The sequence below is a fragment of the Serratia sp. EWG9 genome (assembly GCF_019913725.1).
Lineage (GTDB): Bacteria > Pseudomonadota > Gammaproteobacteria > Enterobacterales > Enterobacteriaceae > Serratia > Serratia ureilytica.
Window position 1 is genome coordinate 1 of the sequence record NZ_JADNRO010000013.1, and the last position, 114,691, is coordinate 114,691.

General features: G+C 58.8%; 105 protein-coding genes and 3 pseudogenes (1 of these 108 cut by a window edge). 66 read left to right on the plus strand and 42 right to left on the minus strand.

What is annotated here, in order from left to right:
- The first annotated feature begins 206 nt into the window (after positions 1–206).
- A complete protein-coding gene (locus tag ITX55_RS21875) occupies positions 207–896 on the plus strand; it encodes a FadR/GntR family transcriptional regulator (RefSeq protein ID WP_033652336.1) in 690 nt (229 codons plus the stop codon).
- Positions 897–963: 67 nt separating this feature from the next.
- Positions 964–2,379: a multidrug transporter subunit MdtD gene (gene mdtD / locus ITX55_RS21880; protein WP_033645165.1), complete on the plus strand. Its 1,416-nt coding sequence runs from the start codon at positions 964–966 to the stop codon at positions 2,377–2,379.
- Here the strand turns inward: mdtD and rbsR are convergent.
- The 7 genes from rbsR to kup form a co-directional block, all read right to left on the minus strand.
- Positions 2,376–3,377 (minus strand): ribose operon transcriptional repressor RbsR, encoded by a 1,002-nt coding sequence (gene rbsR, locus ITX55_RS21885; protein WP_042785608.1) that lies wholly within the window; start codon positions 3,375–3,377, stop codon positions 2,376–2,378. The genes mdtD and rbsR overlap by 4 nt on opposite strands.
- A 4-nt stretch (positions 3,378–3,381) precedes the next feature.
- The gene (gene rbsK, locus ITX55_RS21890) at positions 3,382–4,308 is read right to left on the minus strand and encodes a ribokinase (RefSeq protein WP_108682221.1); all 927 of its coding nucleotides are present in this window, start codon (positions 4,306–4,308) and stop codon (positions 3,382–3,384) included.
- A 61-nt stretch (positions 4,309–4,369) separates the two neighbouring features.
- Positions 4,370–5,257: a ribose ABC transporter substrate-binding protein RbsB gene (gene rbsB, locus ITX55_RS21895; protein WP_028128068.1), complete on the minus strand. Its 888-nt coding sequence runs from the start codon at positions 5,255–5,257 to the stop codon at positions 4,370–4,372.
- Between the two features lie 24 nt (positions 5,258–5,281).
- Entirely contained in the window at positions 5,282–6,250 is a 969-nt protein-coding gene (gene rbsC, locus ITX55_RS21900; RefSeq protein ID WP_033652333.1) for a ribose ABC transporter permease, read from the minus strand.
- A 6-nt stretch (positions 6,251–6,256) separates the two neighbouring features.
- On the minus strand, positions 6,257–7,762 hold the full coding sequence (gene rbsA / locus ITX55_RS21905) for a ribose ABC transporter ATP-binding protein RbsA (RefSeq protein WP_108682223.1): 1,506 nt from the start codon (positions 7,760–7,762) through the stop codon (positions 6,257–6,259).
- 7 nt (positions 7,763–7,769) lie between these two features.
- The gene (gene rbsD / locus ITX55_RS21910; RefSeq protein WP_197756149.1) at positions 7,770–8,189 is read right to left on the minus strand and encodes a D-ribose pyranase; all 420 of its coding nucleotides are present in this window, start codon (positions 8,187–8,189) and stop codon (positions 7,770–7,772) included.
- Between the two features lie 170 nt (positions 8,190–8,359).
- Positions 8,360–10,228 (minus strand): low affinity potassium transporter Kup, encoded by a 1,869-nt coding sequence (gene kup, locus ITX55_RS21915; protein ID WP_015379467.1) that lies wholly within the window; start codon positions 10,226–10,228, stop codon positions 8,360–8,362.
- 283 nt (positions 10,229–10,511) lie between these two features.
- On the opposite strand from kup, the gene ravA reads away from it, so the two are divergent.
- Together ravA and viaA are read left to right on the plus strand one after the other, a co-directional pair.
- A complete protein-coding gene (gene ravA / locus ITX55_RS21920; RefSeq protein WP_094141657.1) occupies positions 10,512–12,020 on the plus strand; it encodes an ATPase RavA in 1,509 nt (502 codons plus the stop codon).
- A 2-nt stretch (positions 12,021–12,022) separates the two neighbouring features.
- A pseudogene (gene viaA / locus ITX55_RS21925) lies at positions 12,023–13,485 on the plus strand (ATPase RavA stimulator ViaA).
- A 6-nt stretch (positions 13,486–13,491) separates the two neighbouring features.
- On the opposite strand, the gene asnA reads toward viaA, so the two are convergent.
- A complete protein-coding gene (asnA, locus tag ITX55_RS21930; protein ID WP_033645159.1) occupies positions 13,492–14,484 on the minus strand; it encodes an aspartate--ammonia ligase in 993 nt (330 codons plus the stop codon).
- Between the two features lie 155 nt (positions 14,485–14,639).
- Between asnA and asnC the strand changes: the two genes are divergently transcribed.
- The 23 genes from asnC to ITX55_RS22045 all read left to right on the plus strand — a co-directional run bounded on the left by asnC (position 14,640) and on the right by ITX55_RS22045 (position 37,269).
- Positions 14,640–15,101, plus strand: a complete 462-nt coding sequence (asnC, locus tag ITX55_RS21935) for a transcriptional regulator AsnC (protein WP_004933786.1) — start codon at positions 14,640–14,642, stop codon at positions 15,099–15,101.
- Positions 15,102–15,201: 100 nt separating this feature from the next.
- Positions 15,202–15,642, plus strand: a complete 441-nt coding sequence (gene mioC / locus ITX55_RS21940; protein ID WP_015379470.1) for an FMN-binding protein MioC — start codon at positions 15,202–15,204, stop codon at positions 15,640–15,642.
- A 380-nt stretch (positions 15,643–16,022) separates the two neighbouring features.
- On the plus strand, positions 16,023–17,912 hold the full coding sequence (gene mnmG, locus ITX55_RS21945; protein ID WP_033645158.1) for a tRNA uridine-5-carboxymethylaminomethyl(34) synthesis enzyme MnmG: 1,890 nt from the start codon (positions 16,023–16,025) through the stop codon (positions 17,910–17,912).
- Positions 17,913–18,050: 138 nt separating this feature from the next.
- Entirely contained in the window at positions 18,051–18,671 is a 621-nt protein-coding gene (gene rsmG, locus ITX55_RS21950) for a 16S rRNA (guanine(527)-N(7))-methyltransferase RsmG (protein WP_060660120.1), read from the plus strand.
- A 639-nt stretch (positions 18,672–19,310) separates the two neighbouring features.
- The gene (atpI, locus tag ITX55_RS21955) at positions 19,311–19,694 is read left to right on the plus strand and encodes a F0F1 ATP synthase subunit I (RefSeq protein WP_004933796.1); all 384 of its coding nucleotides are present in this window, start codon (positions 19,311–19,313) and stop codon (positions 19,692–19,694) included.
- A 22-nt stretch (positions 19,695–19,716) separates the two neighbouring features.
- A complete protein-coding gene (atpB, locus tag ITX55_RS21960; RefSeq protein WP_015376132.1) occupies positions 19,717–20,496 on the plus strand; it encodes a F0F1 ATP synthase subunit A in 780 nt (259 codons plus the stop codon).
- A 49-nt stretch (positions 20,497–20,545) separates the two neighbouring features.
- Positions 20,546–20,785 carry a F0F1 ATP synthase subunit C gene (atpE, locus tag ITX55_RS21965; RefSeq protein WP_004093904.1) on the plus strand — a complete coding sequence of 80 codons (240 nt, stop codon included), beginning with the start codon at positions 20,546–20,548 and terminating at the stop codon, positions 20,783–20,785.
- Positions 20,786–20,842: 57 nt separating this feature from the next.
- Positions 20,843–21,313, plus strand: a complete 471-nt coding sequence (atpF, locus tag ITX55_RS21970; protein WP_004933804.1) for a F0F1 ATP synthase subunit B — start codon at positions 20,843–20,845, stop codon at positions 21,311–21,313.
- 14 nt (positions 21,314–21,327) lie between these two features.
- Positions 21,328–21,861, plus strand: coding sequence for a F0F1 ATP synthase subunit delta (gene atpH / locus ITX55_RS21975; protein ID WP_025160298.1), 534 nt, complete (start codon positions 21,328–21,330; stop codon positions 21,859–21,861).
- Between the two features lie 12 nt (positions 21,862–21,873).
- Positions 21,874–23,415 (plus strand): F0F1 ATP synthase subunit alpha, encoded by a 1,542-nt coding sequence (gene atpA, locus ITX55_RS21980; protein WP_033652328.1) that lies wholly within the window; start codon positions 21,874–21,876, stop codon positions 23,413–23,415.
- A gap of 59 nt (positions 23,416–23,474) precedes the next feature.
- Positions 23,475–24,338: a F0F1 ATP synthase subunit gamma gene (atpG, locus tag ITX55_RS21985; RefSeq protein ID WP_004933811.1), complete on the plus strand. Its 864-nt coding sequence runs from the start codon at positions 23,475–23,477 to the stop codon at positions 24,336–24,338.
- A gap of 32 nt (positions 24,339–24,370) precedes the next feature.
- Positions 24,371–25,753 (plus strand): F0F1 ATP synthase subunit beta, encoded by a 1,383-nt coding sequence (gene atpD / locus ITX55_RS21990; RefSeq protein WP_004933813.1) that lies wholly within the window; start codon positions 24,371–24,373, stop codon positions 25,751–25,753.
- Between the two features lie 20 nt (positions 25,754–25,773).
- Positions 25,774–26,193, plus strand: a complete 420-nt coding sequence (locus ITX55_RS21995) for a F0F1 ATP synthase subunit epsilon (RefSeq protein ID WP_004933814.1) — start codon at positions 25,774–25,776, stop codon at positions 26,191–26,193.
- A 290-nt stretch (positions 26,194–26,483) separates the two neighbouring features.
- Positions 26,484–27,857, plus strand: coding sequence for a bifunctional UDP-N-acetylglucosamine diphosphorylase/glucosamine-1-phosphate N-acetyltransferase GlmU (glmU, locus tag ITX55_RS22000; protein ID WP_033652327.1), 1,374 nt, complete (start codon positions 26,484–26,486; stop codon positions 27,855–27,857).
- Between the two features lie 149 nt (positions 27,858–28,006).
- Positions 28,007–29,836, plus strand: coding sequence for a glutamine--fructose-6-phosphate transaminase (isomerizing) (glmS, locus tag ITX55_RS22005; protein ID WP_089192391.1), 1,830 nt, complete (start codon positions 28,007–28,009; stop codon positions 29,834–29,836).
- Positions 29,837–30,172: 336 nt separating this feature from the next.
- Positions 30,173–31,213 carry a phosphate ABC transporter substrate-binding protein PstS gene (gene pstS, locus ITX55_RS22010; protein ID WP_223085383.1) on the plus strand — a complete coding sequence of 347 codons (1,041 nt, stop codon included), beginning with the start codon at positions 30,173–30,175 and terminating at the stop codon, positions 31,211–31,213.
- Between the two features lie 91 nt (positions 31,214–31,304).
- Positions 31,305–32,261 (plus strand): phosphate ABC transporter permease PstC, encoded by a 957-nt coding sequence (gene pstC, locus ITX55_RS22015; protein WP_004933822.1) that lies wholly within the window; start codon positions 31,305–31,307, stop codon positions 32,259–32,261.
- A 1-nt stretch (position 32,262) separates the two neighbouring features.
- On the plus strand, positions 32,263–33,153 hold the full coding sequence (gene pstA / locus ITX55_RS22020) for a phosphate ABC transporter permease PstA (protein ID WP_019455481.1): 891 nt from the start codon (positions 32,263–32,265) through the stop codon (positions 33,151–33,153).
- A gap of 54 nt (positions 33,154–33,207) precedes the next feature.
- Positions 33,208–33,978, plus strand: coding sequence for a phosphate ABC transporter ATP-binding protein PstB (gene pstB, locus ITX55_RS22025; protein ID WP_016929614.1), 771 nt, complete (start codon positions 33,208–33,210; stop codon positions 33,976–33,978).
- Positions 33,979–33,989: 11 nt separating this feature from the next.
- Positions 33,990–34,724, plus strand: a complete 735-nt coding sequence (phoU, locus tag ITX55_RS22030; protein ID WP_004933833.1) for a phosphate signaling complex protein PhoU — start codon at positions 33,990–33,992, stop codon at positions 34,722–34,724.
- 168 nt (positions 34,725–34,892) lie between these two features.
- Complete coding sequence (locus tag ITX55_RS22035; protein ID WP_025304747.1) at positions 34,893–35,732, plus strand: ABC transporter substrate-binding protein; 840 nt, start codon at positions 34,893–34,895, stop codon at positions 35,730–35,732.
- 81 nt (positions 35,733–35,813) lie between these two features.
- Positions 35,814–36,527: an amino acid ABC transporter permease gene (locus ITX55_RS22040; RefSeq protein WP_033645154.1), complete on the plus strand. Its 714-nt coding sequence runs from the start codon at positions 35,814–35,816 to the stop codon at positions 36,525–36,527.
- A 1-nt stretch (position 36,528) separates the two neighbouring features.
- Positions 36,529–37,269 carry an amino acid ABC transporter permease gene (locus ITX55_RS22045; RefSeq protein WP_108680004.1) on the plus strand — a complete coding sequence of 247 codons (741 nt, stop codon included), beginning with the start codon at positions 36,529–36,531 and terminating at the stop codon, positions 37,267–37,269.
- Here the strand turns inward: ITX55_RS22045 and yieH are convergent.
- On the minus strand, positions 37,266–37,934 hold the full coding sequence (gene yieH / locus ITX55_RS22050) for a 6-phosphogluconate phosphatase (protein WP_004933845.1): 669 nt from the start codon (positions 37,932–37,934) through the stop codon (positions 37,266–37,268). The genes ITX55_RS22045 and yieH overlap by 4 nt on opposite strands.
- Before the next feature lie 46 nt (positions 37,935–37,980).
- Positions 37,981–38,385 carry an NUDIX domain-containing protein gene (locus ITX55_RS22055; RefSeq protein ID WP_089192389.1) on the minus strand — a complete coding sequence of 135 codons (405 nt, stop codon included), beginning with the start codon at positions 38,383–38,385 and terminating at the stop codon, positions 37,981–37,983.
- 235 nt (positions 38,386–38,620) lie between these two features.
- Between ITX55_RS22055 and ITX55_RS22060 the strand changes: the two genes are divergently transcribed.
- Entirely contained in the window at positions 38,621–39,958 is a 1,338-nt protein-coding gene (locus ITX55_RS22060) for an NCS2 family permease (protein WP_033652325.1), read from the plus strand.
- 35 nt (positions 39,959–39,993) lie between these two features.
- Here the strand turns inward: ITX55_RS22060 and ITX55_RS22065 are convergent, their stop codons facing one another.
- From ITX55_RS22065 to ITX55_RS22080, 4 genes and pseudogenes are all read right to left on the minus strand, one after another.
- Complete coding sequence (locus ITX55_RS22065; RefSeq protein ID WP_033645149.1) at positions 39,994–41,046, minus strand: hypothetical protein; 1,053 nt, start codon at positions 41,044–41,046, stop codon at positions 39,994–39,996.
- 76 nt (positions 41,047–41,122) lie between these two features.
- Positions 41,123–41,689, minus strand: a complete 567-nt coding sequence (locus ITX55_RS22070; protein ID WP_033645148.1) for an NADPH-dependent FMN reductase — start codon at positions 41,687–41,689, stop codon at positions 41,123–41,125.
- 161 nt (positions 41,690–41,850) lie between these two features.
- Entirely contained in the window at positions 41,851–42,576 is a 726-nt protein-coding gene (locus ITX55_RS22075) for a 4'-phosphopantetheinyl transferase superfamily protein (RefSeq protein WP_164107125.1), read from the minus strand.
- A 275-nt stretch (positions 42,577–42,851) separates the two neighbouring features.
- Positions 42,852–42,953, minus strand: a pseudogene (locus ITX55_RS22080).
- A 192-nt stretch (positions 42,954–43,145) separates the two neighbouring features.
- On the opposite strand from ITX55_RS22080, the gene ITX55_RS22085 reads away from it, so the two are divergent.
- Positions 43,146–44,039 (plus strand): hypothetical protein, encoded by an 894-nt coding sequence (locus ITX55_RS22085; protein ID WP_047026000.1) that lies wholly within the window; start codon positions 43,146–43,148, stop codon positions 44,037–44,039.
- Positions 44,040–44,064: 25 nt separating this feature from the next.
- On the opposite strand, the gene ITX55_RS24150 is transcribed toward ITX55_RS22085, so the two are convergent.
- Complete coding sequence (locus ITX55_RS24150; protein ID WP_226772979.1) at positions 44,065–44,211, minus strand: hypothetical protein; 147 nt, start codon at positions 44,209–44,211, stop codon at positions 44,065–44,067.
- Between ITX55_RS24150 and ITX55_RS22090 the strand changes: the two genes are divergently transcribed.
- Positions 44,210–45,217, plus strand: coding sequence for a threonine/serine transporter (locus ITX55_RS22090; RefSeq protein WP_255612423.1), 1,008 nt, complete (start codon positions 44,210–44,212; stop codon positions 45,215–45,217). The two genes, ITX55_RS24150 and ITX55_RS22090, sit on opposite strands and share 2 nt — an antisense overlap.
- 10 nt (positions 45,218–45,227) lie before the next feature.
- Here ITX55_RS22090 and ITX55_RS22095 read toward each other — a convergent pair whose 3' ends face one another.
- From ITX55_RS22095 to rpmH, 6 genes are all read right to left on the minus strand, one after another.
- Complete coding sequence (locus tag ITX55_RS22095; RefSeq protein ID WP_016929603.1) at positions 45,228–46,028, minus strand: MBL fold metallo-hydrolase; 801 nt, start codon at positions 46,026–46,028, stop codon at positions 45,228–45,230.
- Between the two features lie 147 nt (positions 46,029–46,175).
- Entirely contained in the window at positions 46,176–47,540 is a 1,365-nt protein-coding gene (gene mnmE / locus ITX55_RS22100; RefSeq protein ID WP_164057672.1) for a tRNA uridine-5-carboxymethylaminomethyl(34) synthesis GTPase MnmE, read from the minus strand.
- Between the two features lie 96 nt (positions 47,541–47,636).
- A complete protein-coding gene (gene yidC, locus ITX55_RS22105; protein ID WP_033645144.1) occupies positions 47,637–49,274 on the minus strand; it encodes a membrane protein insertase YidC in 1,638 nt (545 codons plus the stop codon).
- Positions 49,275–49,276: 2 nt separating this feature from the next.
- Positions 49,277–49,534, minus strand: a complete 258-nt coding sequence (yidD, locus tag ITX55_RS22110) for a membrane protein insertion efficiency factor YidD (protein WP_004933881.1) — start codon at positions 49,532–49,534, stop codon at positions 49,277–49,279.
- Entirely contained in the window at positions 49,498–49,857 is a 360-nt protein-coding gene (rnpA, locus tag ITX55_RS22115) for a ribonuclease P protein component (protein ID WP_004933883.1), read from the minus strand. Before rnpA ends, yidD begins: the two co-directional genes overlap by 37 nt.
- 17 nt (positions 49,858–49,874) lie before the next feature.
- On the minus strand, positions 49,875–50,015 hold the full coding sequence (rpmH, locus tag ITX55_RS22120; protein ID WP_000831330.1) for a 50S ribosomal protein L34: 141 nt from the start codon (positions 50,013–50,015) through the stop codon (positions 49,875–49,877).
- A gap of 682 nt (positions 50,016–50,697) precedes the next feature.
- Here rpmH and dnaA point away from each other — a divergent pair.
- The 5 genes from dnaA (at position 50,698) to yidA (ending at position 57,700) form a co-directional block, all read left to right on the plus strand.
- The gene (dnaA, locus tag ITX55_RS22125; RefSeq protein WP_004933889.1) at positions 50,698–52,092 is read left to right on the plus strand and encodes a chromosomal replication initiator protein DnaA; all 1,395 of its coding nucleotides are present in this window, start codon (positions 50,698–50,700) and stop codon (positions 52,090–52,092) included.
- Positions 52,093–52,096: 4 nt separating this feature from the next.
- Positions 52,097–53,197, plus strand: coding sequence for a DNA polymerase III subunit beta (dnaN, locus tag ITX55_RS22130; RefSeq protein WP_004933892.1), 1,101 nt, complete (start codon positions 52,097–52,099; stop codon positions 53,195–53,197).
- Between the two features lie 45 nt (positions 53,198–53,242).
- Positions 53,243–54,328, plus strand: coding sequence for a DNA replication/repair protein RecF (gene recF / locus ITX55_RS22135; protein WP_004933895.1), 1,086 nt, complete (start codon positions 53,243–53,245; stop codon positions 54,326–54,328).
- A gap of 18 nt (positions 54,329–54,346) precedes the next feature.
- Positions 54,347–56,761: a DNA topoisomerase (ATP-hydrolyzing) subunit B gene (gene gyrB, locus ITX55_RS22140; RefSeq protein ID WP_004933898.1), complete on the plus strand. Its 2,415-nt coding sequence runs from the start codon at positions 54,347–54,349 to the stop codon at positions 56,759–56,761.
- A 123-nt stretch (positions 56,762–56,884) separates the two neighbouring features.
- Positions 56,885–57,700, plus strand: coding sequence for a sugar-phosphatase (gene yidA / locus ITX55_RS22145; protein ID WP_187048488.1), 816 nt, complete (start codon positions 56,885–56,887; stop codon positions 57,698–57,700).
- 26 nt (positions 57,701–57,726) lie between these two features.
- On the opposite strand, the gene ITX55_RS22150 is transcribed toward yidA, so the two are convergent.
- Together ITX55_RS22150 and ITX55_RS22155 are read right to left on the minus strand one after the other, a co-directional pair.
- Positions 57,727–58,668 carry an ornithine cyclodeaminase family protein gene (locus ITX55_RS22150; protein ID WP_187048489.1) on the minus strand — a complete coding sequence of 314 codons (942 nt, stop codon included), beginning with the start codon at positions 58,666–58,668 and terminating at the stop codon, positions 57,727–57,729.
- A complete protein-coding gene (locus ITX55_RS22155; RefSeq protein WP_033645141.1) occupies positions 58,655–59,623 on the minus strand; it encodes a threonine/serine dehydratase in 969 nt (322 codons plus the stop codon). The genes ITX55_RS22150 and ITX55_RS22155 overlap by 14 nt, the downstream gene beginning before the upstream one ends.
- 462 nt (positions 59,624–60,085) lie before the next feature.
- Here ITX55_RS22155 and ITX55_RS22160 point away from each other — a divergent pair, with 462 nt between their 5' ends.
- On the plus strand, positions 60,086–61,366 hold the full coding sequence (locus ITX55_RS22160) for a DUF3748 domain-containing protein (RefSeq protein WP_033645140.1): 1,281 nt from the start codon (positions 60,086–60,088) through the stop codon (positions 61,364–61,366).
- A 30-nt stretch (positions 61,367–61,396) separates the two neighbouring features.
- Here the strand turns inward: ITX55_RS22160 and ITX55_RS22165 are convergent, their stop codons facing one another.
- Positions 61,397–61,744 carry a YceK/YidQ family lipoprotein gene (locus ITX55_RS22165; RefSeq protein ID WP_016929593.1) on the minus strand — a complete coding sequence of 116 codons (348 nt, stop codon included), beginning with the start codon at positions 61,742–61,744 and terminating at the stop codon, positions 61,397–61,399.
- Between the two features lie 309 nt (positions 61,745–62,053).
- Here ITX55_RS22165 and ibpA point away from each other — a divergent pair, with 309 nt between their 5' ends.
- The 3 genes from ibpA (at position 62,054) to ITX55_RS22180 (ending at position 64,828) form a co-directional block, all read left to right on the plus strand.
- Positions 62,054–62,467: a small heat shock chaperone IbpA gene (gene ibpA / locus ITX55_RS22170; RefSeq protein ID WP_004933919.1), complete on the plus strand. Its 414-nt coding sequence runs from the start codon at positions 62,054–62,056 to the stop codon at positions 62,465–62,467.
- Positions 62,468–62,573: 106 nt separating this feature from the next.
- A complete protein-coding gene (ibpB, locus tag ITX55_RS22175) occupies positions 62,574–63,002 on the plus strand; it encodes a small heat shock chaperone IbpB (RefSeq protein WP_004933922.1) in 429 nt (142 codons plus the stop codon).
- A 167-nt stretch (positions 63,003–63,169) separates the two neighbouring features.
- Positions 63,170–64,828, plus strand: a complete 1,659-nt coding sequence (locus tag ITX55_RS22180) for a putative transporter (protein WP_033652317.1) — start codon at positions 63,170–63,172, stop codon at positions 64,826–64,828.
- 10 nt (positions 64,829–64,838) lie between these two features.
- On the opposite strand, the gene ITX55_RS22185 is transcribed toward ITX55_RS22180, so the two are convergent.
- The 3 genes from ITX55_RS22185 to ITX55_RS22195 all read right to left on the minus strand — a co-directional run bounded on the left by ITX55_RS22185 (position 64,839) and on the right by ITX55_RS22195 (position 66,764).
- On the minus strand, positions 64,839–65,219 hold the full coding sequence (locus ITX55_RS22185) for a type II toxin-antitoxin system VapC family toxin (RefSeq protein ID WP_025304766.1): 381 nt from the start codon (positions 65,217–65,219) through the stop codon (positions 64,839–64,841).
- Entirely contained in the window at positions 65,219–65,440 is a 222-nt protein-coding gene (locus ITX55_RS22190) for a ribbon-helix-helix domain-containing protein (protein ID WP_025304767.1), read from the minus strand. Before ITX55_RS22190 ends, ITX55_RS22185 begins: the two co-directional genes overlap by 1 nt.
- A gap of 73 nt (positions 65,441–65,513) precedes the next feature.
- Positions 65,514–66,764: a valine--pyruvate transaminase gene (locus ITX55_RS22195; protein WP_047025992.1), complete on the minus strand. Its 1,251-nt coding sequence runs from the start codon at positions 66,762–66,764 to the stop codon at positions 65,514–65,516.
- A gap of 1,013 nt (positions 66,765–67,777) precedes the next feature.
- On the opposite strand from ITX55_RS22195, the gene ITX55_RS22200 reads away from it, so the two are divergent.
- The 5 genes from ITX55_RS22200 (at position 67,778) to ITX55_RS22220 (ending at position 73,026) form a co-directional block, all read left to right on the plus strand.
- The gene (locus tag ITX55_RS22200; protein ID WP_033645137.1) at positions 67,778–68,557 is read left to right on the plus strand and encodes a 2OG-Fe dioxygenase family protein; all 780 of its coding nucleotides are present in this window, start codon (positions 67,778–67,780) and stop codon (positions 68,555–68,557) included.
- 79 nt (positions 68,558–68,636) lie between these two features.
- Positions 68,637–69,776, plus strand: a complete 1,140-nt coding sequence (locus ITX55_RS22205) for a PLP-dependent aspartate aminotransferase family protein (RefSeq protein ID WP_033645136.1) — start codon at positions 68,637–68,639, stop codon at positions 69,774–69,776.
- Between the two features lie 5 nt (positions 69,777–69,781).
- Positions 69,782–70,720: a phosphotransferase gene (locus ITX55_RS22210; RefSeq protein ID WP_080273428.1), complete on the plus strand. Its 939-nt coding sequence runs from the start codon at positions 69,782–69,784 to the stop codon at positions 70,718–70,720.
- Between the two features lie 103 nt (positions 70,721–70,823).
- A complete protein-coding gene (locus ITX55_RS22215; RefSeq protein WP_060660114.1) occupies positions 70,824–72,086 on the plus strand; it encodes an ATP-grasp domain-containing protein in 1,263 nt (420 codons plus the stop codon).
- The gene (locus ITX55_RS22220; protein ID WP_096242698.1) at positions 72,076–73,026 is read left to right on the plus strand and encodes a hypothetical protein; all 951 of its coding nucleotides are present in this window, start codon (positions 72,076–72,078) and stop codon (positions 73,024–73,026) included. Before ITX55_RS22215 ends, ITX55_RS22220 begins: the two co-directional genes overlap by 11 nt.
- Before the next feature lie 67 nt (positions 73,027–73,093).
- Here the strand turns inward: ITX55_RS22220 and ghrB are convergent, their stop codons facing one another.
- From ghrB to ITX55_RS22260, 8 genes are all read right to left on the minus strand, one after another.
- Positions 73,094–74,071, minus strand: a complete 978-nt coding sequence (gene ghrB / locus ITX55_RS22225; RefSeq protein WP_033645132.1) for a glyoxylate/hydroxypyruvate reductase GhrB — start codon at positions 74,069–74,071, stop codon at positions 73,094–73,096.
- Positions 74,072–74,144: 73 nt separating this feature from the next.
- Positions 74,145–75,413, minus strand: coding sequence for an MFS transporter (locus tag ITX55_RS22230; RefSeq protein WP_033645131.1), 1,269 nt, complete (start codon positions 75,411–75,413; stop codon positions 74,145–74,147).
- A 139-nt stretch (positions 75,414–75,552) separates the two neighbouring features.
- Complete coding sequence (locus tag ITX55_RS22235; protein ID WP_033652338.1) at positions 75,553–76,518, minus strand: sugar kinase; 966 nt, start codon at positions 76,516–76,518, stop codon at positions 75,553–75,555.
- Between the two features lie 7 nt (positions 76,519–76,525).
- Entirely contained in the window at positions 76,526–77,278 is a 753-nt protein-coding gene (locus ITX55_RS22240) for a sugar phosphate isomerase/epimerase (protein WP_033652313.1), read from the minus strand.
- 165 nt (positions 77,279–77,443) lie between these two features.
- On the minus strand, positions 77,444–78,478 hold the full coding sequence (locus tag ITX55_RS22245) for a LacI family DNA-binding transcriptional regulator (protein WP_004933951.1): 1,035 nt from the start codon (positions 78,476–78,478) through the stop codon (positions 77,444–77,446).
- Positions 78,479–78,601: 123 nt separating this feature from the next.
- Positions 78,602–79,264: an OmpA family lipoprotein gene (locus tag ITX55_RS22250; protein ID WP_108680009.1), complete on the minus strand. Its 663-nt coding sequence runs from the start codon at positions 79,262–79,264 to the stop codon at positions 78,602–78,604.
- Positions 79,265–79,512: 248 nt separating this feature from the next.
- On the minus strand, positions 79,513–79,965 hold the full coding sequence (locus tag ITX55_RS22255; RefSeq protein ID WP_033645128.1) for an N-acetyltransferase: 453 nt from the start codon (positions 79,963–79,965) through the stop codon (positions 79,513–79,515).
- The gene (locus tag ITX55_RS22260) at positions 79,962–80,528 is read right to left on the minus strand and encodes a DNA-3-methyladenine glycosylase I (RefSeq protein ID WP_042783395.1); all 567 of its coding nucleotides are present in this window, start codon (positions 80,526–80,528) and stop codon (positions 79,962–79,964) included. The genes ITX55_RS22255 and ITX55_RS22260 overlap by 4 nt, the downstream gene beginning before the upstream one ends.
- A gap of 197 nt (positions 80,529–80,725) precedes the next feature.
- Between ITX55_RS22260 and ITX55_RS22265 the strand changes: the two genes are divergently transcribed.
- Both ITX55_RS22265 and ITX55_RS22270 read left to right on the plus strand, forming a co-directional pair.
- Positions 80,726–82,714 carry an autotransporter outer membrane beta-barrel domain-containing protein gene (locus ITX55_RS22265; RefSeq protein ID WP_089192383.1) on the plus strand — a complete coding sequence of 663 codons (1,989 nt, stop codon included), beginning with the start codon at positions 80,726–80,728 and terminating at the stop codon, positions 82,712–82,714.
- Between the two features lie 592 nt (positions 82,715–83,306).
- Entirely contained in the window at positions 83,307–84,053 is a 747-nt protein-coding gene (locus ITX55_RS22270; RefSeq protein ID WP_033645125.1) for a LuxR family transcriptional regulator, read from the plus strand.
- Here ITX55_RS22270 and ITX55_RS22275 read toward each other — a convergent pair.
- A complete protein-coding gene (locus ITX55_RS22275; protein WP_042783396.1) occupies positions 84,000–84,674 on the minus strand; it encodes an acyl-homoserine-lactone synthase in 675 nt (224 codons plus the stop codon). The genes ITX55_RS22270 and ITX55_RS22275 overlap by 54 nt on opposite strands.
- Before the next feature lie 475 nt (positions 84,675–85,149).
- On the opposite strand from ITX55_RS22275, the gene glyQ reads away from it, so the two are divergent.
- From glyQ to ITX55_RS22305, 6 genes are all read left to right on the plus strand, one after another.
- Entirely contained in the window at positions 85,150–86,064 is a 915-nt protein-coding gene (glyQ, locus tag ITX55_RS22280; protein ID WP_197756151.1) for a glycine--tRNA ligase subunit alpha, read from the plus strand.
- Positions 86,065–86,073: 9 nt separating this feature from the next.
- The gene (gene glyS / locus ITX55_RS22285) at positions 86,074–88,143 is read left to right on the plus strand and encodes a glycine--tRNA ligase subunit beta (RefSeq protein WP_197756152.1); all 2,070 of its coding nucleotides are present in this window, start codon (positions 86,074–86,076) and stop codon (positions 88,141–88,143) included.
- A gap of 307 nt (positions 88,144–88,450) precedes the next feature.
- Positions 88,451–89,170 carry a DUF3053 domain-containing protein gene (locus ITX55_RS22290; protein WP_025304780.1) on the plus strand — a complete coding sequence of 240 codons (720 nt, stop codon included), beginning with the start codon at positions 88,451–88,453 and terminating at the stop codon, positions 89,168–89,170.
- A 538-nt stretch (positions 89,171–89,708) separates the two neighbouring features.
- Positions 89,709–91,628: a PTS mannitol transporter subunit IICBA gene (locus ITX55_RS22295; RefSeq protein ID WP_197756153.1), complete on the plus strand. Its 1,920-nt coding sequence runs from the start codon at positions 89,709–89,711 to the stop codon at positions 91,626–91,628.
- A gap of 58 nt (positions 91,629–91,686) precedes the next feature.
- Positions 91,687–92,832: a mannitol-1-phosphate 5-dehydrogenase gene (locus tag ITX55_RS22300; RefSeq protein ID WP_033652306.1), complete on the plus strand. Its 1,146-nt coding sequence runs from the start codon at positions 91,687–91,689 to the stop codon at positions 92,830–92,832.
- A gap of 94 nt (positions 92,833–92,926) precedes the next feature.
- Complete coding sequence (locus ITX55_RS22305) at positions 92,927–93,478, plus strand: MltR family transcriptional regulator (protein ID WP_016929575.1); 552 nt, start codon at positions 92,927–92,929, stop codon at positions 93,476–93,478.
- On the opposite strand, the gene ITX55_RS22310 is transcribed toward ITX55_RS22305, so the two are convergent.
- Positions 93,475–94,083 carry a LysE family translocator gene (locus ITX55_RS22310; RefSeq protein ID WP_033652305.1) on the minus strand — a complete coding sequence of 203 codons (609 nt, stop codon included), beginning with the start codon at positions 94,081–94,083 and terminating at the stop codon, positions 93,475–93,477. The genes ITX55_RS22305 and ITX55_RS22310 overlap by 4 nt on opposite strands.
- A gap of 148 nt (positions 94,084–94,231) precedes the next feature.
- On the opposite strand from ITX55_RS22310, the gene ITX55_RS22315 reads away from it, so the two are divergent.
- Together ITX55_RS22315 and ITX55_RS22320 are read left to right on the plus strand one after the other, a co-directional pair.
- Positions 94,232–95,698, plus strand: coding sequence for a PLP-dependent aminotransferase family protein (locus tag ITX55_RS22315; protein ID WP_033652304.1), 1,467 nt, complete (start codon positions 94,232–94,234; stop codon positions 95,696–95,698).
- A gap of 73 nt (positions 95,699–95,771) precedes the next feature.
- Positions 95,772–96,134, plus strand: coding sequence for a YibL family ribosome-associated protein (locus tag ITX55_RS22320; protein WP_021504152.1), 363 nt, complete (start codon positions 95,772–95,774; stop codon positions 96,132–96,134).
- 10 nt (positions 96,135–96,144) lie between these two features.
- On the opposite strand, the gene ITX55_RS22325 is transcribed toward ITX55_RS22320, so the two are convergent.
- Both ITX55_RS22325 and yiiM read right to left on the minus strand, forming a co-directional pair.
- Positions 96,145–96,924, minus strand: coding sequence for a class I SAM-dependent methyltransferase (locus ITX55_RS22325; protein WP_033652303.1), 780 nt, complete (start codon positions 96,922–96,924; stop codon positions 96,145–96,147).
- A 101-nt stretch (positions 96,925–97,025) separates the two neighbouring features.
- Positions 97,026–97,697, minus strand: a complete 672-nt coding sequence (yiiM, locus tag ITX55_RS22330; protein ID WP_033645117.1) for a 6-hydroxyaminopurine reductase — start codon at positions 97,695–97,697, stop codon at positions 97,026–97,028.
- Between the two features lie 131 nt (positions 97,698–97,828).
- Here yiiM and ITX55_RS22335 point away from each other — a divergent pair, with 131 nt between their 5' ends.
- Entirely contained in the window at positions 97,829–98,443 is a 615-nt protein-coding gene (locus ITX55_RS22335) for a histidine phosphatase family protein (protein WP_031299772.1), read from the plus strand.
- A gap of 32 nt (positions 98,444–98,475) precedes the next feature.
- On the opposite strand, the gene ITX55_RS22340 is transcribed toward ITX55_RS22335, so the two are convergent.
- Entirely contained in the window at positions 98,476–100,404 is a 1,929-nt protein-coding gene (locus ITX55_RS22340) for a methyl-accepting chemotaxis protein (protein ID WP_197756154.1), read from the minus strand.
- A 125-nt stretch (positions 100,405–100,529) separates the two neighbouring features.
- Entirely contained in the window at positions 100,530–101,150 is a 621-nt protein-coding gene (gene sodA, locus ITX55_RS22345; RefSeq protein ID WP_004934003.1) for a superoxide dismutase [Mn], read from the minus strand.
- Between the two features lie 427 nt (positions 101,151–101,577).
- On the opposite strand from sodA, the gene fdnG reads away from it, so the two are divergent.
- From fdnG to ITX55_RS22395, 10 genes and pseudogenes are all read left to right on the plus strand, one after another.
- Positions 101,578–104,625 (plus strand): formate dehydrogenase-N subunit alpha, encoded by a 3,048-nt coding sequence (fdnG, locus tag ITX55_RS22350; RefSeq protein ID WP_223085384.1) that lies wholly within the window; start codon positions 101,578–101,580, stop codon positions 104,623–104,625.
- Between the two features lie 12 nt (positions 104,626–104,637).
- Positions 104,638–105,540: a formate dehydrogenase subunit beta gene (gene fdxH, locus ITX55_RS22355; RefSeq protein WP_004934014.1), complete on the plus strand. Its 903-nt coding sequence runs from the start codon at positions 104,638–104,640 to the stop codon at positions 105,538–105,540.
- Positions 105,537–106,172, plus strand: coding sequence for a formate dehydrogenase cytochrome b556 subunit (gene fdoI, locus ITX55_RS22360; RefSeq protein WP_004934017.1), 636 nt, complete (start codon positions 105,537–105,539; stop codon positions 106,170–106,172). The genes fdxH and fdoI overlap by 4 nt, the downstream gene beginning before the upstream one ends.
- The gene (fdhE, locus tag ITX55_RS22365) at positions 106,172–107,101 is read left to right on the plus strand and encodes a formate dehydrogenase accessory protein FdhE (protein WP_033645113.1); all 930 of its coding nucleotides are present in this window, start codon (positions 106,172–106,174) and stop codon (positions 107,099–107,101) included. Before fdoI ends, fdhE begins: the two co-directional genes overlap by 1 nt.
- A 114-nt stretch (positions 107,102–107,215) precedes the next feature.
- The gene (locus tag ITX55_RS22370; protein WP_033645112.1) at positions 107,216–107,866 is read left to right on the plus strand and encodes a DcrB-related protein; all 651 of its coding nucleotides are present in this window, start codon (positions 107,216–107,218) and stop codon (positions 107,864–107,866) included.
- Between the two features lie 40 nt (positions 107,867–107,906).
- Positions 107,907–108,512 (plus strand): glutathione S-transferase, encoded by a 606-nt coding sequence (locus ITX55_RS22375; protein ID WP_033645111.1) that lies wholly within the window; start codon positions 107,907–107,909, stop codon positions 108,510–108,512.
- Positions 108,513–108,581: 69 nt separating this feature from the next.
- Positions 108,582–109,975: pseudogene (selA, locus tag ITX55_RS22380) on the plus strand (L-seryl-tRNA(Sec) selenium transferase).
- Positions 109,972–111,813 carry a selenocysteine-specific translation elongation factor gene (gene selB, locus ITX55_RS22385; protein WP_187048493.1) on the plus strand — a complete coding sequence of 614 codons (1,842 nt, stop codon included), beginning with the start codon at positions 109,972–109,974 and terminating at the stop codon, positions 111,811–111,813. The pseudogene selA and the gene selB overlap by 4 nt, the downstream one beginning before the upstream one ends.
- Before the next feature lie 82 nt (positions 111,814–111,895).
- Complete coding sequence (locus tag ITX55_RS22390) at positions 111,896–112,156, plus strand: CopG family ribbon-helix-helix protein (RefSeq protein WP_047025978.1); 261 nt, start codon at positions 111,896–111,898, stop codon at positions 112,154–112,156.
- Positions 112,156–112,431, plus strand: coding sequence for a type II toxin-antitoxin system RelE/ParE family toxin (locus tag ITX55_RS22395; RefSeq protein ID WP_164057663.1), 276 nt, complete (start codon positions 112,156–112,158; stop codon positions 112,429–112,431). Before ITX55_RS22390 ends, ITX55_RS22395 begins: the two co-directional genes overlap by 1 nt.
- 180 nt (positions 112,432–112,611) lie before the next feature.
- Here ITX55_RS22395 and ITX55_RS22400 read toward each other — a convergent pair whose 3' ends face one another.
- Entirely contained in the window at positions 112,612–113,859 is a 1,248-nt protein-coding gene (locus ITX55_RS22400) for an MFS transporter (RefSeq protein WP_033633516.1), read from the minus strand.
- Positions 113,860–114,076: 217 nt separating this feature from the next.
- On the opposite strand from ITX55_RS22400, the gene ITX55_RS22405 reads away from it, so the two are divergent.
- On the plus strand, positions 114,077–114,691 hold the 5' portion of the coding sequence (locus tag ITX55_RS22405; RefSeq protein WP_187048494.1) for an acyltransferase. 378 nt of this gene lie beyond the right edge of the window; the window shows 615 of its 993 coding nt (coding positions 1–615); it begins with the start codon at positions 114,077–114,079; the stop codon falls past the right edge of the window.

Sequence of the window (114,691 nt, forward strand, 5' to 3'; positions counted from 1 at the left end):
CGTTGTTCCCGGTCAGTGGAGGCGCATTATAGGGAGTTCTCGGCAGGCCGCAACCCCTAAATGCAAAAAACTTTTCAAGCGCGGATTTTTTCGGCAAAAGAGCGAAAAAGCGGCGAATTTATGTCACTTTTTCAGGCAAACAGCCATAAAAGCTGGCGATCACTGGAGTAAAATAGAAGAAACGAAGTCAGTAAGGATCCGCAGCCATGCCATTAAATGCACAACAACAGGCCGCCCAACGCAATCTTTCTTATCTGCTTGCAGAGAAACTCGGCCAACAAATTCTGGCAGGCGATTATCAGGCCGGCAGCATCCTGCCCGGTGAAATGGAACTGGGCGAGCAATTCGGCGTCAGCCGCACCGCGGTGCGCGAAGCGGTAAAGATGTTAGCCGCCAAAGGCATGTTGTTGCCGCGCCCGCGCATTGGCACCCGCGTGATGCCGCAAAGCCAATGGAATTTCCTCGATCAGGATTTACTGACCTGGTGGATGACGCGGGAAAACTTCGATCAGGTGATGCAACACTTCCTTATATTGCGCACTTCGTTGGAACCGCAGGCCTGCGCGTTGGCGGCAGACCACGCCAGCCCACAGCAAACCAAACTGCTGGCGGAACTGATGGCGGAGATGCGCGCGCTGCATACCCAGTTTGATCGCGAGCGCTGGATCCAGGTCGATACTCAATTCCACCAGCTCATCTACGAGGCCAGCGGCAATCCGTTCCTGACCTCGTTCGCTAACCTGTTCAGTTCGGTGTATCAGAGTTACTTCCGCGCCATCACCGGCAATGAAGTGATCAAGCTGCGCCACCATCAGGCTATCGTCGATGCGATACTCGCCGGAGACAGCGCAGGCGCCCTCGTCGCCTGCCAAGTTTTGCTGAAAGAGAAAGACTAGACACGCTCCCCGCTTATAGATAGAAGAAAGAGATGAGGGAGAGACGACCATTTAACCAGGACCGACCATGACCCAATCCGCGCGCAGTATGGCAGGACTCCCGTGGATCGCCGCAATGGCGTTCTTTATGCAGGCGCTGGACGCCACCATCCTCAACACGGCGCTGCCGGCGATCGCCCACAGCCTCGGGCACTCGCCGCTGGCGATGCAATCTGCCGTCATCAGCTATACGCTGACGGTGGCGATGCTAATCCCGGTCAGCGGTTGGCTGGCGGACCGCTTCGGCACCCGCCGCGTGTTCATCTTCGCCGTCACGTTATTCACCCTCGGTTCGCTGTTGTGCGCCCTCTCCCCCACGTTGAGCGTACTGGTTGCCTCTCGCGTGCTGCAGGGCATCGGCGGCGCGATGATGATGCCGGTCGCGCGACTGGCGCTGCTGCGCGCCTACCCGCGCAGCGAACTGCTGCCGGTGCTGAACTTCGTCACCATGCCCGGCCTTGTCGGGCCGATTCTGGGGCCGCTGCTGGGCGGCTGGCTGGTGACCTACGCCACTTGGCATTGGATTTTCCTGATCAATATCCCTATCGGCCTGCTCGGCATCTTCTATGCGCGCAAATACATGCCGGACTTCACCACGCCCAAGCGCCGCTTCGATTTTCTGGGTTTTATGCTGTTCGGGCTGAGCCTGGTGCTGATCTCCACCGGGCTGGAACTGTTTGGCGAGCGGGTGCTGGCGAGCTACGTTTCGCTGGGCATTCTGCTCAGCGGCTTCGTGATGCTGTTCGGCTACATCGCGCACGCCCGCCGTCATCCTCAGCCGCTGATCGGCCTCGACCTGTTCAAAACCCGCACCTTCTCGGTCGGCATCGCCGGCAACGTCGCATCCAGGTTGGGCACCGGCTGCGTGCCGTTTTTGATGCCGCTCATGCTGCAGGTGGGATTCGGCTACACGGCGATCGTCGCCGGCTGCATGATGGCGCCGACCGCCATCGGCTCGCTGATGGCGAAATCCACCGTCACTCAGGTGTTGCGCTGGTTCGGCTACCGTAAAACGCTGGTCGGCATCACCGTTATCATCGGAGCGCTGATCGCGCAGTTTGCCCTGCAGAGCCCAGGCATGCCGCTGTGGCTGATGATCCTGCCGCTGTTCGTACTGGGCATGGCGATGTCCACCCAGTTCACCGCCATGAATACCATCAGCCTGGCGGATTTGAACGACGCCAACGCCAGCGCCGGCAACAGCGTCCTGGCGGTCACCCAACAGCTGTCCATCAGTTTCGGCGTCGCGATCAGCGCGGCGGTGCTGCGTTTTTACGAATCCCTGTCGTTAGGCACTATGATCGACCACTTCCATTACACCTTTATCACCATGGGGATCGTCACCGTGGCGTCGGCGCTGGTATTTATGTTGCTGAGAAGGAAAGATGGCCGCAACTTGATCAGCGGCCAGGAAAGCAAGAAAGAAGCGAAGGCGGCCAGTTAACGGCGGCCCACCGAGGCGCGTTCCACCAGCTCGGGCGTCAACACCAGCACCTGGGGCGCGCGCTCCGGGTTTTGCAGGCGGTTGATCAGCGCATCGATCGCCAGCTCGCCCAGCGAATCCTTCGGTTGATGAATGGTGCTCAGCGGCGGCGCCAGATAACGCGCCAGTTCAATGTCATCGTACCCCATCACCGCCATATCCTGCGGCACGGAAAGCCCGGCCTGATACAGCGCCTGATAAACGCCTACCGCCACCGCGTCGTTGCCGGCGAACACCGCATGCGGCGGCTCTTCCAGCGCCAGCAGTTGGCGCATGGCGGTCACGCCGCCTTCAAACTCAAAGTCGCAATGCACTTCATACCCTGGCGGGATCGGTAATCCGGCGCGCCGCATCGCGTTGCGATAGCCTTCCAGCCGGTGACGGGCGGTGGTTTTGTCCTGCGGGCCGGCGATGCAGGCGATCTTGCGGTAGCCGCGAGCGATCAGATGATCGGTCGCCATCTCGCCGCCCAGCAGCGAGTTATCCTGAATAATGTCGTTCGCGCCCTCGAACGGCGCCCAGTCCATCATCACGATCGGCAATGACGGGTAGCGACTCAGGGCATCCTGAGATGGCCGGTGATTTTCGGTGCACATCAACAGCAAACCGTCGACGCGCTTTTGCAGCAGCGTCTCCATACTGCGGTTCATGCGCGCGGCGTCTTCTTCGGTATTGCACAGGATCAGGCTGTAGCCGCGTTCATAGCAGCTGCGCTCCACGCCGCGCACCACTTCAGCATAAAACGGGTTGTTGCTGGCGGTCACCAGCATGCCGATGGTGCGGGTCTGATTGAGCTTCAGGCTGCGCGCCAGCGCAGAAGGCGCATAGTTCAACTGTTCCACGGCCGCCATGACCTTGTCGCGCACGCTGTCGCTGACAAAGCGATTGTTGTTGACCACATGCGAAACGGTAGAGGTTGAAACGCCCGCCAGGCGGGCGACATCTTTCATGGTGGCCAAAGGATCACCCCTGTTGCTGCAAGAAGGCGTCGATCTCTTCGCGCCACGGCACCGAAGGCTGCGCGCCGGGGCGGGTGACGGCGATCGCCGCCGCCGCATGGGCGAAACGCACCGCGTCGGCCATGATCTTGCCTTCCAACAGGGCAGTGACCAGCGCGCCGTTAAAGGTATCGCCGGCGGCGATGGTATCCACCGCTTGCACTTTGAAGCCGGGCACCCGTTTGCCGTTGCCGTTTTCGCTCAGCCACACGCCGCGGCTGCCGAGGGTGATGATCACCGTCGCGATGCCTTTGTCGTGCAGCGCCTGCGCCGCGCGCGCCGCATCGGCGTCGCTGTCCACGGCGATGCCTGTCAGGCGCTGCGCTTCGGTTTCATTCGGGGTGATCATATCAATCACCCCCAGCAGCTCGTCCGGCAGCTCGCGCGCCGGGGCCGGGTTGAGGATCACCTGCGTTTGATGTTGCTTGGCCAAGCGGGCGGCGGCGATCACCGTCTCCAGCGGCGACTCCAACTGCATCAGCAGGGCGTCGGCGTCGATGACTTTTTGCCGGTAGCGCGCCAGGTAATCCGGCGTCACCGCGGCGTTGGCGCCGGCATTGATGCCGATCACGTTCTCGCCTTCGGCATTGACGAAGATCAGCGCCACGCCGGTGGTGCTGTCGGCGATGGCTTCAATCGGTTGGGTATCAATGCGATCGCTCGCCAGCTGCCGGCGGACACGCTCGCCGATATCGTCGGCGCCCACGCAGGCGATAAAGGCGATCTCCGCCCCACTGCGCCCGGCCGCCACCGCCTGATTCGCGCCCTTGCCGCCAAACGCCACCTTATACTGCTTCCCGATCACCGTTTCGCCCGGGTGGGGGAATTGTTCAATATTGAGGATATGGTCGGCATTGATGCTGCCCAGAACCACCAGCTTACCTGTTTCCATCGCATTGATTCCTGAATTGCGCGCCATCGTAAACGCCCCGTCCCGATGGCGCTGGTATGACTTACTGAGTGACCAGTTTCAAATCGACCGGAATGGTCGCCGGCACTTTTTCGCCTTTCAGCACTTTATCGGCGGTTTCCACGCCTATCACGCCGATCTGATCGGGACGCTGCGCCACGGTCGCCGCCAGCTTGCCGCCTTCAACCGCTTTCACGCCGTCGGCGGTGCCGTCGAAGCCTACCACGATCACGTCGGTTTTACCGGCGGTTTGCAGCGCACGCAGCGCGCCCAGCGCCATTTCATCGTTCTGGGCAAATACCGCCTGCACATCCGGGTGAGCGGTCAGCAGGTTCTGCATCACGTTCAGGCCCTTGGTGCGGTCGAAATCGGCCGGCTGGCTGGCCAGCAGCTTGAATTTATTCTGATCCAGCGACTGTTTAAAGCCTTCGCCGCGTTCCCGCGCGGCGGAGGTGCCGGCAATGCCTTCCAGCTGAATCACCTTGGCGTCGGCGCCCGCTTTCTTGGCGATGAAGTCGCCGGCCATTTTGCCGCCCACGCGGTTATCCGAAGCGATATGGCTCACCACTTCACCCTTGCTCGCCACGCGGTCCAGCGTGATGACCGGGATCTTAGCCTGGTTGGCCATCTTGATGGCGTTGCCCACCGCATCGGAGTCGGTCGGGTTAATCAACAGCAGCTTGGGCGCCCGCACCATCAGATCCTGCACGTTGGCCAGCTCTTTCGCCGGGTTGTTTTGGGAATCCAGCACCACCAGGTTATAACCCAGCTTGTTGGCCTCTTGCTGCGCCCCATCCTTCATTGAGACGAAGAACGGGTTGTTGAGGGTGGACACCACCAGCGCGATGGTGTCTTTGGCCATGGCATTGGCGCTCAGGGTGGCGCTCAACGCGATGGCGGAAGCTAAGGTTGCCAGTTTTTTCATTTTCATCATCGTGATTCCTGTAGGGGGAGGTTACTTGTTGCTTTTGTTATCTACCAGAACCGCCAGCAGTATCACCACTGCCTTCACGATCATTTGGTAGTAGGAAGAAACACCCAGTAAATTCAGGCCGTTGTTCAGAAAACCGAGGATCAGCGCCCCGATCAGCGTGCCGACGATGCGCCCCTTGCCGCCGGCCAGGCTGGTGCCGCCCAGCACCACGGCGGCGATGGCGTCCAGCTCATAGCCAGTGCCGGCGGTCGGCTGCGCCGACGAGAGGCGCGCCACTTCGATCACCCCCGCCAGCGCCGCCAGCAGGCCGCACAGCGAATAGACGATAATTTTCACTTTATCGACGCTGATACCGGACAGGCGTGTCGCCGCTTCATTGCCGCCCAGGGCATAAATATAGCGGCCCAGGCGCGTATGGTGCAGCATATACCAGGCGGCGATGAACACGATCGCCATGATCCAGATCGGCGTAGGCACACCCAGCGGACGGCCGATGCCGAACCAACCAAAGGTGTCGGCCACGTCGGTGAAACCGGTATTGATCGGGCTGCCGTTGGTGTACACCATGGTGACGCCGCGCAGCAGCAGCATCATCACCAGCGTAGCGATAAAGGCTTGCACCTTGCCTTTGGCGACGATCACCCCGGTGCAGGCGCCAATCGCGGCGCCCAGCGCCAAGGCCGCCGCCACCGCCACCAGCGCGTTGACTTCAAAGCCGACGATCGACGCCGCCACCGCGCCGGTCAGGGCCAGCAGCGATCCCACCGACAGATCGATGCCGGAAGTGAGGATCACCAGCGTCATCCCCACCGCCATGATGGCGTTGACCGAGGTCTGCTGCAGAATATTGAACAGGTTGTTCAGGGTGAAGAAGTTCGGGCTCATGGAAGAGACCACGGCGATCAGCACCAGCAGCGCAATCAACGACTTCTGCTCTAACAGCCATTCTTTACTGAACCAGCGCTTAGCTGCGATAGTCTGGGAACTCATATCTGATTACTCCTGCTTTACGCCGTATTGCTTGCCGACGGCTGCCGCCATCAACGCTTCCTGTGTGGCCTGTTCAATCGGGAACTCGCCGCTGAGATGCCCTTCGTGCATCACCAGAATGCGATCGCTCATGCCCATCACCTCCGGCATTTCCGAAGACACCAAAATGATGCTCAGCCCTTCCTGCTTGAACTGGTTGATTAACTGATAGATCTCTTTTTTCGCCCCGACATCGACGCCGCGCGTCGGCTCATCGAGGATCAGCACCTTCGGCCGGGTCATCAGACCGCGGGCGATCGCCACTTTCTGCTGATTGCCGCCGGAAAGCAGACCTATCGGCTGCTCCATCGACGGCGTTTTGATATTGAACAGGCGGATGAAGTCCCCCACCGCCTGCCGCTCGTCGGCCTGTTTCAGGCTGCCGTCGGCGCGGCTGAAGTAGCGCAGCGCGGTCAGAGACATGTTTTCCTTTACCGACATGCCCAGCACCAGGCCGTCACGCTTACGGTCTTCCGAGATATAGACGATGCCGTTCGCCAATCCATCCTGCGGCGAATGGGTGACTACCTCGCGGCCGTCGAGGTTGACGGTGCCGGCCTTGCGCGGCGCGGCGCCGTACAGAATCTTCATCAATTCGGTGCGCCCGGCGCCCATCAAGCCGGCCACGCCGAGGATCTCACCGCGATACAGCGTAAAGCTGACGTCTTCAACGCCGGGTCCGGAAAGATGACTGACTTCCAGCCGCTTTTCCCCGCGCGGTAAATCAAGGCGCGGGTATTGCTCTTCCAGCTTGCGACCGACCATCATTTCAATCAGCGAATCTTCCTGCAGCTCGCTCACCGGCCGCTCGGCGATGAACTGCCCGTCGCGAAATACCGTCACTTCGTCGCAGATTTCAAAGATCTCTTTCAGACGGTGCGAGATATAGACGATGCCGCGCCCTTCGGCCTTCAGCTCGTTGATCACCTTGAACAGCGAGGCGGTTTCGGTGTCGGTCAGCGCATCGGTCGGTTCGTCCATGATGATCACTTTCGATTCGAAGCTCAGCACCTTGGCAATCTCCACCATCTGCTGATCGCCAATCGACAGCTCGCCCACCAGCCGGTGGCTGCTGTAGCGCAGGTTGAGGCGCGCCAGCAAGCGATCGGCCTCGGCGTACATGCGCTTCCAGTCAATGCGGCCGAAACGGTTGACGAACTCGCGGCCGAGGAAGATGTTTTCCGCAATCGTCAGCTGCGGGATCAGGTTCAACTCCTGATGGATAATGCCGATGCCCGCTTCCTGCGAATCTTTAGGCCCGTTGAACGCCACCTCTTTACCGAGAAAATACTGACTGCCGGCGTCTTTCTGATAGATGCCGGTCAGCACTTTCATCATGGTGGACTTACCGGCGCCGTTTTCCCCCACCAGCGCCATCACCTTGCCGGGATAAACGCTGAGAGCGGCGCCGGAAAGCGCCTTCACGCCGGGAAAGGCTTTATCAATCCCTTTCAGTTGCAGTAAAGGTTGCATAAACGCCTCAGAAAGTTACGCCGGCGCACAGGATCACGTTCGCGTAAGGCGAACACTCCCCGCTGCGGATCACCGCCCGGCTGTGCTCGGTTTGCGCTTTAAACGCCTGATGGCTGATATAACGCACGCCGATGGTATTGCCCTGGCGTTGGCCCAGTGCGGTCAGTTCAGCCAACAATGCCTCGTGGAGCGACGGATTTTGTTTCACGATTTCTTCCGCCAGGATGGCGCTTTCTACCTGCATCTCTTGCGTGATCGCCGCGAACACCTGCATGAAGGTCGGCACGCCCTGCATCAGCGCCAGATCGATGCGCTGCGTCACCGCCGGTATCGGCAGGCCCGCGTCGCACAGGGTGAGCTGATCGGTATGCCCCAGCCGGGCAATCACGGCAGACACGTCGGAATTCAGTAATACGCCTTTTTTCATCTTCTCACTCCGCTAGCGAAACGTTTCGCTCTCTGGAGGAGTGTAAAAAAACGGCAGGGGAAGGCAACCCGGACAATGCAGAAGTGTGATCGTCATCGAAACGTTTCGTTCGCGCACGGAGAAAGCGCAAACAAAAGGGGCCCAGCCTAGCTGAGCCCCTGTCAGGCGGGTTAGATCTCGACCTGCGTGCCGAGCTCGATGACCCGGTTCGGCGGGATTTCGAACTGATCCGGCGCGCGCAGCGCATTGCGGCTCAGAGCAACGAACAGTTTGCCGCGCAGGTAGAGGTACCATGGCCGCTTGGTGAGGATCAGCGATTCATGGGACATGAAGAACGACGTCTCCGACATGCGGCACGGCAACCCTTCCAGCCCGCAGCGGTGGAACACTTCCTCCACATTCGGCGTTTCGCGCCAGCCGTAGCTGGCCACCACCCGCCAGAAGGTCGGCGACAGCTGTTCGATGGTCACCCGGCGCACGTTGTGCACGTAAGGCGCATCCTCGGTGCGCAGCGTCAGCAGCACCACGCGCTCGTGCAGCACCTTGTTGTGCTTCAGGTTGTGCAACAGCGCAAAAGGAATGACGTTGGTGGCGCGCGACAGGAAGACCGCGGTACCCGGCACCCGCACCGGCGGCGATTTCTCCAGCGAGGCGATCATCGCCTCCAGCGAGTTGCCGTGTTCGTGCAGGCGACGCAGCAGGCGGAAACGCTCGCTCTTCCAGGTGGTCATAATGATGAACATCACCAGCGCCAACGTCAGCGGCAGCCAACCGCCGGAGAACAGCTTCAGGGCGTTGGCGGAGAACATCGGCACGTCGATGATCAGCAAGATGGTTACGATGCCGATCGCCAGGAAGCGGTTCCAGTGCCAGTTATTAATCGCCACCGAAGTGACCAGTATGCTGGTCAGCACCATAGTGCCGGTAACGGCGATGCCGTACGCCGCCGCCAGGTTGCTGGAGTGTTCGAAGCCGATGATCACCAGCACCACCGAGATATACAGCGTCCAGTTGATCACCGGAATGTAGATCTGGCCGGATTCCATTTCCGAGGTGTGAATGATGCGCATCGGCGACAAATACCCCAGGCGCACCGCCTGGCGAGTCAGCGAGAAGACGCCGGAAATCACCGCCTGCGAGGCGATGACCGTTGCCAGGGTTGCCAGAATCAGCAGCGGGATCAGCGCCCAGTCGGGCGCCAGCAGGAAGAATGGGTTTTTGATCGCTTCAGGGTTTTTCAGCAGCAACGCCCCCTGGCCGAAGTAGTTGAGCACCAGCGAAGGCAGCACCACGGTGAACCAGGCCAGGCGGATCGGGAACTTGCCGAAGTGCCCCATGTCGGCATACAGCGCCTCAACGCCGGTGATCGACAGCACCACCGCCCCCAGCGCGAAGAACGACACCTTCTTATATTCCATAAAGAAGTTAAGCGCCCATTTGGGATTCAGCGCCTGCAGCACTTCCGGGTTCGAAATGATGCTGCGCGCGCCCAGCACCGCCAACACGATGAACCACAACAGCATTACCGGGGCGAACAGCTTGCCAACGCTGCCGGTGCCGTGTTTTTGGATAACGAACAGCAGGGTCAGCACCAGAATCGAGAGCGGCACGATATAGGCGTCGAGCGCGGGCGCGGCGATTTCCAACCCCTCTATCGCCGACATCACCGAGATCGCCGGGGTGATCACCACCTCGCCATAGAAGAAGCTGCCGCCGATCAGGCCCAGTATCACCAGCACTGCGGTGGTGCGCGCCGAGGTATTGCGCCCGGCCAGCGACATCAGCGTCAAAATGCCGCCTTCGCCGGCGTTGTCCGCCCGCATCACGTAGGTGAGATATTTGAGGGAAACGATCACGATCAGCATCCAGAAAATCAGCGACAGGAAGCCGAAAACCACGTCTGGACGAACATCGAAGCCGTAATGGCCGGAGAAACACTCTCTCAACGTATAGAGAGGACTGGTGCCGATATCACCGTAGACCACGCCGATGGCAGCCAGGGTTACCGCCGATAGGGACTGCTTATGCTCTGCGCTCATAATTCGTTTCTTTATCAGAACATCCGTTAGCGATGCATCCGCATCAGGCAAAATACGGGCTCAAAGATCCGTCACGCCCACCAGAAAGCCGCACAGTATGCACCATTTATACGGCTTGCCTACCCTTATATCAGAGCCGAAAAATAAACAAAATGTGAACCGGATATCCGACTCAACTGAGAAAATTTTTACTAATCAATAAGCTATACCATTAAAAATAATGGTGGTTTATCATCGAATTATCGACCAAGATTGGCTAACTCTCGGACAATACGACGATTATATGACGCCATCATCCCTTCTGGCAGAACGAATTTCCCGCCTCAGCAGCGCGCTGGAGAGCGGCCTTTATGAGCGGCAAGAGGCGATCCGCCTGTGCCTGCTGGCGGCGCTGAGCGGCGAAAGCGTATTCTTGCTCGGCCCGCCCGGCATCGCCAAGAGCCTGATCGCGCGCCGGCTGAAGTTTGCCTTCCGCAACGCCCGCTCTTTTGAATACCTGATGACGCGCTTTTCCACGCCGGAAGAGGTCTTCGGCCCGCTCTCGATTCAGGCGCTGAAAGATGAAGGGCGCTATCAACGCCTGACCGCCGGCTATCTGCCAGAAGCGGAGATCGTGTTTCTGGACGAGATCTGGAAGGCCGGCCCGGCGATCCTCAACACCCTGCTGACGGCGATCAATGAACGGCGCTTTCGCAACGGCAACAGCGAAGAACCGATCCCGCTGCGCCTGCTGGTCACCGCTTCCAACGAACTGCCCGAAGCGGACAACAGCCTCGAAGCCCTGTATGACCGCATGCTGATTCGCCTGTGGCTGGACAAGGTGCAGGATAAACAGAATTTCCGCTCGCTGCTGGTCAACCGCCAGAGCGAAAGCCAAAACCCGGTGCCGGCGGCGCTGAGCGTCAGCGACGAAGAGTTTCTGCAGTGGCAGCCGCAGATCGATAAGGTGGCGCTGCCGGAAGCCTGCTTTGAGCTGATTTTCCAGCTGCGCCAGCGGCTGGACGCGCTGGAACAGGCGCCGTACGTCTCCGATCGACGCTGGAAGAAAGCCCTGCGCCTGCTGCAGGCCTGCGCCTTCTTCAGCGGGCGCGACGCCATCGCCCCGCTCGATCTGATGCTGTTGAAAGACTGCCTGTGGCACGATCTCACCTCGCTGAAGCTGCTGCAACAGCAGATCGATCAACTGCTGACCGAATCGGCCTATCAGCAGCAGTCGATGTTGATCCAACTGCAACAGATCCATACCCGCTGGATGCAGGACCAGCAGCAACAAAGCGACCGACAGGCCATCAGCCTGGTGAAAAAAGGCGGGATGTTCAGCCGCAAACCGCAATACGCGCCGGCCACGCCGTTCGCCGGCGGCACCCTCACTCTGCTGCTGCAAAAACCGCTGCAGCTGCATGACATTCAGGTCAATCATCTGAGCATCGAAAGCAGCGCGCTGGACAACTGGCTGCAAAAAGGCGGCGACGTGCGCGCCAAGCTGAACGGCATCGGCTTCGCGCAGCCGATCGATTTGGACGTCGATGACCAACTGCACCTGACGGTGTTGGACGTCAGCCGCCAGCCGTCGCTGCTGGCGCTGCCGGGCAAACAGGCTACCGCTACGCCGCAGGCGCTGCTGGATGAAATGGACGCATTGGCCCAGCGCCTGGCGGAACAGCGCCGCGCCTTCAGCCAACATCAGCCCTGCCTGTTCACGTCCGCCGCCGGTCTGGCCAAGATCGAAGCCAGTTTGCTGCAGGTCGCGGAACAGGTTAAACAGCAACAGCAGCAAATGCGCGGCCAGTAACCATGCTCAGTCTGGAGACGCTCGATCTGCTGCTGGCGATCACCGAAGGCGAGATGATCGAGGAGATGATCGTCGGCATGCTGGCCGCGCCGCAGCTGTCGGTATTCTTTAAAAAGTTTCCGGCCCTACGGCGGGCGCTGGATCGCGATCTGCCGCGCTGGAAGCTGCAGCTAAAGGAGCGTTTGCAGGAGGCCATGGTGCCGCCGGCGCTGGCGCAGGAATTTTACCGCTACCAACAGTGCCAGCTGGAGAACAATACCCAGTTCTATCACAACCTCAACGACACGATGGAGCTGCTGCGCCAGCTGGTTTCCCCGTTTTATGAACAGGCGCGCGCGCTGGTGGACGCCGCCGATCTGCCCAATCATCCGTTGGACGACAGTTTTCAAACGCTGTTTCTGCAGCGCTGGCGCATCAGCCTGACGCTACAGGCCACCATGTTGCACCACCAGCTGCTGGAACAAGAGCGTGAGCAGCTGATGGCGGAACTGCAGGAACGCCTGGCGCTGAGCGGCGCGCTGGAACCGCTGCTGTCGGAAAACGACACCGCCGCCGGCAGGCTGTGGGACATGAGCAAAGGCCAGCTGCAGCGCGGCGATTACCAGCGGCTGGTGGAGTACGGCAACTTTTGCAGCAGCAGCCGGAGCTGAAAAAGCTGGCGCAGCAGCTGGGCCGCAGCTATCAGGCCAAGGCGGTGCCGCAGCAGGACGCGCAGCCGGAGCCGTTCAGGGTCATGGTGCAGGTGCCGGCCACGCTGCCGGAAGAAGTGAGCGGCATTCATCAAAGCGACGACATTCTGCGCCTGCTGCCGCCGGAGCTGGCGACGCTGGGGATTGAAGAGCTGGAATTCGAGTTTTATCGCCGCCTGCTGGAAAAGCGACTGCTGAGCTACCGCCTGCAGGGCGACGTCTGGCAGGAACAGATCCTGATCCGTCAGGTCATCCACCAGCAGCAGGATCAGCAGCCGCGCGGGCCGTTTATCGTCTGCGTGGACACCTCAGGATCGATGGGCGGCTTCAACGAACAATGTGCCAAGGCGTTCTGTCTGGCGCTGCTGCGCATTGCGCTGGCGGACAACCGCCGCTGCTACATCATGCTGTTCGCCAACCAGATCGTACATTACGAACTCACCGCCGCCAGCGGCATTGAGCAGGCGGTGCGTTTTCTCGGCCAGCAGTTTCGCGGCGGCACCGATCTGGCGGCCTGCCTGAACGCCACCGTCACCAAAATGGCGGAGAGCGGCTGGTTCGATGCCGATGCGGTGATCATTTCTGATTTTATCGCCCAGCGGTTGCCTGAGGAGGTAATAAAGAAGGTGAAACAGCAGCAGCAAAGCCACCAGCAGCGTTTCCACGCGGTGGCGATGTCCGCCTACGGCAAACCCGGCATCATGCGCATCTTCGATCACATCTGGCGCTTCGATACCGGGTTGAAAAGCCGGTTGATGCGCCGCTGGCGGCGCTAGGCAGAATCAGAGCAGGCCTTCAACCGCGCCGCGCACTTCCGGTGACCACACGCCGCACTGCACCTGGCCGATATGCGACAGCTGCAACAGCAACATCACCAAACGCGACTGACCGATGCCGCCGCCGATGGTCTGCGGCATATCGCCGCGCAGCAACGACTGATGCCATTCCAGCTTCATGCGATCTTCATCGCCGGTCAGCGCCAGCTGATGTTTCAGCGCCGCGGCGTCGACGCGGATGCCCATGGAAGAAAGCTCGAAAGCGTCCTGCAGCACCGGGTTCCACACCACGATATCGCCGTTCAGGCCCGCCAGGCCATCCGCCGTCGGCGTGGTCCAATCATCATAATCCGGCGCACGCACATCGTGCGATTTGCCGTGCGACAGCTTGCCGCCGATGCCGATCAGGAACACCGCGCCCAATTCTTTGGCGATCGCCCGCTCACGCCCTTTGGCGTCCAGATCCGGATAGCGCTGCAGCAGGGTTTCGCTGTGCACGAAGTGGATCTGTTCCGGCAGGAACGGGGTCAGGCCATGCTCACGGCTGACTTCCGCTTCCGTCGCCTTGATCGCGGCGTAAATGCTGCGCACTGTACTTTTCAGATAGTCCAGACCGCGCTCACCGTCGCCCATCACCCGCTCCCAGTCCCACTGATCGACGTACACCGAGTGGATTGGCGTCAGGCGGTCTTCATCCGGGCGCAGCGCCTTCATATGGGTATACAGGCCTTCGCCGGCACCGAAATCGTAGCTGCCCAGGGTTTTGCGTTTCCATTTCGCCAGTGAGTGCACCACTTCGAAGGTGGCGTCCGGCAAAGTTTTGACTTTGACCTGCACCGCTTTCTCGCTGCCGGAGAGGTTATCCTGCGTGCCGTCGCCCAGGCGGCTAAGGATCGGGGCCTGCACTTCGATCAGACCGAGCTGCTGTTCCAGCTGGCGGGAGAAGAAGGATTTGACCTGGCTGATTTGTTGTTGTTTTTGGATAAACTGTTTTTTCATTGCCGTATCTCTTGTAAACCTGTCTCTGTTGCCATCGATTAAGCAACAAAACGATACGCTAATTCAATATCCGTTAATCAATATTGCCTTTTCACTTTTAATCGTTCATTTTTACCCGGACTGAATTCAACAATCGTTAATTAATGGGGGATTAAATGGCGGAAATTTATCAGATCGATAATCTCGATCGCGGCATCCTCAACGCCCTGATGGACAATGCGCGCACACCGTACGCCGAACTGGCGAAAAATTTCGCCGTCAGCCCCGGCACCATTCACGTGCGGGTGGAGAAGATGAAACAGGCCGGGATCATCACCGGCGCGCGTATCGACGTCAGCCCCAAACAGCTGGGCTACGACGTGTGCTGCTTTATCGGCATCATATTAAAGAGCGCCAAGGACTACCCTTCGGCACTGAAGAAGCTGGAAAGCCTGGAAGAAGTGGTGGAAGCCTATTACACCACCGGCCACTACAGCGTCTTTATTAAAGTGATGTGCCGCTCGATCGACGCGTTGCAACAGGTACTTATCAACAAGATCCAGACCATCGACGAGATCCAGTCCACCGAAACGCTGATCTCGCTGCAGAACCCCATTATGCGCACCATCGTGCCGTAACCCGCCAAATTGCATACCCACATTATCCACAGGTAGATCCCAGCCGATTCACAGCGTACAATGCAGCCACTTTGAGTGAGAAGGTTGGGATCGTTGGTTCATGGCAGACATTACTCTGATCAGTGGCAGTACGCTTGGCAGCGCCGAATACGTGGCTGAACATTTGGCTGAAAAGCTGGAAGACGCCGGTTTCTCTACCGAGATGCTGCACGGCCCTGAACTGGATGAACTGCCGTTGAACGGCCGCTGGCTGGTGGTCTCTTCCACGCACGGTGCCGGCGAACTACCGGATAACCTTCAGCCGCTGTTGGAACAGATCGCTGAGCAGCAGCCGGATCTTTCCGAGGTGCAGTTCGGCGCCGTCGGTTTAGGCAGTTCGGAATATGACACCTTCTGCGGTGCGATCAAACAGATCGACGATCTATTGATCGCCAGAGGCGCTAAAAGGATCGGCGATCGTCTCGAGATCGACGTGACCGAGCATGAAATTCCCGAGGATCCGGCCGAGGAATGGGTAAAAAACTGGATTAATTTACTCTAATTCGTCTAAAGATCGCGCGAACGATTGTGGATAACTAAGCTTAAAAGCAGGGTAAAAGCCGTAGTTATCCCAATAACAACCGTAGTGCGCTTTTTGTCCTGTGCATAACAAGCCTTTTAGATCCCAGCTTATCTGCGTCGGGATCACCGATCATTCACAGCAAACGATCCTCCTTAATCTGCTGATCTTCATCGTGAATAGTCACTTATCCACAGAGGATCGCGATCCTAATAAGAGATCTAATAAAGAGATCTTTAAATAAAAAAGATCTTCTTTTAATTACCGACGATCCTGACCACTTGGTCGATCGTCTAAACTTGAGTAGAATCCCCGACCCCAGGGCAAATACGATCGTTCGCAATACGGCGAGGTGCAGTTCCATGTTTTATCCAGATCAATTTGACGTCATCATCATCGGTGGTGGCCATGCAGGTACCGAGGCCGCCATGGCCGCGGCGCGCATGGGACGTCAGACTTTATTATTGACACACAATATCGACACGCTGGGACAGATGTCCTGTAACCCGGCGATTGGCGGTATTGGTAAAGGGCATCTGGTTAAGGAAATTGATGCGCTCGGCGGCCTGATGGCGACAGCGATCGACCATGCCGGCATCCAGTTTAGGATACTAAACGCCAGCAAAGGCCCTGCCGTTCGCGCCACTCGCGCTCAGGCGGATCGCGTGTTGTATCGCCAGGCTATCCGTACCGCGTTGGAGAACCAGCCCAATCTGATGATCTTCCAACAGCCGGTTGAGGATCTGATCGTCGAAAACGATCGCGTCGTGGGCGCCGTCACCCAAATGGGCCTGAAATTCCGCGCCAAAGCGGTGGTATTGACCGTAGGCACCTTCCTGGACGGCAAGATCCATATCGGCCTGGAAAATTACAGCGGCGGCCGCGCCGGGGATCCGCCTTCGATCTCGCTGTCTCAGCGTTTGCGTGAACTGCCGCTGCGCGTCAACCGCTTGAAAACCGGGACACCGCCACGCATCGACGCCCGCACTATCGATTTCAGCGTACTGGCGCCGCAACACGGCGATACGCCGGTGCCGGTATTCTCGTTCCTGGGCGATGCCAGCCAGCATCCGGAACAAATGGCGTGCTATATCACCCATACCAATGAAAAAACCCATGACGTGATCCGCAATAACCTCGATCGCAGCCCGATGTATGCCGGGATCATCGAAGGGATCGGCCCACGTTACTGCCCGTCGATCGAAGACAAGGTCATGCGTTTTGCCGATCGCAACGCGCACCAGATCTTCCTCGAGCCGGAAGGGCTGACCAGCAATGAGATTTACCCTAACGGGATCTCCACCAGCCTGCCGTTCGACGTGCAGATGCAGATCGTCCGTTCGATGGAAGGGATGCAAAACGCGCGTATTATTCGCCCTGGTTATGCTATCGAGTACGATTTCTTCGATCCGCGCGACCTGAAACCGACGCTGGAAAGCAAATTCATTCAGGGGCTGTTCTTTGCCGGCCAGATCAACGGCACCACCGGGTATGAAGAAGCCGCCGCACAGGGGCTGCTGGCCGGTCTGAACGCCGGTCGCTTCGCTGCCGAACAAGAAGGCTGGGCGCCACGTCGCGATCAGGCTTATCTCGGCGTGCTGGTGGACGACCTCAGCACCCTCGGCACCAAAGAACCGTACCGCATGTTTACCTCACGCGCCGAGTATCGTCTGATGCTGCGCGAAGACAACGCCGATCTCCGCCTGACGGAAAAAGGCCGTGAACTCGGCCTGGTGGACGACGTGCGTTGGGCGCGCTACAGCGAGAAGCTGGAGCGGATCGAACGTGAACGTCAGCGCCTGCGCGACATCTGGATGCACCCGCACGCCGAGAACGTCGAACAGGTCAATGCGTTGCTGAAAGCGCCGCTGTCACGCGAAGCAAACGGCGAAGAGCTGCTGCGCCGTCCGGAAATGGACTACGCGCAATTGACCGCCACCGAGGCCTTCGCGCCGCCGTTGGACGATGTACAAGCCGCCGAGCAGGTTGAGATCCAGGTCAAATACGAAGGCTACATCGCTCGTCAGCAGGAAGAGATCGAAAAACAGCAGCGCAACGAGAACACCGTGTTGCCGTTGGATCTCGACTACCGTCAGGTTTCGGGGTTGTCGAACGAAGTGATCGCCAAACTGAACGATCACAAACCGAACTCCATCGGCCAGGCTTCACGCATCTCCGGCATTACGCCGGCGGCGATCTCGATTTTGCTGATTTGGCTGAAAAAGCAGGGGCTGCTGCGCCGCAGCGCATAAATCCCGCATCCAGGCGGCCGTTTGCTCAACCCGTAGCCAAACGGCCGCTGACATCACCTGCGCGCTGAATTATCATAGGCGCCTCATTGCGCCAGCTAACCATCCGCTGGTCGTTCAGCGCCTGCCAGAGGATCCGTTGTGCAAAAAAAATTAGACTCGCTGCTCGCGGCAGCAGGCATTGAGCTGCCCGATCAGCAGAAACAGCAGCTGCTGGGCTATGTCGGCATGCTGGATAAGTGGAACAAGGCTTATAACCTCACGTCGGTGCGCGATCCGCAGCAAATGCTGGTGCGCCACATCCTCGACAGCATCGTGGTCAACCCGCATCTGCAGGGATCGCGTTTTATCGATGTCGGCACCGGCCCCGGTTTACCGGGCATTCCGCTGGCGATCGTGCGTCCGGATGCGCATTTCACGCTGCTCGACAGCCTGGGCAAGCGCGTGCGTTTCCTGCGCCAGGTGCAGCATGAACTGGGCCTGAACAATATCGAGCCGGTTCAGAGCCGCGTTGAAGCGTTTCCGGCCGAGCCGCCGTTCGACGGCGTGATCAGCCGGGCGTTCGCTTCGCTGCAGGATATGCTGTCCTGGTGCCATCACCTGCCGGCGAAAGGGCAGGGGCGTTTTTACGCATTGAAAGGCATGCGCCCGGATGAAGAATTGGCACACCTGCCGGAGGGCGTTAGCCTGGAGTCTATCGTGCGGTTGCAGGTGCCTGAACTGGAAGGAGAACGCCATCTGGTGGTGCTTAAGGCAAACTGAGTTTGTTTTTGATCAAACAAGCGTGAATTAACGGTAGTACGGCGTGTAAAGGTAAGCATGCTAATTAGTTGGTCGCTTTTTTTAGTTAATTTACTTTCTATTAACACAAAAAACGCGGCTAATTAGCGACAATAGAGTAATTGCAATTAGAAATAGTCACGTTAGCAATCATGTGCGAAAGATTGACCTTTGCTGCTAATGTTAATTGGCTGTTGGAATATTGCCCCGTTGCTTGTCAATAAAAGGTTTTCATCGGGTATACGGATTGTTTTTGAACAGTTAACTGATAATGTTTTGATTTATATAATCTTTTGATCGCTCAAATTGCTAAAGACGGTTTGATTGTCCATCGGCTATAAATCAGTGAAGGGCATTATTGTGATCGGCTTCGCGTTTCTAAACGCAACGCTGGAATAATCAGACAATTAAATGCGCCCTATTATTCCGACCGTTTTCTTGTGAAAATAGGCTGGAATAGGGAAATTTAAATAATTGTTCACCTTTTCGCTACTTATCGATTGAATTCGTTGGTATGCCCCGTATAATTTGCTCGTTTTTTGCTGCTTGACTCAGGACAGCAAAAACAGTTGTATACGTCACTCAGCATACCCCCTCTGGGGTACGGAGAGAACAAACGTCATGTCTGTGTCCCTATACAGCGGGAAAGTCGCACGCAAACTGCTGTTTTTGCAGTTAATGACTTTTGTTCTGATCAGCGTTGCTTTCTGGCTGAAAAGCCCGGAATGGAGCGCTTCGGCGTTGGCAGGCGGTCTCGCCGCCTGGTTGCCGAGTGCAATGTTTATGCTGTTTGCCTTGCGCCATCAGGCGCAAACGCCGGCGCCCGGTAGGGTTGCCTGGTCGTTCGCCATCGGCGAGGGGCTAAAGGTCGTGATCACCATCGTTTTGCTGATCGTGGCGCTGGGGGTGTTCAAGGCGGAGTTTATACCGCTTGGCCTGACCTATTTAGCGGTGTTAGTGGTGCAGATAGTGGCACCGGCCGTGATTAACAGTTACCGAACTTAACTAAATAAGGGTAAGAGGCATCATGTCTGCAGGAGAAGTCTTGACTCCACAGGAGTATATCGGTCACCACCTGACGCAGCTTCAGGTCGGGACTGGGTTCTGGTCGATCAACATCGACTCGATGTTTTTCTCCGTCGTCCTCGGGGCGCTTTTCCTGGTGATCTTCCGCAAAGTGGCCAAAAACGCCACCAGCGGCGTGCCGGGTAAACTGCAAACCGCCGTGGAGCTGGTAGTCGGTTTCGTCGACAGCAGCGTGCGCGACATGTACCACGGCAAGAGCAAGGTGATTGCGCCGCTGGCGCTGACCGTGTTCGTCTGGGTGTTCCTGATGAACCTGATGGACTTGCTGCCCATCGACTTCCTGCCTTACGTTGGCGAACACATCCTCGGCCTGCCTGCGCTGCGCGTAGTGCCTACCGCCGATGTGAACGTCACGCTGTCGATGGCGCTGGGCGTGTTTATCCTGATTCTGTTCTATAGCATCAAAATGAAAGGCGTTGGCGGGTTCGTTAAAGAGTTGACCATGCAGCCGTTCAACCACCCTGTATTCATTCCTATCAACCTGATTCTTGAAGGTGTCAGCCTGCTGTCCAAACCTGTTTCACTGGGTCTGCGACTGTTCGGCAACATGTATGCGGGTGAGTTGATCTTCATCCTGATTGCCGGCCTGTTGCCGTGGTGGTCACAGTGGGTCCTGAGCTTGCCTTGGGCTATCTTCCACATCCTGATCATTACGCTTCAAGCCTTTATTTTCATGGTTCTGACGATCGTCTATCTGTCGATGGCATCTGAAGAGCACTGATTTTCTTAAAACACTTGCACTTTTAAACTGAAACAAACTGGAGACTGTCATGGAAAACCTGAGTATGGATCTGCTGTACATGGCTGCCGCTGTGATGATGGGTTTAGCGGCAATCGGTGCTGCGATCGGTATCGGCATCCTGGGTGGTAAATTCTTGGAAGGCGCTGCTCGTCAGCCTGACCTGATTCCTCTGCTGCGTACACAGTTCTTTATCGTTATGGGTCTGGTCGACGCCATCCCGATGATCGCTGTAGGTCTGGGTCTGTACGTGATGTTCGCCGTCGCGTAAGTAGAGCAACCCTCTACGACGTAACCAAACTATTAACTTTTAAAGAGGCATTGTGCTGTGAATCTTAACGCAACAATCCTCGGCCAGGCCATCGCGTTCGTTCTGTTTGTCTGGTTCTGCATGAAGTACGTATGGCCGCCGATCATGGCTGCCATCGAGAAACGTCAGAAAGAAATCGCTGACGGCCTCGCTTCTGCAGAGCGTGCCAAAAAAGATCTGGACTTAGCGCAAGCCAATGCGACCGACCAGCTGAAAACTGCCAAAGCAGAAGCTCAGGTGATCATCGAGCAAGCGAACAAACGCAAAGCTCAGATCATGGATGAAGCGAAAGCCGAAGCCGAGCAGGAACGTAACAAAATCGTGGCGCAGGCTCAGGCTGAGATCGAAGCCGAACGTAAGCGCGCTCGTGAAGAGTTGCGTAAGCAAGTCGCGATGCTGGCAATTGCCGGCGCCGAGAAGATCATCGAACGTTCCGTGGATGAAGCTGCTAACAGCGACATCGTTGATAAACTGGTCGCTGAACTGTAAGGAGGGAGGGGCTGATGTCTGAATTTGTAACTGTAGCTCGCCCCTACGCCAAAGCAGCTTTTGACTTTGCCGTTGAGCACCAAAGCGTAGAGCGCTGGCAGGACATGCTGGCGTTTGCGGCTGAAGTCACTCGCAATGAACAGATTTCTGAACTGCTGTCTGGCGCGGTTGCGCCAGAAACACTGTCCAAGACGTTCATCGCGGTTTGTGGCGATCGGCTCGACGAACATGGCCAGAACTTTATCCGTGTAATGGCCGAAAATGGACGTTTACTGGTTCTTCCTGCCGTGCTGCAGCAGTTCATCGAACTGCGCGCCTCGCTGGAATCCACCGTCGAAGTCGAAGTGCTCTCTGCGAGTGCGCTGAGCGACGAACAGCAGGCGAAAATCGCCGCTGCGATGGAAAAACGTCTGTCACGCAAAGTTAAGCTGAATTGCAAAATTGACAAGTCTGTACTGGCCGGCATCGTTGTTCGCGCCGGCGATATGGTGATTGATGGCAGCGTTCGCGGTCGTCTTGAACGCCTGACAGACGTCTTGCAGTCTTAAGGGGACTGGAGCATGCAACTGAATTCCACCGAAATCAGCGAACTGATCAAGCAGCGCATTGCTCAGTTCAATGTAGTGAGCGAAGCTCACAATGAAGGTACTATCGTTTCCGTCAGCGACGGGATCATCCGCGTACACGGCCTGGCCGAAGTTATGCAGGGCGAAATGATCGCGCTGCCTGGCAACCGTTACGCAATCGCATTGAACCTGGAGCGCGACTCCGTTGGTGCCGTGGTCATGGGTCCGTACGCGGATCTGGCCGAAGGCATGAAGGTTAAATGCACCGGCCGTATCCTGGAAGTTCCAGTCGGTCGTGGTCTGCTGGGCCGCGTCGTTAACACCCTGGGCGCGCCAATCGACGGCAAAGGCCCGATTGAAAACGACGGTTTCTCTCCGGTAGAAGCTATCGCCCCAGGCGTTATCGAGCGTCAGTCCGTTGATCAGCCGGTTCAGACTGGCTACAAATCCGTTGACGCCATGATTCCAATCGGCCGCGGCCAGCGTGAGCTGGTGATCGGTGACCGTCAGACCGGTAAAACCGCGCTGGCGATCGATGCGATCATCAACCAACGCGACTCCGGCATCAAATGCGTTTACGTGGCTATCGGCCAGAAAGCGTCCACCATCGCTAACGTGGTGCGCAAACTGGAAGAGCACGGCGCACTGGCCAACACCATCGTGGTGGTGGCGACCGCTTCCGAATCCGCTGCACTGCAATACCTGGCGCCATACGCCGGTTGCGCAATGGGCGAATACTTCCGTGACCGCGGTGAAGATGCGCTGATCGTGTACGATGACCTGTCCAAACAGGCCGTTGCTTACCGCCAGATTTCCCTGCTGCTTCGTCGTCCGCCAGGTCGTGAAGCTTACCCAGGCGACGTATTCTACCTGCACTCCCGCTTGCTGGAGCGTGCAGCGCGCGTTAACGCCGAGTACGTTGAAGCCTTCACCAAAGGTGAAGTTAAAGGTAAAACCGGTTCACTGACCGCTCTGCCGATCATTGAAACCCAGGCGGGTGACGTTTCCGCGTTCGTTCCGACCAACGTAATCTCGATTACCGATGGTCAGATCTTCCTGGAATCCAACCTGTTCAACTCCGGTATTCGTCCGGCAGTTAACCCGGGTATCTCCGTATCCCGTGTTGGTGGCGCCGCGCAGACCAAGATCATGAAGAAACTGTCCGGTGGTATCCGTACCGCGCTGGCGCAGTATCGTGAACTGGCTGCGTTCTCCCAGTTCGCCTCCGATCTGGACGACGCGACCCGCAAACAGCTGAGCCACGGTCAGAAAGTGACCGAGCTGCTGAAACAGAAACAGTATGCGCCGATGTCGGTTGCACAACAGTCTCTGGTGCTGTTTGCCGCAGAACGCGGTTACCTGAACGACGTCGAAGTCGCCAAAGTGGTGAGCTTCGAAGCCGCGCTGGTGGCCTATGCGGACCGCGAGCACGCCGAACTGCTGAACCACATCAACCAAACTGGCAACTTCAATGATGAGATCGAGGGCAAGTTGAAAGACGTCCTCGAGACCTTCAAGAAAACCCAGTCCTGGTAACGCCGAACGGTCCTGCTGTTGAAAGACAGCAGGCCGTCTGGCACTGAGGAGAAGCAGAGATGGCCGGCGCAAAAGAGATACGTAGTAAGATCGCTAGCGTGCAAAACACGCAAAAGATCACTAAAGCGATGGAAATGGTCGCCGCCTCCAAAATGCGTAAATCGCAGGATCGCATGGCGGCCAGCCGTCCTTATGCAGAGACCATGCGCAAAGTGATTGGTCACCTTGCGTTAGGGAATCTGGAGTACAAGCACCCGTACCTGGATGAGCGTGACGTTAAGCGCGTTGGGTATCTGGTGGTGTCTACTGACCGTGGTCTCTGCGGCGGCTTGAACATCAACCTGTTCAAAAAGCTGCTGGCGGAGATGAAAGCCTGGTCCGAAAAAGGCGTCGAAACCGATTTGGCGCTGATTGGCTCTAAAGCGGCCTCTTTCTTTGGTTCCGTGGGCGGCAACGTGGTTGCCCAGGTGACCGGCATGGGGGATAAACCTTCCCTGTCGGATCTGATCGGGCCGGTGAAAGTGATGCTGCAGGCCTACGACGAAGGTCGTTTGGACAAGCTGTACATTGTCAGCAACAAATTTGTTAATACGATGTCCCAAGAGCCGCAGGTGCTTCAGCTGCTGCCGTTACCGCCAGCCGATGACGAAGAGCTGAAGAAAACGCCTTGGGATTACCTGTATGAACCGGATCCAAAAGTGCTGCTTGATACCTTGCTGCGCCGCTATGTGGAGTCGCAGGTTTATCAGGGCGTCGTGGAAAACCTGGCCAGCGAGCAGGCCGCACGAATGGTCGCGATGAAAGCCGCAACCGATAACGGCGGTAGCCTGATCAAAGAGCTGCAGTTGGTATACAACAAGGCGCGTCAGGCCAGCATCACTCAGGAACTCACCGAGATCGTTTCGGGAGCCTCCGCGGTTTAAGCTAGGTTTACGAATTACGTAGAGGATTCAAGATGGCTACTGGAAAGATTATCCAGGTAATCGGCGCCGTGGTGGACGTCGAGTTCCCTCAGGATGCCGTACCAAAAGTGTACGACGCCCTTGAGGTAGAAAACGGCACCGAAAAACTGGTGTTGGAAGTTCAGCAACAGCTGGGCGGTGGCGTGGTTCGCTGTATCGCAATGGGGACCTCCGACGGTCTGCGTCGCGGTCTGAAAGTGAACAACCTGGACCACCCGATTGAAGTGCCGGTGGGTAAAGCTACCCTGGGTCGTATCATGAACGTATTGGGTCAACCCATCGACATGAAAGGCGACATCGGCGAAGAAGAGCGTTGGGCGATTCACCGCGCGGCGCCAAGCTACGAAGAGCTGTCCAGCTCCCAGGAACTGCTGGAAACCGGTATCAAGGTAATGGACCTGATTTGTCCATTCGCCAAGGGCGGTAAAGTCGGTCTGTTCGGCGGTGCGGGCGTAGGTAAAACCGTAAACATGATGGAGCTGATCCGTAACATCGCGATCGAGCACTCCGGTTATTCCGTGTTTGCGGGCGTGGGCGAGCGTACTCGTGAGGGTAACGACTTCTACCACGAAATGACCGACTCCAACGTTCTGGACAAAGTATCCCTGGTTTACGGCCAGATGAACGAGCCACCAGGTAACCGTCTGCGCGTTGCGCTGACCGGTCTGACCATGGCGGAGAAATTCCGTGACGAAGGCCGTGACGTTCTGCTGTTCGTTGACAACATCTACCGTTATACCCTGGCCGGTACCGAAGTGTCCGCACTTCTGGGCCGTATGCCATCCGCGGTAGGTTATCAGCCGACGCTGGCGGAAGAGATGGGCGTTCTGCAAGAACGTATCACCTCGACCAAGACCGGTTCCATCACTTCCGTACAGGCCGTTTACGTTCCTGCGGATGACTTGACTGACCCGTCTCCAGCCACCACCTTTGCGCACTTGGACGCAACCGTGGTACTGAGCCGTAACATCGCTTCTCTGGGTATCTACCCGGCCGTTGACCCGCTGGATTCCACCAGCCGTCAGCTGGATCCGCTGGTCGTTGGCCAGGAGCACTACGACGTAGCGCGTGGCGTGCAGTCCATTCTGCAACGCTACCAGGAACTGAAAGATATCATCGCGATCCTGGGTATGGACGAGCTGTCTGAAGAAGACAAACTGGTCGTATCCCGTGCGCGTAAGATCCAACGCTTCCTGTCTCAGCCGTTCTTCGTGGCAGAAGTCTTCACCGGTTCTCCGGGCAAGTTCGTATCGCTGAAAGACACCATCCGTGGTTTCAAAGGCATTATGGACGGCGACTATGACCACCTGCCGGAGCAGGCGTTCTACATGGTTGGCACCATTGAAGAAGCAGTGGAAAAAGCCAAGAAACTGTAACGCCTTGAGAGGAGGGTGATATGGCTATGACTTACCATCTGGATGTAGTCAGCGCGGAAAAACAGATGTTTTCCGGCCTGGTGCAGAAGATCCAGGTGACAGGCAGCGAAGGTGAACTGGGGATCTTCCCTGGCCATGCGCCGCTGCTGACTGCCATCAAGCCTGGCATGGTGCGTATTGTTAAGCAGCACGGTGAAGAAGAGTTCATCTACCTGTCCGGCGGCATCCTCGAGGTGCAGCCGAGCGTGGTTACCGTGCTGGCGGACACTGCTATCCGTGGTACTGACCTCGACGAAGCGAGAGCGTTGGAAGCTAAGCGTAAAGCTGAAGAACACATTCGCAGCTCTCATGGCGATGTCGACTATGCTCAGGCATCCGCTGAACTGGCGAAAGCGATCGCAAAACTGCGCGTTATCGAGCTCACCAGAAAAGCGATGTAATGTTTGGGTGCAGAGCACCCAACTTTAAGAAAGCGGCCTATAGGGTCGCTTTTTTTTTACTTTAAAATAAGCATTTCAGCCCGGCGTACAGAGTGGTGTATAACCCCTGATATCGGGAAAGAAACGTCGCCGATCGCCGACAGTTTTTTCGTCCCAGCGTCGAATTGGCCGCGATAGCGGCAGGCCAAGGCCCACGCGGCCTGCGCCGGGTTCGTGCAGAGAAATATGTAGTAATATCGCCGCTAAACGGTTTTACTTTCGTCTATCAAAATGGAGTTATCAGGTTGCTTATGTCGAACAGCGCAATGAGCGTGGTTATCCTCGCCGCGGGCAAGGGAACACGCATGTATTCCGATCTTCCCAAGGTCTTACATCCGTTGGCCGGCAAGCCGATGGTGCAACACGTCATTGATGCCGCGATGAAACTGGGCGCGCAACATGTACACCTGGTATACGGCCACGGCGGCGATCTGCTGAAAAGCACGCTGACCGAGGGCGCGCTGAACTGGGTGCTGCAGGCCGAGCAATTGGGTACCGGCCATGCGATGCAGCAGGCGGCGCCGCATTTTGCCGACGATGAAGACGTATTGATGCTGTATGGCGACGTGCCGTTGATCTCCGTGGATACGCTGCAGCGCCTGTTGGCGGCCAAGCCGCAGGGCGGCATCGGCCTGCTGACGGTCAAGCTGGACGACCCGAGCGGCTATGGCCGCATCGTGCGCGAGCAGGGTGACGTGGTGGGCATCGTCGAACACAAGGACGCCAGCGAAGCGCAGCGTCAGATCAATGAGATCAATACCGGCATCCTGGTGGCGAATGGGCGCGATCTGAAGCGCTGGCTGGGGATGTTGAACAACGACAACGCTCAGGGCGAGTTTTACATCACCGATATCATTGCGTTGGCGCATGCCGACGGCAAGAAAATCGAAGCCGTGCACCCGTCGCGTTTGAGCGAAGTGGAAGGCGTGAACAACCGTCTGCAGCTGGCGACCCTGGAGCGCGTGTTCCAGTCGGAACAGTCTGAAAAACTGCTGCTGGCCGGCGTAATGCTGTTGGATCCGGCGCGTTTCGACCTGCGCGGTGAACTTGTTCACGGCCGCGACATCACTATTGATGCGAATGTGATTATCGAAGGTCACGTCAAGCTGGGCGACCGGGTGAAAATCGGCGCCGGCTGCGTGCTGAAAAACTGCGTGATCGGTGATGACTGCGAGATCAGTCCTTACAGCGTACTGGAAGACAGCGTGCTGGAAGCCGACTGCACCGTGGGGCCGTTCGCCCGCCTGCGCCCTGGCGCGGAGCTGGCAACAGGGGCCCACGTCGGTAACTTCGTGGAAATGAAAAAGGCGCGTTTGGGCAAAGGCTCCAAGGCCGGTCACCTCAGCTACCTGGGCGATGCCGACATTGGCGATGACGTGAATATCGGCGCCGGCACCATCACCTGCAATTACGATGGCGCCAACAAGCACAAGACGCTGATCGGCGATGGCGTGTTCGTCGGTTCCGATACTCAACTGGTGGCGCCGGTGTCGGTCGGCAAAGGCTCCACCATTGCCGCCGGCACCACGGTGACGCGAGATATCGCCGAAAACGAACTGGTCCTGAGCCGCGTCAAGCAGGTGCATATTCAGGGCTGGCAGCGCCCGGTGAAGAAGAAGCCATAGTGTGTTTTGCGTTGGGCTCTATTCACGAGCCCAATACAAAACATAATAACCCCACCATCTACAGGCTCGGGGACGCACGGTAAAACCGGCAAAAATCAGGTCAAGGCATCGAAAACGTCCACGAAGGACGTTCATTAGGAATACAACTGATGTGTGGAATTGTAGGCGCAGTAGCGCAACGTGATATCGCAGAAATTCTGTTGGAAGGTTTACGCCGTCTCGAGTACCGCGGTTATGACTCCGCCGGTCTGGCGGTGGTCGACTCGCAGGGTAACGTCAGTCGCCTGCGCCGCGTAGGCAAGGTGCAAAAACTGGCCGAAGCGGCGGAGCAGATCGATCTGCACGGCGGCACCGGCATCGCTCACACCCGTTGGGCAACGCACGGTGAACCGACCGAGGCGAACGCGCACCCGCATGTTTCCGACTACATTACCGTGGTGCATAACGGCATCATCGAAAACCACGAGCCGCTGCGCGAACTGCTGATCGAACGCGGTTACCGCTTCAACTCTGAAACCGACACCGAAGTGATCGCGCACCTGGTGCACTGGGAACAGCTGCAGGGCGGTACGCTGCTCGACGTGGTTCAGCGCGTGATCCCACAGCTGCGCGGCGCTTACGGCACCGTGGTGATGGACAGCCGCGATCCGAGCGTATTGGTCGCGGCGCGCTCCGGCAGCCCGCTGGTTATCGGCCGCGGCGTCGGGGAAAACTTCATCGCCTCCGATCAGTTGGCGTTGCTGCCGGTCACCCGTCGCTTCATCTTCCTGGAAGAAGGCGATGTAGTGGAGGTGACTCGCCGCACCGTCAACATCTTCGACAAACAGGGTAACGCCATCGAGCGCCCTGAGATCGAATCCCAGGTGCAGTATGACGCCGGCGACAAGGGCGCTTACCGCCACTACATGCAAAAAGAGATCTACGAACAGCCGCTGGCGCTGAAAAACACCCTGGAAGGGCGTTTCAGCCATGGCCAAATCAACCTGAGCGAGCTGGGCCCGCACGCCGACGAGCTGCTGGCCAAGGTGCAGCACGTGCAGATCATCGCCTGTGGGACTTCATACCACTCCGGGATGGTGGCGCGTTACTGGTTCGAAGCGCTGGCCGGCGTGCCGTGCGATGTCGAGATCGCGTCCGAATTCCGTTACCGCAAATCGGCGGTGCGTCCGGGCAGCCTGATCATCACCCTGTCGCAGTCCGGCGAAACCGCCGACACGTTAGCGGCGCTGCGTCTGTCCAAAGAGCTGGGTTATCTCGGTTCGCTGGCCGTTTGTAACGTTGCGGGGTCTTCGCTGGTGCGCGAATCCGATCTGGCGCTGATGACCAAAGCGGGCACGGAAATCGGCGTTGCTTCGACCAAAGCCTTTACCACGCAGCTCACCGTGTTGTTGATGCTGGTGGCGCGCCTGGGCCGTCTGAAAGGCATGGCGGAAAGCGTGGAGCAGGAGATTGTGCACGGCCTGCAGGCGCTGCCGGCGCGTATTGAGCAGATGCTGTCGATGGATAAAGAGATCGAAGCGCTGGCGGAAGGTTTCTCGGACAAACATCATGCGCTGTTCCTCGGCCGCGGCGATCAGTACCCGATCGCCATGGAAGGGGCGCTGAAGCTGAAAGAGATCTCCTATATTCACGCTGAAGCCTATGCGGCGGGTGAGTTGAAACACGGCCCGCTGGCGCTGATCGACGCCGATATGCCGGTGATCGTGGTGGCGCCGAACAACGAACTGCTGGAAAAGCTGAAGTCCAACATTGAAGAAGTGCGCGCGCGCGGCGGTCAGCTGTACGTGTTCGCCGATCAGGACGCCGGCTTCGTCAGCAGCGAAGGCATGACCATCATTCCTCTGCCGCACGTTGAGGAAATCGTGGCGCCGATCTTCTACACCGTGCCGTTGCAGCTGCTGTCTTACCACGTGGCGCTGATCAAGGGCACCGACGTTGACCAACCGCGCAACCTGGCGAAGTCTGTCACCGTAGAGTAACCTGCCGCAGGTAAACTGCAAAAGCCGGCCTTCGCGCCGGCTTTTTTCATGAGCGACCTTAAAGATGACAGCGCGACCGATTCGGCGATAAACATTGTCATATTCAAGCGGATAGGCCGTGCCCAAACGGTTTTTTTGTTGTTTGGCAATTGCGCTATTTTTGAGTTAATTGATTGATTTTTAAATAAACAAACCCCATTCAAACGCACTGTAATATAACTGTCATATTGCGTACATTTTTCTGTCACCAAACTGTCCTATTTTCCCTCCTGCAGCAATACTTACTCTGATTAAAACGACTCGACGTCGATTTTAAGTATCCCATTAGGAGGGATTATGAAACTGATGCGTACCACCGTCGCCAGTATTGTGGCAGCGACCTTCTCCCTGACCGCCATGTCCGCGTTCGCTGCTGCCAGCCTGACCGGTGCAGGTGCGACATTCCCCGCTCCGGTTTACGCCAAGTGGGCAGATTCTTATCAGAAAGAAACCGGCAACAAAGTTAACTATCAGGGCATCGGCTCCTCTGGCGGCGTGAAGCAAATCGTAGCCAACACCGTTGACTTTGGCGCTTCCGACGCCCCGCTGTCTGACGACAAACTGGCGGCCGATGGCCTGTTCCAGTTCCCGACCGTGATCGGCGGCGTGGTGCTGGCTGTGAATATCCCGGGCATCAAATCCGGCGAACTGACGCTGGACGGTAAAACCTTGGGCGATATCTACCTGGGCAACGTCAAAAAGTGGAACGATCCGGCTATCACCAAGTTGAACCCAGGCGTGAAACTGCCTGACCAGAACATTGCCGTGGTGCGCCGCGCCGACGGTTCCGGCACCTCGTTCGTGTTTACCAGCTACCTGTCCAAGGTGAACGCGCAGTGGAAAGAGAAGATCGGCGCCGGTTCTACCGTTAACTGGCCGACCGGTCTGGGCGGCAAAGGCAACGACGGCATCGCCGCCTTCGTTCAGCGTCTGCCTGGCTCTATCGGCTACGTAGAATACGCTTACGCCAAGCAGAACAACCTGGCTTACACCAAGCTGGTGTCCGCCGACGGCAAACCGGTCAGCCCGACCGAAGAGAGCTTCAGCAACGCCGCCAAGGGTGCGGATTGGAGCAAAACCTTCGCTCAGGATCTGACTGACCAGAAAGGCGACAACGTGTGGCCAATCACCTCCACCACCTTCATCCTGGTGCATAAAGAGCAGAAAAACCCTGCTCAGGGCGCCGAAGTGCTGAAGTTCTTCGACTGGGCCTACAAAACCGGCGGCAAGCAGGCTAACGAACTGGATTACGCCACCCTGCCGAAAGAAGTGGTTGAGCAGGTGCGTGCGGCCTGGAAAACCAACGTAAAAGACAGTTCAGGTAAAGCGCTGTACTAACAACGCAGGGGCGCGGGTTCGCCGCGCCCCACACAGTTCTTCAGGCTCCGATCCCGGTTGGGGCTGCCAGGGTTCAAACAGAGAGTAATCTATGGCTGAGTACAAGCCGACCATCAAAGCACCGGGCAAAAACGGTGACATCATTTTCAGCGCGCTGGTGAGACTGGCTGCGCTGATTACCCTATTGTTGCTGGGCGGCATCATCGTTTCGCTGATCTTCGCCTCCTGGCCAAGCATGCAGAAATTCGGCTTCGCCTTCCTGTGGACCAAAGAGTGGGATGCGCCGGCGGAGCAGTTCGGCGCGCTGGTGCCTATCTACGGCACCGTGGTCACCTCGCTCATCGCGCTGATTATCGCCGTGCCGGTGAGTTTCGGCATCGCGCTGTTCCTGACCGAACTGGCGCCGAACTGGTTGAAGCGGCCGCTGGGCATCGCCATTGAGCTGCTGGCGGCCATCCCGAGCATCGTCTACGGCATGTGGGGCCTGTTCGTGTTCGCCCCGCTGTTCGCCGAATATTTCCAGACGCCGGTGGGCGAAGTGCTGTCGGGCATTCCTATCGTCGGCGAGTTGTTCTCCGGCCCGGCCTTCGGCATCGGCATTCTGGCCGCCGGGGTTATCCTGGCTATCATGATCATTCCTTACATCGCCGCGGTGATGCGCGACGTGTTCGAACAGACGCCGGTAATGATGAAAGAGTCGGCCTACGGCATCGGCTGCACCACCTGGGAAGTCATCTGGCGCATCGTGCTGCCGTTCACCAAAAACGGCGTCATCGGCGGCGTGATGCTGGGTCTGGGCCGAGCGCTGGGGGAGACCATGGCGGTAACCTTTATCATCGGCAACACCTACCAGCTCGACAGCGCTTCGCTGTACATGCCGGGCAACAGCATCACCTCGGCGCTGGCCAACGAATTCGCCGAAGCCGAGTCCGGCGTGCACACCGCCGCACTGATGGAGCTGGGCCTGATTCTGTTTGTTATCACCTTTATCGTGCTGGCGCTGTCGAAACTGATGATCATGCGTCTGGCCAAGAATGAGGGGCGTTAACATGGCGACGATGGATATGCAAAACGCAGTCGTTCTGGCGGAAAGCCGCCGCAAAATGCAGGCCTGGCGCCGGCAGAAAAACCGCCTCGCGCTGTTCCTGTCGATGGCGACCATGGCGTTCGGGCTGTTCTGGCTGATCTGGATCCTTATCGCCACCGTGACCAAAGGCTTCGACGGCATGTCGCTGGCGCTGTTCACCGAGATGACCCCGCCGCCGAACACCGCGGGCGGCGGCTTGGCCAACGCCATCGCCGGCAGCGGGCTGTTGATCCTGTGGGCGACCATCTTCGGCACGCCGCTGGGCATCATGGCCGGTATTTATCTGGCGGAATACGGACGTAAATCCTGGTTGGCGGAAGTGATCCGCTTTATCAACGATATTCTGTTGTCTGCACCGTCGATCGTGGTGGGCCTGTTCGTTTACACCATTGTGGTGGCGAAGATGGAACACTTCTCCGGTTGGGCCGGCATCGTGGCGCTGGCGCTGCTGCAGGTGCCGATCGTCATTCGCACCACCGAGAACATGCTGAAGCTGGTGCCGGATACGCTGCGCGAGGCCGCTTATGCGCTGGGCACGCCGAAATGGCGCATGATTTCCGCCATCACGCTGAAGGCGTCGGTGTCCGGCATCATCACCGGCGTGCTGCTGGCGATTGCGCGCATTGCGGGGGAAACGGCGCCGCTGCTGTTCACCTCGCTGTCGAACCAGTTCTGGAGCACCGACCTGATGCAGCCGATCGCCAACCTGCCGGTGACCATCTTCAAATTCGCCATGAGCCCGTTCGCCGAATGGCAACAGCTGGCCTGGGCCGGGGTGCTGTTGATCACCCTGTGCGTACTGTTACTGAATATCCTGGCGCGCGTGATTTTCGCCAAGAAAAAGCATTCATAAAATTTTGAGCGCCGCTTTGGCGGCGCTGATGAAAAGAGAGAAGTCTTGATGAGTATGGTTACTGACGCTTCCAGCAGCAAAATTCAGGTACGCGATCTGAACTTCTACTACGGCAAATTCCATGCGCTGAAGAACATCACGCTGGATATCGCCAAGAATAAGGTCACCGCGTTTATCGGCCCATCCGGCTGTGGCAAGTCCACCCTGCTGCGCACCTTCAACAAGATGTACCAGCTGTACCCGGAACAGCGAGCGGAAGGCGGCATTCTGCTGGACGGCCAGAATATCCTGACCGACAACTCGGATATCGCGCTGCTGCGCGCCAAGGTCGGCATGGTGTTCCAGAAGCCGACGCCGTTCCCGATGTCGATTTACGACAACATCGCCTTCGGCGTTCGCCTGTTTGAAAAGCTGTCGCGCGCTGATATGGACGAACGCGTGCAGTGGGCGCTGACCAAAGCGGCGCTGTGGAACGAAACCAAGGACAAGCTGCACCAGAGCGGCTACAGCCTCTCCGGCGGCCAGCAGCAGCGTCTGTGCATCGCCCGCGGCATCGCCATTCGTCCGGAAGTGTTGTTGCTGGATGAGCCTTGCTCGGCGCTGGATCCGATCTCAACCGGCAAGATTGAAGAGCTGATCAGCGAGCTGAAGGCTGATTACACCGTGGTGATCGTGACGCACAACATGCAGCAGGCGGCGCGCTGCTCCGACTCTACCGCATTTATGTATCTGGGCGAGCTGATCGAGTTCAGTGATACTGATAACCTGTTCACTGCGCCGCAGAAAAAGCAGACTGAAGACTACATCACTGGCCGTTATGGTTGATAGGAAGCATCATGGATAACCTGAATTTAAACAAACACATTTCCGGCCAGTTCAACGCAGAGCTCGAGCATATCCGCACCCAGGTGCTGACCATGGGCGGGCTGGTGGAGCAGCAGCTGACCGACGCCATCACCGCGATGCACAATCAGGATGGCGAGCTGGCCAAGCGCGTGATCGAAGGCGACGCCAAGGTCAACATGATGGAAGTGGCGATCGACGAAGCCTGCGTGCGCATTATCGCCAAGCGCCAGCCGACCGCCAGCGATCTGCGTCTGGTGATGGCGATCATCAAAACCATTTCCGAGCTGGAACGCATCGGCGACGTGGCGGACAAGATCTGCCGCACCGCGCTGGAGAAGTTCTCGCACCAGCACCAGCCGCTGCTGGTCAGCCTGGAGTCGCTGGGGCGCCACACCGTGCAGATGCTGCACGACGTGCTGGACGCGTTCGCGCGCATGGATCTGGACGAAGCGATCCGTATTTACCGTGAAGATAAAAAGGTCGACCAGGAATACGAAGGCATCGTGCGTCAGCTGATGACCTACATGATGGAAGATTCGCGCACCATTCCGAGCGTGCTGACCGCGTTGTTCTGCGCCCGTTCTATCGAGCGTATCGGCGATCGCTGCCAGAACATCTGCGAATTTATCTTCTATTTCGTCAAAGGACAGGATTTCCGTCATTTGGGCGGCGACGCCCTGGAAAAGCTGCTGTCTCCGGGCGGTAAAGACGAAAAAGACGACTAACCCTTTCCGGGTAATATCCTTCCAAGGCGCGGTTTCCCGCGCCTTTATTCCATCTTAAGCGCGTAAAGATAAAAAGGTTATAAATATAGCTTTTTATATTATTTCCTGACCTATGTGGCGCTTGCTAGCTTATCCGCCAGCAGGACATCAACCACTTAGGAGCTTTCTATGAAACATCGCGCTTTGGCCTTAACGTTGTTAGCCAGTCTGACCGGTTTCGCCGCCGGCGCCGCGCACGCGGACAAACTTGACGATATCAAGCAAGCCGGCGTGGTGCGCATCGCGGTGTTCGACAGCAACCCGCCGTTCGGCTACATCGATCCGCAGAGCAAGAAGCTGGTGGGCTACGATGTGGATGTCGCCGACGCGATCGGCAAAGCGCTGGGGGTGAAAGTGGAGCTGCGCGCCACCAACCCGGCCAACCGCATTCCGCTGCTGGTGTCGAAGAAGGTTGACCTGATTGCCGCCAACTTCACCATTACCGACGAGCGCGCCAAGGAAGTGAACTTCAGCGTGCCGTACTTCGCCACTGGCCAGAAATTCATCGCCCGCAAAGGCGTGTTGAAAACGCCGGAAGACATCAAGAAGCTGCGCATCGGCGCGGATAAGGGCACGGTACAGGAAATCACCCTGCGCGAGCGTTTCCCGACGGCGAAAGTGATCTCCTACGATGATACCCCACTGGCGTTCGTGGCGCTGCGTAACGGCAACGTGCAGGCGATCACTCAGGACGACGCCAAGCTGGTCGGCCTGCTCGGCAACCTGCCGGCGGCGCAAAAGGCGGAGTTTGAAATTTCGCCGTTCAGCCTGACCAAAGAGTATCAGGGCGTGGGTATTCCCAAGGGTGAAGATCGCCTGACCGCTGCGGTGAACGAGACGCTGATCAAGCTGGAAAAAGACGGCGAAGCGGTTAAGATTTACGATCGCTGGTTCGGGCCGGAAACCAAATCCGCCCAGCCGCGCGGCGATTTCAAAATCGCGCCTTTGGATCAGCAACCAAAAGCCTGACTTAACCGCTTGCGGTGAGATAGGCACGGAGGGGCGCAGCTTGCTGCGCCCCTGATGCATTCTGCAAGACAAGGATTGAACATGAACCTGGACTGGCTGCTGGCGCCGCAATACCTGAGCTGGCTGTGGCACGGTTTTCTGCTGACGCTGTGGCTTTCCGCCTGTGCGGGGCTGGCGGCTACGCTGTTGGGCTTTGTGCTGGCGGCGATGCGCGACAGCAGCCTGCGGCCGTTGCGCTGGCTGGCGATGGGGTACAGTTCGCTGTTTCGCAATACGCCGCTGCTGGTGCAGCTGTTCTTCTGGTACTTCGCCGCCGGGCAGATCCTGCCGTCCGCCGCCATGCAGTGGCTGAACAGCGCCCATCAGGTTGGCCCGCTTGAGTGGCCGTCATTCGAGTTTCTCGCCGGTTTCTTCGGCCTGACGCTGTACTCCACCGCCTTTATCGCCGAAGAGATCCGCTCCGGCATTCGCGGCGTCGCCGGCGGGCAGAAATATGCCGCTCAGGCGCTGGGGCTGACCGGCTGGCAGGCGATGCGCTATGTGGTGCTGCCGCAGGCGCTGAAAATCGCGCTGCCGCCGTTGCTGGGCCAATACATGAACGTGATCAAGAACTCGTCGTTGACCATGGCGATCGGCGTGGCCGAACTCTCTTACGCCTCGCGTCAGGTCGAAACCGAAACCCTGCGCACTTTCCAGGCGTTCGGCGTGGCGACGGTACTGTATATCGCCATCATCGCGCTGCTGGAAGGCTGGGGCATGTGGCGACAACAGCGTAAACCGCTGGGAGGGCATTGAGATGGATTTCAGCGTGATTCACGACAACCTGGGCTACCTGCTGTGGGGCACCTGGCCGGATGGGCCGCTGGGCGGCGCGGCGCTGACGTTGGCGATCAGTCTGATGGCCGGGGTCGCCTCGGCGGTGCTCGGCACCCTGCTCGGCGTGGCGCTGGCGATGTCGCGCGGCATCGCCGCCGGGCTGCTGGCGGCGGTGTTGGGCTTTTTCCGCGCCATTCCGGTCATCATGCTGATCTTCTGGACCTATTTCCTGTTGCCGATGGTGTTTGGCGTCGAGATCCCGGAAATCACCACCGTCGTGTGCGCGCTGGCGCTGATCGCCTCGGCCTATCTGGCCCATGCGGTGAAAGCCGGCATCACCGCGATCGGCCCCGGCCAGTGGCAGGCCGGGCTTTCTCTGGGGCTGACCCGCTGGCAGACGCTGCGCATGATCGTGCTGCCGCAGGCGCTGCGCATGATGGTGCCGTCGTTCATCAACCAGTGGATTTCTCTGATCAAAGACACCTCGTTGGCTTATATCGTCGGCGTTGGCGAACTGACCTTCCTGGCGACCCAGGTCAACAACCGCAGCATGGTCTACCCGATGGAAGTCTTCCTGTTCGTGGCGCTGGTCTATTTCGTGTTCTGCCTGGCGCTCGATCTGCTGGCCAACGCGGTCAACCGCCGTTTCGGCGCGCAAACCCGCGGCCTGAAGCGCTCCTGGCGCTGGTGGCGCAACAAGCCGCCGTTGCCGGCCAGTTAATCGGCCGTCAGCCGCCAGCCGCGTTCGCGCCACAGCGCGGGCAATTGAGCCAGGTCGTCAAACGTTGTCACCAGCGGGTGGTCGATCGGCGGGTTATGCGGATCGGCGCAGAAGTAAAAGACCGGGATGCCGGCATTGATGCCGGCCTGCGCGCCGGCGGGCGAATCGTCCACCAGGATGCAGCGCGTCACCGGCACCTGCATCTGTTCGGCGGCGTGAAACACGATCGCCGGATCCGGCTTCCAGCGCTGAATGTCATAGCCGCTGAACAACCGGTCATCAAAATAAGGCAGCATGCCGGTCAGGCCGAGCGAGTGCTGCATCTTGCTGACCGGCCCGTTGGAGACGGTGCAGACGGGCACCGTCACCTGCGCCAGCAGCTCGCGGGCGCCGGCAATCTGTTGCAGTTCGCTGTCGAACAGCCGCGCCACTTCTTGCCGATACAGCGGCTCCAGCGTCTCTTTTGCCAGGTCAGTGCCCTGCTCGGCGTTGACCCGATCGATGATCTCGTACAGCTTCACCCCTTTGTATTTCTTGAATACCTCTTCCAGCGACAGATGAATGCCGTAGCGGGCGAACATATGGACATAGGCTTTGCTGCACAGCACTTCGCTGTCCACCAGCGTGCCGTCGCAGTCGAACAAAATGCAGTCAATCTGATTCATGCGGGACAGGTTCCTTCGGGTTAACGCCGCTGAGGCCGCTCAGCGATCACTTGATCAGGCTACGCGCCTTGAGATCGTGCAAAATCAGCGCGGCGACGTGTGAACACTGCGGCAGATCGCGGCTGTCGCACCACTTCAGCTCGGCGATTTCGGCGGCCGGCTGCAACTGCCCGGTAAAGTCGGCCTGGTAGCAACGAATGCGCACCTGAGTGCCGTCCTGCTTGCCGTCCGCCGGGCCGGTGAACTCGCCGTAAAACGCGATGGATTGCGGCTGCAGCGCAACGGTCAGCTCTTCGTCGATTTCGCGGCACAGCGCCTGCTCATCGGTTTCACCCGCTTCACGCTTTCCGCCCGGCACATAAAACAGCGTCTTGTTGTGCGAGCGCACCAGCGCCACTTTGTCATCTTTCAGCGCGATCAACGCGAGCTTATCGATAAGGGTCGAAGACATGCGGGTTCCTGTTTTTTTAGCGGGTAGGGTAAGAGATGCGATAGGCCATTTTATCGGCCGTGTCGGCAAACGGCAACGCGGCGGGCTGTGATGGAGAATGAATGCCTGTAAATACAAGCCGTTGACGCGTTTAGCCGTAAAGACGGCGAAAAAAACCTGTGACCGGCGTCAAAAGCCCCATTTTTTGTTATAGGATAGCCGGCGACTGTCCATTCCCATTTTCGGAATTCTGATAATGACCAAACCAGTATCTGGCCTTGACGCTGAGCAAGGCTTGCTTGGGCGCGTGTTTAAACTCAAGCAACATGGCACGACGGCGCGTACGGAAACGATTGCCGGTATCACCACTTTCCTCACCATGGTGTATATCGTGTTCGTTAACCCGCAAATTTTGGGCGCGGCGGGCATGGATACCCAGGCGGTATTTGTCACCACCTGTTTGATCGCCGCCTTCGGCAGCATCCTTATGGGCCTGCTGGCGAACCTGCCGGTGGCGTTGGCGCCGGCGATGGGCCTGAACGCCTTCTTCGCCTTCGTGGTGGTCGGCGCGATGGGCATCTCCTGGCAGGTGGGCATGGGCGCCATCTTCTGGGGCGCGGTCGGCCTGCTGCTGCTGACCATTTTCCGCATTCGCTACTGGATGATCGCCAACATTCCGGTCAGCCTGCGGGTCGGCATCACCAGCGGCATCGGTCTGTTCATCGGCATGATGGGGCTGAAAAACGCCGGCATCGTGGTGGCCAACCCGGACACGCTGGTGACCATTGGCAGCCTGACCTCGCACAATGTGCTGCTGGGGGCGCTTGGCTTCTTCATCATCGCCGTGCTCTCTTCGCGCAACTTCCACGCGGCGGTGCTGGTATCGATCGTGGTCACTACCCTGATCGGCTGGATGCTGGGCGACGTGAAATACGGCGGCCTGTTCTCCTTGCCGCCGAGCATCACCTCGGTAGTGGGCCAGGTCGACGTGGCCGGCGCGCTGAACATCGGGCTGGCCGGGGTCATCTTCTCGTTTATGCTGGTGAACCTGTTCGACTCCTCCGGCACCCTGATCGGCGTTACCGATAAAGCCGGTTTGACCGACAATCAGGGCAAGTTCCCGCGCATGAAGCAGGCGCTGTACGTTGACAGCATCAGCTCGGTGGCCGGCTCGCTGGCGGGCACTTCTTCCGTAACCGCTTACATCGAAAGCTCATCCGGCGTCGCCGTGGGCGGCCGCACCGGTTTGACGGCGGTGGTCACCGGCCTGCTGTTCCTGCTGGTGATCTTCCTGTCGCCGCTGGCGGGTATGGTGCCGGCGTATGCCGCTGCCGGCGCGCTGATCTACGTCGGCGTGCTGATGACCTCCAGCCTGGCGCGGGTGAAATGGGACGATCTGACCGAAGCGGTACCGGCGTTTGTCACCGCGGTGATGATGCCGTTCAGCTTCTCGATCACCGAAGGCATTGCGCTCGGCTTTATCTCCTACTGCGTGATGAAGCTCGGCACCGGCCGCTGGCGTGAAATCAGCCCGTGCGTGGTGGTCGTGGCGCTGCTGTTCGTGCTGAAGATCGTTTTCGTCGACGGCCATTGACAGCCAAAGGGCCGACGTCCGTCGGCCCTGAAACCCTAGACTCCCGGCGTTGCATCCGGCGCCCGATCCAGCACCCATTGCAATGGCCGCCTGAAGCGCGCCTGCCAACTGCCGGCGGCATCCTCCCCTTGGGCGAAGTGCAGCGTCTGAACCTGATTATCCTCTCCGAACAGATTGGCGAAGTGCAATGCCAGCGCCTGCTCGCTGAAGTTCTGCCGATCGTAATACGCCATCACGATTTTCTTTTTCGCCGCCAGCGACTGCTGGGCCGGCTTGATCTCGCCGTTGGGGGCGATCAATAGCGCGCCGGCGTAAAACTGCGGGTACTTCGCGATCAGATTGGCGGCGTGCAGCGCACCCTGGCCGCGAGCGCTGAGATAAATCCGTTGGGGGTTCAGCTTTAACTGTGGAGCCAGCTGTTGCACCGTACGCTGAAGGGCGGCCTGGGTGCTCTCGTCGCTGTAATTCGACCAGCGGAAGCTGTTTTCCGACAACATCTGCGTGCCGTTGATCTCGATATAGGCCACGCCCATTTCGCCGAACAGCAGCCGTTCCTCGGGGCTGATGGCGGCGGCCTTGCCGTAGGTATGCAGGAAGATCACCGTTGGCCAACCTTCGGGCGGCGCTTCGCCGTCCGGTATCGCGTAGCTGGCTTTGCCTTCATAGCGGCGGGCGTGCTGCAGATAGCGCGCTTTGGTGGCGGCCAGAATGGATTGGTAGGTGGCGGAGTGCTGGATGCTGTTGAAGGCGTCGTCCTCCAGCAGATTGTAGTAGTACCACAGGCCGCGATCGGCGCTCAGCTGCAGATAGCGCTCCGCCAGCTCGGTTTGCCCTTTCTCCGCCGACGATACCGCCAGCTGGTAGGGGGCCCAGACGTTGCGGCCGTCTTCGCGCATCAGCGTCAGGTACAGCGACATGGCGCCCAGCTTTTTATCTTCCTGGTTTTGCGCGGATCGCGACAGTTGGGCGTTAAGCGCACTGTGCGCAGGCAGCTCCAGCGGCTCTTCACCGGCGGGATAACGCATGTCTGCGGCGAAAGCGGGACTGGTGATGGAAACGAAAAATAACGCTAAAATGAAAAAATACATGATGCTATGGCTTTAATTTCAATAAATTGGCGGACTTCATGTCCTGTTGCGGCGCCCTGCGGGCGCCGCGAGACCGTCATTCCACGCGGCGAATGAAATCGCTGAACGCGGACAGCTGGCCTGTCAGGAAATCCAACGTTCCCTGATCGCTCAGTTCGCCGGCCTGTTCATCGACCTTGTTCTGGATCACGCCGCCCATAAACTCGGGCTTGTTCATCACCATCGCATCCAGGAACACCAGGATCTGGCGCAGGTGGTACTGGCAGCGCGCGCCGCCGATGGGCCCCATCGAGCTGGTTTGAATGGCCACCGGCTTGCCGGCCAGCGGTTGATTCGGCAAGCGAGACAACCAATCGATGGCGTTTTTCAACCCGCCGGGCACGGAATAGTTGTATTCGGGGGTGACGATGATCACGCCGTCGGCCTGGCGGATCTGCTCTGCTATCGCTTCGACCGCGGCAGGGAAACCCTCACCCTGTTGCATGTCGGCGTCGTACAGCGGGATATCGCGGATGGAAGGCAGCGCTTCAATGGTGACGCCCTGCGGAGCCAGGCCTGGCAGAGCGCGGGCCACCATGGCGTTGTAGGAGCCTTTGCGCAGGCTGCCGAGCAGAGTGACGATTTTTAAGGCTTGGTCTGACATGATGATTCTCCCTTTCGAATGAGCAGATTCAGCGGACAACATGGGCGAATAGTAGGCTAAAGCTCGGGTCGAGAATAGGCGATTGCTCAACATTTAGCTGTTTTTACAAATTACGGCAGAAATTCGTGCGGTAAAAACGGCTTTATCCGCCTTGCGCCACGTTAACCGGGCGTCTTCAGGCCCGTCAGTTTGACGAAGCGCGAGGACGCCGCCGGGCTGCGTGGCGAGATTTCCCCGTCTTTGTGCAGGCCGCGGCGCTCTTCGTAGCGCCAGCACAGCAGGCGATCCAGCCCGGGACTGCCGGCGCAGGCCCAGCTTAGGTATTCATCGGCGTCGCTCATCACCTGAACGTCCGGCGTGGCGCTGGAGCGCAGGTGCCCGGAGAACGGATGCAGACGCAGCGTAGACTGGCCGCTGTTGCCCAGGCCGGAAATTTTCAGCACGCTTTGCCGGATGCTCCACAGCTGAGTTTCCGCCTCCAGCCGATCGTCCTGCGCGCCGATCCAGGCACTTTCCGCCGGCGTCTGATGCGCGTGTTGCAGCGCGCTTTGCCGGGTGCCGCGCGCCCGCATCACTTCGATATCCAGTCCGACTTTGCCTTCGTCGCTGAGCAGCACGCCCACGGTGTTGCTGGCGTAGGCGAGGCTAAAATCGGGCAGCTGATGATCGGCGAAGCAGGGGCGGCCGGTCGGGGTGGTGGCTATAGGGGGAAGCGACGGCAGGCCGTACAGGTAAAACATCATTTCGGCGAGCAGAATGCGCCCTTGCAGGTAACGCGTGCGGCGCTTAACGGAAAAGGTGCGGGTGGCGGCTATCACTTCGTCGGAGAGTCTCTGGGTATCCAGGACAGCGGAGGCCGGGGTCCATCGGGCAAAATGACACGCCATTGTTCACTCCATGACAGAGGGTCGCTAAGAACGCAGGGGTGTTAGATTAAGACTAAGTTGAGGATTTATCATCAAAAAACACTATGCGGATTATCCGATTTGTTGGCTTTTGCGCTGTGCAGGAGGGGATGGGGGCATGCAAGGCGAAGGTTATTCAGACCTCAAATCGCGTTGCGTAACGGGGTCGTGCATAAAATTAATCAGTTCCGAAGCCAGCCGCTTTCGAATCGACGGCGTCCAATGAACCCATAATATACCGCCTGATAAGAAAAAGTTGGCGGAGAGAGCAGGATTCGAACCTACGACACGATGACTCGTGTGGATTTAAGAAACGGTTAGTTTCTTAAATCTGGCTTAAACCACTCGCCCACCTCTCCGCATTCGTTTGTTGGAAACATAAAACCACATAATAAAAATGGTTAAAATAACCTGAACTTGAAAATGTGAGCAAACCCACAAAAACCCTATTTATTGTGGGTGTTTGTTAATTATCAGAGTCAGGTCACTAAATTTACATTAGCTATTGTTATAAAAAGTTGGCGTCATTGGCTACGAATAGGGAAGAGGGTATGCCAGATCTCGAATTAATGCCGCTGCAAAGCGCCGATTTTTATAAGACAGCTGAACGTGTTGTTTTTAAAGAATATAAATGTAACTGCAAAAAAGGTTGGAAGGGTGAAGATCGCTTTATCGTCTACAAAGCCGATCAGAATGGGATCGTTGAGGTTATCAACAATGAGGTTTCAAATAACAACGTTGAAGACCTTATCGCGCTGGCATCGTCTTTTTTGACGGATAAGGTGGTGATTTCCGGCGGGCATACCGTGGTTAATTTGGACGATCGTTTTTCTGTCAGCAGTGAAGTGGAAAAGTCCGCGCGCTTCTGCATCGACTACATTGCCGAATCCACCAGACGGCTCAGTGTTCAGCCTGACTTCTTGATGGAAATAAATGATTTCTATATGGAAAAAAGCGATGGCAGCGAGATAGACGGCGCTAACGAATTCAGGAAGATGGCGACATCGCCGTACATTATTCCGGAAAAAATAAACGCCTACATTCTGGCGTCGAATCAACGTCATGGCATTGATATCAATGCATTTTATGTCAGTGAAAAAAACATGGCGGATCGCTTTAAACGCCACATTAAAAACCGTATGGATAAAGAGGCGTATTTTCAGCGCCAAGACGGAGATGTGAAGATGACGGTGGGTGAACACACGTTCGATATCATCAAGGAAAATAAACCGACCTGCGCGGCGGGAAATGCTGCGACGTTCAGGGCTATTCGGTATCGCATTTCCTCCAATAAAATCTTTGATAATTACACGTCGCATATTGGCGTTTTTCCGCTGTGTTCACGCGTCAACGTGCTTAATGGCTATCGTGCGGCCGCAACTTTTTACGATAACTTCACTTTGCCTTCTTTACTGGTCTTCTTCGGCAAATCCTGTTTCGAATGACATTTTTGTGCCAGCTGGCTATGCGTCACGCATAGCCATGATGGTCGAGCATCATCATGAAAATCTCACACCTGTATTGGCCTGTCACTTTCTTCTCCACGGCATTCGGCGCCGGGATTTTCTTTTTGCCGCAGGCGGTGGGGCCGGGCGTGCTGGGGATGAACGTGTTCATGCTGTTTATCGTTATCGCCATGTCGGTATCGATGATGGCGCACTATCTTTTTTTCAAATTCATCATTTCGCACCCGGAGAAAGATTTCCTGGCGGCATCATCGACATTTATCGGCGAGCGGGCAGCGGCAATCGTCTGTGTGCTGTTTATTTTGTCGATGATTATTATCGTGCTGATAAATTTCATCACCTTGGTCAACGTCGTCGCGTCTTTTTTCCACAACGGATTCTGGGTCAGGGGCGGCATTTCGCTGTTGCTGAGTGCCGCGCTGTCGGTGGCATGGTTGGCGTTTAGTCAGCGAATCGAGCACCTGATTTCCAGAATGGCACTGGTTTCTATCGTACTGGTGGCGATCCTGGCGGTGTTTTTCCTGTTACAACCTGCGGGGGGGCAGCAGGCGGTGCAGGCGCCGCCTGGCATTTCATTGCAGACGTGGCTGCTGCTGCCGATTTTTCTTTTTACATTTAACTTTACCCCGTGCATCCAGCGCTTTGCGAAAAGCGCCTTACGACCGCAGGCGCGCAGTATTCTGTTTGGCAAGGTACTGATCATGGCGTTTATCGTCATGATCGTTATCGCCATCAGCCGTTTGCTGACGCTGGATGACATCTCAATCATTAACAGCCGCAATGTAGATGCGCTGTTTTATACCGCCGGTTTGACCGGCAACGCCACGGCGTGGTTAGGCGCTGCCCTGTTGCTGTGTTTACTGACCGGCGGCGCCTATATCGGCACGTTGACCGGCGTGATCGATGGCATTACGTCCTTCGGCGTGGCGGGCAAAAAGAGAATCATCGCAGGGAATATCGTTGTCTGTACGTTTATTGGCGCGATCAACCCGAACATTATCAAGATCATCTCGGGCTGGTCGATACCCGTTATCGTGATGACCGTCTTTTTCATTCCATCACTGTATTTTTTGCTACGGGGCGACGGCAGGCAAAAGGGGATCGGCGTCGTCGTGCTGGGCTGCGGGATCGCGGTAATCGCAACGTTGTTGGTGTAAAGCGGCACGCTTAATCCAGCACCAGCCTATCGCCGGTGGCCGGCGCGATCCCTTCCGGCAGCCATAGCCGGCCCCAGGCGCCGGTACAGTGGCAGCCCATAATCTTTTCCGGCTGATGCTGGCGCAAAAAACGGCGGACGCGCCAGAGCGTGCGCGGGGAAGCGCAGCGCAGATGAAAACCGCCGATCAAGGCGTGGATCCGATCGATCCCGGTGATTTGCTGGCAATGGCGCACGATATTGACGATCCCGCGGTGCCCGCAGCCGGTCACGATCACCAGACCGCGATCCGATTTGTAAATCAGCACCCCTTCGTCAATAACGTAATCTACCGCTGCGTTCTCCCCGGCGATCACCCCGTAGGCGCGGGGTGCGGGCACCGCGATTTCGCCTGACCACATAAAGCGATCGCCGATCGCCAGCGGCTCTCGGCTGTATTGCATGCGGTGGCGCGAGTAGTCGATATCCAAAGAGAGCTTTTTGATTTTCCGAGTGTGGCCCAGCACCTTCAGCGCCGCATAGCGCTCATCGCCGACCTGCGGGTGGCAGATGATACGGCTGTTGTCCGGCAGCCAGGCGACGCCGCCGCAGTGGTCATAGTGGCCGTGGGAGAGCACCGTCGCGGTGATACGGGAGAGATCGACACCCATCAGCGCCGCATTGCGCAGAAAGCTGTCGTCGGGGCCGGTATCGAACAGTATGGACGTCGTATCATCCTCAATCAGCAGGCTTAACCCGGCCTTGGCCTGCAATAGCGGGTTGGCGCCGGCGGCGCGGCGGTTTTCCAGCAGTACCCTGAGGGTCAATGCCATGTTGACTCGTTCCTGAGAGAGATTCCTGACTGGCCAGTATAGCGCGGGACGCTGCGGCGGCTCTGTGAGCCGGCGCGCAGAGCGAGAGCGGAAAAGAAAAACGGCCGGAACAAGGGCTTGTCCCGGCCGTGAAGGCGTCTGGCGGTGTTACTTGCCGATACAGAAGCTGGAGAAAATGCGGCCCAGCAGGTCGTCGGAGGTGAATTCGCCGGTGATTTCACTCAAGGCCAGCTGCGCCTGGCGCAGTTCTTCGGCCAACAGCTCCCCCGCGTAAGCGCTCACTAACTGTTCTTTGCCCTGTACCAGATGCTGCGCCGCCAGTTCCAGCGCCTGCAGGTGGCGACGGCGCGCCAGGAAGCCGCCTTCCATGTTGCTGGTGAAGCCCATGCTCTGTTTAAGATGATCGCGCAGCACATCGACGCCTTCGCCGGTGCGGGCCGACAGGCGAATAAGTGAGTGGTTATTCACTTCCGTCATACCCAGCGTTTCACCGGTGATGTCGGCTTTGTTGCGCACCACGGTGATCGGCAGCGTGTCCGGCAGGCGCGCCATAAATTCCGGCCAGATCTCCGCCGGCTCGGTGGCGGCGGTGGTGGTGCCGTCAACCATAAACAGCACTCTGTCGGCCTGTTCGATCTCGTTCCATGCACGTTCGATGCCGATGCGCTCCACTTCGTCGCTGGCGTCGCGCAGGCCGGCGGTGTCGATGATGTGCAGCGGCATGCCGTCGATATGGATGTGTTCGCGCAGAACGTCGCGGGTGGTGCCGGCGATATCGGTGACGATCGCCGCCTCGCGTCCTGCCAGCGCATTGAGCAGGCTCGATTTGCCGGCATTGGGGCGCCCGGCGATCACCACCTTCATCCCTTCGCGCAGCAGGCTGCCCTGGCGCGCTTCACCGCGCACGTTGTCCAGATCCGCCATCACGTCGTTGAGCTGCGCCTCGATTTTACCGTCGGACAGGAAGTCGATTTCCTCGTCCGGGAAGTCGATCGCCGCTTCCACATAGATTCGCAGGTGAGTGAGCGCTTCCACGAGCTGGTGGATGCGGGTGGAGAACGCGCCCTGCAGCGAGTTCATCGCCGAACGCGCCGCCTGCTCGGAGCTGGCGTCGATCAGATCGGCAATCGCTTCGGCCTGCGCCAGATCGAGTTTGTCGTTGAGAAACGCGCGCTCGGAGAACTCGCCCGGCCGCGCGATGCGCACGTCGGGCAGCGCCAGCACACGCTTGAGCAGCAGATCGAGGATCACCGGCCCGCCGTGGCCCTGCAGTTCCAGCACGTCTTCGCCGGTAAAGGAGTTCGGCCCCGGGAACCACAGCGCGATGCCCTGATCGAGGGTGGCGCCCGTAGCGTCGCGGAACGGCAGATAGTCAGCGTAGCGCGGCTTCGGCAGCTTGCCGAGCAACGCCTGGGCGACGTCTTTGGCCTTGCTTCCGGAAATGCGCAGAATGCCGACGCCGCCGCGTCCCGGCGGGGTGGCTTGGGCTACGATGGTATCGGTGGTGCTCATAACGGTTCTCTCTGACGATTAAGATGCAAAAAGGCGGTCTAATGACCGCCTTTGGGGTAACTGCAAGGGTCGGCGCGCCGAACCCCTACAATACGCTTAGCTTTTTTTCTTGTCGCGGCTGTGCAGACCGCGTTTTTCCAGACCACGGTAAATCAGCTGCTGCTGCAGGATGGTCACCAGGTTGCTGACGATGTAGTACAGCACCAGACCGGACGGGAACCACAGGAAGAACACTGTGAAGATCACCGGCATGAAGGTCATGATTTTCTGCTGCATCGGGTCAGTCACGGTGGTCGGCGACATCTTCTGAATGAAGAACATCGTCACGCCCATCAGGATTGGCAGGATGTAGTACGGGTCTTGCGCCGACAGGTCATGGATCCACAGGGCGAACGGCGCGTGGCGCAGCTCGACCGAACCCATCAGCATGTAGTACAGCGCCAGGAAGATCGGCATCTGAATGATCAGCGGCAGGCAGCCGCCGAGCGGGTTCACTTTCTCCGCCTTGTACAGCGCCATCATCTCTTGGCTCATGCGCTGCTTGTCATCGCCGATGCGTTCGCGCATCGCCTGCAGCTTCGGCTGCAGCATGCGCATTTTCGCCATCGAGGTGTACTGCGCCTTGGTCAGCGGGTACATGATGCCGCGCACGATGAAGGTGATGATGATGATGGAGAAGCCCCAGTTGCCGATAAAGCCGTGGATGAACTTCAGCAGTTTGAACAGCGGCTGGGAGATGAACCACAGCCAGCCGTAATCCACGGTCAGATCCAGGTGCGGCGCCAGTTGGGCCATCTGGTCCTGCAGCTCCGGGCCGACCCACAGGGTCGCGTTCAGCTGCTGCTGAGCGCCAGGCTGCACCACGACCGGCGTAGATTTGAAGCCGATGGTGGACAGGTTGTCACCCGGTTTGGCGGTGTAGAAGGTGTTGTCACCCTTGGTCGCCGGTACCCACGCGGTGGCGAAGTACTGCTGCAGCATGGCGACCCAACCGTCTTTGGTGGTGACGCTCAGGTTTTCGTCTTTGTCGAACGCGTATTTCTGGTACTTGTCCTCGCTGGACGAGTACGCCGCGCCGCGGAAGGTGTGCAGCGCGAAGTTGCTGCTGCCGGTATCGCGGTGCTTAGGCAATTCGGTGGTCTGCTTCAGCTGGCCGAACAGGGTCAGCTCCAGCGGCGCCGCGCCTTTGTTGTCGATGCTGTAATCTACGCCGACCGCATAGTGGTTGCGTTTGAGCACGAAGGTCTTGGTGTAGACCGCGCCGTCTTTATCGGTGTAGGTCAGCGGGATGCGCAGCTCGTCCTGGCCTTCCGGCAGGGTGTAGCTGTCCTGCGCCGCTTGGTACAGCGGGCGTTCGCCGTTGGCCGGGTTGTCCGGGCCGTTTTTACCGGTCAGGCCGCTTTGCGCCTGATAGACGAACGACGGAGTGGTTTCCAGCAGTTGGAACGGAGTCGATGAACCCAGAGTTTCCGGGTAGGCCAACAGTTTAGCCTGCTCGATATCGCCACCACGGGTGTTGATGGTCAGTGACAGCACGTCGGTGTTCACGGTAATCAGCTTACCCTGACCACTGGCTGGCACGGCCTGGCTGGCGGCATCACCGGCTACTGCGTTCGAAGTCTGTTGCGTGGTCTGTGCGGCCGGCTGCGGAGCGTTGTCCGTTTGCCATGCCTGCCAGATCATGAAAGACACGAACAGCAGAGCGATGAGGAGAAGATTGCGTTGCGAATCCATCGTTAGTGTTCTCTGTTATCGTCGGTTTTTGGCGGCACCGGATCATCGCCACCTGGGTTCAAAGGGTGGCATTTTAATACGCGTTTCAATGCTAACCAACTGCCTTTTATCATGCCAAACCTGCTTAATGCCTCAATTGCGTAATGAGAGCATGTCGGCTGGAAGCGACAACGAGGCCCTAGCAGCGGACTGATGACGAGCTGATAGGCCCGCACCAGCCCGATCAGGATGCGGGAGCCTGGCGACAGTGGCGACGCCATAATTTATCCAAAGCTTCCGTCAGCGCGCGGTTATCCAAATCCGCTATCCCCTTTTTGGCCACCACGACAAAATCCATCGCCGGTAATTCGTGCTGGCGCAGGCGGAAGCTTTCGCGGGTTAGGCGTTTGATCCGATTACGCTCGTGCGCGCGTTTGACGTGTTTTTTGGCGACGGTAAGACCGATGCGGGGATGCCCCAGCTGGTTCAGGCGGCCGAGGATGGTGATTTGCGGCGTGCCAGCCCGTTGTGGCTGCTGGAAGACGAAAGTGAAATGAGTGGGAGTTAACAAACGTAACTCCCTGGGAAAAGCGAGCTTAACCACTCAGCGGGTTAGCTTTATTACTTAGAAACAGTCAGACGAGCACGGCCTTTCGCACGACGGCGGGCCAGAACTTGACGACCATTTTTGGTGGCCATACGAGCACGGAAACCGTGGCTACGGTTGCGCTTCAATACGGACGGTTGGAAAGTGCGTTTCATAGCGATTTCTACCTAAACTTAAAATAATTACTGATCAGTAAACGCGTTTGGCTACTCGGCGTGAAGATGACCGACGCCTCAATCGCAATACATAAAGAAGCGGGATTGTAATAATTGTACAGTCCTGAGTCAATTCGCATCGCGCCAGCCTACCTGGTTGTCTGCCAATAACGGAACAAAATCCGGTCTTGGCCCGTGGTCACCGCAGAATCCTGTCTGGCTAATGACGCACCATAAGGAACCAGGTATCACACGTAGGGCGAAGATTATACGGACTCGGGGTGAAATCGCAAGGATCCCCGTGAGATCCTTTGCGCGCGATCCCAGGATCCGACGTGGATAACAGGGTATAACCGGTTGACAATGTAAAAAACGCGGCGCAGCGGCCGGGATCTGCGCGGTCATTCGGCGCCGGCGGCGAAAAGATCGCCGCCGGCCGCGGCCTGTGGATAAAATGGATCTAATCTGTGAGGAAGGGGAGGATCTCTTGCGCGGATTGCGCTATGATCCGTCATTCCGATCGCGATCCCTCATGCCGGGATCGTGAGGGACACAAACCGTGAAAGGCGGTTCGCATCCCCCACAGGCAAACAGCCGATGCCGGGTATGTGTCAAAAATCATGAGTTATAAAAAAGTTGCCCGTTTCTTTTCTTTATTGATCTTGTTCGAGTGGAGTCCGCCGTGTCACTTTCGCTTTGGCAGCAGTGTCTTGCCCGATTGCAGGATGAGTTACCTGCCACAGAATTTAGTATGTGGATTCGCCCATTGCAGGCGGAACTGAGTGACAACACCCTGGCGCTGTACGCGCCTAACCGTTTTGTGCTGGATTGGGTTCGCGATAAGTACTTAAACAATATCAATGGTCTGCTGAATGATTTCTGCGGCACGGATGCGCCTTTGCTGCGTTTTGAAGTCGGCAGCAAGCCGATCACGCAGGTGATCAGCCAGACCGTGACCGCCAGCGTCAGCAGCGCCCCTGCGGCCCCGGCGGCGCGCACGGCCGCGCCTTCGCGCCCGAGCTGGGACAACGCGGCGGCGCAGCCCGAGCTCTCTTACCGCTCCAACGTCAACCCCAAACACACCTTCGACAACTTCGTCGAGGGTAAGTCAAACCAGCTGGCGCGCGCGGCGGCTCGCCAGGTGGCGGACAATCCGGGCGGCGCCTACAACCCTTTGTTCCTGTATGGCGGCACCGGCCTGGGTAAAACCCACCTGCTGCACGCGGTCGGCAACGGCATCATGGCGCGCAAGGCCAACGCCAAAGTGGTCTACATGCACTCGGAACGCTTCGTACAAGACATGGTCAAAGCGTTGCAGAACAATGCCATCGAAGAGTTTAAGCGCTACTACCGTTCGGTCGACGCGTTGCTGATCGATGACATCCAATTCTTCGCCAACAAGGAGCGTTCGCAGGAAGAGTTCTTCCATACCTTTAACGCCCTGTTGGAAGGCAATCAGCAGATCATCCTGACTTCGGATCGCTACCCTAAAGAGATCAACGGGGTGGAAGATCGTCTGAAGTCCCGCTTCGGCTGGGGGCTGACGGTGGCGATCGAGCCGCCGGAGCTGGAAACCCGCGTGGCGATCCTGATGAAAAAGGCCGACGAAAACGACATTCGCCTGCCGGGCGAAGTGGCGTTCTTCATCGCCAAGCGCCTGCGTTCCAACGTGCGTGAGCTCGAAGGGGCGCTGAACCGCGTGATCGCCAACGCCAACTTTACCGGCCGGGCCATCACCATCGATTTCGTGCGCGAAGCGCTGCGCGATCTGCTGGCGCTGCAGGAAAAGCTGGTCACCATCGACAATATCCAAAAGACGGTGGCGGAGTATTACAAGATTAAAGTCGCGGATTTGCTGTCCAAGCGGCGTTCGCGATCCGTTGCCCGCCCGCGCCAGATGGCGATGGCGCTGGCGAAGGAACTCACCAACCACAGCCTGCCGGAAATCGGCGATGCGTTTGGTGGCCGCGACCATACCACGGTGTTGCACGCCTGCCGGAAGATCGAGCAGCTGCGTGAGGAAAGTCACGACATCAAAGAAGATTTCTCCAATTTAATCAGAACATTATCTTCATAGCGCTATGAAATTTATCGTTGAACGTGAGCATCTGCTAAAACCGCTGCAACAGGTGAGCAGCCCGCTGGGCGGCCGCCCGACCTTGCCGATCCTGGGCAACCTGCTGTTGCAGGTGACGGAAGGCTCCCTGCTGCTGACCGGCACCGATCTGGAGATGGAGATGGTGGCGCGCGTCGCCCTGTCCCAGCCGCACGAGCCGGGCGCGACCACCGTGCCCGCGCGCAAATTCTTTGATATCTGCCGTGGCCTGCCGGAAGGGGCGGAGATCGCCGTCACGCTGGAGAGCGAGCGCATGCTGGTGCGATCCGGCCGCAGCCGTTTCTCGCTGTCCACGCTGCCCGCGGCGGACTTCCCGAACCTGGACGACTGGCAGAGCGAGGTGGAATTCACCTTGCCGCAGGCGACGCTGAAGCGCCTAATTGAAGCCACCCAGTTCTCGATGGCCCATCAGGACGTGCGTTACTACCTGAACGGCATGCTGTTTGAAACCGAAGGCGAAGAGCTGCGCACTGTCGCGACAGACGGCCACCGCCTGGCGGTGTGCTCGATGCCGATCGGCCAGCAGCTGCCGTCGCATTCGGTGATCGTGCCGCGTAAAGGGGTGATGGAGCTGGTGCGCTTGCTGGACGGCGGCGATTCGCTGCTGCAGCTGCAGATCGGCAGCAACAACATTCGCGCCCACGTCGGCGATTTCATCTTCACGTCCAAGCTGGTTGACGGCCGTTTCCCGGACTATCGCCGCGTCTTGCCGAAGAACCCGGACAAAACGCTGGAAGCCGGCTGCGATCTGCTCAAGCAGGCGTTCGCCCGCGCGGCCATTCTCTCGAACGAGAAATTCCGCGGCGTGCGGCTGTACGTCAGCCAGAATCAGCTGAAGATCACCGCCAACAACCCGGAACAGGAAGAGGCGGAAGAGATCCTCGACGTCAGCTACGACGGCGCGGAGATGGAGATCGGCTTCAACGTCAGCTACGTGCTGGACGTGTTGAACGCGCTCAAGTGTGAAGACGTGCGCCTGCTGTTGACCGACTCGGTCTCCAGCGTGCAGATCGAAGACGGCGCCAGCCAGGCGGCGGCCTACGTTGTCATGCCAATGCGGTTGTAGTCTCGTTACCTTGAATTACAGCACCGTCATCGGTAAAGAGATTGCATGGCTCTGACGCGTTTATTGATTAAAGATTTCCGCAATATCGAGGCGGCGGATTTGGCGCTGGCGCCGGGATTCAACTTCCTGGTCGGCGCTAACGGCAGCGGCAAGACCAGCGTGCTGGAGGCGGTGTATACGCTCGGCCATGGCCGCGCCTTTCGCAGTCTGCAGGCCGGTCGGGTGATCCGCCACGACCAACCGGAGTTCGTGCTGCATGGCCGCATCGAAGGCGCGGAGCGCGAGCTATCGGTAGGATTGAGCAAGAGCCGTCAGGGTGACAGCAAAGTACGCATCGATGGCAGCGACGGCCACAAGGTGGCCGAGCTGGCGCAGCTGCTGCCCATGCAGCTGATCACCCCCGAAGGTTTTACCCTGCTGAACGGCGGGCCGAAATTCCGGCGCGCTTTCCTGGACTGGGGCTGTTTTCATAACGAACCCGGTTTTTTCACCGCCTGGAGCAACCTGAAACGGTTACTGAAGCAGCGCAATGCCGCGCTGCGCCAGGTGAGTCGCTATGCGCAGATCCGCGCCTGGGATCAGGAACTGATCCCGCTCGCGGAGCGCATCAGCGAATGGCGGGCGGAATACAGCGACGCGATCGCCGCGGATATCACCGCGACCTGCGCGCAGTTTCTGCCTGAATTCGCCCTGAGCTTCTCCTTCCAGCGCGGCTGGGACAAAGAGAGCGACTACGGCGAGCTGCTGGAGCGCCAGTTTGAGCGCGACAGGGCGTTGACCTATACCGCGGTGGGGCCGCATAAAGCGGACTTTCGCATTCGTGCCGACGGCACGCCGGTAGAGGATTTGTTATCGCGCGGTCAGCTTAAGCTGCTGATGTGCGCGTTGCGCTTGGCGCAGGGTGAGTTTCTCACCCGGCAGAGCGGGCGGCGTTGCCTGTATCTGATTGATGATTTTGCCTCCGAGCTGGACACCGGCCGTCGCCGGTTGCTGGCCGATCGCCTGAAAGCCACCCAGGCCCAGGTTTTTGTCAGCGCGGTCAGCGCTGAACAAGTGACCGACATGGCCGGTGAAAAGGGCAAGATGTTCCGCGTGGAACAGGGTAAAATAGAGGTTCAACCACAGGACTAAAATGAGCGAGAAACGTTGATGTCGAATTCTTATGACTCCTCAAGTATCAAGGTATTAAAAGGGCTGGATGCGGTGCGCAAGCGCCCGGGCATGTATATCGGCGATACCGATGACGGCACCGGTCTGCACCACATGGTATTCGAGGTTGTGGACAACGCTATCGACGAAGCGCTCGCGGGCCACTGTAGTGACATTCAGGTCACCATCCATGCCGACAACTCGGTATCGGTGCAGGATGACGGCCGCGGCATTCCGACCGGCATTCACCCGGAAGAAGGGGTTTCAGCCGCAGAGGTCATCATGACCGTGCTGCACGCCGGCGGTAAATTCGACGACAACTCCTATAAAGTTTCCGGCGGCCTGCACGGCGTGGGCGTCTCGGTGGTTAACGCCCTGTCGGAGAAACTGGAGCTGGTGATCCGCCGCGAAGGCAAAGTGCACGAACAAACTTACAGCCACGGCGAGCCGCAGGCGCCGCTGAACGTGGTGGGCGAAACCGAGCAGACCGGCACCATGGTGCGCTTCTGGCCGAGCCACCAGACCTTCACCAATGTGACCGAATTCGAGTACGACATTCTGGCCAAGCGTCTGCGCGAGCTGTCCTTCCTCAACTCCGGCGTGTCTATTCGCCTGAAGGACAAGCGCACCGACCGTGAAGACCACTTCCATTACGAAGGCGGCATCAAGGCGTTTGTCGAGTACCTGAACAAGAACAAAACCCCGATCCACCCGAACGTGTTCTACTTCTCCACCGTGAAAGACGACATCGGCGTGGAAGTGGCGCTGCAGTGGAACGACGGTTTCCAGGAAAACATCTACTGCTTCACCAACAACATTCCGCAGCGCGACGGCGGCACGCACCTGGTCGGTTTCCGTACCGCAATGACCCGTACGCTGAACAGCTACATGGAGAAGGAAGGTTACAGCAAGAAGGCCAAAGTCAGCGCCACCGGCGATGACGCGCGTGAAGGCCTGATCGCCGTGGTGTCGGTGAAGGTGCCGGATCCGAAGTTCTCTTCTCAGACCAAGGACAAGCTGGTCTCTTCCGAGGTGAAAACCGCGGTTGAAACGCTGATGAACGAGAAGCTGGTGGATTACCTGATGGAGAATCCGGGCGACGCGAAAATCGTGGTCGGCAAAATCATCGACGCGGCGCGCGCGCGCGAAGCGGCGCGTAAAGCGCGTGAGATGACCCGCCGCAAAGGCGCGCTGGATCTGGCCGGCCTGCCGGGCAAACTGGCGGACTGCCAGGAACGCGATCCGGCGCTGTCAGAACTGTACCTGGTGGAAGGGGACTCCGCGGGCGGCTCTGCCAAGCAGGGGCGCAACCGCAAGAATCAGGCTATCTTGCCGCTGAAGGGGAAAATCCTCAACGTCGAGAAAGCGCGTTTCGACAAAATGCTTTCTTCGCAGGAAGTGGCGACGCTGATCACCGCGCTGGGTTGCGGCATCGGCCGCGACGAGTACAGCCCGGACAAGTTGCGTTACCACAGCATCATCATCATGACCGATGCCGACGTCGACGGTTCGCACATCCGTACGCTGCTGTTGACCTTCTTCTACCGCCAGATGCCGGAAATCATCGAGCGTGGCCACGTGTTCATCGCACAGCCGCCGCTGTACAAGGTGAAGAAAGGCAAGCAGGAGCAGTACATCAAAGATGACGAGGCGATGGATCAGTACCAGATCGCCATCGCGATGGACGGCGCTACGCTGCACACCAATGCCAGCGCACCGGCGCTCGGCGGCGAGCAGTTGGAGAAACTGGTGGCCGAGCACTACGGCGTGCAGAAGCTGATTGGCCGCATGGAGCGCCGCTACCCGCGCGCGCTGCTGAACAGCCTGATCTATCAGCCGACGCTGAACGAAGGCGATCTCAGCGATGAAGCCAAGGTGAAAACCTGGATCGCGTCGCTGGTGCAGGCGCTGAACGACAAAGAGCAGCACGGCAGCAGCTATGACTTCGTGATCTTCGAGAATCGCGAGCGCCAGATGTTCGAGCCGGCGTTGCGCATCCGTACCCACGGCGTGGATACCGACTATAAGCTGGACTTCGATTTCATCCACGGCGGTGAATACCGCAAGATCTGCCAGCTGGGCGAGCAGCTGCGCGGGCTGATCGAAGAGGGCGCGTTCATTGAGCGCGGCGAACGCCGTCAGCCGGTAGACAGCTTCGAACAGGCGCTGGAGTGGCTGGTGAAAGAGTCGCGCCGCGGCCTGTCGGTGCAGCGTTATAAAGGTCTGGGCGAGATGAACCCGGAGCAGCTGTGGGAAACCACCATGGATCCGGAAAGCCGCCGCATGCTGCGCGTGACCGTCAAGGATGCCATCGCTGCCGATCAGCTGTTCACCACGCTGATGGGCGATGCGGTTGAACCGCGTCGCGCCTTTATCGAAGAAAACGCCCTGAAAGCGGCGAACATCGATATCTGATGCGTTAATGGCTGTGAAAATCCGCGCCGGGCGACCCGCGCGGATTTTTTTGGCCTTTTTTGGCGCTGACAGCCGAGGCTGAAACGCGTTAGCATGAATAAAAACCACTGGGAGAAGCGTTGAATGGCTATTGAACTGATTGCGATCGACATGGACGGCACGTTGCTGGATCCGCAGCATCAAATCACGCCGGCGGTAAAGCAGGCTATCGCGGCGGCGCGGCGCAAAGGGGTGCACGTGGTGCTGGCCACCGGGCGGCCTTATGTCGGCGTGCAGGATTATCTGCGCCAGTTGGACATTCAAGACCCCGGCGATTTCTGTATCACCTATAACGGCGCGCTGGTGCTGCGTGCGGTCGACGGCGCCTGCATTCTGCAAGAAACGCTGGGCTTTGAGGATTATCTGCATTTCGAGCAGATGGCGCGCGAGTTCGGCGTTCACTTCCAGGCGTTTGATTTCGATACCCTGTATACCCCGAACAAGGACATCGGCAAGTACACCATACACGAGGCGGAAATGACCGGCATTCCGCTGAAATACCGCAGCGTGGAAGAGATGGATCGCCAGATGCGTTTCCCTAAAGTGATGATGGTCGACGAGCCGGAGCTGCTGGACCGCGCTATCGCGCGCATCCCGGAAGAAACGCGCGCGCGTTACACCATCCTGAAAAGCGCGCCTTACTACCTTGAGATCTTGCACAAAAACGTCGATAAAGGCGCCGGGGTGAGAATGCTGGCCGAGCATCTCGGCGTGGCGCGGGAGAACATCATGACGCTGGGGGATCAGGCCAACGATACGGCGATGATCGAATATGCCGGCGTCGGCGTGGCGATGGGCAATGCCATTCCCGAGCTGAAAGCGGTGGCGCAGTTTGTCACCAGCGCCAATACCGAAGACGGCGTGGCGCGCGCTATCGAGAAGTTCGTGCTCAACGCCTGATCAAGCGGGGCGCTGCGGCGCCCTTTTTATACCTTCGCCAACACCCCTTTGGCGATCTGCAGATCCTGAATTGCCAAGCCGGTGAGATCGGCGATGGTGATGTGCTGCGGCTCGCGTCGTACCCGCCCTCCCTGCGCCAAGACGGCGCCAATTTCGACGATTGGCGTTGAAATCAGCCTATTTTGCCGATAAGCCGTCGCGATCTCGCCATAGTCCGCACACTGCGCCAGGGCATCGACCAGCAGCGCGTCCGCGCGGGCCACCAGCTCGGTCGCCAGTTCCTGCTTGCCGGGCGTGTCGGCGCCCACGGCGGTGATGTGCGTACCGGGCCGAATATCCGCCGCCTGCAATATCGGTTCGCGGCTGGGCGTGGTAGTCACGATCAGCTGACAGTGCGCCGCCAGTTCCGCCGCATTCTGCGTAACCCGCGCCCGGAAACCCTCGGCTTCGGCATCGCGCCGATACGCCGCCAGCGCCTGTTCGTCTCGCCCCCACACCCATACCTCGCGGCAATCGGTCACCGGTTTCAGGCATTGCAGCTGCAGCCGCGCCTGCAGGCCCGTGCCGACAATGCCGATCGCCTGAATATGCGGCGGCGCGCACAGCTCGGCGACGATGCGGCCGGCCAGGGCGGTGCGCAGCGCGGTCAGCCAACCTTCATCTTGCAGCAGCGCCTGCGGCTCACCGGTCTGGGCGGAGAACGCCATCATCAGCCCCTGATTGCTCGGCAGGCCGTGTTCGGCATTGCGATAGAAACCGGTAGAGATCTTGACCACGAACAGTTCGTCGCCTTCCAACCAGGCGGACTTGATGCAGCAGTCGCCGTCGGCCCGCTCGAACAGGAAATGCTGCACCGGCGGCTGTTGCACCCGCTGTTGCGAGTAGGCGATAAAACCCTGCTTCAGCAGCGGCGTTATGGTCTCGGCGTCGAACGCGGCGAGGATTTGCTGCCGATTAAGGATGTGCATCGGCGATGGCCTTGAGGTATTTCTCCAGCACGATGTTCTTGCCGCACAGCACCACCGCCACCTTTTTACCCTGGTATTCCGGCGCCAGTTTGATCGCCGCCGCCAGCGCCACGCCGGCCGCGCCTTCGATAATCCAACGATCGCTGGCGGCTATCCGGCGCATCGCGTGTTTAATCTCCGCCTCGCTGACCAGCACTTTGCGGTCGATCAGCTGTTGGCACAGCGGAAAGGTCACGGCGCCCGGCTCGACGCCGCCGGCGGTTCCGTCGGACAGGGTTTCTTGCTCTTCCACCGGGAAGATATGGCCCGCTTCCAGCGCGCTGTACAGGCTGGTGGCGTTTTCCGGCCAGCAGGCGATAAGCTGCGTGTTCGGCGACAGTTGCCGCAGAACGGTGCCGATGCCGGCGATATAACCCCCGCCGCCGACCGCCACGAACACGGCGTCCAGATCGGTGAGTTGTTCAACCAGCTCCATGCCGCAGGTGCCCTGGCCGGCGATCACCTGCTCGTCGTTATACGGCGAGATATAGGTTTTCCCCTGTTCGCGTGCGGCCTGTTCCCCCGCCAGTTCGGCGTTCAGCGCATCGCCCGGCACCAATTCCACGGTGCCGCCCAACGCGCGAATGGTGTCGAGCTTGATGCTCGCCGCCGTCTCCGGCGCATAAACCGTGACGCCAACGCCCATCAGTTGCCCCGCCAAAGCGACGGCCTGACCGTGGTTGCCGGTAGAGGCTGCGATCACGCCGCGCCGGCGTTGCGCGTTATCCAGCAGCCGCAGCTTGTTGCTGGCGCCGCGAAATTTAAAGGAACCGGTGTGCTGCAGGTGATCGCATTTCAAATACAGCTCGCAACCCAATTGCTGAGAAAGCAGCACGCTGCGCTCCAATGGCGTGACTCGCACCTGAGGGCGCAGTTGCTGATGGGCAGAAACAATGGCATCGAAAAGGGGGTTCATACCGGCTCCGGATTTTTTAGACTTAAAATCCAGTTTGTACTTTTTTGTATGGATTGTAAACCCCGTCGGGCAACCCGGCCAGAAAGCGGAAATGGCGGGGGTACGGCATCGCGTATGCGGTGAAAATAAACATTACTGGGCGTTTAGCGGCACAATTTTTTATTTATTTGCGTTAAGTAAGGTGCCGCTGTGGGCGTATTTAATGAGGAGAAGGATAATCAATAAAATAATGCTCGCTTCCTTTACTTATACCGTTTGGGCGTCGTTGAGTTTCCCCATCAGGAATGGGGCCGGCTAGCCGGGCGTTTATTTCCTGCCGGCGTCGTCGATAGGCTTAACGGATAAGTCTCATGGAAATTTCGACGCGGGAAAGCCCCCGGCTCGTCCTCGCCGGCCATATGAAACGCGGCTGCCGATCCGGTAAGATGGCCGTTCAGTGCCAGCATGCGCAGGAGAGCCGCCATGAGCCATCGGGAAAAACAACTGACTTTCGACCCACGCGGGCATCAGTTAACCAATATCAACGTCTGGACGCCGGACAGCCAATGGCTGGCTTATGACGTGCGCCCGCGCGGCGCCTCTTTCACCGGCCTGAGCATCGAGCGGGTTAACGTCGCCAGCGGCGCGGTGGAAGTGGTTTATCGCGCCCAGCACGGCGCACACGTCGGCGTGGTCACGGTCAGCCCCGATGCGCCGGCGCGTTACGTCTTCATCCACGGCCCGGAACACCCGGACAGCGCCTGGCAGTATGATTTTCATCACCGCCGCGGGGTGATCGTCAGCGAACCGGATCGCGAGTTGGCCATTACCCTCGACGCGCTGGATATCACGGCGCCCTACACGCCCGGCGCGCTGCGCGGCGGCAGCCATGTGCACGTTTTCAGCCCGGACGGCAGCCGCCTCAGCTTTACCTACAACGATCACGTGATGCATGAATGCGATCCGGCGCGCGATCTGCGCAACGTCGGCGTGGCCGTGCCGCTGCACGGGGTCAATCCGCCGAAACAGCATCCCCGTGAATATGACGGCAGCCACTATTGCGTGCTGGTTAGCGAGACCGTGCCGCAGCCGCAGCCGGGCAGCGATCAGATCAATCGCGCCTACGAAGAAGGCTGGATTGGCCGCGAAGGCTACCGTAAGGCCGACGGCAGTCGGCAACGTTGGGCGCTGGCGTTCATCGGCGATACGCTGTCCGCCGCCGGCGAGAAACTGCCGGAGGTGTTTATCGTCGATCTGCCGGAGAACGACGCCGACTACGCCAGGGCCGGCACGGTGCCGCTGCAGGGGACGGAAAGCGAGCTGCCGGCGCCGCCGCTTGGCGTCAGGCAGCGGCGGGTGACCTTTACCGGAGAACGCCGTTTTCCGGGCGTGGTCGGTGCGCCGCGCCATTGGCTGCGCAGCTCGCCGGACGGCAGCCAGATAGCTTTTCTGATGAAGGATGACGGCGGCGTGGTGCAACTGTGGACGGTGTCGCCGAACGGCGGTGAGCCGCGCCAGGTCAGCCGCGGCGAGCATGACATCCAGTCGGCGTTCAGCTGGCACCCGCAGGGCGGGACGATAGCCCTGGTGTGTGACAACAGCGTGATGCTGTGTGAGGTCGCCAGCGGCCGCCTGCAGCGTTTAACGCAGCGCAGCGTGCAGCCGCCGTCGGGGGATGCCGTGGTGTTTTCGCCGGATGGCAAGAAAGTGGCATTTATGCGCGAGATTGCCGGATTCAACCAGATCTTTGTGGTTGAGGCGTAAGGCGGGCCTGATGGCCCGCTGCGTGCGTGATTAGTGTGTGGCGGTGCTGTCGTTGCCCTCGCCGGGGTTGCCGGTTGCCGCCAGATTCTGTTGCTCGCTGCGCAGGATGCGCGCTTTTGGCGAGTCTGCGGTGGCGTCATTGCCTGAACGCAGATAGTCGTAAGGCAGCAGCACGGTATCCATCACTGCGGAGAACGGCAGATCCAGCGCCACCAGCGGCATCATCGCCCAGCTGGTGTTGTCGTCCTTCAGCATGTCCACGCTGGCGCGGGTGCCGGGATAGTAACCCTGATTCGGGCCGGTATGGCTCATCACGCTGGAGCAACCGCTGGTCGCCAACAACATGCAGCCCGTCGCTATCGCTTTCATCGTCGTCATTAATCCATCCTGCAGGGTTGCTGTGCCCCTAAATTAAGCTGATTTATAACATCCTGTTGCTGCTTTAAAAGAAGCAAAATCCCGCTCTGTGGCGGCTCTCTCACTTTAGTGTAAGTGGTAAAAAAACTTTCACCTAACCGAAAAGCGCTTTTTTTGATCCTCGCCCGTTGAATTGATGAAATCAACCCCCATTTTATCATCAGAGCCGGATTGAGAATTTGCCGTAAGGGAATTCTGGCTTAATTAGCCTGTCCAGAATGGAAGGCGTATTTATTTCAACCTCGCTGAAGTGCCTTAGGAGGCTGTTTTATGCGTAATTTCGATCTTTCTCCGCTATACCGTTCCGCCATTGGTTTCGATCGCCTGTTCAACGCGCTGGAGGCCGGCCAGAGCCAGGGCAACGGCGGTTATCCCCCTTATAATGTCGAGCTGGTGGACGAAAATCATTATCGCATCGCCATTGCGGTAGCCGGGTTTGCCGAGCAGGAGCTGGAGATCACCACGCAAGATAATCTGCTTATCGTGCGCGGTGCGCACAATAACGAACCGGCAGAAAAAACCTATTTATATCAGGGCATCGCTGAGCGTAATTTCGAGCGTAAATTCCAGCTGGCCGAACATATTCAAATTAAAGGCGCCAAACTGGAAAACGGTCTGCTGTATATCGATATGCAGCGCATCGTGCCGGAAACATTAAAACCGCGCCGTATCGAAATTAAATAATTCCGTTTTCGCCGGCAGGAACGCTGTCGGCAAATATGCAGTAATAATCCGCCCGCCGTCAGGGGGCTGAATAAACACATCTCGCTTAATGAAAGGAGTTGTTCCTATGCGTAATTACGATCTATCCCCGCTTCTGCGTCAATGGATTGGTTTTGATAAACTGGCCAGTTCCATGGGGGGCCAGGAACCCCAGGGGTTCCCGCCGTATAACATCGAGAAAAGCGATGACAATCACTACCGCATTTCTCTGGCGCTGGCCGGTTTTCGGCAGAGCGAACTGAATATCGAAGTGGAAGGGCCGCGGCTGACCGTCAGCGGTAAACCCACGCCGCCGGAAAAACAGGTCGAGTACCTGCATCAGGGGCTGGTGTGCAAAGAGTTCCAGCTGACCTTCACCCTGGCGGAACACCTGCAGGTATCCGAGGCCAAATTTGAAAATGGCCTGTTGCACATCGATCTGGTGCGTCAGGTTCCGGAAGCCTTGCAGCCTCAGCGCATCGCCATCGGCGCGACGCCGGAGCTGGAAGCCAAATAACCGACTGAAAAACGGTCATCATCATGCGGGGGAGATCCAGACGGATCTCCCCCGTTGCGTTATGTGGCGCACGCCACAGTCCCCCCGTCTGCCCGATGCCATAATCCTTGTTAATTGTGTGTCTATGTCCGCAAATCCCATGTTCAACTTTGGCAAGGATGTGACCTATGAGCGATATCGCCCTGACCGTCAGCATGTTGGCGTTGGCGGCCGTCATTGGGCTGTGGATGGGGAACTGGAAGCTGTACGGTGTCGGGCTGGGGATTGGCGGCGTGCTGTTCGGCGGCATCCTGGTCGGCCACTTCGCCCAGAGCGGGCAAATCAGCCTGAACGGGGACATGCTGCACTTCATCCAGGAGTTTGGCCTGATCCTGTTCGTTTACACCATCGGCATTCAGGTTGGCCCCGGCTTCTTCTCTTCGCTGCGCGTCTCCGGTCTGCGGCTCAACGCCTTCGCGGTGCTGCTGGTGCTGACCGGCGGCGCAGTGGCGGCGGCGGTGCACAAGCTGTTCGACGTGCCGCTGCCGATCATCCTCGGCGTGTTCTCCGGCGCGGTCACCAACACGCCGGCGCTGGGCGCCGGTCAGCAAATCCTGACCGATCTCGGTTCCGATCCGGCGTTGGTGGACGGCATGGGCATGGGTTACGCCATGGCCTATCCGTTCGGCATTTGCGGCATCCTGCTGGTGATGTGGCTGATCCGATTGGTTTTCCGCATCAACATCGAGCGCGAGGCGCAGGCGTTTGAAAGCAGCCTGGGCAATCAGCGCGAGCTGTTGCATGCCATGAACGTGGCGGTGCGTAACCCCAATCTGCAGGGCATGGCGATCAAAAGCGTGCCGCTGCTCAACGGTGAAGCGATCGTCTGTTCGCGCCTCAAGCGCGGCGAGCTGCTGATGGTGCCGGCGCCGCATGAGCGGCTGGAGCTCGGCGACTATCTGCACCTGGTGGGCAAACGCGAAGATTTGGAGAACGCCCGGCTGGTGATCGGCGAAGAGGTTGACGCTTCGCTGTCCACGCGCGGCACTGCGCTGCAGGTAGTGAGGGCGGCGGTGACCAACGAGCAGGTGCTGGGGAAAAAAATCCGCGATCTGAACCTGAAGCAGAAATATGACGTGGTGATTTCACGCCTCAACCGCGCCGGCGTGGAGCTGGTGGCCGGCAGCAACGTGACGCTGCAGTTTGGCGATATTCTCAACCTGGTCGGCCGGCCGGAGGCCATCGACGCGGTGACGGCAATCGTCGGCAACGCCCAACAAAAGCTGCAGCAGGTGCAGATGCTGCCGGTCTTTATCGGCATCGGCCTCGGAGTGCTGCTGGGCTCCATTCCGCTGTTTGTGCCCGGCTTCCCGGCGGCATTGCGGCTGGGGCTGGCCGGCGGGCCGTTGGTGGCGGCGCTGATCCTGGGGCGCATCGGCAGTATCGGCAAGCTGTACTGGTTTATGCCGCCGAGCGCCAACCTGGCGCTGCGCGAACTGGGCATCGTGCTGTTTCTGGCGGTGGTCGGTTTGAAATCGGGCGGCAATTTTATCGATACGTTGCTGCATGGCGAGGGGCTGACATGGATTGGTTATGGCGCGTTGATCACCGCCATTCCGCTGCTGAGCGTCGGCATTCTGGCGCGCACGGTGGGCAAGATGAACTATCTGACGCTGTCCGGCATGTTGGCGGGGTCGATGACCGATCCGCCGGCGCTGGCGTTCGCCAACGGCCTGCATCCCACCAGCGGCGCTGCCGCGCTGTCTTACGCCACCGTATATCCGCTGGCGATGTTCCTGCGCATCATGTCGCCGCAGCTGCTGGCGGTGCTGTTCTGGACGTTGTAGTGCGGATCGTCTACAGCCGATAAGGCATCAACACGCCATTGTCAGTGCCGAAATCTTTGGGGTTGCGGGAGATGAGCATCCGGAATCCCACCTGCGCGGTGGCCCAGATAATGGCGTCTGGCAGTTTCACATGCTGTGAGTGGCGCAGTTCTACGGCGCGTTCGGCGACTTCATCGGTAATAGGCAGCAGCAGAAATTGCCCTAAAAACTGACGTGTTTTCAGCTCCAGTGCCGGACCCTGTTTTTTAGCACCTACCATCACTTCCATCCAGGTGATGGCGCTGATGGCCGGATTGATGTGATACTCGACCAGAACGTCCCTGGCTTGAGGAATGCCGTTGAGATAATCGATCAGGATATTGGTGTCGAATAACGCCCGTTGAGCCACCATTATTCCCACTCCTCGCGCTGACGATTTTCGTACTCCACGCCATCTCCCATCGCCCCGGACCAGAGCCCGAAAGCGTTGCTGGGATCTTCCACGTGGTTCTCCGTCAGATAGCGGGAGACTGCTTGACGAATGATTTCGGCCCGGGGAACGTGGCGGATATTTTTCAGATTATCGAGCTGCCGCAGGTCTTCTTCAGGTAAATCGATCACGATGCGAGTCATCGTTGGCCCTCCAAAAAAGATATACGATATATGCATCGTATATCTTTGTCGGTCGATTTTCAATCAGTCGGCGTTAGCCTTCCTGATGTGCGCGTTCGATCTCTTCCGCCAGAATAGCCACGCCGCGCTCGATTTTCTCCGGATCGGGCACGTAGTTCATGCGCATGCACTGGTGGGTATGTGGCCATTCATGCTCCAGTCCCGGGAAGAAGTAGTGGCCGGGCACCATCAGCACGCCGCGCTTTTTCAGGCGCTGATACAGCACTTCGGTGGTGATCGGCAGATCCTTAAACCACAGCCAGAGGAAGATAGCCCCTTCCGGTTTGTGGATCAGGCAGCGTTCCGGCGACAGGTAGCGGCGAATGATCTCGATGGTGTGCTCGACGCGCTGTTTGTAAAACGGGCGAATCACCTCGTTCGACAGGCGCAGCAGATCGCCGCGCTCGATCATTTCCGTCGCCATCGCCGGCCCCATGCTGCCTGGGGACAGGCTGATGATGCCGTTCATGTTGGTCAGCGCGGTGATCACCTTCTCGTCGGCGATCACGATGCCGCAGCGCGAGCCGGGCAGGCCGAGCTTGGACAGGCTCATGCACAGGATGGTGTTTGGGTTCCACAGCGGCGTGGCGTCGCTGAAGATAATGCCGGGGAACGGCACGCCGTAGGCGTTGTCGATGACCAGCGGAATATCGCGCTGTTGCGCCAGCAGATCGAGCTTCATCAGCTCTTCGTCGGTGATCACGTTGCCGGTCGGGTTGGTCGGCCGTGAAACGCAGATCATGCCGATGTCATCGCCGATGGTGAGATGTTCGAAATCGACGTGATACTTGAACTGGCCGTCCGGCAGCAGCTCGATGTTCGGTTTGGCGGAGACGAACAGCCCTTCATCCAGCCCGGCATCGGCATAGCCGATATATTCCGGCGCCAGTGGGAACAACACGCGGCGGCGCGAGCCGTCGGCGTAGCGGCCGGCGAACAGGTTGAACAAGTAGAAAAACGCGCTCTGACTGCCGTTAGTCAGTGCAATATTCTGTGGCGAGATCTCCCAGCCGAGCTCGTCGCGCAGCAGATTGGCCAGCGCTTTCAGCAGCGCGTCCTTGCCTTGCGGGCCGTCGTAGTTGCACAGCGCTTCGGTCAGTTTGCCCTGGTCGAGCATCTCCTGGCACAGCTGTTTGAAATACGCTTCCATCTCTGGGATCTGTGCGGGGTTGCCGCCGCCGAGCATGATGGCGCCGGGGGTGCGCAGGCCTTCGTTCAGGTCGTCCATCAAACGGGTAATGCCCGCATAACGGGTAAATTTTTCGCCGAAAAGTGAGAAAGTCATAGGTGCAGCAGTACTGTTTTTTAGCAGGTAATCACCCACCATACCGCCAGATAAACCCCGCTGCAATGCGGCTGACAAATCGACCGGTGGGCACAAGTTTTGCCCTGCGTTCGATTAGCAGCATATTACGCTGGATTATTATGACCGTTCGCCGGCCCACATCATTATCGCCTCAACCTTTCAGCCACGCGATCTTAGGGTTGGCACAGGTTTTGCGGTCCCGACCCAGATCACACTTTTTCGCTGCATTTCATTAACACTATGGCAATTTATAACCATATCGAGTAACTTCCGCATCCGTTAAATTTAGCTTAACAATAAAGATTATCTAAACTAATGCTCGGGAAGGAATGAGTAGTGCGGTAGCGTGGATGAAGCCATGCCAAAAGCACGGCTTTCAAGGCGGTTTTACTTGGCTGACCATAGTTAGTTGCCAGTTTCGTCCTTGTCTATCTACAGAGTAATCGGTTTGATGAGAGGTGTCTCCTGCTGGCCAGCATGGGGCATGTAGGTTGCCGTTGCCGAAAATCGGCTTTTTTGTATAAAAAACACTAATCATACTGCCCGCGAGGGAGCCGCAAATAGCATTCAGCGGCGTAACGCCAGGGTAGGGCGCTCTGTGTCCGGCAGATGCGCATCGCCAGGCATCGCAGCCCATTAGGTGGGTAGGGTTGGAGGATAAAGGTTTCGCGCCGATTCACCTGGCGTCATTTGAAAACCCGTATGCAGCGTAGACTTTCGCTCACCGCGTACAAGTGAGATGAGGTCAGGTAGCAATGAAAAACAGCGCAAGTCTGGTTTCGATAAATAAGTGGAAAAGAAATCTATAAAATTCTCTTTCGCACTTTTTAGCGTGCAGGAAGTTTAAAGAATAAATAATCAAGCTCTTTTATTTGTGAGATGAATTACTTCACTTGAAAAACAGGGAAGCATTTGCTGTTCAATGTTCATGAGCATTGCGGTGAACATCAATATGTCGTTATTCCAATCAGAGTAAAAAGGAAGATTGCACGATGATTCGTGGTAACATTAAAGAGTTTGAGAACACACTTGAGTGCCGTGTGAGCGCATACCCCATGATGACAGATGTAGGGTATTGCAAATTGGCTTCGGATGACTTTAACCTTACCGATGCGCAAAAATCAGACTTAAGTATTATTCAGCGGCATTTCGATACGCTTGCTCTGGATCCCTACGGTGAAAATGCGGGGCGCTATCGGCAGCACAGTAAATATGTGCTTTTACCTTGCTTTAATCTCTTGATTCCTCAATCTTCCGAACACGCCTACAGTTACAAACAAGATGTCGGATTTAATGATGAAGTCGTTGAGGAGGCAAGGAAGTTTCAGCCTGTCCCAAACGAAATTTTGTCAAATAATCTGATCACGTCGCTTGTCCTGCATGATTTTAAAAATTCCCCGTTACATGAGTATGCTTCCACGATTCCCATGGAGGTCGGCATTCACTTCATCAGAATGAAAGCGACGGTTGATGCGCCGGGGATTTCCGTACCGAATCGACTTCATAAGGATGGCGAGCCTTGCACCTGGATACATTTGATCAATCGTGATGGTGTTTCTGGCGGTGAGAACATCATTACAGATAACACCAAGACGAACATCCTGTGTAATGAGGCGATGCTCAAACCGCTGGACTCCATCGGCATCGTTGATGATCTAGTCTGGCACCAGGTGAAACCGGTTCATGTGGATGGGCACGGTAAGGTGGGCTTCCGCGATGTCATATTAATCGATTTCACCCCGATGTTCGCGGTGCCAAATAACCCATCGTAATAAAGACTCACATGAACGGGGGGATCCTTTATTCAAGGCATGCCCCCCACTTCCTGATACTCGAAAATAGGCAGTAACCGTGTTAGCAAAAGAAACTCTTGCCGTTCACAGCGGGACCATTATCGACGAAATGCATGGTGGCATTCTTTCTCCGCTATTCTCCGCGAGTTCTCACAAGCATCTTGATATGACAGAAGATGTCTATCCAAGACATGGTAACTTACCCAATCAGCGCGCCGTTGCCGAGAAGATGTGCGCATTGGAAAGCGGTGGTGAGGCCGCTCTGGTATTCAGTTCCGGTATGGCGGCTTTCGCGACGGCGATGCTTTCGCATTTAAAAGCCGGTGACCATATTGTTTTACAAAACGGCGTGTATTCAGGTGCGCTCAAGTTTGTACAGAATCATTTTGCAAAATTAGGCATCACATACAGCGTTTCGGAGAGTTGTGAAGTAGAGAGCATCATCGCATTAGTCCATTCGAATACGCGAATGATATATATCGAAACACCGACTAATCCATTGCTTAAAATTCTGAACATTGAGCTATTGACCCGATTCGCCAAGAGTCGGGGGGTGTTCACCATTATTGATAACACCGTGGCGACGCCGATCAACCAAAACCCTCTGGAATATGGCGTCGATTTGGTATTGCACAGCGCCACCAAGTTTTTGGGCGGCCACGGCGATGTGTCAGGCGGCGTGGCTGTCGGCAGTGAAGAGTCCATTGCTGCAATGGCCGAATATATGAATGACTTTGGCGGGTGTCTGAACGCGCAGTCATGTCATCTGCTTGAGCGAAGCTTGCGCACGTTGGCCATTCGAATGAATGCCATTAACCGCAACGCGATGGAACTGGCCAGCCGTTTAAATGAGCACCCTAATGTGACGAACGTGTTCTATCCGGGGTTGCCGAGTCATCATAATCATAGCGTAGCCCGCGAACAGATGCGGGGGTTCGGCGGCATGGTCAGCTTTGAAATCGCTCCGCGGTTTGACGCGACAAGTTTTCAGAAGAAGTTAAATCTCATCGTCCCTTCCAACAGTTTGGGGGATTTGGAGACCACGCTGAACTCGCCTTATCAGGCCTCATCGTCGTTCAGAAGTCTTAGCGAGCAGGAGCAGAAAAAATCAGGGATTACGAGGCAATTAATACGAATGTCAGTCGGCATCGAAGACGTTAATGACTTGTATGAAGATTTGCATCAAGCGCTCAAGTGAATGATATGGAATTAGAAATGCAAACAGGCTCAACGTTGAATAGTGATGAAGTTCACCGCATAGAATCTCTTTATGGGCTGACGGTAAAAAGCAGCGCCTTCTTGGGGATGGGATCCGGCAATACCAATTACTGCCTCGAAACGGATATCGGCCGCTGTGTTTTCAGCATTATTGAAGAGCAAAGCCGTGATGACGTTGAGATCATGGCAAAGACGCTGGTATGGCTGGAAGCACATGATTATGAGACCTCCTTGCTGGTCAAACCCAAAGGGCAAGAAAGCTATTCAATTATATTAAGGGGCAAGCACTCTCTATTAAGAACCTATATGGATGGCGCCGTCCGCCGGGATTTCAACGAGCATATGCTCAGGCAGCTCGGCGTTGCCATGGCGAAACTGCATACGATCCCCGTCCCTAATTTCTTAACAGACTCAGTCTTCTATGAGCAGAAAAAGTTCATGGATGCCCTCGATGCCAATATCGATCAGGATTATGAGCGCTGGGCCAAAGACAGACTCAGGCATCTTGCCGTAGAACGCATCAGCGGCTTGCCTACCTCTGTCATCCACTCCGATCTTTTCTACGACAATATGCTGTTTGAAGGCGAGCAGTTCGTCGGCATGATAGATTTTGAGTTGACCTGTATTTATCACTCCGTTTTCGATATCGCCATGGCGATTGTCGGCACCTGCGGCATCAATGGGACGCTGTCGCCGGAAAAAGCGAAGCATATCATCGCGGGTTATAATTCTATAAGAATGCTTGAAGCGCGCGAAATTAAGGTGTTGAAAACCTATACGGAATACGCCGCCATCCTGACATCTCTTTGGCGTTATTGGCGGTATAGAATCTATCAGCCGGGTGGTGATAAATCTGATAAATATCGCGAAATGACAAGCTTGGCTAAAAGTATTGAACGCACCGACTTCTCACAAATTTGCTGACACGTTCCCTTCATAAAGTAAAAGGGCGTCGAGCGTAAATTCGACGCCAAGACAATCGAACGTTAATATTCGGCCCTGATTATAGTACGGAGTAACCCGCTGCATGGACATCAAAGACACGAAAAAAATCGTCATCCTCGTTGACGCCTACTCATCCGGAAATGATGTGGCACCGGAATTCAATAAAAAAGGATACGGGTGCGCGCACATTCAAAGTCGAGAAGATATCCCGGCGAAGCTGCTGAATAGCTACAGAGGGGATGATTTCTTTATCAGTTTGCAATACACAGGGGATGAGATCCTCAATCAATTGCAAGAGTATGATGTTATCGCGGTGATTGCAGGCTGTGAAACAGGCATTGAACTCGCAGATCATCTGGCTGAGCTTCTGGACCTGCCCGGTAACGATACCGGCACGAGCCGTTCTCGCAGGAATAAATACCTGATGCAGGAGTGCTTGAAAAATAGCGCGATCAATCATATCCCCACGCACCGGTTAACTACCCTTAAAGACGCCACGCAATATGCGACCGAGCTGTTTAAAAAATACCGGAAGCTGGTCCTAAAACCCGTTGACAGTGCAGGCACGGACTCCGTTTTTGTTTGCAAAACGGTTGAAGAAGTTGAAGCTCATTCGGGTGATTTGTTCAAAAAAAGCAATCAGCTCAATTTAAAAAATGAAGTCATTATTCTGCAGCCTTTTATTGAGGGGGAAGAGTACGTCGTCGATACTGTCAGTTATCAAGGCCGTCACAAGATCTGTGCGATATGGAAGATGGGCAAGGGCAGTTACAACGGGGCCGATTCCATCTGTGAGTTCACCGAACTGACCTCCTTCGATGCGCAGAATCACGCTCAGCTCAAAGATTACATCTTTAGCTGTCTGGATGCTTTAGGGATCACGTTTGGCGCAGCGCACTCGGAACTGTTTTTAACCAAAGACGGTTGGACGCTAATTGAAACCGGGGCCAGACCGCACGGCGCGGGTTTTCCGGCGTTGTCATCCCTGGCGTTGAAGCGCACGCAGATTGACGAACTGGTACTGAGCGTGTGTTCAACCGAGGCATTCCTGGAAGCGGTCGCAGAGGAATATAAACCGTTAAACTATTTAAAAATTAAAGAGCTGATATCTTTTAGCGCTGGCACTATCAAGGCCGTTAAGCATGTCGATACCATCGCCGGTTTGCCATCCTACAAGAAATCAAATCTGCCGGATGTTGATCAGGAAATAAAACTCACGACGGACGTTTACAGCTCTCCGGGCTGGATTGCGTTAAGCCACCGTTGCGCCGATCAGCTCAATGCCGACTATCAATATATCGTTGGCCTTGAAAGTAAGGGCATGTTTGAAGTCTATGAACAGTAAAATCAAGGCGTCCGGCCCAACGTACATTCTTGGATATTGCATCCTGGGTGCGGCCATAGATGTTTTTCTCTCAGGTTTGTTGCAGAGCATCGATCTGTTCGTATTATTGTTTTGGACTTTCACCTTGACCTGGCTCGGTTTCTTTGTGATCTCCGTGCTGTTTTTCCCCGTCAAGCTGCGAGCTTGCCTCAACGCCTGGAAGTTAATTCTATTATTGAATATCTCTACGCTGGGAGCTTGGGTTGGGCTTTTCGTTGGGTTGAAATGGACGGAGCCCTCCATTCTGGTGGCCATGCTTTTTGGACTGAGCCCGATCATTTCTGTTTTCATTGAGATTTATAACCGAAATTCGGTGGGTGTAAAAAACATCGTTATAGCCGTGATGCTGGCTTTTATTGTCGCCGTGCTGATGATATTGGCCGTGAAAGGGCAGCGTTTTAACCCCTTCGATTCAAACACCCTATTTGTTCTGGCGCTTGGCTTAGTGTGTCTCGTCACCTCAACCTGTATGGCTGTCGGCACCTATATTGCAAAATCATTGTCCAAACAAGCGTTTAACGCCGTCAATATTCAGTCGTTCAGATTTCCCTTGCTCATTGGCGTTTGCGCGCTGATGTTGCCGAGCGAAGGCGTATTGGCAACGACGCAATCCAGCTTCTGGATGTACCTGCCGATCATCGTCATATTAGGGAATATATTGCCGCTATGGATGCTGCAAAAGGGTATTGAACTCACCAGCGCCTTGACCACCAACATTATTGTGAATGTTTCACCCTGCATTACGCTGTTGCTGGAGGCTTTTGACCCGTCGATAGCCTACAGCCATATGAAACTGGCGGTGTTGGTGATGCTGCTGCTGGTCATGCTGATCGCCAATGACGACGTGGGCAAATTTGTCGTCAGCAAGATAAGGGGGAAGCCCGTGAGTTTGACGGAGTGAAAATACTCCGTCGACAGCCGCAAAAAGCGGCGAGGCCGGCGATCCGCAGATCGCCGGCCTCGATAAGTTATTTCTGCAACAGCTGCGGGTTGACGCAGTTTTCTTTCACCGTGCCGGTCAATGCCGCGATCAAGTTATCCACCGCGCAGGCGGCCATGCCGTAGCGCGTTTCATGGGTGGCGGAGCCGATGTGCGGCAACGCCACCACGTTCGGCATGCTGAGCAGCGGCGAGTCGGCCGGCAGCGGTTCCTTCTCGAACACATCCAACCCCGCGGCGTGGATCACGCCGTTTTGCAGCGCTTCGATCAGCGCCTGCTCATCCACCACCGGCCCGCGGCCGGCGTTGATCAGAATGCCGCTTTTCTTCATCTTCGCCAGCTGATCGCGGCCGATCAGATGGAAAGTTTGTTCGGTCAGCGGCAGCGTGATGCAAACGAAATCCGACTCGGCCAGCAGGGTATCCAGATCGCAGCGGCGGGCGTTGAAGCGTTGCTCCGCCTCTTCGTGCGTGCGGCGGGCGTTGTACAGCACCGGCATGCCGAAGCCGAAGTGCGCGCGCTGCGCCAGCGCCAGGCCGATGCGGCCCATGCCGAGGATGCCGATGGTTTTGTGGTGCACGTCGACGCCGAACCAGTCCGGCCCGATGCTGCCGCGCCATTCGCCGGCCTTGACCCGTTCCGCCACTTCCACCACCCGGCGCGCCGTCGCCAGCACCAGGCTCATGATGGTGTCGGCGACGGTTTCGGTCAGCACCGTCGGGGTGTGCATCAACAGCACGTTATGGGCGTTGAGCGCCTCGACGTCGAAGTTGTCGTAGCCGACGGAAACGGTCGAAGCCGCGCGCAGTTTGGGCGCCTGCTGCAGGAAGGCTTCGTCAATTTTGCCGCCGGAACCGATGATCCCTTCGGCCTGCTGCAACGCCTGGCGCAGTTCCTCGCGGTTCTCCGGCTGCAGGCCGTTGAACGCGTGTACGGTGAAGTGTTGTTCCAGACGTTCACGCAGGTCGGCGGGCAGGCTTTTGTACAATACGATAGAAGGTTTCATCACGAACTCCAGCTGGGCCAAAGGGGGCCTGGCGCCCCCTCGGGTTTATTGACAGAGAAAAAGTATAACCGGATCAAGCCATCTGCGGCTGGATCTCGTTGCGGGCGGGCTTGACGATCAGCGTCAACACCACCGCCACCACCAGTGCGATAGCCATAAACATGTAGGAAGCCGCCGGGCTGCCGGTGGCGCCGTTCAGGTAACCGACGAACCAGGAACCGAAGAACGAACCCAGCGCGCCCATGCTGTTGATCAGCGCCATGGCGCCGCCGGCGACGTTTTTCGGCAGCATTTCCGGAATGATGGCGAAGAACGGCCCATAAGGGGCGTACATCGCGGCGCCGGCGACCACCAGCAGGCCGTAAGAGATCCAGAAATGGTTGGTGCCGACGGCGTAAGAGCCGAAGAACGCCAGCGCGCCGATCAGCAGCAGCGGCCAGACAAACAGCTTGCGGTTTTGCATTTTGTCCGACGCCCAGGAGACCACGATCATGGCGATGGTCGCCGCCAGGTAAGGCACCGCCGACAGCCAGCCGGCTTCCACCATGCCCATCTGCATGCCGCTGCGCAGGATGGAAGGCAGCCACAGCACGAAGCCGTATACGCCGATGCTCCAGGCGAAGTACTGCACGCACAGCAGGATCACGTTGCGCGAACGGAAGGCTTCGCCGTAGTTGCGCACGGCCTTGATGCCTTTCTGTTCTTCGTCCAGCTGCTGTTGCAGCGCCTGTTTCTCATCGGCGCTCAACCAGCCGGCCTGTGCCGGTTTGTCTTTCGCCAGCACCCACCAGCAGAACGCCCAGATGACCGCCGGAATGCCCTCGATGATGAACATTTCGCGCCAGCCGAAGGCGTGGATCAGGTAACCGGACACCACCGACATCCACAGCACCGTCACCGGGTTGCCGAGGATCAGGAAGGTATTGGCGCGTGAACGCTCCGATTTGGTGAACCAGTTGCTGATGTAGATCAGCATTGCCGGCATCACCGCCGCTTCCACCACGCCGAGGATAAAGCGGATGGCGGCCAGCATCGGGATATTGCTCACCACGCCGGTCAGCGAGGCGCAGCCGCCCCACAGGATCAGGCACCAGAAGATCAGTTTTTTGACGCTGCGGCGCTCGGCGTAGATGGCGCCGGGAATTTGGAAGAAGAAATAACCGAGGAAAAACAGCGCGCCCAGCAGCGAGGCCATGCCCTTGGTGATGCCGAGATCCTCATTGATGCCGGCGGCGGAGGCGAAGCTGAAGTTGGCGCGATCGAGATAGGCCAGGCTGTAGGTGATAAACACGATGGGCATGATGTACCACCAGCGTTTGGCCGCGACAGTCGCTTTGTTCATGTTCAGTATCCTTCAGTGGTGTTGCATCCCCTTCGCCCAGCTCGTTGGGCATGAAAGACGAAGGGGCAGATGCTCTCCCGACGCGTCCCGGTTGTAGGGCCAGAGGCTGACGTCATGCGGAGAAGTCGTTTTTTTATTGTTATTCGGCCAGCGCTGCGCGGGTCGGCAGGCCTTCGCTATCGCCGATGGCCTGGATCGCCAGCGAGCCGATTTTGTTGCCGCGTTGCACCGCCTGTACCAGCGTTTTGCCTTCCAGCAGGGCGCTGAGGGTGCCGACGGCAAAGCCGTCACCCGCCCCTACGGTATCCACCACGTTGTCGACCTTGACCGCGGCCACCGCCGCTTTATCGCCGGCGGCGGTTTTAAACCAGGCGCCGTCCGGGCCGGTTTTGATGATCACCGCCTGCACGCCGCGCTCCAGATAGAAATCGGCGATGCCTTCCGGCGTCGACTGGCCGGTGAGGATCTGTCCCTCTTTCAACCCCGGCAGCACCCAGTCGGCGGCGAACGCCAGCTGGTTCAGCTGCTCGATCATCACCTCGCGGCTGGGCCACAGCACCGGGCGCAGATTGGGATCGAACGAAATGGTTTTGCCCATGGCGCGCATCTCGCGCGCCGCATGGTGGCACAGCGCCAGCGATTCGCCGGACAGCGCCGCCGCCACGCCGCTCAGGTGCAGGTGGCGCGCGGAACCGAAATATTCGCGGTTGAAATCGGCGACTGACAGGCGGCTGGCCGCCGAGCCTTTACGGAAATATTCCACGCTGGGATCGGTACCATCGATAGTCTTGGATTTCACCTGAAAACCGGTGGGATAGTGGCCGTCGACCGTCACCTGCCGGTAGTTGATGCCTTCTTTTTTCAGCTGCTGCAGGGTGAAGCGGCCAAACGAGTCGTTGCCGACGCGGCTGACCCAGCCGACGTTCATGCCCAGACGGGCCAGGCCGATCGCCACGTTCAGTTCGGCGCCGGCGATGCGTTTGGTGAAGGTTTCCACCTCCGCCAAATCGCCGGTCTGCGCCGCCACGAACATCGCCATGGCTTCACCCAGCGTGACCACATCCAGGGGCGCCTGCTGCGCCGTCGTTGCCGTTAACGTTGTCATCATGGGGTTACTCCGCACGCAAAATATTGACGTAATGGCGGGTGACGGCTTCCAGGTCATCACCCTGCAACGGGAATTCGATGCCGCGCGGCGCATCGTGCGGCAGGCGGGCCAGCAGATCGCGCCAGCTGCCGTCGGTATCGTCCAGCGCAATGGCGCGCCAGCCGCGCGGGCCTTGCGTCGCGGCCTTGACGTGCACGTAACCGACGTGGCGGGCCAGGCGCTCGGCGGCGGCGAAGGCGTCTTGCCCCACCCACAGCCAGTTGGCCATATCGAAGGTCATGCTGACCGGCAGGTGGCTATCTTCCGCTGCATGGAAAAAGGCGTTCAGCATCGACAAAATGCCGCAGTCCGGCGTTTGGTCGTTCTCGACCACCAGTTTGACCGGATGTTGCTCCAGCGCCACTTTCAGCTCGGTAAAATCGAAGCCGGGGCGGAAATGGCCGAGGGAGAGCTTCAGCTGGCGCGCGTTCAGCGCCTGCGCTTCCGCCAGCAGCGCCGGCAGGTTGGGGTTCAGCGTATGTTGCGGAGTGAACAGCGCCTCAGGGGCGGAATAGACGGCGAACAGCTGCTGGCGTTCTATCTCCTGGGCCAGCGCAGGCAGGCTGTCCAGCTCGCCGGCGGCGAACAGTTCGCGGCGGATCTCCACCCCGTCGGCGCCCGCGCCGGCGATGATGGGCAACAGCGCGCGCTGGCCGCCCTGTTGTTTGACGGTATCGGCGCCGTAGGCGCCGGTGACCACGATGATTTCTGTTTTCATTTTGACTCCTGAGGCGGCATTGTCGCCGCCGCTGCTGTTACCGGTACGTTAAATGGAACCGGTTCCAGTAGAAAGCGACAGAGTGTAAAAATATGATCGCAATCACGAAGCTGAGCAAAAAACAGCCGATGAAGGCGGGGCGGTTAAGGCCCCGGAGAAGGCGGGTTAGCGGGTGGTGGAGCCGCGGACGATCAGCTCGCCGGAGAACATCTGCTCGCCGCTGGGGGCGGCCAGACCCTGAATACGCTGCACCAGCCGCTCCAGCGCCGCGTGCCCCATTTGGTAGGTGGGTTGTTTCAGCGTGGTGATGCCGACGCCCGCCAGTTCCGCCCACTCCAGCTCGTCGAAGCCCAGCAGGCCGATGTCGTTGCCCCACTGGATGCCGAGCCGGCGCATGGCGCGCGCCACCTGCAGCGTCAGGGCGCCGTTGGCGGAGATCACCGCCTTGCGCATGCCGCGATGACGGCCGCTGAAATCGCTCAGCACCTGTTCCAGTTTTTGCCGATCGTTGAGCGGCGTTTCGGCCTGCTCCGCCAGCAGCGCAGGGTGCTGCGCCATGGTATGCCTGAAGGCGTGCAGGCGTTCCAGGCGGGTATTGACCGTACCGAGCGGTTCGCTGAGGAACAGGATCGCTTCGAAGCCTTGTTGCAGCAGGTGCTCGGTGGCGACGGTGGCGGCTTCACGGTTGTTCAGGCCCACTACGTCGCAGGCGAAGTCGGGGATTTTGCGGTCGATCAGCACCATCGGCAGCATCGACTGTTGCAGCGTGGATAACGCTTCCTCGCGCATGCCGACCGCGTTGACCACGATGCCTTCCACCCGGTAACTGCTGAGCAGCTGCAGGTAGTGCTGTTCCTGATTGACTTCGTTGTTGGTGTTGCACACCAGCAGGGTAAAGCCGTGTTGGCGGCAGGCGGCCTCGATGCCGCGCATCACGTCCACCGAATAGGGGTTGGTGATATCGGCGAGGATCAGGCCGATCAGGCGCGTTTGGCCGCCCTTCAGGCTGCGCGCCATCTGGCTTGGGCGGTAGTCGAGCTGCTGGATCGCCTGTTCGATGCGCTGTTTGAGATCGTCGGAAAGCAGGTGCTGTTCACCATTCAGATAGCGTGACACGCTGGTCTTGCCGGTTTTGGCGATGCTCGCTACATCGCTGATGGTGGCGCGTCCTGAGGCGCGCGTTGCCTTGACAGTGCTCACAGCCGATCCCTCCTGCGGTTAATTGCCAAGGAGACTACCATACCCGGCGTGCGGGCGGGAATGTTGAAGGATAAGGAGAAAATCGCAGGGAAGGGGCGGGGCGCCGGTGGCGCCCGCGCGGGATTACTGCAGCGGGCTGAGGGTGATCTCGACGCGGCGGTTTTGCGCCTTGCCTTCCGCGGTGCTGTTGGACGCGATCGGGTTGTCCGGGCCGGCACCGGCGGTGCGGATACGGTTCGCCGCCACGCCCTGGGTGATCAGCGCGCTGGCTACGCCATCGGCGCGCTGCTGCGACAGGTTCATGTTGAGCGAACGGGAACCGGTGCTGTCGGTGTAGCCGATGACGTTGACTGCGGTTTTCGGATACTCTTTCAGCACCATGGCGACGCCGGTCAGGGTATTGGCGCCCGCCGGTTTCAGCGTGGCGCTGCTGCTGTCGAAGGTCACGTTGTTCGGCATGTTCAGCACGATGTTGTCGCCCTGACGGGTGACGCTGACGCCGGTGCCTTTCATCTTGTCGCGCAGTTTGGCTTCCTGCACGTCCATGTAATAGCCAGCGCCGCCGCCGAGCGCCGCACCGGCCGCCGCGCCGATCAGCGCGCCCTTGCCGCGATCTTTCTTGGAAGAGGACAGTACGCCGACGCCGGCGCCCAGTGCGGCCCCGAGGCCCGCGCCGATGCCGGACTTGCCGACTTCGGATTCGCCGGTGTAAGGGTTGGTGGTACAGGCCGACAGCGTGAGCGCGACGCTCACTGCGCCGGCAATAATTACAATGCGTTTTTTCATGTTCTTGTCCTTAATGGCATCAATATCTGTACGCGCCGGCCCAACACGGGGGCGCAAAAAAGTAGGCGACGCAGGTGGGGCCCGCATCACCGCGCTACTATGACGCGTTGGCTCGCCGGCAGTTCCGGAGAAAAACGTGACAAATGATGAGCGCGGGTAAGTGCTGGGGGAGTTATGCGACAAAACGCCGGGCGGCGCCATGCAGCGGATTCCTAATTGCGCGCCGCCAGGGCGCGAATGCGCCTTTTTTAACCGTAACCGGTTGAATTCTCGATTGCCGGCCAGTTCATGATCAGCGTATAGGCCTGGGTTTCGTCGTTAAACAGGCGCTGCGTCACCTGAAAACCGTGCTTGTGGTAAAACGCGCAGGCGCGCAGGTTTTGCTGATAAACCTCCAGGCTGAGCCGGCGGTAGCGCTGCTGCACGTGCGTCATCAGCGCCCGGGCTACGCCGCGGCCGTGATACGCCCGATCGACAAACAGCGCGCCGATGAACTGTTCGTCCAGCACGCTGATAAAGCCGACGATCTCGTTTTCATGCCAGCAGGCCCAGCTCTGCGCGCGCGGCAGGTAATTTTCCCGCACCAGTGCGGCGCTTTCACGCCAGTATTTTTCCGCCACGAACGGATGGGCGGCGATGGTGCTGGGCAGCCAGAGCGCCATCAGCCGGTCAATATCCGCCGGGCCACAGGGGCGGATCACCGTGGCTTTGGGTAGCACATGCACCCCGTGAGATGATCGTTCACCAGCCCGCTGGCCTGCATGAAGGCGTAACAGATGGTGGAGCCGATAAACTTGAAGCCGCGCTTTTTCAACGCCTTGGACATGGCGTCTGACTGCTCGGTTTTGGCCGGAACCTGGTTCAGCGCCTGCCAGCGGTTGAGCTGGGGCCGGCCGCCGACGAAGTCCCATATGAAGGTGACGAAATTCTCGCCGGCCGCCTCCATCGCCAGATAGGCTTTGGCGTTGGTGATGATGGCTTCTATCTTGCCGCGGTGACGGATGATGCCGCTGTCTTGCAGCAGCCTTTCCACGTCTTGTTCGGTCATGGCGGCGACCCGCTGCGGATCGAAATCATGGAAGGCGCGGCGGTAGTTCTCGCGCTTTTTCAGCACGGTGATCCAGGAAAGACCGGCCTGTTGTCCCTCCAGACACAGCATTTCAAACAGCTCGCGCGCGTCGGTGGTGGGCGTGCCCCATTCCTTGTCGTGATACTCGAGATACAACGGATCGGCCGTCACCCAACCGCAACGTTCGTCTGCCATCCTGAATGTCCTTATGCTGTATTTATGAACAGTAATCATCGCTCGAAGCGGCGAACTTGGCAAGCCTCTGATTGTTTTGTCCGCAGCCCCGCTTGACGTGACGAAAAAGCCGACAATAGTTACTACATGGCCGGTGGAAAACCGGCCAACGATAAAAACGACATTGCCTTCATTTGCAGGCTCTCAGGAGTCGATTCATGCCTCTAAAAATAACATGCATGCCCCGCCCTGCGGCGCTTGCAGTGGCGTTACTTTGCAGTGTGACCCTTCCGGTTCAGGCGTATGACCAACTCTACGTCTTTGGCGACAGCCTGAGTGATACCGGCAACAACGGCCGGTTCACCTATGACGGCAGTCAGCACCTGCTGTACGACGAAGCGTTGGCGCAACGCATCGGCGCGGCGCTGGTGGCCTCGGACAACGGCGGTGAAAACTACGCCGCCGGCGGCGCCGTGGCGGTGCCGGGCCTGAACCCGGTCGACAACACTCAGGATCAGGTGCAGCGCTACCTGAATCGGGTTAACGGCCAGGCCGATGGCGACGGTTTGTATATTCACTGGATCGGCGGTAACGATTTGGCGGCGGCGGCGCTGAACGCCGCTACCGCGCCCGGCGTGGCCTATAACAGCGCCGCGGCCGCCGCCGCGCAGGTGCATTCGCTGCTGAACGCTGGCGCCGGCACGGTGATCGTGCCGACGGTGCCGAACATCGGCTCCACGCCGCAGCTGATGGAACTGATCATTCAGCAGGCGCTGCCGCCGGTACAGGGGGCGGCGATTCAGGCGGCCTATGCCACGCTCAATTCGGTGGCAACCCCGGACAACGCTTCGCGCACGCAGGCGATCCACGCGGCGTTGACCGCCGCGGCGAAGCAGGGCAGCGCGATCCCTCAGGTGCAGCAGGCGATCGCCGCCCAGCTTGTGGCTGCATATGACAGCCTGAGCGCGCAGGCCGCTCAGCTGACCGATTTCTATAATCAAAGCGAAGACCGTTTGCTGGCGCAGGGGGGCGGCAATATCGTGCGGGTGGACGTGAACAAGCTGTTCGCCGAAGCGATCGCCAATCCGGCGCAGTTCGGCTTCGCCAACACGGCCGGCATGGCTTGTCCGGCGGGCGTTTCCTCGGCGGTTTGCCGTTCCGACATGCCCGGCTTCGACGCCGGCCAGTCCTATCTGTTCTCCGACCATTTCCACCCCAGCCCGCAGGCGCACCTGCTGATTGCGGATTATATCCAGGCGGTGTTGGATGGCCCGGCGCAGGTGGTGGCGCTGAATCAGGCGACGGCGGCGATGGCGCGTGACAGCCGCGCCACGCTCGACAGCCGTTTCCAGCAGCTGCGCAACGGCGACAATCCGCAGGGCTCGCTGGGCGTGTTCGGCGGCTACGCAGGCCAACACTATGACTATGCCGATAACCGGGCGGCGGGGGATGGCAACGCCACCACCCACAACCTGACCGTCGGCGTGGACTATCAACTGACCGACAGCTGGTTGATCGGTGCGTTGATCGCCGGTTCCAACGACGATCAGCATCCTTCCAGCCGCTATGACTACAAGGCGCGTGGGGTGCTGCTGTCGGCCTTCAGTTCGCTAGCCATATTCGAGCAGGGATGGGTCAATGCCGATCTGCACTATGCGACGATGGATTATGACGACATCCGTCGCAGCATGCGGTTGGGGCCGCTGACGCGCACCGAAACCGGTTCGACCTCCGGCAAGCAGTGGGGCGCGCGCGTGACCGCCGGCTATGACTTCCCTATCGCTGCTTACCTCACCACCGGGCCGGTGGCGCAGTTCGCCTGGGATTACAGCCATGTGTCCGGCTATAGCGAAGACGGTGATGACAGCACCGCCATGCGCTTCAACGATCAAACCTATCATTCGCAGATCGGCGCGTTGGGCTGGCGGTTGGATACGCAATTCGGCGTGTTTAACCCCTATGCGGAAGTGAGTTATCAGCATCAGTTCGGCGATGACGTCTACCGCGCCGGCGGCGGCCTGAAATCGACGCAAACCTCATTTACTCGCGACAGTGCGGGTCAGGACAAAAACTGGGTGGATGTCACGCTGGGGGCCAACATGCCGTTGACGGACAGAGTGTCGGCCTTCGCCACCGTCTCGCAAACCGGCGGCCTGAGCAGCGGCGAGCAGTTTATGTATAACGTCGGCGTCAGCGCGCGCTTCTGAGAACTCTCGGGAGAGGATGGAGCCTGTGACGGCGAGATGGCGAGGCGATGTGGGCGGATGAGACTGTACTTTAGTACAACTATCATTTATCGCTGAAAGTTCTTATCGTTATTGCACAACGATAAAATACAGCGCTACAAAAAAAAACTGATCCTATAAAGGATCAGGTAGCCACTTGGCCAACACCAGGGAAAATTTTGGTTATTATTGTATATCCAAATCTTCACTGTCAATGGCTTTTTCCCTTCATCATCGGATGCGGGGCGTTTTCGCCTGCCTGTCTGGCCCCCTCTCATCTTCAACGCGACAGAACGCTTTTGTCAGATGCATGTCATGATGCCGAGTTGTTATGATTTTGTTTTCTTTGTGTTTCTTTGCCGGATAATGCCCTCTGCCGCCCCTTCTTCAGCGACGCGCTTATTTCTCGATTAAATTAATTTCCCCTCCGAAATTATTTTAATTGACTCTTTAAAACGCCTGTTGATTATTAACGCTTCCTATTATGCCTGTCGGTTTAATTTACTTGGCGGCGCAACCGGGTTATACTCTTCTCAGTTTTATAGTGATGTTATTTCTTGAAGAGGATTGGTGAGTGTCTAACTTTTTTTTCAATAATGAAACCATTAATGCCTCTATAAAAGAAGAGTTGGAACGCGGGCTGAGCAAATACAATAATATAAAATATGCCTATGCTATAATGAATAAAAGAAATCCGACTAGCTTTTCAATCATTTCCAATAGAACGGAGTGGTTCGAGTTTTATATCAAAAACAACTATCAGTTTATTGATCCCGTTTTGATTACCGCATCGCATAGAATCACCCCGTTTACCTGGGATAAAGATTTGGAAATTGGCGCAGGATTAAAATTGCCAAAGATTTTTGATATGGCCAAGAACTACAATATTATTAATGGGTATACTTTCGTCTTGCACGATCATCATCATAATCTGGTGGTGTTATCCATTATGTTGGATAAGCATTGTGATGCGGATGTTGAACAGCAGATTGACAATAATAAGGCCGAAATTCAAATGCTGCTGATTACCATGCACGGAAAAATGACGGCGCTCTACCAGGAAATGAGCACGCCTGCTGACTTTGAAAAAATGAACCAGCGGGAGTTTTTCTCCAAGCGTGAAAATGAGATCATCTACTGGGCGAGCTTAGGTAAATCCTATCAAGAAATTGCCCTTATCCTGGGAATAAAACTCACCACCGTAAAATATCACATCGGCAACGCCGTCAAAAAGCTTGGCGTCACCAATGCCAAACATGCCATCAGGTTAGGTGTGGAGCTGCAGCTCATCCGGCCGCTTCTCGCTGACTCGGAAGGATAATGGCCAGGAATCCAACGGGTTATCCCACTTTGTGGCGTGTTGGTTGATGCGCGCCAGCAATCTGTTCCGGTTGGCATCGTCTATCGGCAGATAGATCAGATAAATATTTTTATTCTTTTCGGAGCATCCGGTTTTTACCACCGAGATATGCCAGCCCGAGCGTTGGAAAATAATGCGCATCGGGTGACTGATAATGGCGTATATGCCTTCGTAGCCGCAGCTTCTTGCATAGTTTATCATCGACAGGAAAAGCATGGTGCTAATTGGCGCTTGATGGAGTTGAAGTGCTTGAATGCGCGCCTTGTCTATAAATAATCTGCTGGCTTCAACGTAATTCCCTTCGGGGAGTTTTATATCGTTAAAGTAATTGTCGAATACGCCATCGCTGATCATGTTTGGGTATTTTGTTTCGATAAATCGCAAGCTGCAAATGACGTGATCTTGGTAGGTGCCGAAAATATAGGTGGCGTGACGGTTGTCGTATTCGTCAAACTCCATGTTATTTTCGCAATTAACGAGCCAGTCTAAACGGTCTTTAAACGTTTTTTTTCTTAAAGAGAATAGTTCTTTCGATCTGTTATCTGGCAGCAAATTATAGTCTACGTCAAAGAGCTCTATCATTTTCAATCTTTTTCCTAAGCGACTTAAATGGCTTTTTAGCTGCGGCTGTTATTTGTTCTTGTTATACTACCAGAGTCACTATGGCAAGTAAATTTCAGTCGATGCCGCGTCGGTGAGAATAAAGTAAATATATAACACTGAGTTATGTTTTTTTTCATTCCATTCACTTATTTGAATATTGTTCAACACGCCTGTTGTTTGTCGAAGAAGCCTCAAGCTGCCGGTAGTGGAAGCATGCGGGAGATGAATCGGCGTTTCTCTAAAGCCAGCCGATACCCGAGCCTGCGAAAGCGGTGCGGTGACCTCGCCCTCTGCGGCGCCGATGCCGCCGACGTTTTTCTTGGCCGACGGGTGAAAATCCAGCGCTTCTCGCCCCGATTCGCACTTGTTGCCGGATTCTGGCTGTATATCTTACGGTCAAAGGGTATACTGGCGCATTCCATATAAATCCACTTGTATCGCGTGCGAATTCAACATGCAAAAGTTTGATACCAAGACCTTCCAGGGCCTGATCCTGACACTGCAGGATTATTGGGCGCGCCAGGGCTGCACCATCGTTCAACCATTGGACATGGAAGTCGGCGCGGGAACCTCACACCCGATGACGTGCCTGCGCGCACTGGGGCCGGAGCCGATGGCCGCCGCTTATGTGCAGCCATCCCGTCGCCCGACCGACGGCCGCTACGGCGAAAACCCGAACCGTCTGCAGCACTACTATCAGTTCCAGGTGGTGATTAAGCCATCGCCGGACAACATTCAGGAACTCTACCTGGGCTCGCTGAAAGAGCTGGGTCTGGATCCGACTATCCACGACATCCGCTTCGTGGAAGACAACTGGGAAAACCCGACGCTCGGCGCCTGGGGCCTGGGTTGGGAAGTGTGGCTGAACGGCATGGAAGTGACGCAGTTCACCTACTTCCAGCAGGTCGGCGGCCTGGAGTGCAAGCCGGTGACCGGCGAGATCACCTATGGCCTGGAGCGTCTGGCGATGTACATCCAGGGCGTGGACAGCGTGTACGATCTGGTGTGGAGCAACGGCCCGCTGGGCGTCACCACCTACGGCGACGTGTTCCATCAGAACGAAGTGGAGCAGTCCACCTACAACTTCGAATACGCCGACGTCGACTTCCTGTTCTCCTGCTTCGAGCAGTATGAGAAAGAAGCCCAATCGCTGCTGGCGTTGGAAAAACCGCTGCCGCTGCCGGCCTACGAACGCATCCTGAAGGCGGGCCATACCTTCAACCTGCTGGACGCGCGCAAGGCGATTTCGGTGACCGAGCGTCAACGCTACATTCTGCGCATCCGCACGCTGACCAAAGCCGTTGCCGAAGCCTACTACGCTTCCCGCGAAGCGCTGGGCTTCCCGATGTGCAACAAGAACGAGAACTAAGAGGCAGCCATGACTCAACAGACTTTCCTGGTGGAAATCGGCACGGAAGAGCTGCCGCCGAAGGCTCTTCGTTCCCTGGCGGAATCTTTCGCCGCCAACTTCACCGCCGAGCTGGACAACGCCGGCCTGGAACACGGTGACGTGAGCTGGTTCGCCGCACCGCGCCGCCTGGCGCTGAAAGTGGCCAACCTGAGCGCGGCGCAGGCCGATCGCGAAATTGAAAAACGCGGCCCGGCGATCGCTCAGGCGTTCGACGCCGAAGGCAAACCGAGCAAAGCGGCCGAAGGCTGGGCGCGCGGCTGCGGCATCACCGTCGATCAGGCGGAGCGCCTGGTGACCGACAAGGGCGAGTGGTTGATGTACCGCGCCCATGTCAAAGGCCAGTCGGCGCAACAACTGCTGGCCGGCATGGTCAGCACCGCGCTCGGCAAGCTGCCGATCCCGAAACTGATGCGCTGGGGCGATTCCGACGTGCAGTTCGTGCGTCCGGTGCACACCGTCACGATGCTGCTGGGCGCCGATCTGATCTCGGGCACCGTGCTGGGCATCGAATCCGCGCGCACCGTGCGCGGCCACCGCTTCATGGGCGAAGCCGAGTTCACCCTCGACAATGCCGACCAATATCCGCAGATCCTGCTGGAGCGCGGCAAAGTGGTCGCTGACTACGAAGCGCGCAAAGCCCTTATCAAACGCGACGCCGAACTGGCGGCGCAGAAGATCGGCGGCAAGGCCGATCTGAGCGACAGCCTGCTGGAAGAAGTGGCCTCGCTGGTGGAATGGCCGGTGGTGCTGACCGCCAAATTCGAAGAGAAATTCCTGGCGGTGCCGGCGGAAGCGCTGGTGTACACCATGAAGGGCGACCAGAAGTATTTCCCGGTGTACGACGCCGCGGGCAAACTGCTGCCTAACTTTATCTTCGTGGCCAACATCGAGTCGAAAGACCCGCAGCAGATCATCTCCGGCAACGAGAAGGTGGTGCGTCCGCGTTTGGCCGACGCCGAGTTCTTCTTCAACACCGACCGCAAAAAACGTCTGGAAGACAACCTGCCGCGCCTGGAAACCGTGCTGTTCCAACAGCAGCTGGGCACCCTGCGCGACAAAACCGATCGCATCCAGGCGCTGGCGGGCTGGGTTGCCGGCCAGATTGGCGCCGACGTCAACCACGCCACCCGTGCTGGCCTGTTGTCGAAGTGCGACCTGATGACCAACATGGTGTTCGAATTCACCGACACCCAGGGCGTGATGGGCATGCACTATGCGCGCCACGACGGTGAGGCGGAAGATGTCGCCGTTGCCCTGAACGAGCAGTATCAGCCGCGCTACGCCGGTGATGCGCTGCCGCAGTCGCTGGTGGCCTGCTCGCTGGCGATCGCCGACAAGATGGACACCCTGGCCGGCATCTTCGGCATCGGGCAGCATCCGAAGGGCGATAAAGACCCGTTCGCGCTGCGCCGCGCCGCGCTGGGCGTGTTGCGCATCATCGTCGAGAAAAACCTGCCGCTGGATCTGCAGACTCTGACCGAAGAGGCCGTGCGCCTGTACGGCAGCAAGTTGACCAATGCCAAGGTGGTCGACGACGTGGTGGAATTCATGCTGGGTCGTTTCCGCGCCTGGTATCAGGAAGAAGGCCACGCGGTCGATACCATTCAGGCGGTGCTGGCGCGCCGTCCGACCAAACCGGCCGACTTCGACGCGCGCGTCAAGGCGGTATCCCATTTCCGCACGCTGGACGAGGCGGCGGCATTGGCTGCGGCCAACAAACGCGTCTCCAACATTCTGGCCAAGTCTACCGAAACGCTGAACGACAGCGTGCGCGCCTCGGTGCTGAAGGATGCGGCGGAGATCCAGCTGGCGACTCACCTGGTGGTGCTGCGCGACAAGCTGCAGCCGTACTTCGCGGCGGGCAACTACCAGGAAGCGCTGGTGGAACTGGCCGCGCTGCGTGAGCCGGTGGATGCGTTCTTCGACAACGTGATGGTGATGGCGGACGATGCGGAAGTGCGCGTTAACCGTCTGACGCTGCTGAGCAAACTGCGCGAGCTGTTCCTGCAGGTGGCGGATATCTCCGTGCTGCAGTAAGCGATTCTTTGCTGTGAAAAGGCGCCTGCGGGCGCCTTTTTTATTTCCGTTTCCTGGGTGCGAAGGCAAGGTCGCCTGGCGACTTGGGGGGCGACTTGGGGAAATTGAAGCGTCCGGTCGCCGACGGCAATGAACCTCAGTGCGTTTTGCGCACGATGTTCAACCGCCTCCGGCCGAGCCGATGTTCACCGCAAGCGGAATCGCGTATCGGAACGCCGCCAGTTGATCTATTCTTATAGGCGCACGGAGTGCGCAAAAAGGGGCGGAGTCCAATGAAAAAGCAGGTTTATAACAGGAGTTATGTCACATGGCGGTAGGGATCCAGAGCAGAGGTTTCGCGCGTTGGTTGGCACCGGTATTGGCATTGTTGGTGGTCATGCAATTGACCGCCTGCGGCGATAAAGAGCCGGAACAGCGCAAAGCATTTATCGATTACTTACAGAATACCGTGATGCGCAGCGGGGCGAATATCCCCACGCTGAGCGAAGATCAGAAGCAGAAGTTCGGCAACTATGCCGGCGATTACGCGATTTTGGTCGGCTTTTCGCAGCAGTTGTCCAAGTCGGTCGGCGCCAGCCTGACCCCGGCGCTGGATCAGATTAACCAGATCCGCACCGCGCAGGACTACCTGAACAAACGCGACGCGCTGCAGCAATCGGTCGGGGCGTTGAACCTGTTGGGCCAGCAGATCCAGTCGGCCAAATCGCAGGCGGATACTGCCCACGCGGCGCTGAAGCAGCCTGACGATCTGAAGGCGGTGTACAACCAGGCCTATGACAAGATCGTCACCGCACCGGCCAACGCCTTGATGCCGGCGATCCCGACTACCGCCAGCTTTGTGCAGGATCTGGTGCAGGTCGGCGACTTCTTGCAGAGCCAGGGCAATCAGGTCAGCTTCAACAACAACGGCGTGCAGTTCCGCACTGCGCAGCAGGTGGCGCAATACAACACCATGATGTCGAATCTGGTGGCCAAACAGCAGAACCTGATGAATGCGCAGAAAACCATTCAAAGCGTGACGCAATAACGCGCCCACGCATGGGACAGGCCGGCATTGCCGGCCTGTTTTATTTCCCCTCAGCGTTTCCAATCGCTTGCTGGCTTATTGCGCAGGCTTCTGTACTACACTTCAATTAATCCATTCATTAGGCAATGTAGTTTTCTTTCATTCATCACTTCGCTAGTTCCCGGCGGGATGAGTGCTCACAGGGAAGATCAAACAGAGCGTTGCGATCGGCGCTGCAGCTAAAAATAAATTGTGACTAATGTCACAATTAAAAACAAAACGCCAATTTAAAAATGTGATCATAGTCACCTTATTGGGGGTTTTGTGGCGACTTTGTTCTCACTGTGCTTTTTTTACACGTCATAAGTGTGATCTAAATCACTATAAATGAGGGTTTGTTGGGGTGTTGTGTGTGATTTGTATCACAAAAAATCCGTGAAGTTCGCGTGACAAAAACAGCGTGATAGAGTCCGTTTCGCATACAGCGGCAACACGGCTGGATCGTCACAACAATAATCACGCGCTCTATTGTCAGCGCGTAACAATAGGGGTGTGTTTTATGTTTTCACCAGACATCAAGGTTAAAGTGCAAAACTTTGGCCGCTTCCTGAGCAACATGGTGATGCCCAACATCGGCGCCTTTATCGCCTGGGGGATTATCACCGCGCTATTCATTCCAACCGGCTGGCTGCCGAATGAAACCTTAGCCAAGCTGGTCGGCCCGATGATCACCTACCTGCTGCCGCTGCTGATCGGCTACACCGGCGGGCGGCTGGTGGGTGGCGATCGCGGCGGCGTGGTCGGCGCCATCACCACCATGGGCGTCATCGTCGGCGCCGACATGCCGATGTTCCTCGGCGCGATGATCGCCGGCCCGCTGGGCGGCTGGGCCATCAAGCATTTCGACCGCTGGGTGGACGGCAAGATCAAAAGCGGCTTTGAAATGCTGGTGAACAACTTCTCCGCCGGCATCATCGGCATGCTGCTGGCGATCCTGGCCTTCCTGGGCATCGGGCCGCTGGTGGAGGTGCTCTCCAAACTGTTGGCCGCGGGCGTGCACGTGATGGTGACGAACAACCTGCTGCCATTGGCGTCCATCTTCGTTGAACCGGCGAAAATCCTGTTCCTGAACAACGCCATCAACCACGGCATCTTCTCGCCGCTGGGTATTCAGCAGGCCACGGAAGCCGGCAAATCGGTGTTCTTCCTGATAGAAGCCAACCCAGGTCCGGGCATGGGCGTGCTGATGGCCTACATGTTCTTTGGCCGCGGCAGCGCCAAGCAATCCGCCGGCGGTGCGGCGATCATTCACTTCCTGGGCGGCATCCACGAAATCTACTTCCCGTACGTGCTGATGAACCCACGTCTGCTGCTGGCGGTGATCCTGGGCGGCATGACCGGCGTCTTTACCCTGACGATGCTGAACGGTGGCCTGGTGTCTCCGGCTTCCCCTGGGTCGATTCTGGCGGTGCTGGCGATGACCCCGAAAGGCGCCTATTTCGCCAACATTGCGGCGGTGTTCGCAGCCTTTGCCGTCTCCTTCGTGGTGTCCGCTTTCCTGCTGAAAACCTCCAAGGTGAAAGAGGATGACGATCTGGAAGCCGCGACCCGTCGCATGCAAGAGATGAAATCGCAGTCCAAAGGCGGCGCGGCGGCGCCGGCATCGGTCGACGGCGATCTGAGCACCGTGCGCAAAATCATCGTCGCCTGCGATGCGGGCATGGGTTCCAGCGCCATGGGCGCCGGGGTGCTGCGCAAGAAAGTGGCCGACGCCGGGCTGAAGAACATCTCGGTGACCAACAGCGCCATCAACAGCCTGCCGGACGACGTGGATCTGGTGATCACCCACCGCGATCTGACCGAGCGCGCGATGCGCCACGCGCCGCAGGCCCAGCACATCTCGCTGACCAACTTCCTCGACAGCAAGCTGTACAGCGATCTGGTCGAGCGTTTGGTGGCGGTCAACAAAACCACCGACAACCAGCAGAAGGTGCTGGGCGCGCTGGACGACAGCTTTGAAGCCGGGGAACCGAACCTGTTCAAGCTGAGCGAGAGCAACGTGTTCCTCAACCTGCAGGCCAGCGACAAAGAGCAGGCGATCCGCTTCGCCGGCGAGCAGCTGGTGAAGGGCGGCTACGTCGAGGCGGAATACGTGCCGGCGATGCTGGAGCGCGAAAAGCTCACCTCCACCTACCTGGGCGAATCGATCGCCGTGCCGCACGGCACCATCGAGGCCAAGGACCGGGTGCTGCGCACCGGCGTGGTGTTCTGTCAGTACCCACAGGGCGTGCGCTTCGGCGATGAAGAGGATGAAGTGGCCCGTCTGGTGATCGGCATCGCCGCGCGCAACAACGAGCATATTCAGGTGATCACCAGCCTGACCAACGCGCTGGATGACGAGAGCGTGATCGAGCGGCTGGCGAATACCACCAGCGTTCAGGAAGTGCTGGACCTGCTCGGCGGCAAAAAAGCCGGATAACGGAATCATTTTAAAGGGTGCAGCTTGCTGCACCCTTCGACATTAAGAAGGTAGAGTTATGAAAGCATTACATTTTGGCGCAGGGAATATCGGCCGTGGTTTTATCGGCAAGCTGCTGGCGGACGCGGGGGTTGAGGTGACCTTCGCCGACGTCAATCAAACGGTGCTGGATCTGCTGAACAGCCGAAAAAGCTACTCGGTGCACGTGGTGGGCGAGCAAGAGCGCGTGGAGCGCGTCAACAACGTCAGCGCCGTCAACAGCGGCAGCGAGGCCGCGGCGGCGCTGATCGCCGAGGCGGATCTGGTGACCACCGCCGTTGGTCCGCAAATTCTCGCCAAAATCGCCGGCACGATCGCCAAAGGGCTGGTGCTGCGCCATCAGCAGGGCAATGTGCAGCCGCTGAACATCATCGCCTGCGAGAACATGGTGCGCGGCACCAGCCAGCTGAAGCAGCACGTGTTCGCCGCGCTGCCGCAGGACGAGCAGGCATGGGTTGAACAGCACGTCGGCTTCGTCGATTCGGCGGTCGACCGCATCGTGCCGCCGGCGGACAGCAGCGATCCGCTGGAAGTGACGGTGGAAACCTTCAGCGAATGGATCGTCGATCAGACGCAGTTTAAAGGCCAGCCTCCGGCGATCGCCGGCATGGAACTGACCGACAACCTGATGGCGTTCGTCGAGCGCAAGCTGTTCACCCTCAACACCGGCCACGCCATCACCGCCTACCTCGGCCAACGGGCCGGGCTGCAAACCATTCGCGACGCCATTCTCGACCCGGCGATCCGCCGCGTGGTGAAAGGGGCGATGGAAGAGAGCGGCGCGGTGCTGATCAAGCGTTACGGCTTCGACGCCGACAAGCATGCTGCCTACATCAACAAAATCCTCGGCCGCTTTGAAAATCCGTATCTGCACGACGACGTCGAGCGCGTAGGGCGCCAGCCGCTGCGTAAACTGAGCGCCGGCGATCGCCTGATCAAACCGCTGCTGGGCACGCTGGAATACGGCCTGCCGCATGCCAACCTGATCCAGGGCATCGCCGCCGCCATGAGCTACCGCAGCGAACAGGATCCGCAGGCGCAGGAACTGGCGGAACTGCTGAACACGCTCGGGCCGAAAGCCGCGCTGGCGCAAATTTCCGGCCTGCCGGCGGAAAGCGAGGTTGTAGAAGAGGCCGTTGCTGTGTATAACGCCATGCACAAGTAGAATCGTGATGATGAACACCCGAGCGCAGCTTGCTGCGCTCCTGGAACCCGAGTTCGGCATCGACGGCCCTCCCCACGCCTTTCGAAAAGCGACGATGGAAGAAGCACAGGCATTTGAAAACCAGGTTCTGGAAAAGCTGAACGCGGGCAAAACGGTGCGCAGCTTCCTGATCGCGGCGGTAGAGCTGCTGGCGGAAGCGCTCAACGTGCTGGTGGTGCAGGTATTCCGCAAGGACGACTACGCGGTGAAATACGCCGTCGAACCGCTATTGTCCGGCAGCGGCCCGCTGGGGGAGCTGTCGGTGCGCCTGAAGCTGATGTACGGGCTGGGGGTGATTTCCCGCCACGAATATGAAGATGCCGAGCTGCTGATGGCGATGCGCGAAGAGCTGAACCACGACGGTTCGGAATACCGCTTCGTCGACGACGAAATCCTCGGGCCGTTCGGCGAGCTGCACTGCGTGGCCGCGCTGCCGCCGGTGCCGACCTTCCTGCAGCCGGGCGAGGCGGATGAAGCGCTGATCGCCATGCAGCGCCAGCGCTATCAGCAGATGGTGCGCTCCACCATGGTGCTGTCCATTACCGACCTGATCGCCGGCATCGGCGCCAAACAACCTTCCCGACTTTCTCCTCTCGGCCGCGGCTAAGCGAAGGCCGCGCGCCATTCGTCGAACAGCAACCACAGTGCGGTGGCGGCCATCAGCCCGGACATCACGCCGTTGAAGGCGCGCAGTTTCCAGGTGACCCGCAGCGCGTTGCGCAACCGGTCGCCCAACACCGCCCACAGCAGCACGCACGGCAAGTTCAGCAGCGCGAAACCGGCGATGATAGACAGCGTATGGACGAAAGTGGCGCCTTCGCGCGGGGTGAACAGGATCGCCACGTTGATCACCATCAGCCAGGCCTTGGGGTTGACCGCCTGAAACAGCGCGCCGCTGAGCAGGCTCATCGGCTGCGCCTGTTCTTTGGCGTCCGGCGAGGCCGCCTGAAACAGCTTCCATGACAACCACAGCAGATAGGCGCAGCCGATCACCGCCAGCGGCAGGCGGATGACGCCGGCCCAGCTCAGCGCCAGCGCCAGCAGCGGGATAATGATCGCCAGCTGTACCGCACAACCGACGCAGATGCCGAACAGCATCGGCAGGGTGCGGCGCAGGCCGAAGTTAACGCCCGACGAGGCCAGCAGCAGGTTGTTGGGGCCGGGGGTGATCGACATGACGGTGACGTAGCTGACAAAGGCGGAGTCCAGCATGGCAGGTTCCTTGAACGTGAAAATGACGGTAATAACGAGAGGATCAGCATAATCGCTGCGATGGGATGGTGACAGAATCACAAATCGGATATTGTCATGGTTACAGTTGTATGAAATGTAAACTGTACCCATTGCCTGGAGAGAAACTGTGACCTTGCTCGATGAAACCCCGGATACCCGTTACCTGCAGCTGGCGGATACGCTGGCCGAAGCCATTCGCCGCGGCACGCTGCAGCCCGGCGACCGCTTGCCTTCGGTGCGGCGCTGTGCGCAAACCCATCGCGTCAGCATCAATACCGTGGTATCGGCTTACCGCACGCTGGAGGATCGCGGGCTGATCGAAGCGCGGCCGCAGTCGGGGTTTTATGTCCGCAGCACGCTGCCGGCGCTGAAGATGGCCTCGGCGCCCAGCGGCCGCATCGAGCCGCCGGCGGACGACGTGCTGGCGTTGATCGATACGGTGTTCGCCGCCCAGCAGAACCCGGCCTTCACCAACATTGCGCTGGCCTGCCCGCAGACCAGCGATTTCTATCCCGGCGGCAAACTGGGGCGCATGCTGTCTTCCCAACTGCGCCGCCAGCCGGGTCTGATCGGACAATATCCGTTGCCGCCCGGCAGCCTGCGGCTGCGTCAGCAGATCGCCCGCCGCTCAATGACGCTCGGCATGCTGTTGGAGCCGGGCGACGTGGTGTTGACCCACGGCTGCATGGAGGCGCTGCAGCTGGCGCTGCGCGTCACCACCAAACCGGGCGACTGCGTCGGGCTGGAGTCACCGACCTACTTTTATCTGCTGCCGCTGCTGGCCAGCCTGGGGCTGAAAGCGCTGGAAATCCCTACCGATCCCCAGCTGGGGCTGTCGCTGGACGCGCTGGAGCTGCTGCTGAACGAGAAGCGGCTGAATGCGGTGATCGCCATGCCGACGGTGCAAAACCCGCTGGGTTGCACCATGCCGCTGGCGGCGAAAAAGCGGCTGGCGCGGCTGATGAACGATCATCAGGTGCCGTTGATTGAAGATGGGCTGTATGCCGAGATCCAGTTCGGCGGCGCGCTGTCGCCAGCGGTGAAGGCGTTCGATCGCGACGGCTGGGTGCTGTTTTGCTCCAGCTTCACCAAAACGCTGGCGCCGGATTTTCGCGTCGGCTGGATCTGCGGCGGCCGTTTTCACGAGGCGTTGCGCAAGCTGAAGGCGGTGTCGTCGATGTCCGAGTCGCAGCTGCTGTCGGAAACGCTGGCGACCTTCCTGGAGAGCGGCGGCTACGATCACCATTTGCGCAACCTGCGCAAGCGCTATGCGGCGCAGGTCGACGAGGCGAGGGCGCTGATCGCCCGGCATTTCCCGCGCGGCACGCTGGCCACGCAGCCGGCGGGCGGCTTCGTGTTCTGGGTCGAATTCCCTCCCGGCGTGGACAGCGTGGCGCTGTTCCATCAGCTGCTGGAGGAGCAGATCTGTTTGACGCCGGGCACCCTGTATTCCCCGAGCGGGCGCTACCGCAACGCGCTGCGGCTCTCCTGCTGCTACCCGTTCAACGCGCGCTACACCCAGGCGCTGGCTCGGCTCGGCGCCAGGGCCTGCGAGATGAGCGGCCTGCCGCCCGGCATTGCGCAGGACGGGTAACGGCGCGCGCCTTTTGCTACAATGCCGGTATCATTGATTAGCGTGCCATTTTGGGCACAACGGGCCAGAGACCATGAAAGAGAAAGAAAAGGCAGAGATCAAGCGCCTGAGCGACCTGCTGGACGCCTTGAACCACAAAGACGCCACCGTGATCCAACAGGGCAACCCTGAGTTGATCGCGCAGCACACCAAAGAGAAAGAGAAACTGGCGACGGAGATCGAGCGCCTGAAAAACGTGCGCGGCGAGAAGCTGAGCGCCGAAGCGCAGAAGCTGAGCCAGCTGCCGTTCAGCCGCGAGATCACCAAGAAAGAGCAGGCCGATATGGGCGCGCTGAAGAAAAGCGCGCGCGGGCTGATCGTCGTGCACCCGATGACCGCGCTGGGCCGCGAGATGGGCCTGAAAGCGGTCACCGGCTACGCCAAGAAAGCGTTCTGACCCCCGGCCGTCAGACCTTGGTGGTGAAATACGCCTTGGTCTGATAGGGCACGGTGACCGTGTCCTTGCCCCGCAGTTCCTCTTCTTCCGCCACCAGTTGGCGCAACCGATCGATAACCTGCTCCTGTTGCGGCTGCGGCAGCGCGGCGATAAAGCTGGTTGAACGCACGCGGTTGTAGATCACGTCCTCCACCGCGCCGCGGTGGCCGAGCATAAACACCTGCTCCTGCAGCGGTTCAAAGCCTTTGAACGGGAAGAGTTTGCGCCATTCGCCGGTATAGAAACGCGGCGCATCGCCTTCGTGGCTATCGACGATCTGATTCAGTTTACGCACCCAACCGACGCGCGCATCGCGCATGTTCCACACCAGGCCGAGTTTGCCGCCGGGCTTGAGAATGCGCTGGATTTCCGCCAGCGCCTGCGGCGTGGCGAACCAGTGGAAGGACTGGGCGCACACCACGGCATCCACCGACTCGTCCGGTAGCGGGATCGCGTCGGCGGTGCCCGCCAGCGTTTTCACCTGCGGCAGCGCCGCCGACAGTTTTTCCAGCATTTGCGGCACCGGTTCGACGGCGATCACCTGCGCGCCGGTTTCCAGCAGGCGCGGGGTGAACTTGCCGGTACCGGCGCCGAGATCGATGACCGTCATGCCGGCGTGCAGGCCGATGACGTCACGCAGCCAGGCGGCGATTTCCGGCGGGTAATCCGGCCGGCCTTTCACATAGCGATCGGCATTGGCCTGATAGCCCTCGGCGGCGGCGTGATGAATCGAATGGGTCGGGGTGGTCATAACCTGGCTCCTGGCTGAAAAAACGTGCGGCTACAGTATAGGCGGAAGAAAAGGGTTAACGCGGCATTCGGCGCACGTTTTTCATTTTTCCGCCCGCGCTTTCAATGGCCGAGCAGGCGGCGGTTGAAATCCTCAAGGCGCCCTTCGGCGAGCCGAGTGAGCATGGTCTTGCTCCAGCTGGCGGAGAGGCCGGCCACCGCCAACAGGCGGCGATACTGTTCCGCATCGAACGGCATGTGCCAGGCGATGGCGATGGCTTCGGCCACCGACACATCGCTGTTGCGCGCCGCCAGCGCCAGCGGACGATCGCCGCTGACCGCGCCCGGCGACACCACCCGATACAGCCAGCCGCAGCGGCCGCTTTGCTGCATCAGCACCGAAATGTCCTCGATGGCGAAGTGATAATTGAGCTTGAAGCACGGCGAGCGCGGCTGGGTGACCTGGATAAGCGCCTCGCCCCAGCGGAAGATGTCGCCCATAAACACATTGTGTTCGGTCAGCCCTTCGGTGGAGATATTCTCGCCGAAGGCCGGGGCGCAAAATTGCTCGGCCTGCGCCGGAAACTGCTCGCGCCAGTGGGCATAATGCTCGCGCGGGTAGTGACACAGCGCGCGGTCCGGCCCGCCGTGGTAGCTTTTTTCGGCCTGTTCGTCGCCTTCCAGGCCGAGCGGCGTGAGCCGGATGGCGCCATCCACCTGGCGTTTGGCGATGGCGCTGGGGCGCCCGCCTTCATAGGGTTGAATGCTGCCGATGTAAACGTCTGGGTGATGCATGTGCGCCTCCGTGTCTCGCGTCGAGGGCTCAGCATAGCCTGAGTTGTTCTCGTACACTACCCGGCGTTTACCTGTACGGAAGGATGTGTTTTTCCTGTCTATATTTAGGCTTTTATCGTCGAGAAAAAACCATGCGTTTCATTGTATTGAGGCATGCGGAGTCAGAATGGAACCGCTCGGGGATTATTCAGGGGCGAAGTGACAGTCCGCTGACAGAAGAGGGGCGACGTCAAATCGCTGGGCTTGGCGCTCGCTTGCAAATGTTATCGGTCACTTTGTTGATCAGTTCACCGGCTGGTCGGGCTTTTACGACAGCGGAGACGTTGGCTGAGAGATGTGGCTGCACTGTGCAAATGGATGAGCGTTTGCAGGAGCAAGATTTTGGCCGACTGGAAGGATTATCTTATGCGCAGGCCATGCGCGATTATCCAGAAGCGACGCAGTGCCTCTTTGCCGGTAAGGCAGAGGCGTCGGCTCCGGGAGGGGAGAATGCTTATGAGGTTGCCTGGCGCCTGATGGCTTGTCTGTCCGATCTGGCTGTCGATGGACAAAATCAAACGCTTGGTGTTGTTACGCACGGCCATGCTCTGCAGGCACTGATTTGGTGGCTTAAAGGGGCCGACCCGCAGGAGGATCTCCGCAGATACGGTCATCGCAATTGCGGCTACGCAATGCTTGATGCGACCGCCTCTGGTTTTAACTTGTTGAATTGGGGAGTCGCGACCCACCTGTTGCCACAAAGATAGGGCGAGGAACGGATATTCCTCGCCTGAGGGCGTCAGAAGGTGGTCCAGTTCTCTTCCGCTGCGGCGTTGGCGGCCGCGGGTTTTACGGCCGGCGCTTTCTGCGCGGCGGCTTTCACGGCGGCGGGTTCGGTCTGCTCCGCCAAACGGAACACCGAAACGCTCTGCAACAGCATGTCGGCCTGCTCTTCCAGCGAATCGGCGGCGGCGGCGGACTCTTCCACCAGCGCGGCGTTCTGCTGAGTGGTATGGTCCATTTCGACGATCGCCTGGCCAATCTGGGCGATGCCGCGCGTCTGTTCATCGGAGGCGGCGGCGATCTCGGCCATGATGTCGCGCACGTGGGTGACCGAGCGGACGATCTGTTCCATGGTATTGCCGGTGCTTTCCACCAACTCAGTGCCGGTTTTCACCCGGCTGACCGATTCGGCGATCAGTCCTTCGATCTCCTTCGCCGCCTGGGCGCTGCGGCTCGCCAGGCTGCGCACTTCGCTGGCGACCACCGAGAAGCCGCGTCCCTGTTCGCCGGCGCGCGCCGCTTCCACCGCGGCGTTGAGCGCCAGGATGTTGGTCTGGAAGGCAATACCGTTGATCAGGGTGGTAATTTCTGCGATACGCTGCGAACTGCTGGAAATATCGCGCATGGTGCTGACCACGTTCTCCACCAGCTTGCCGCCCTGTTGCGCGGTCTGCGAGGCGTCGGTGGCCAGCTGATTGGCATGATGGGCGTTGTCGGCGTTCTGTTTCACCGTGGCGGTCAGCTGTTCCATGCTGGCGGCGGTTTCCTCGACCGCCGCCGCCTGCTGCTCGGTGCGGGAAGAGAGATCGGTGTTGCCGGCGGCGATTTCCGCGGAAGCGGTGGAGACCTGGCTGACCCCCATCTGGATCTTCTCAATCATGGTGCGCAGATTTTGGCTCATCGCCGCCACCGCGTTCAGCAACTGCCCCAACTCATCGCGGCGGGTGCTGGTCTGCGCCTGGCGCAGATCGCCGCCGGCGATGCGTTCCGCCATCGCCAGCGTGCTTTGCAGCGGACGGGTGATCTGCAGCGTGATGCGCCAGGCGATAAGCACTCCGGCGATAATCGCGATCAGGGTGGTGATGCCCATCTGCAGCTGCGCCAGGTTGATGTTGCTGCGCGTCTGCGCCAGCTCGTCCTGCATAAAGGCGTTCACCAGCGTGCCGATCTCATGCGCGCGTTCACCGAGCTGTCGGCTGATCTGCTGCTCGTGCTCATAGGCCGGCAGGTAGGCCGCGATACGGTTTTTGTAATCGTCCAGGGCAGCCAGCAGCGGTTGCAGCTGCGGGCGCTGCGCGTCGTTGACCCGGCGGCTCAAGGCGTTGGCCGCGTCGCGCGCGTCGTCGATGGCCGCCATCAGCGGCGCTTCGGTTTCCTTGTTCAGGCTCAGCAGCAGACCGCGCGCGCCGTAGCGCACCTGGGTCAGCTTCTGGTTCAGCTGGATGAAGGCCAACTGCAGATCGCCGTTGGTGAGCTGGCGCTCCACCTGGCTCAGGCTGGCCTGCACTTCCGACATGTTCCAGCTCTGGCGCACCGCGTCTTTCGCCGAGACCGCCTGCTCAAAGATTTTTTGCTGTTGCTGATATTCCCCAATCAGCGTCACCAGACGCTGCAGATCCTTGCGGCTTTGGGCGTCCCAGTCCAACGCCTGGCCCTGATCTATCAGTTTGACGGCGTTATCGATATTGGCGCGGTTGTTCTGCAGATACTCCGGCTGGTAGGTCTGGCCGTACATGGCGCGGTTGTATTTGGCCTGGTTGATCTCCTCGTTCAGCCGGTTGCTGAAGTCGATGCGATCGGCGCGGGATTCGATGATGTGCAGGTATTGTGCCCCGGTGCCAGCGATGACGACCGCCAACAGCAGCAACAGCGCGAAGCCGAGGCCGAGCTTTTTACCTACGGTGAGATGGGTGAACTTTCCTGCCAATGCTTGCAATGCCGCCATAGCGTTTTTCCTTCTCCGGGCGAACGTCAATTGAACAAACCATCGGCAAGAAGTGGTCAAACTTTAGCGGATTTCAGGCAAAAAAATACCCGCCGGCGGCGGGCATCTTCATCAACGGGGGCGAATTACTTCTTCGCGGCGAAGCGTGCGGCCGCTTCGTCCCAGTTGACCACGTTCCAGAACGCCTTGATGTAGTCAGGGCGTTTGTTCTGATATTTCAGGTAGTAAGCGTGTTCCCACACGTCCAGACCGATGATTGGGAAACCGGAAGCGCCAGCGACGGCTTCGCCCATCAGCGGGCTGTCCTGGTTAGCGGTAGACACCACGGCCAGTTTGCCGTCTTTCAGCACCAGCCAGGCCCAACCGGAACCGAAGCGGGTGGCTGCGGCTTTCTCGAACTCTTCCTGGAATTTCTCAACGCTGCCGAAATCGCGCTCGATGGCCGCTTTCAGATCGCCGCCCAGCGTGGTGCCGGTTTTCAGGTTTTTCCAGAAGAAGCTGTGGTTGGCGTGGCCGCCGGCGTTGTTGCGCATGAAGGTGCGTTTGTCGGCAGGGACTTTATCCAGATCCTGGATCAGCTCTTCAACGCTGTATTTGGCCAGCTCAGGGTAAGCTTCCAGCACGGTGTTGGCGTTGTTGACGTAGGTCTGATGGTGTTTGGTGTGATGGATTTCCATCGTCTGCTTGTCGAAATGCGGTTCCAGTGCGTCGTAAGCGTACGGCAGGGATGGCAGTGAATAACTCATAATCATCATCTCCAGTGGTGTATGGGCGGCGCAAAGGGCGAGCACCGCGTAAGCAGTCGGATCATTATAGTTAATTAAATGATATTGAAAATGATTATCAATGCCCTGCTGACTGTGTGGTTAATGAACAAATCGCTGCGTTAACATACTGATAGAAAAGAGGCCTTGAGCGCCTCTTCATGCCTTGGCGCCGATGCGTTGGTTACTCTCTATACTGTAGAGAGCGCCGAGCCTGCTGCGACGCCGAAATGTATCGAAATGTGCCAATGCGTTCACTGAATGAGCACGAGTGTGTAACAACCACAAGCACGCTGTGGTAATATCGCCGCGTCGCGTATCAGCATAACAACAGTGACATTAGCGCTCCGCCGTTTTGGCGAGGAGCGCCATTTGAACAATGTGACAATCGAGAGTAAAGGAGACCCCCATGCAGGTCAGCAGAAGGCAGTTCTTTAAGATCTGCGCTGGCGGTATGGCAGGAACGACGGTGGCCGCGCTGGGCTTTGCCCCCGAAGTGGCGTTGGCGGAAACCCGGCAGTACAAACTGCTGCGCGCCCGCGAGACCCGTAATACCTGTACGTATTGTTCCGTCGGCTGTGGGCTGTTGATGTACAGCCTTGGTGATGGCGCCAAAAACGCCAAAGAAAGCATTTTCCATATCGAAGGGGATCCGGATCACCCGGTAAACCGCGGCGCGCTTTGCCCGAAAGGCGCCGGCCTGGTTGACTTTATCCACAGCGAAAGCCGCCTCAAGTACCCGGAATACCGGGCGCCGGGGTCGGACAAATGGCAGCGCATCAGCTGGGACGACGCCTTTACCCGCATCGCCAAGCTGGTGAAAGAAGACCGTGACGCCAACTTCATCAAAACCAACGACCAGGGCGTTACCGTCAACCGTTGGCTGACCACCGGCATGCTGTGCGCCTCGGCCGCCAGCAACGAAACCGGTTTTCTGTCGCAAAAATTTAGTCGCGCTCTCGGCATGCTTGCCGTAGACAACCAGGCGCGTGTCTGACACGGACCAACGGTAGCAAGTCTTGCTCCAACATTTGGTCGCGGTGCGATGACCAACCACTGGGTTGATATCAAGAACGCGAATTTGATTATCGTCATGGGCGGTAATGCGGCGGAAGCGCATCCGGTGGGGTTCCGCTGGGCGATGGAAGCCAAAATACACAACAATGCCAAGCTGATCGTGATCGATCCGCGCTTTACCCGAACCGCATCGGTGGCGGACTTCTACACGCCGATCCGCTCCGGGACCGACATCGCTTTCCTGTCGGGCGTGTTGCTGTATCTGATGACCAACAACAAGTTTAACCGCGAGTACGTCGAGGCCTACACCAACGCCAGCCTGCTGGTGCGGGAAGACTTTGCCTTCGAAGACGGCTTGTTCAGCGGCTACGACGCGGAAAACCGCAAGTACGACAAAACCACCTGGAACTACCAGTTCGACGAGAACGGCTTCGCCAAGCGCGACGTCACGTTGCAGGATCCACGCTGCGTGTGGAACCTGCTGAAGCAGCACGTGAGCCGCTACACGCCTGACGTGGTGACCAACATCTGCGGCACGCCGAAGGACGATTTCCTCAAGGTGTGCGAATACATCGCCGAAACCTGCGTCGCGGATAAGACCGCTTCGTTCCTGTACGCCCTGGGCTGGACTCAGCACTCGGTCGGCGCGCAGAACATTCGCACCATGGCGATGATCCAGCTGCTGCTCGGCAACATGGGCATGGCGGGCGGCGGCGTCAACGCGCTGCGCGGCCACTCCAACATCCAGGGGTTGACCGATCTCGGCCTGCTGTCGCAGAGCCTGCCGGGCTACCTGACGCTGCCGTCGGAGAAACAGACCGATCTCGAGACCTACCTGAAGGCCAACACGCCGAAGGCGCTGCTGCCGGGCCAGGTGAACTACTGGGGCAACTACCCGAAATTCTTCGTCAGCATGATGAAGACCTTCTACGGCGACAAGGCGCAGAAGGACAACAGCTGGGGCTTTGACTGGCTGCCTAAGTGGGACAAAGGCTACGACGTGCTGCAGTACTTCGAGATGATGTCGCAGGGCAAGGTCAACGGCTACTTCTGCCAAGGCTTTAACCCGGTGGCGTCTTTCCCGAACAAAAACAAGGTGGTGGCTTCGCTGTCCAAGCTGAAGTTCCTGGTGACCATCGATCCGTTGAACACCGAGACCTCCAACTTCTGGCAGAACCACGGCGAGTTCAACGAGGTGGATTCCTCGCAGATCCAGACCGAAGTGTTCCGCCTGCCGTCCACCTGCTTCGCCGAAGAGAACGGCTCGATCGTCAACTCCGGCCGCTGGCTGCAGTGGCACTGGAAAGGCGCGGACGCCCCGGGTGAAGCGCTGAACGACGGCGAGATCCTGGCGGGCATCTTCAGCCGCCTGCGCGAGATGTATGCGCGCGACGGCGGCGCGGTGCCGGAACAGGTGCTGAACATGCGCTGGGACTACCTGACGCCGGACAACCCGGCCCCGGAAGAGGTGGCGCAGGAGAACAACGGCAAGGCGCTGGCGGATCTGCTGGATGCCGACGGCAAAGTGGTGGTGAAAAAAGGCGAGCTGCTCAGCTCGTTCGCGCAGCTGCGCGACGACGGCACCACCGCCAGCGGTTGCTGGATCTTCGCCGGCAGCTGGACGCCGGCCGGCAACCAGATGGCGCGGCGCGACAACGCCGATCCGTCCGGCCTCGGCAACACGCTGGGCTGGGCCTGGGCATGGCCGCTCAACCGTCGCATTCTGTACAACCGCGCCTCGGCGGATCCGCAGGGTAAACCGTGGGATCCGAAACGCCAGCTGCTGGAGTGGGACGGCGCCAAGTGGGTCGGGGCCGATATCCCGGACTACAGCACCGCCACGCCGGGCAGCGACGTCGGGCCGTTCATCATGCAGCCGGAAGGCATGGGCCGCCTGTTCGCCACCGACAAAATGGCGGAAGGGCCGTTCCCTGAACACTACGAGCCGTTCGAAACGCCGCTCGGCACCAACCCGCTGCACCCGAACGTGGTGTCCAACCCGGCGGCGCGCGTGTTCAAGGACGATCTGGCGGCGATGGGCAAATCCGACAAGTTCCCGTACGTCGGCACCACCTATCGTCTGACCGAGCACTTCCACTACTGGACCAAGCACGCGCGGCTGAACGCCATCGCCCAGCCGGAACAGTTCGTGGAGATCGGCGAAAAGCTGGCGGAGAAGAAGGGCATCAAGCAGGGCGATACCGTGAAGGTCAGTTCCAACCGCGGCTACATCAAGGCCAAGGCGGTGGTGACCAAGCGAATTCGTACGCTGCAGGTGCACGGCCAGGAAGTCGACACCATCGGCATCCCGATTCACTGGGGTTACGAAGGGGTGGCGAAGAAAGGCTTTATCGCCAACACGCTGACGCCGTTCGTCGGCGACGCCAATACGCAAACGCCGGAGTTCAAGGCGTTCCTGGTCAACGTGGAAAAGGTGTAACGGAGACGAATTATGGCCATGCAATCTCAAGACATCATTCGTAAATCCGCCACCAATGGTTTCACGCCGGCGCCGCGCGCCCGTGACCACCAGGAAGAAGTGGCCAAACTGATCGATGTCACCACCTGTATCGGCTGCAAGGCCTGTCAGGTGGCCTGTTCCGAATGGAACGACATCCGCGACGAAGTGGGGCACAACGTCGGGGTGTACGATAACCCCGCCGATCTGACCGCCAAGTCGTGGACGGTGATGCGCTTCTCCGAGGTGGAGGAAAACGGCAAGCTGGAATGGCTGATCCGCAAGGATGGCTGTATGCACTGCGCCGATCCGGGCTGCCTGAAGGCCTGCCCGTCGGAAGGCGCGATCATTCAGTACGCCAACGGCATCGTCGACTTCCAGTCCGAGCACTGCATCGGCTGCGGCTACTGCATCGCCGGCTGCCCGTTCGACGTGCCGCGCATGAACAAGGACGACAACCGGGTGTACAAGTGCACCCTGTGCGTCGACCGCGTGGACGTCGGCCAGGAACCGGCCTGCGTGAAAACCTGCCCGACCGGCGCGATTCACTTCGGCACCAAGGAAGCGATGAAGCAGGTGGCGGCGGATCGCGTTAGCGAGCTGAACACCCGCGGCTACCAGAACGCCGGTCTGTACGATCCGGCAGGGGTGGGCGGCACGCACGTGATGTACGTGTTGCACCACGCCGACAAACCGCAGCTGTACCACGGTTTGCCGGACAACCCGAGCATCAGCCCGGCGGTGACCTTCTGGAAGGGCGTGTGGAAACCCCTGGCGGCCATCGGCTTTGCCGCCACCTTCGCGGCCAGCGTGTTCCACTATGTCGGCGTCGGGCCTAACCGCGTCGAGGATGAGGACGAGCACGACGAGTCGCATGACGAGGAGACGCGCAAATGAGAAAGGAAAAGCCCATTCAGCGTTACAGCGCGCCGGAGCGTATCAACCACTGGATAGTGGCGTTCTGCTTCGTGTTCGCCGCCATCAGCGGGCTGGGGTTCTTCTTCCCCTCCTTCAACTGGCTGATGAACATCTTCGGGACGCCGCAGCTGGCGCGCATTCTGCACCCGTTTGTCGGGGTCATCATGTTCGCCGCGTTCCTGCTGATGTTCCTGCGCTACTGGAAGCATAACCTGATCAACCGGGAAGATATCGTCTGGGCCAAGAACATCCACAAAATCGCCATGAACGAGGAAGTGGGTGACACCGGGCGCTATAATTTCGGCCAGAAGTGCGTGTTCTGGGCGGCGATTATCAGCCTGGTGCTGCTGCTGGCCAGCGGCGTGGTGATCTGGCGGCCGTATTTTGCGCCGTCGTTCTCCATCCCGCTGATCCGCATCGCGCTGCTGGTGCATTCGCTGGCCGCGGTCGGCCTTATCATCGTGATTATGGTGCACATTTACGCCGCATTGTGGGTAAAAGGCACCATTACCGCGATGGTGGAAGGCTGGGTGCCGGCGGCCTGGGCCAAGAAACATCATCCGCGCTGGTACCGTGAGGTCCGCGAGAAACGACAGGAAGATAAACCCTGATGAGTATCCGCATCGTTCCTAAAGAGCAGTTAGGGGCACAGCGTGAGAAGTCCACAACGGCGGAGAACATCCCGCCGTTACTTTTCGCCAACCTGAAAAGCCTGTACAGCCGCCGCGCCGATCGTCTGCGTCAGCTGGCGGTCGACAACCCGCTGGGTGACTACCTGAACTTTGCCGCCGAGCTGGCGCAGGCGCAGCAGCATGCGTTGCACGATAACCCGCTGCAGCTCGATCTGAGTGAAGCGTTGGTGCAGGGTGCCGCCAGCGGCAAACCGCCGCTCGATCTGAGCGTGTTCCCGCGCAGCGAGCACTGGCGCAAGCTGTTGACATCGCTGATCGCCGAGCTGCGTCCGCAGGCGCCGGAACACATTCTGGTGGTGCTGGACAACCTGGAGAAGGCCTCGGCGCACGAGCTGGAGCTGATGGCCGACGCCTTGCTCAACCGCGAGTTCGGCAAGGTGGGCAGCGAGAAGGCGCCGTTCCTCTGGGCCGCACTGTCGCTCTATTGGGCGCAGATGGCCAGCCTGATCCCCGGCAAGGCGCGCGCCGAATACGGCGAGCAGCGCCAGTTCTGCCCGGTGTGCGGCAGCATCCCGGTTTCCAGCATGGTGCATATCGGCACCGTTAACGGCCTGCGCTACCTGCACTGCAACCTGTGCGAAAGCGAATGGCACGTGGTGCGGGTGAAGTGCAGCAACTGCGAGCAGACCCGCGATCTCAACTACTGGTCGCTGGACAGCGAGCAGGCGGCGGTGAAGGCGGAAAGCTGCGGCGACTGCGGCACTTACCTGAAGATCCTCTATCAGGAAAAAGACCCGCAGGTCGAAGCGGTGGCCGACGATCTGGCTTCGCTGGTGCTGGACGCCCGCATGGAAGAGGAAGGCTTCGGCCGCAGCAGCATCAATCCGTTCCTGTTCCCGGCGGAGTAACCGCCCGGCCCCGTTCGCGCGGGGCCGGACAAGCAATTTCAGAACGGGCTTCTGGCATTCGCCCGGGCGAGTTGCTACGTTTAGGCCATGACGCGCCAAGCGAAAGGAACCACGATGTTAAACACCCTGGCAAAACTGACCGCGGTCGCCGTGTTGGCGATCGGACTGGCGGCCTGCGACAACAAGGACGACACCAAACCGGCGGTGCCGCCACCGGACACCAAGCCGACCGTGACGCAGCCCGCGCCACCGCCGCCGCCTGCGCCGGTAGAGGCCCCACCCGCGCCGCCGGGGCTGAACGTGTCGCTGCAGAAGGGCAAGATCACCTTCGAGTTGCCGCCGGGCTTTAGCGATCAAACGCTGAACAGCGGCATCGTCAATGACAGCACCTCCACCATCCAGCGCTTTCTTGACGGCAAGTCGCGCCAGAGCGCGGTTTCGTCCGAAGTGATCCCGCCGGACGGCATGAAGATCAATACCAGCGACAAAATGCTGAAAGAGCTGACGCAGAGCGCCATCACGGTGCTGGCCGAGCGCTATCAGAATATCCAGACCACCAAAGAAGAGAACTTCACCGTCGGCAAACAGAAGTTTCGCCGGGTGGATACCGAGCAGACCGTCAACGGCCAAAAGGTGGTGTCCACCCTGGTGTTGACGGTGTTCAACAAACGGGTGGTAACGCTGCAAATGCTGTCGCCGGCCAAAACGCCGGAAGTGCATCAGGCGCTGGTGCAGCGGATTATCGATACTCTGGCGGTGAAGTAAGGGCATTGCGCCGCGGCCAGGACGAAGCGGAGGAGACCGGATGAAGCTTATCGGCAGTTACACCAGCCCCTTTGTGCGCAAGATTTCCGTGATGCTGCTGGAGAAGGGGATCGCGTTTGAATTCGTCAACGATCCGCCGTATGAGCCCGGCAGCCGGGTGAAGGAGCAGAACCCGCTCGGCAAAGTGCCGGTGCTGATCGCCGATGACGGCGAGGTGTTTTACGACTCGCCGATCGTGGCCGAATACCTCGAACTGCTGACGGTGGAGCCGGCGTTTTTGCCGGCCGATCGCGCCGTGGCGCTGCGCGTCCGCCAGGTGGCGGCGCTGGCGGACGGCGTGACCGAAGCGGCGGCGACGCTGTACCGCGAAAGCCGGCGCGCGCCGGAAAAGCAGGACGAAAACTGGATGCTGCGCCAGCGTGACAAGCTGACGCACGGTCTGGATGCGCTGGAGGCGCTGGCGCAGGAAAAAACGTGGCTCAATGCCGAGCGGCTGACGCTGGCGGATATCGCCACCGGCTGCGCGCTGGGCTACCTGAATTTCCGCCGCATCCTGCCCAACTGGTGCGTCCAACGTCCGGCGCTGGTCAAGCTGGCCGAACGCCTGTTCGCCCGCGAAAGTTTCGCCCGCACGGCGCCGCCCTGAACGTTCTTTTCTCCCCGCCGCGGCGGGGTTTTGCTATGCCGATACGTCTAAACTGAAAACCGAGCGACCATGAGCACTGAATCCCACCTTCTTTACAGCCAACTGCCCGCCATCGACCGCCTGCTGCGTGAACCCGCGATTGAACCGCTGGTGGCGCAGCATGGCCAGACGCTGATCGGCGAACTGCTGCGCCAGCTGCAGGCCGAGGCGCGCGACGCGATAAAACAGCAGCAACGTTTACCGGCCTGGTGCGGTGACTGGCCGCAGGCGCTGCGGGCCGAGCTGGCCCGGCAGCAACGCCCGGCGTTATTGCCGGTGTTCAATCTCAGCGGCACCGTGCTGCACACCAACCTCGGGCGCGCCTGCTGGCGCAGCCGGTGCAGGATGCGGTAAGCGCGGTGATGGGGGAGGCGGTGACGCTGGAGTACGATCTGGACGGCGCCGGGCGCGGCCATCGCGATCGGGCGGTGGCGAGTCTGCTGTGCCGGCTGACCGGCGCGGAAGACGCTTGCATCGTCAATAACAACGCGGCGGCGGTGCTGCTGATGCTGGCGGCGATCGCCCCCGGCAAAGAGGTGGTGGTGTCGCGCGGCGAGCTGGTGGAGATCGGCGGCGCGTTCCGCATTCCCGACGTGATGCGCCAGGCCGGCTGTCAATTGGTTGAGGTCGGCACCACCAACCGCACCCATCTGAAGGATTACCGCCAGGCCATCAACGAGCAGACCGGCCTGTTGATGAAAGTGCACACCAGCAACTACAGCATTCAGGGCTTTACCGCTGCGGTCGATGAGGCCGAACTGGCGCAGCTCGGGGCCGAACAGGGCGTGCCGACCGCCACCGATCTGGGCAGCGGCTCGCTGATCGATATGGCGCAGTACGGCCTGCCCGCCGAACCGATGCCGCAGCGGTTGCTGGCCGCCGGCGTCGATCTGGTGACGTTCTCCGGCGATAAGCTGCTGGGCGGCCCGCAAGCCGGCATCATCGTCGGCAAAAAGGCGCTGATCGCGCGCCTGCAACAGCACCCGCTCAAGCGCGCGCTGCGCGTCGGCAAGCTGACGCTGGCGGCCCTGGAGGCCACGCTGCGGCTTTATTTGCAGCCGGAAAAACTGGCTGAGCAACTGCCGACGCTGCGGCTGCTGACCCGCCCGCAGCAGGAGATGCAACAGGCGGCCGAGCGGCTGCTGACGGCGCTGACGCCACGGTTCACCGCCGATTTCGAGCTGCGCGCCGAACCGTGTTGGTCGCAGATTGGCAGCGGTTCGCTGCCGGTGGATCGCCTGCCCAGCTATGCGCTGACCTTCACGCCGCGCGACGGCCGCGGCGCCACGCTGGAAGCGCTGGCGGAACGCTGGCGCCGCCTGCCGCAGCCGGTGATCGGCCGCCTCGGCGACGGCCGGCTGTGGCTGGATCTGCGCTGTCTGGAACAGGAAGGGGCGCTGATCGACGCGTTGAGCGCATCATGATCATCGCCACCGCCGGCCATGTCGATCATGGCAAAACCACTCTGCTGCAGGCGATCTCCGGGATCAACGCGGATCGCCTGCCGGAAGAAAAGCGCCGCGGCATGACCATCGATCTGGGCTACGCCTACTGGCCGCAGCCGGACGGCCGGGTGCTGGGCTTTATCGACGTGCCCGGCCACGAAAAATTCCTCGCCAATATGCTGGCGGGCGTCGGCGGCATTGACCATGCGCTGCTGGTGGTGGCCTGCGACGACGGCGTGATGGCGCAGACCCGCGAGCATCTGGCGATCCTGCGCCTGAGCGGGCGCCCGGCGCTGACGGTGGCGCTGACCAAGGCCGACCGGGTGGAGGTGGCGCGTATCGATGAGGTGCGCGTTCAGGTGCGCGACGAGCTGGCGCGCCAGGGCTGGCCCGATGCGCCGCTGTTTGTCACCGCAGCAGTGGCGGGCGAGGGTATCGAGGCGCTGCGCGCGCATTTGCTGGCGCTGTCGCCCGGCGAGCATGCGCTGACGCGCCGTTTTCGTCTGGCGGTAGACCGTGCGTTCAGCGTCAAAGGGGCGGGGCTGGTGGTGACCGGCACCGCGCTCGGCGGCCGGGTGAAGGTGGGGGATACGCTGTGGCTGACCGGCGCCAACGCGCCGGTGCGGGTGCGCGGCCTGCATGCCCAGAATCAGACCGTGGAACAGGCGCAGGCCGGGCAACGCATCGCGCTTAACATCAGCGGCGATGTCGATAAAGACCGGATCGCGCGCGGCGATTGGCTGCTGGCGCAGCGCCCGCCGGAGGCGGCGGAACGCATTCTGGTGGCGCTGGAGACGGATCGGCCGATCCGCCATTGGCAGCCGCTGCATCTGCACCATGCCGCCAGCCACATCACCGGGCGCATTTCGCTGCTGAACGACGGGCTGGCGGAACTGATCCTCGATCGTCCGCTGTGGTTGGCACAGAACGATCGGCTGGTGCTGCGCGATATCGGCGCGCGGCAAACGCTGGGCGCGGCCCGGGTACTCAGGCTGAATGCGCCCAAGCGCGGCAAGCGCCAGCCGGACTATTTGGCCTGGCTGCAGGCCCTGGCGCAGGCGCAGGACGATGCGCAGGCGCTGGCGCTTGAGCTGCCGCACGGCGCGCTGTCGCTGGCGGCGTTTGCCTGGGCGCGTCAGTTGACCGACGACGGCCTGGCGGCACTGCTGGCGAACCGCGATCTGCTGATCGTCGGTGACCGGGCGCTGGCGCAGGATCAGGTGCAACAGGCGGAAAGCCGCCTGCTGCAGGTGCTGGCGGAGTATCACCAACAGCACGCCGATCAGCTGGGCTTAGGGCGCGCCCGCCTGCGGCGCATGGCCCTGCCTCAGCAGCCGGAAACGCTGGTGTTTATGATGATCGATCGGCTGCTGAAGGCCGGCGCGCTGCACAATACGCGCGGCTGGCTGCACCTGCCGGAACACGGCCTGGCGTTCAGCGCCGAAGAGGCGCCGCTGTGGGCGCGCATCGAACCGCTGTTCGGCGACGAGCCGTGGTGGGTGCGCGATCTGGCGAGTGAGCTGGGCGAAGAGGAGAGCCGGGTGCGCGCGCTGCTGCGCAAGGCGGCTCAGCTGGGCCATGTGACGGCGGTGGTGGTGGATCGCTACTACCTCAGCCGACGCATCGATCAGTTCGCGGCGCTGATCCGCGAGCTGGATGCGGAGCGCGGGGGCGCCAACGCCGCCGATTTCCGCGATCGGCTCGGCGTCGGGCGCAAGCTGGCGATCCAGGTGCTGGAGTTCTTCGATCGCAGCGGCTTTACCCGCCGCAAGGGCAACGAGCATCTGCTGCGCGACGGCGGGCTGTTCGGCAACTGATTGCGTGTTTTTTGTTCTCTGATGGCGGTGTAATCAGCTTTAATCACTTTGATTGATATTGATTGTACTGAGGAGCAAGACGATGAATACGAAAGTCATCACCGCTCATGTCCCGCTGCCGTTGGCTGAAAAGGTGGATGAAATGGCCGCCAAACTTGACCGTTCACGGGGATGGATAGTGAAGCAAGCCCTCGCCGCCTGGCTTGAGCAAGAGGAAGAGCGCCGTCGGTTAACGCTGGCGGCGCTGGCCGATGTCGAACAGCAAAACGTTATCGATCATGAGTCGGTAGAAGCCTGGGCGGCCAGCCTGGACAGTGACGAGCCGCTGCCGGTACCGCGCTGATGGAGTTAAAATGGACGAGTAAGGTGCTACCGGATTTGGCGCGTTTGTTTGAGTTTCTTGCCTTGGCTAACCGCACTGCGGCAGCGAATTCGGTGAAGGCCTTGGTCGCCGCGCCTAAAGCGTTGCTCGATAATCCTCGCCTGGGTGAAAGACTGGACGAGTTTTTACCGCAGGAAGTGAGGCGTATTCTGGTCGGCCGTTATGAGATACGTTACCAGGTGCAGCCGGCAACGATTTATGTTCTGCGTATTTGGCATACCCGCGAAGAGCGATAGGCCGAATTCCCCTACCCGATAAACCTGACGCCGTGCCCGGCGGGCGATCTCCGTCCTGTCGGCGTTGCTGTTGTTGGCGGTAGCGGTGGTGGGGGCGGGGTATGCGCTGGGGGGGCTGCTCGGCTGAAGCCGCATAAAAAACGCCGGTCGGGAAACCAGACCGGCGTTTTATCGTCGCGCTTATGCCGCGCCGTTCGGCTGCGGGGTGGGATCGCCGTTGCGGCGTTTGGCGAGGAACAGCGCCACCAACGTCAGCCAGCACAGGCCGCTGATGAGGTTGAACAGGTTGAACAACCCGCTGCCGCCCCAGACGTAGGCGACCTTGGCCAGCTCGATGCCGACGGTGAACACCATCATGCTCAGCATGCCCATGGTGGCGGACACGGTGCCTTTGCTGACGTTGCTGGAGAACAGCGTCAGGCGGTACAGCCCGGCGTTGGCGAGGCCGATGCCGAAGGCGTACAGGCTCAGGCCGGCGGTCATCCACAGGTAGGCGTGGCTGGAGAACTGAGTCGCCAGCGCGGCGATCAGCAGCCCCAGCAGCATCGGGCCTGCGCCCAGCTTGATCAGGCGCTCCACGCTGTTTTTGCCGGTCAGGCGCGCCAGCGTCAGGTTGCCGAGGATCAGCGCGCCGAACACCGGGATTTGCAGCAGGCCGTAATCCAGCGTCGACAACGACTCCCCGCTGATCAGGATCACCGGCGACTGGGCGATCCAGGCCAGCAGCGGCAGGCTGGCGAAACCGATCGCCAGGGCGCCGCACAGGAAGCGGCGGTTGCCCAGCACCTGGCGGTAGTCGCGCCACAGGTTGGCGGCGGAGAACGCCTCGCCCTGCAGCGTGGCGGTCTCCGGCATGGCTTTCCACAGGCCGTAGAAGGCGATGGCCGCCAGCGCCGCAAACAGCACGAACATGCTTTGCCACGGTGCGACGTGGATTAGCGCCGCACCGGCCAGCGGCCCCAGCAGCGGTGCGATCAGCGCCACGTTAGCCATCAGGGCGGTGATTTTGATGCACACCGCCTCTTCGAACGACTCCTGAATCGTGGCGTAGCCGACCGCGCCGATAAAGCACAGGCCGATGCCCTGCAGGAAACGCATGGCGATGAACTGCTCGATGGTGGTGACCAGCAGGATCGCCAGGCAGGAGACGATAAAGAACGCCACCCCGGCCAGCATCACCGGGCGACGGCCGCGGCGATCCGACAGCGGCCCGAGCAGCCACTGCAGGAAGATGCCGCCGGCCAGATAGGCGGTCATCGAGGTGGGCACCCACTCTTCGCCGGCGTTGAAATCCGCCACGACGGCCAGCATGCCGGGCTGAATCATATCGTTGCCGATATAGGTGGCGAACTCGAACAGCACCAGACAAAGAGGGAATAAAAGCGCCTGCCGGCCCAAACGTGCCGCAGGTGGTAATGTTGTTTTCATATTATTGTACTGATAGTAAAAGAGAAAAAGGAACTGCCAGGGCGGGAAGCGCAAACTGAGCGAGTTATGGCGGCTATTTTGCCGCCAATTGTTCACCTTCGCAATCATAAGGTGTTGTTTAAGTGCATTCTGATATTTCGCTTTTGGGTTGTCGCCGAACGCCGTGCCCGATAACCTCTTCTTAACATATCAATATGACACAAGATCGGGCGAGCGTTTGAGCGAGAAAATCGGCTGGATAGACAACCTGCGGGCGATGGCGTGCATGATGGTGGTGATGATCCACGCCACCACCTATTACGTCACTAACGGCGCGGCGATAGGGTTGCACAACTGGGACATCGCCAACGTGCTGAACTCACTGTCGCGCGTGTCGGTGCCGCTGTTCTTCATGATTTCCGGCTACTTGTTCTTCGGCGAAAAGAGCGCCGGCCGGCGGCATTTCACCCGCATCCTCTGCTGTATTCTGTTCTACAGCGCCATTGCGCTGATCTATATCGCGGCTTTCACCAAGATCGGTTTCTGGCCGTCGCTGCGCGGCATCCTGCAAAAGCCGGTGTTCTATCATCTGTGGTTTTTCTACGCCATCGCGGTGATTTACCTGCTGTCGCCGCTGATTAGCGTCAAACCGGTATCGCGCCGCTACCTGGCCGCCGCGCTGGTGGTGTTGGCGGCGATCGCCAACCCGAATACCGATAAGCTGACCTTCGGCAACGCGCATCTGCTGCCGGTTAACCTGTATATCTACGGCGATACCTTCTACTACCTGCTGTATGCGTTGGCCGGGCGGGCGATTGGCATGATGGAGGCGCGCGGGCGCGCCGTGGGCTGG

What these genes read in the sequence shown, in the direction of transcription:
- ITX55_RS21875 (WP_033652336.1), top strand. Translation starts at nt 207, where the DNA reads ATGCCATTAAATGCACAACAACAGGCCGCCCAACGCAATCTTTCTTAT.
- mdtD (WP_033645165.1), top strand. Translation starts at nt 964, where the DNA reads ATGACCCAATCCGCGCGCAGTATGGCAGGACTCCCGTGGATCGCCGCA.
- rbsK (WP_108682221.1), bottom strand. Translation starts at nt 4,308, where the DNA reads ATGGAAACAGGTAAGCTGGTGGTTCTGGGCAGCATCAATGCCGACCAT.
- rbsB (WP_028128068.1), bottom strand. Translation starts at nt 5,257, where the DNA reads ATGAAAATGAAAAAACTGGCAACCTTAGCTTCCGCCATCGCGTTGAGC.
- rbsC (WP_033652333.1), bottom strand. Translation starts at nt 6,250, where the DNA reads ATGAGTTCCCAGACTATCGCAGCTAAGCGCTGGTTCAGTAAAGAATGG.
- rbsA (WP_108682223.1), bottom strand. Translation starts at nt 7,762, where the DNA reads ATGCAACCTTTACTGCAACTGAAAGGGATTGATAAAGCCTTTCCCGGC.
- rbsD (WP_197756149.1), bottom strand. Translation starts at nt 8,189, where the DNA reads ATGAAAAAAGGCGTATTACTGAATTCCGACGTGTCTGCCGTGATTGCC.
- kup (WP_015379467.1), bottom strand. Translation starts at nt 10,228, where the DNA reads ATGAGCGCAGAGCATAAGCAGTCCCTATCGGCGGTAACCCTGGCTGCC.
- ravA (WP_094141657.1), top strand. Translation starts at nt 10,512, where the DNA reads ATGACGCCATCATCCCTTCTGGCAGAACGAATTTCCCGCCTCAGCAGC.
- asnA (WP_033645159.1), bottom strand. Translation starts at nt 14,484, where the DNA reads ATGAAAAAACAGTTTATCCAAAAACAACAACAAATCAGCCAGGTCAAA.
- asnC (WP_004933786.1), top strand. Translation starts at nt 14,640, where the DNA reads ATGGCGGAAATTTATCAGATCGATAATCTCGATCGCGGCATCCTCAAC.
- mioC (WP_015379470.1), top strand. Translation starts at nt 15,202, where the DNA reads ATGGCAGACATTACTCTGATCAGTGGCAGTACGCTTGGCAGCGCCGAA.
- mnmG (WP_033645158.1), top strand. Translation starts at nt 16,023, where the DNA reads ATGTTTTATCCAGATCAATTTGACGTCATCATCATCGGTGGTGGCCAT.
- atpI (WP_004933796.1), top strand. Translation starts at nt 19,311, where the DNA reads ATGTCTGTGTCCCTATACAGCGGGAAAGTCGCACGCAAACTGCTGTTT.
- atpB (WP_015376132.1), top strand. Translation starts at nt 19,717, where the DNA reads ATGTCTGCAGGAGAAGTCTTGACTCCACAGGAGTATATCGGTCACCAC.
- atpE (WP_004093904.1), top strand. Translation starts at nt 20,546, where the DNA reads ATGGAAAACCTGAGTATGGATCTGCTGTACATGGCTGCCGCTGTGATG.
- atpH (WP_025160298.1), top strand. Translation starts at nt 21,328, where the DNA reads ATGTCTGAATTTGTAACTGTAGCTCGCCCCTACGCCAAAGCAGCTTTT.
- atpA (WP_033652328.1), top strand. Translation starts at nt 21,874, where the DNA reads ATGCAACTGAATTCCACCGAAATCAGCGAACTGATCAAGCAGCGCATT.
- atpG (WP_004933811.1), top strand. Translation starts at nt 23,475, where the DNA reads ATGGCCGGCGCAAAAGAGATACGTAGTAAGATCGCTAGCGTGCAAAAC.
- atpD (WP_004933813.1), top strand. Translation starts at nt 24,371, where the DNA reads ATGGCTACTGGAAAGATTATCCAGGTAATCGGCGCCGTGGTGGACGTC.
- ITX55_RS21995 (WP_004933814.1), top strand. Translation starts at nt 25,774, where the DNA reads ATGGCTATGACTTACCATCTGGATGTAGTCAGCGCGGAAAAACAGATG.
- glmU (WP_033652327.1), top strand. Translation starts at nt 26,484, where the DNA reads ATGTCGAACAGCGCAATGAGCGTGGTTATCCTCGCCGCGGGCAAGGGA.
- glmS (WP_089192391.1), top strand. Translation starts at nt 28,007, where the DNA reads ATGTGTGGAATTGTAGGCGCAGTAGCGCAACGTGATATCGCAGAAATT.
- pstS (WP_223085383.1), top strand. Translation starts at nt 30,173, where the DNA reads ATGAAACTGATGCGTACCACCGTCGCCAGTATTGTGGCAGCGACCTTC.
- pstC (WP_004933822.1), top strand. Translation starts at nt 31,305, where the DNA reads ATGGCTGAGTACAAGCCGACCATCAAAGCACCGGGCAAAAACGGTGAC.
- pstA (WP_019455481.1), top strand. Translation starts at nt 32,263, where the DNA reads ATGGCGACGATGGATATGCAAAACGCAGTCGTTCTGGCGGAAAGCCGC.
- pstB (WP_016929614.1), top strand. Translation starts at nt 33,208, where the DNA reads ATGGTTACTGACGCTTCCAGCAGCAAAATTCAGGTACGCGATCTGAAC.
- phoU (WP_004933833.1), top strand. Translation starts at nt 33,990, where the DNA reads ATGGATAACCTGAATTTAAACAAACACATTTCCGGCCAGTTCAACGCA.
- ITX55_RS22035 (WP_025304747.1), top strand. Translation starts at nt 34,893, where the DNA reads ATGAAACATCGCGCTTTGGCCTTAACGTTGTTAGCCAGTCTGACCGGT.
- ITX55_RS22040 (WP_033645154.1), top strand. Translation starts at nt 35,814, where the DNA reads ATGAACCTGGACTGGCTGCTGGCGCCGCAATACCTGAGCTGGCTGTGG.
- ITX55_RS22045 (WP_108680004.1), top strand. Translation starts at nt 36,529, where the DNA reads ATGGATTTCAGCGTGATTCACGACAACCTGGGCTACCTGCTGTGGGGC.
- yieH (WP_004933845.1), bottom strand. Translation starts at nt 37,934, where the DNA reads ATGAATCAGATTGACTGCATTTTGTTCGACTGCGACGGCACGCTGGTG.
- ITX55_RS22055 (WP_089192389.1), bottom strand. Translation starts at nt 38,385, where the DNA reads ATGTCTTCGACCCTTATCGATAAGCTCGCGTTGATCGCGCTGAAAGAT.
- ITX55_RS22060 (WP_033652325.1), top strand. Translation starts at nt 38,621, where the DNA reads ATGACCAAACCAGTATCTGGCCTTGACGCTGAGCAAGGCTTGCTTGGG.
- ITX55_RS22065 (WP_033645149.1), bottom strand. Translation starts at nt 41,046, where the DNA reads ATGTATTTTTTCATTTTAGCGTTATTTTTCGTTTCCATCACCAGTCCC.
- ITX55_RS22070 (WP_033645148.1), bottom strand. Translation starts at nt 41,689, where the DNA reads ATGTCAGACCAAGCCTTAAAAATCGTCACTCTGCTCGGCAGCCTGCGC.
- ITX55_RS22075 (WP_164107125.1), bottom strand. Translation starts at nt 42,576, where the DNA reads ATGGCGTGTCATTTTGCCCGATGGACCCCGGCCTCCGCTGTCCTGGAT.
- ITX55_RS22085 (WP_047026000.1), top strand. Translation starts at nt 43,146, where the DNA reads ATGCCAGATCTCGAATTAATGCCGCTGCAAAGCGCCGATTTTTATAAG.
- ITX55_RS22090 (WP_255612423.1), top strand. Translation starts at nt 44,210, where the DNA reads ATGCTGTTTATCGTTATCGCCATGTCGGTATCGATGATGGCGCACTAT.
- ITX55_RS24150 (WP_226772979.1), bottom strand. Translation starts at nt 44,211, where the DNA reads ATGAACACGTTCATCCCCAGCACGCCCGGCCCCACCGCCTGCGGCAAA.
- ITX55_RS22095 (WP_016929603.1), bottom strand. Translation starts at nt 46,028, where the DNA reads ATGGCATTGACCCTCAGGGTACTGCTGGAAAACCGCCGCGCCGCCGGC.
- mnmE (WP_164057672.1), bottom strand. Translation starts at nt 47,540, where the DNA reads ATGAGCACCACCGATACCATCGTAGCCCAAGCCACCCCGCCGGGACGC.
- yidC (WP_033645144.1), bottom strand. Translation starts at nt 49,274, where the DNA reads ATGGATTCGCAACGCAATCTTCTCCTCATCGCTCTGCTGTTCGTGTCT.
- yidD (WP_004933881.1), bottom strand. Translation starts at nt 49,534, where the DNA reads ATGGCGTCGCCACTGTCGCCAGGCTCCCGCATCCTGATCGGGCTGGTG.
- rpmH (WP_000831330.1), bottom strand. Translation starts at nt 50,015, where the DNA reads ATGAAACGCACTTTCCAACCGTCCGTATTGAAGCGCAACCGTAGCCAC.
- dnaN (WP_004933892.1), top strand. Translation starts at nt 52,097, where the DNA reads ATGAAATTTATCGTTGAACGTGAGCATCTGCTAAAACCGCTGCAACAG.
- recF (WP_004933895.1), top strand. Translation starts at nt 53,243, where the DNA reads ATGGCTCTGACGCGTTTATTGATTAAAGATTTCCGCAATATCGAGGCG.
- gyrB (WP_004933898.1), top strand. Translation starts at nt 54,347, where the DNA reads ATGTCGAATTCTTATGACTCCTCAAGTATCAAGGTATTAAAAGGGCTG.
- yidA (WP_187048488.1), top strand. Translation starts at nt 56,885, where the DNA reads ATGGCTATTGAACTGATTGCGATCGACATGGACGGCACGTTGCTGGAT.
- ITX55_RS22150 (WP_187048489.1), bottom strand. Translation starts at nt 58,668, where the DNA reads ATGCACATCCTTAATCGGCAGCAAATCCTCGCCGCGTTCGACGCCGAG.
- ITX55_RS22155 (WP_033645141.1), bottom strand. Translation starts at nt 59,623, where the DNA reads ATGAACCCCCTTTTCGATGCCATTGTTTCTGCCCATCAGCAACTGCGC.
- ITX55_RS22160 (WP_033645140.1), top strand. Translation starts at nt 60,086, where the DNA reads ATGAGCCATCGGGAAAAACAACTGACTTTCGACCCACGCGGGCATCAG.
- ITX55_RS22165 (WP_016929593.1), bottom strand. Translation starts at nt 61,744, where the DNA reads ATGACGACGATGAAAGCGATAGCGACGGGCTGCATGTTGTTGGCGACC.
- ibpA (WP_004933919.1), top strand. Translation starts at nt 62,054, where the DNA reads ATGCGTAATTTCGATCTTTCTCCGCTATACCGTTCCGCCATTGGTTTC.
- ibpB (WP_004933922.1), top strand. Translation starts at nt 62,574, where the DNA reads ATGCGTAATTACGATCTATCCCCGCTTCTGCGTCAATGGATTGGTTTT.
- ITX55_RS22180 (WP_033652317.1), top strand. Translation starts at nt 63,170, where the DNA reads ATGAGCGATATCGCCCTGACCGTCAGCATGTTGGCGTTGGCGGCCGTC.
- ITX55_RS22185 (WP_025304766.1), bottom strand. Translation starts at nt 65,219, where the DNA reads ATGGTGGCTCAACGGGCGTTATTCGACACCAATATCCTGATCGATTAT.
- ITX55_RS22190 (WP_025304767.1), bottom strand. Translation starts at nt 65,440, where the DNA reads ATGACTCGCATCGTGATCGATTTACCTGAAGAAGACCTGCGGCAGCTC.
- ITX55_RS22195 (WP_047025992.1), bottom strand. Translation starts at nt 66,764, where the DNA reads ATGACTTTCTCACTTTTCGGCGAAAAATTTACCCGTTATGCGGGCATT.
- ITX55_RS22200 (WP_033645137.1), top strand. Translation starts at nt 67,778, where the DNA reads ATGATTCGTGGTAACATTAAAGAGTTTGAGAACACACTTGAGTGCCGT.
- ITX55_RS22210 (WP_080273428.1), top strand. Translation starts at nt 69,782, where the DNA reads ATGGAATTAGAAATGCAAACAGGCTCAACGTTGAATAGTGATGAAGTT.
- ITX55_RS22215 (WP_060660114.1), top strand. Translation starts at nt 70,824, where the DNA reads ATGGACATCAAAGACACGAAAAAAATCGTCATCCTCGTTGACGCCTAC.
- ITX55_RS22220 (WP_096242698.1), top strand. Translation starts at nt 72,076, where the DNA reads ATGAACAGTAAAATCAAGGCGTCCGGCCCAACGTACATTCTTGGATAT.
- ghrB (WP_033645132.1), bottom strand. Translation starts at nt 74,071, where the DNA reads ATGAAACCTTCTATCGTATTGTACAAAAGCCTGCCCGCCGACCTGCGT.
- ITX55_RS22230 (WP_033645131.1), bottom strand. Translation starts at nt 75,413, where the DNA reads ATGAACAAAGCGACTGTCGCGGCCAAACGCTGGTGGTACATCATGCCC.
- ITX55_RS22235 (WP_033652338.1), bottom strand. Translation starts at nt 76,518, where the DNA reads ATGACAACGTTAACGGCAACGACGGCGCAGCAGGCGCCCCTGGATGTG.
- ITX55_RS22240 (WP_033652313.1), bottom strand. Translation starts at nt 77,278, where the DNA reads ATGAAAACAGAAATCATCGTGGTCACCGGCGCCTACGGCGCCGATACC.
- ITX55_RS22250 (WP_108680009.1), bottom strand. Translation starts at nt 79,264, where the DNA reads ATGAAAAAACGCATTGTAATTATTGCCGGCGCAGTGAGCGTCGCGCTC.
- ITX55_RS22260 (WP_042783395.1), bottom strand. Translation starts at nt 80,528, where the DNA reads ATGGCAGACGAACGTTGCGGTTGGGTGACGGCCGATCCGTTGTATCTC.
- ITX55_RS22265 (WP_089192383.1), top strand. Translation starts at nt 80,726, where the DNA reads ATGCCTCTAAAAATAACATGCATGCCCCGCCCTGCGGCGCTTGCAGTG.
- ITX55_RS22275 (WP_042783396.1), bottom strand. Translation starts at nt 84,674, where the DNA reads ATGATAGAGCTCTTTGACGTAGACTATAATTTGCTGCCAGATAACAGA.
- glyQ (WP_197756151.1), top strand. Translation starts at nt 85,150, where the DNA reads ATGCAAAAGTTTGATACCAAGACCTTCCAGGGCCTGATCCTGACACTG.
- glyS (WP_197756152.1), top strand. Translation starts at nt 86,074, where the DNA reads ATGACTCAACAGACTTTCCTGGTGGAAATCGGCACGGAAGAGCTGCCG.
- ITX55_RS22290 (WP_025304780.1), top strand. Translation starts at nt 88,451, where the DNA reads ATGGCGGTAGGGATCCAGAGCAGAGGTTTCGCGCGTTGGTTGGCACCG.
- ITX55_RS22295 (WP_197756153.1), top strand. Translation starts at nt 89,709, where the DNA reads ATGTTTTCACCAGACATCAAGGTTAAAGTGCAAAACTTTGGCCGCTTC.
- ITX55_RS22300 (WP_033652306.1), top strand. Translation starts at nt 91,687, where the DNA reads ATGAAAGCATTACATTTTGGCGCAGGGAATATCGGCCGTGGTTTTATC.
- ITX55_RS22305 (WP_016929575.1), top strand. Translation starts at nt 92,927, where the DNA reads ATGGAAGAAGCACAGGCATTTGAAAACCAGGTTCTGGAAAAGCTGAAC.
- ITX55_RS22310 (WP_033652305.1), bottom strand. Translation starts at nt 94,083, where the DNA reads ATGCTGGACTCCGCCTTTGTCAGCTACGTCACCGTCATGTCGATCACC.
- ITX55_RS22320 (WP_021504152.1), top strand. Translation starts at nt 95,772, where the DNA reads ATGAAAGAGAAAGAAAAGGCAGAGATCAAGCGCCTGAGCGACCTGCTG.
- ITX55_RS22325 (WP_033652303.1), bottom strand. Translation starts at nt 96,924, where the DNA reads ATGACCACCCCGACCCATTCGATTCATCACGCCGCCGCCGAGGGCTAT.
- yiiM (WP_033645117.1), bottom strand. Translation starts at nt 97,697, where the DNA reads ATGCATCACCCAGACGTTTACATCGGCAGCATTCAACCCTATGAAGGC.
- ITX55_RS22335 (WP_031299772.1), top strand. Translation starts at nt 97,829, where the DNA reads ATGCGTTTCATTGTATTGAGGCATGCGGAGTCAGAATGGAACCGCTCG.
- ITX55_RS22340 (WP_197756154.1), bottom strand. Translation starts at nt 100,404, where the DNA reads ATGGCGGCATTGCAAGCATTGGCAGGAAAGTTCACCCATCTCACCGTA.
- sodA (WP_004934003.1), bottom strand. Translation starts at nt 101,150, where the DNA reads ATGAGTTATTCACTGCCATCCCTGCCGTACGCTTACGACGCACTGGAA.
- fdxH (WP_004934014.1), top strand. Translation starts at nt 104,638, where the DNA reads ATGGCCATGCAATCTCAAGACATCATTCGTAAATCCGCCACCAATGGT.
- fdoI (WP_004934017.1), top strand. Translation starts at nt 105,537, where the DNA reads ATGAGAAAGGAAAAGCCCATTCAGCGTTACAGCGCGCCGGAGCGTATC.
- fdhE (WP_033645113.1), top strand. Translation starts at nt 106,172, where the DNA reads ATGAGTATCCGCATCGTTCCTAAAGAGCAGTTAGGGGCACAGCGTGAG.
- ITX55_RS22370 (WP_033645112.1), top strand. Translation starts at nt 107,216, where the DNA reads ATGTTAAACACCCTGGCAAAACTGACCGCGGTCGCCGTGTTGGCGATC.
- ITX55_RS22375 (WP_033645111.1), top strand. Translation starts at nt 107,907, where the DNA reads ATGAAGCTTATCGGCAGTTACACCAGCCCCTTTGTGCGCAAGATTTCC.
- selB (WP_187048493.1), top strand. Translation starts at nt 109,972, where the DNA reads ATGATCATCGCCACCGCCGGCCATGTCGATCATGGCAAAACCACTCTG.
- ITX55_RS22390 (WP_047025978.1), top strand. Translation starts at nt 111,896, where the DNA reads ATGAATACGAAAGTCATCACCGCTCATGTCCCGCTGCCGTTGGCTGAA.
- ITX55_RS22395 (WP_164057663.1), top strand. Translation starts at nt 112,156, where the DNA reads ATGGAGTTAAAATGGACGAGTAAGGTGCTACCGGATTTGGCGCGTTTG.
- ITX55_RS22400 (WP_033633516.1), bottom strand. Translation starts at nt 113,859, where the DNA reads ATGAAAACAACATTACCACCTGCGGCACGTTTGGGCCGGCAGGCGCTT.